The sequence below is a fragment of the Brevibacillus sp. NRRL NRS-603 genome, assembly GCF_003013445.1.
In the GTDB taxonomy this organism is placed as follows: Bacteria; Bacillota; Bacilli; order Brevibacillales; family Brevibacillaceae; genus Brevibacillus; species Brevibacillus formosus.
Genome location: NZ_PXZN01000006.1, coordinates 1 through 115,343 on the forward strand (window position 1 = coordinate 1; position 115,343 = coordinate 115,343).

Annotated in this window: 90 protein-coding genes and 1 pseudogene (1 of these 91 running past the window's edge); 67 read left to right on the forward strand and 24 right to left on the reverse strand. The window is 46.0% G+C overall.

The window, feature by feature from the left end; genetic code table 11:
• Positions 1–280, reverse strand: a 280-nt coding sequence (locus C7R94_RS02085) for an RNA polymerase sigma factor (protein ID WP_146142755.1), incomplete at its 3' end; no start/stop codon positions are given.
• A 499-nt stretch (positions 281–779) separates the two neighbouring features.
• Here C7R94_RS02085 and C7R94_RS02090 point away from each other — a divergent pair.
• The 9 genes from C7R94_RS02090 to mglC all read left to right on the forward strand — a co-directional run bounded on the left by C7R94_RS02090 (position 780) and on the right by mglC (position 12,002).
• Positions 780–1,934: a HesA/MoeB/ThiF family protein gene (locus tag C7R94_RS02090; RefSeq protein WP_106778269.1), complete on the forward strand. Its 1,155-nt coding sequence runs from the start codon at positions 780–782 to the stop codon at positions 1,932–1,934.
• Positions 1,935–1,970: 36 nt separating this feature from the next.
• Positions 1,971–3,209: a hypothetical protein gene (locus C7R94_RS02095; protein ID WP_106778270.1), complete on the forward strand. Its 1,239-nt coding sequence runs from the start codon at positions 1,971–1,973 to the stop codon at positions 3,207–3,209.
• Between the two features lie 76 nt (positions 3,210–3,285).
• Positions 3,286–3,771 (forward strand): tetratricopeptide repeat protein, encoded by a 486-nt coding sequence (locus C7R94_RS02100; RefSeq protein ID WP_106778271.1) that lies wholly within the window; start codon positions 3,286–3,288, stop codon positions 3,769–3,771.
• A 69-nt stretch (positions 3,772–3,840) separates the two neighbouring features.
• A complete protein-coding gene (locus tag C7R94_RS02105; protein ID WP_106778272.1) occupies positions 3,841–5,445 on the forward strand; it encodes a response regulator in 1,605 nt (534 codons plus the stop codon).
• 3 nt (positions 5,446–5,448) lie between these two features.
• Entirely contained in the window at positions 5,449–7,212 is a 1,764-nt protein-coding gene (locus C7R94_RS02110; RefSeq protein WP_106778273.1) for a cache domain-containing sensor histidine kinase, read from the forward strand.
• On the forward strand, positions 7,209–8,192 hold the full coding sequence (locus C7R94_RS02115) for a substrate-binding domain-containing protein (protein WP_106778274.1): 984 nt from the start codon (positions 7,209–7,211) through the stop codon (positions 8,190–8,192). The genes C7R94_RS02110 and C7R94_RS02115 overlap by 4 nt, the downstream gene beginning before the upstream one ends.
• Before the next feature lie 125 nt (positions 8,193–8,317).
• Positions 8,318–9,364 (forward strand): galactose ABC transporter substrate-binding protein, encoded by a 1,047-nt coding sequence (locus tag C7R94_RS02120; protein ID WP_106778275.1) that lies wholly within the window; start codon positions 8,318–8,320, stop codon positions 9,362–9,364.
• An 82-nt stretch (positions 9,365–9,446) separates the two neighbouring features.
• A complete protein-coding gene (locus tag C7R94_RS02125) occupies positions 9,447–10,964 on the forward strand; it encodes a sugar ABC transporter ATP-binding protein (RefSeq protein ID WP_106778276.1) in 1,518 nt (505 codons plus the stop codon).
• 18 nt (positions 10,965–10,982) lie between these two features.
• On the forward strand, positions 10,983–12,002 hold the full coding sequence (gene mglC, locus C7R94_RS02130; RefSeq protein WP_106778277.1) for a galactose/methyl galactoside ABC transporter permease MglC: 1,020 nt from the start codon (positions 10,983–10,985) through the stop codon (positions 12,000–12,002).
• Positions 12,003–12,057: 55 nt separating this feature from the next.
• Here the strand turns inward: mglC and C7R94_RS02135 are convergent, their stop codons facing one another.
• Positions 12,058–13,107 (reverse strand): DUF418 domain-containing protein, encoded by a 1,050-nt coding sequence (locus C7R94_RS02135; protein ID WP_106778278.1) that lies wholly within the window; start codon positions 13,105–13,107, stop codon positions 12,058–12,060.
• A 195-nt stretch (positions 13,108–13,302) separates the two neighbouring features.
• Between C7R94_RS02135 and C7R94_RS02140 the strand changes: the two genes are divergently transcribed.
• The 7 genes from C7R94_RS02140 (at position 13,303) to C7R94_RS02170 (ending at position 23,553) form a co-directional block, all read left to right on the forward strand.
• Positions 13,303–14,103 carry a VanW family protein gene (locus C7R94_RS02140; RefSeq protein ID WP_106778279.1) on the forward strand — a complete coding sequence of 267 codons (801 nt, stop codon included), beginning with the start codon at positions 13,303–13,305 and terminating at the stop codon, positions 14,101–14,103.
• A gap of 101 nt (positions 14,104–14,204) precedes the next feature.
• A complete protein-coding gene (gene pcrA, locus C7R94_RS02145) occupies positions 14,205–16,550 on the forward strand; it encodes a DNA helicase PcrA (protein WP_106778280.1) in 2,346 nt (781 codons plus the stop codon).
• A gap of 48 nt (positions 16,551–16,598) precedes the next feature.
• Positions 16,599–18,614, forward strand: coding sequence for an NAD-dependent DNA ligase LigA (gene ligA / locus C7R94_RS02150; protein WP_106778281.1), 2,016 nt, complete (start codon positions 16,599–16,601; stop codon positions 18,612–18,614).
• A gap of 20 nt (positions 18,615–18,634) precedes the next feature.
• A complete protein-coding gene (locus C7R94_RS02155; RefSeq protein ID WP_106778282.1) occupies positions 18,635–19,561 on the forward strand; it encodes a WD40/YVTN/BNR-like repeat-containing protein in 927 nt (308 codons plus the stop codon).
• Positions 19,562–19,602: 41 nt separating this feature from the next.
• Positions 19,603–20,670: a CamS family sex pheromone protein gene (locus tag C7R94_RS02160; RefSeq protein WP_106778283.1), complete on the forward strand. Its 1,068-nt coding sequence runs from the start codon at positions 19,603–19,605 to the stop codon at positions 20,668–20,670.
• Between the two features lie 274 nt (positions 20,671–20,944).
• Positions 20,945–22,492 carry an L-glutamate gamma-semialdehyde dehydrogenase gene (gene pruA / locus C7R94_RS02165; RefSeq protein WP_047072228.1) on the forward strand — a complete coding sequence of 516 codons (1,548 nt, stop codon included), beginning with the start codon at positions 20,945–20,947 and terminating at the stop codon, positions 22,490–22,492.
• Positions 22,493–22,749: 257 nt separating this feature from the next.
• Positions 22,750–23,553 carry an MraY family glycosyltransferase gene (locus tag C7R94_RS02170; RefSeq protein WP_047072462.1) on the forward strand — a complete coding sequence of 268 codons (804 nt, stop codon included), beginning with the start codon at positions 22,750–22,752 and terminating at the stop codon, positions 23,551–23,553.
• On the opposite strand, the gene C7R94_RS02175 is transcribed toward C7R94_RS02170, so the two are convergent.
• On the reverse strand, positions 23,547–24,473 hold the full coding sequence (locus C7R94_RS02175) for a diguanylate cyclase domain-containing protein (protein ID WP_106778284.1): 927 nt from the start codon (positions 24,471–24,473) through the stop codon (positions 23,547–23,549). The genes C7R94_RS02170 and C7R94_RS02175 overlap by 7 nt on opposite strands.
• 156 nt (positions 24,474–24,629) lie before the next feature.
• Between C7R94_RS02175 and asd the strand changes: the two genes are divergently transcribed.
• The 6 genes from asd to C7R94_RS02215 all read left to right on the forward strand — a co-directional run bounded on the left by asd (position 24,630) and on the right by C7R94_RS02215 (position 33,334).
• Positions 24,630–25,475 carry an archaetidylserine decarboxylase gene (gene asd, locus C7R94_RS02180; RefSeq protein WP_047072226.1) on the forward strand — a complete coding sequence of 282 codons (846 nt, stop codon included), beginning with the start codon at positions 24,630–24,632 and terminating at the stop codon, positions 25,473–25,475.
• Positions 25,476–26,711: 1,236 nt separating this feature from the next.
• A complete protein-coding gene (gatC, locus tag C7R94_RS02195; protein WP_007717539.1) occupies positions 26,712–27,002 on the forward strand; it encodes an Asp-tRNA(Asn)/Glu-tRNA(Gln) amidotransferase subunit GatC in 291 nt (96 codons plus the stop codon).
• A 32-nt stretch (positions 27,003–27,034) separates the two neighbouring features.
• Positions 27,035–28,507 carry an Asp-tRNA(Asn)/Glu-tRNA(Gln) amidotransferase subunit GatA gene (gene gatA, locus C7R94_RS02200; protein WP_047072225.1) on the forward strand — a complete coding sequence of 491 codons (1,473 nt, stop codon included), beginning with the start codon at positions 27,035–27,037 and terminating at the stop codon, positions 28,505–28,507.
• A gap of 4 nt (positions 28,508–28,511) precedes the next feature.
• Positions 28,512–29,948: an Asp-tRNA(Asn)/Glu-tRNA(Gln) amidotransferase subunit GatB gene (gene gatB / locus C7R94_RS02205; protein WP_106778285.1), complete on the forward strand. Its 1,437-nt coding sequence runs from the start codon at positions 28,512–28,514 to the stop codon at positions 29,946–29,948.
• Between the two features lie 133 nt (positions 29,949–30,081).
• A complete protein-coding gene (locus C7R94_RS02210; protein ID WP_106778286.1) occupies positions 30,082–31,653 on the forward strand; it encodes a YcdB/YcdC domain-containing protein in 1,572 nt (523 codons plus the stop codon).
• Between the two features lie 19 nt (positions 31,654–31,672).
• Entirely contained in the window at positions 31,673–33,334 is a 1,662-nt protein-coding gene (locus tag C7R94_RS02215) for a YcdB/YcdC domain-containing protein (protein WP_106778287.1), read from the forward strand.
• 53 nt (positions 33,335–33,387) lie between these two features.
• Here C7R94_RS02215 and C7R94_RS02220 read toward each other — a convergent pair whose 3' ends face one another.
• Positions 33,388–35,148, reverse strand: coding sequence for an RNA polymerase sigma factor (locus C7R94_RS02220; protein ID WP_106778288.1), 1,761 nt, complete (start codon positions 35,146–35,148; stop codon positions 33,388–33,390).
• Between the two features lie 222 nt (positions 35,149–35,370).
• Here C7R94_RS02220 and C7R94_RS02225 point away from each other — a divergent pair, with 222 nt between their 5' ends.
• The 5 genes from C7R94_RS02225 (at position 35,371) to C7R94_RS02245 (ending at position 39,198) form a co-directional block, all read left to right on the forward strand.
• Complete coding sequence (locus tag C7R94_RS02225) at positions 35,371–35,709, forward strand: hypothetical protein (protein ID WP_016741198.1); 339 nt, start codon at positions 35,371–35,373, stop codon at positions 35,707–35,709.
• A gap of 112 nt (positions 35,710–35,821) precedes the next feature.
• Entirely contained in the window at positions 35,822–36,289 is a 468-nt protein-coding gene (locus C7R94_RS02230; RefSeq protein WP_106778289.1) for a hypothetical protein, read from the forward strand.
• A gap of 28 nt (positions 36,290–36,317) precedes the next feature.
• A complete protein-coding gene (locus C7R94_RS02235; protein ID WP_106778290.1) occupies positions 36,318–37,046 on the forward strand; it encodes an ABC transporter ATP-binding protein in 729 nt (242 codons plus the stop codon).
• The gene (locus tag C7R94_RS02240; RefSeq protein WP_106778291.1) at positions 37,046–38,227 is read left to right on the forward strand and encodes an ABC transporter permease; all 1,182 of its coding nucleotides are present in this window, start codon (positions 37,046–37,048) and stop codon (positions 38,225–38,227) included. Before C7R94_RS02235 ends, C7R94_RS02240 begins: the two co-directional genes overlap by 1 nt.
• A 68-nt stretch (positions 38,228–38,295) precedes the next feature.
• Positions 38,296–39,198, forward strand: coding sequence for a DMT family transporter (locus C7R94_RS02245; RefSeq protein WP_106778292.1), 903 nt, complete (start codon positions 38,296–38,298; stop codon positions 39,196–39,198).
• Positions 39,199–39,270: 72 nt separating this feature from the next.
• Here the strand turns inward: C7R94_RS02245 and C7R94_RS02250 are convergent, their stop codons facing one another.
• The gene (locus C7R94_RS02250; RefSeq protein ID WP_106778293.1) at positions 39,271–40,245 is read right to left on the reverse strand and encodes an ROK family glucokinase; all 975 of its coding nucleotides are present in this window, start codon (positions 40,243–40,245) and stop codon (positions 39,271–39,273) included.
• A 142-nt stretch (positions 40,246–40,387) separates the two neighbouring features.
• Here C7R94_RS02250 and C7R94_RS02255 point away from each other — a divergent pair, with 142 nt between their 5' ends.
• Together C7R94_RS02255 and rlmD are read left to right on the forward strand one after the other, a co-directional pair.
• Entirely contained in the window at positions 40,388–41,278 is an 891-nt protein-coding gene (locus C7R94_RS02255; RefSeq protein WP_106778380.1) for a diacylglycerol kinase, read from the forward strand.
• Positions 41,279–41,396: 118 nt separating this feature from the next.
• Positions 41,397–42,833: a 23S rRNA (uracil(1939)-C(5))-methyltransferase RlmD gene (rlmD, locus tag C7R94_RS02260; RefSeq protein ID WP_106778294.1), complete on the forward strand. Its 1,437-nt coding sequence runs from the start codon at positions 41,397–41,399 to the stop codon at positions 42,831–42,833.
• A gap of 312 nt (positions 42,834–43,145) precedes the next feature.
• Here rlmD and C7R94_RS02265 read toward each other — a convergent pair whose 3' ends face one another.
• Both C7R94_RS02265 and C7R94_RS02270 read right to left on the reverse strand, forming a co-directional pair.
• Positions 43,146–43,391: a hypothetical protein gene (locus C7R94_RS02265; protein ID WP_106778295.1), complete on the reverse strand. Its 246-nt coding sequence runs from the start codon at positions 43,389–43,391 to the stop codon at positions 43,146–43,148.
• A gap of 84 nt (positions 43,392–43,475) precedes the next feature.
• Positions 43,476–44,126: a hypothetical protein gene (locus C7R94_RS02270; RefSeq protein WP_106778296.1), complete on the reverse strand. Its 651-nt coding sequence runs from the start codon at positions 44,124–44,126 to the stop codon at positions 43,476–43,478.
• Positions 44,127–44,666: 540 nt separating this feature from the next.
• Here C7R94_RS02270 and C7R94_RS02275 point away from each other — a divergent pair.
• The 3 genes from C7R94_RS02275 (at position 44,667) to C7R94_RS02290 (ending at position 49,371) form a co-directional block, all read left to right on the forward strand.
• The gene (locus tag C7R94_RS02275) at positions 44,667–45,320 is read left to right on the forward strand and encodes a lysozyme inhibitor LprI family protein (protein ID WP_106778297.1); all 654 of its coding nucleotides are present in this window, start codon (positions 44,667–44,669) and stop codon (positions 45,318–45,320) included.
• A gap of 796 nt (positions 45,321–46,116) precedes the next feature.
• A complete protein-coding gene (locus C7R94_RS02285; protein ID WP_233220453.1) occupies positions 46,117–47,169 on the forward strand; it encodes a hypothetical protein in 1,053 nt (350 codons plus the stop codon).
• 6 nt (positions 47,170–47,175) lie between these two features.
• Positions 47,176–49,371, forward strand: a complete 2,196-nt coding sequence (locus C7R94_RS02290; protein ID WP_106778300.1) for a tetratricopeptide repeat protein — start codon at positions 47,176–47,178, stop codon at positions 49,369–49,371.
• Positions 49,372–49,613: 242 nt separating this feature from the next.
• Here C7R94_RS02290 and C7R94_RS02295 read toward each other — a convergent pair whose 3' ends face one another.
• The 3 genes from C7R94_RS02295 to C7R94_RS02305 all read right to left on the reverse strand — a co-directional run bounded on the left by C7R94_RS02295 (position 49,614) and on the right by C7R94_RS02305 (position 53,653).
• Positions 49,614–51,149, reverse strand: coding sequence for a thiol-activated cytolysin family protein (locus C7R94_RS02295; RefSeq protein ID WP_106778301.1), 1,536 nt, complete (start codon positions 51,147–51,149; stop codon positions 49,614–49,616).
• A gap of 914 nt (positions 51,150–52,063) precedes the next feature.
• Positions 52,064–52,513, reverse strand: coding sequence for a DUF1259 domain-containing protein (locus tag C7R94_RS02300; protein ID WP_233220454.1), 450 nt, complete (start codon positions 52,511–52,513; stop codon positions 52,064–52,066).
• Between the two features lie 603 nt (positions 52,514–53,116).
• Positions 53,117–53,653 carry an NAD(P)H-dependent oxidoreductase gene (locus C7R94_RS02305; protein ID WP_106778303.1) on the reverse strand — a complete coding sequence of 179 codons (537 nt, stop codon included), beginning with the start codon at positions 53,651–53,653 and terminating at the stop codon, positions 53,117–53,119.
• Between the two features lie 211 nt (positions 53,654–53,864).
• Here C7R94_RS02305 and C7R94_RS02310 point away from each other — a divergent pair, with 211 nt between their 5' ends.
• Complete coding sequence (locus C7R94_RS02310) at positions 53,865–54,251, forward strand: winged helix-turn-helix transcriptional regulator (RefSeq protein WP_106778304.1); 387 nt, start codon at positions 53,865–53,867, stop codon at positions 54,249–54,251.
• A gap of 89 nt (positions 54,252–54,340) precedes the next feature.
• Here the strand turns inward: C7R94_RS02310 and C7R94_RS02315 are convergent, their stop codons facing one another.
• Both C7R94_RS02315 and C7R94_RS02320 read right to left on the reverse strand, forming a co-directional pair.
• Complete coding sequence (locus C7R94_RS02315) at positions 54,341–54,784, reverse strand: cell wall hydrolase (RefSeq protein WP_047072179.1); 444 nt, start codon at positions 54,782–54,784, stop codon at positions 54,341–54,343.
• A 266-nt stretch (positions 54,785–55,050) separates the two neighbouring features.
• Positions 55,051–56,136, reverse strand: a complete 1,086-nt coding sequence (locus C7R94_RS02320; RefSeq protein WP_106778305.1) for a glycosyltransferase family 28 protein — start codon at positions 56,134–56,136, stop codon at positions 55,051–55,053.
• Between the two features lie 325 nt (positions 56,137–56,461).
• Between C7R94_RS02320 and C7R94_RS02325 the strand changes: the two genes are divergently transcribed.
• Positions 56,462–57,256 (forward strand): glycosyltransferase family 8 protein, encoded by a 795-nt coding sequence (locus C7R94_RS02325; RefSeq protein ID WP_106778306.1) that lies wholly within the window; start codon positions 56,462–56,464, stop codon positions 57,254–57,256.
• Positions 57,257–57,506: 250 nt separating this feature from the next.
• Positions 57,507–58,724: a macrolide family glycosyltransferase gene (locus tag C7R94_RS02330; protein WP_106778307.1), complete on the forward strand. Its 1,218-nt coding sequence runs from the start codon at positions 57,507–57,509 to the stop codon at positions 58,722–58,724.
• A 51-nt stretch (positions 58,725–58,775) separates the two neighbouring features.
• On the opposite strand, the gene C7R94_RS02335 is transcribed toward C7R94_RS02330, so the two are convergent.
• Positions 58,776–60,080 carry a hypothetical protein gene (locus tag C7R94_RS02335; RefSeq protein ID WP_233220455.1) on the reverse strand — a complete coding sequence of 435 codons (1,305 nt, stop codon included), beginning with the start codon at positions 60,078–60,080 and terminating at the stop codon, positions 58,776–58,778.
• A gap of 780 nt (positions 60,081–60,860) precedes the next feature.
• On the opposite strand from C7R94_RS02335, the gene C7R94_RS02340 reads away from it, so the two are divergent.
• The 5 genes from C7R94_RS02340 to C7R94_RS02360 all read left to right on the forward strand — a co-directional run bounded on the left by C7R94_RS02340 (position 60,861) and on the right by C7R94_RS02360 (position 72,482).
• A complete protein-coding gene (locus C7R94_RS02340) occupies positions 60,861–62,045 on the forward strand; it encodes an RCC1 domain-containing protein (protein WP_158264646.1) in 1,185 nt (394 codons plus the stop codon).
• Between the two features lie 117 nt (positions 62,046–62,162).
• Positions 62,163–66,242 (forward strand): hypothetical protein, encoded by a 4,080-nt coding sequence (locus C7R94_RS02345; RefSeq protein ID WP_106778309.1) that lies wholly within the window; start codon positions 62,163–62,165, stop codon positions 66,240–66,242.
• 38 nt (positions 66,243–66,280) lie between these two features.
• Positions 66,281–71,035: an Ig-like domain-containing protein gene (locus C7R94_RS02350; protein ID WP_106778310.1), complete on the forward strand. Its 4,755-nt coding sequence runs from the start codon at positions 66,281–66,283 to the stop codon at positions 71,033–71,035.
• A gap of 16 nt (positions 71,036–71,051) precedes the next feature.
• Positions 71,052–71,552 carry an SMI1/KNR4 family protein gene (locus tag C7R94_RS02355; protein WP_106778311.1) on the forward strand — a complete coding sequence of 167 codons (501 nt, stop codon included), beginning with the start codon at positions 71,052–71,054 and terminating at the stop codon, positions 71,550–71,552.
• A gap of 495 nt (positions 71,553–72,047) precedes the next feature.
• A complete protein-coding gene (locus tag C7R94_RS02360) occupies positions 72,048–72,482 on the forward strand; it encodes a HEAT repeat domain-containing protein (protein ID WP_106778312.1) in 435 nt (144 codons plus the stop codon).
• A gap of 60 nt (positions 72,483–72,542) precedes the next feature.
• On the opposite strand, the gene C7R94_RS02365 is transcribed toward C7R94_RS02360, so the two are convergent.
• Positions 72,543–73,865, reverse strand: a complete 1,323-nt coding sequence (locus tag C7R94_RS02365) for an esterase-like activity of phytase family protein (protein WP_106778313.1) — start codon at positions 73,863–73,865, stop codon at positions 72,543–72,545.
• A 217-nt stretch (positions 73,866–74,082) separates the two neighbouring features.
• Here C7R94_RS02365 and trpB point away from each other — a divergent pair.
• The 7 genes and pseudogenes from trpB to C7R94_RS02400 all read left to right on the forward strand — a co-directional run bounded on the left by trpB (position 74,083) and on the right by C7R94_RS02400 (position 80,977).
• Positions 74,083–75,248: pseudogene (gene trpB / locus C7R94_RS02370) on the forward strand (tryptophan synthase subunit beta).
• A gap of 171 nt (positions 75,249–75,419) precedes the next feature.
• Positions 75,420–76,358, forward strand: coding sequence for a nucleoside hydrolase (locus C7R94_RS02375; RefSeq protein ID WP_106778314.1), 939 nt, complete (start codon positions 75,420–75,422; stop codon positions 76,356–76,358).
• A gap of 57 nt (positions 76,359–76,415) precedes the next feature.
• Entirely contained in the window at positions 76,416–77,630 is a 1,215-nt protein-coding gene (locus tag C7R94_RS02380) for a NupC/NupG family nucleoside CNT transporter (RefSeq protein WP_106778315.1), read from the forward strand.
• Positions 77,631–77,774: 144 nt separating this feature from the next.
• The gene (locus C7R94_RS02385) at positions 77,775–78,437 is read left to right on the forward strand and encodes a CPBP family intramembrane glutamic endopeptidase (RefSeq protein WP_106778316.1); all 663 of its coding nucleotides are present in this window, start codon (positions 77,775–77,777) and stop codon (positions 78,435–78,437) included.
• Between the two features lie 118 nt (positions 78,438–78,555).
• A complete protein-coding gene (locus tag C7R94_RS02390; RefSeq protein WP_106778317.1) occupies positions 78,556–79,140 on the forward strand; it encodes a GNAT family N-acetyltransferase in 585 nt (194 codons plus the stop codon).
• Between the two features lie 27 nt (positions 79,141–79,167).
• Positions 79,168–79,992, forward strand: coding sequence for a hypothetical protein (locus tag C7R94_RS02395; protein ID WP_106778318.1), 825 nt, complete (start codon positions 79,168–79,170; stop codon positions 79,990–79,992).
• A gap of 109 nt (positions 79,993–80,101) precedes the next feature.
• Positions 80,102–80,977: a radical SAM/SPASM domain-containing protein gene (locus C7R94_RS02400; protein ID WP_047072164.1), complete on the forward strand. Its 876-nt coding sequence runs from the start codon at positions 80,102–80,104 to the stop codon at positions 80,975–80,977.
• Positions 80,978–81,066: 89 nt separating this feature from the next.
• Here C7R94_RS02400 and C7R94_RS02405 read toward each other — a convergent pair whose 3' ends face one another.
• The 4 genes from C7R94_RS02405 to C7R94_RS02420 form a co-directional block, all read right to left on the reverse strand.
• Positions 81,067–81,927, reverse strand: coding sequence for a copper amine oxidase N-terminal domain-containing protein (locus tag C7R94_RS02405; protein WP_106778319.1), 861 nt, complete (start codon positions 81,925–81,927; stop codon positions 81,067–81,069).
• A 94-nt stretch (positions 81,928–82,021) separates the two neighbouring features.
• Entirely contained in the window at positions 82,022–83,326 is a 1,305-nt protein-coding gene (locus C7R94_RS02410) for an MFS transporter (protein WP_106778320.1), read from the reverse strand.
• A 22-nt stretch (positions 83,327–83,348) separates the two neighbouring features.
• Positions 83,349–83,960 carry a TetR/AcrR family transcriptional regulator gene (locus C7R94_RS02415; protein ID WP_106778321.1) on the reverse strand — a complete coding sequence of 204 codons (612 nt, stop codon included), beginning with the start codon at positions 83,958–83,960 and terminating at the stop codon, positions 83,349–83,351.
• A 145-nt stretch (positions 83,961–84,105) separates the two neighbouring features.
• Positions 84,106–84,891: a class I SAM-dependent methyltransferase gene (locus C7R94_RS02420; RefSeq protein ID WP_106778322.1), complete on the reverse strand. Its 786-nt coding sequence runs from the start codon at positions 84,889–84,891 to the stop codon at positions 84,106–84,108.
• Between the two features lie 266 nt (positions 84,892–85,157).
• Here C7R94_RS02420 and C7R94_RS02425 point away from each other — a divergent pair, with 266 nt between their 5' ends.
• The 9 genes from C7R94_RS02425 (at position 85,158) to C7R94_RS02470 (ending at position 95,443) form a co-directional block, all read left to right on the forward strand.
• A complete protein-coding gene (locus C7R94_RS02425) occupies positions 85,158–85,859 on the forward strand; it encodes a response regulator transcription factor (RefSeq protein WP_106778382.1) in 702 nt (233 codons plus the stop codon).
• A gap of 16 nt (positions 85,860–85,875) precedes the next feature.
• Positions 85,876–86,991: a sensor histidine kinase gene (locus C7R94_RS02430; RefSeq protein WP_106778323.1), complete on the forward strand. Its 1,116-nt coding sequence runs from the start codon at positions 85,876–85,878 to the stop codon at positions 86,989–86,991.
• Positions 86,992–87,107: 116 nt separating this feature from the next.
• The gene (locus C7R94_RS02435; protein WP_106778324.1) at positions 87,108–88,046 is read left to right on the forward strand and encodes an ABC transporter ATP-binding protein; all 939 of its coding nucleotides are present in this window, start codon (positions 87,108–87,110) and stop codon (positions 88,044–88,046) included.
• A 15-nt stretch (positions 88,047–88,061) separates the two neighbouring features.
• Positions 88,062–89,192, forward strand: a complete 1,131-nt coding sequence (locus tag C7R94_RS02440) for an ABC transporter permease (RefSeq protein ID WP_106778325.1) — start codon at positions 88,062–88,064, stop codon at positions 89,190–89,192.
• A complete protein-coding gene (locus tag C7R94_RS02445; protein WP_106778326.1) occupies positions 89,189–90,337 on the forward strand; it encodes an ABC transporter permease in 1,149 nt (382 codons plus the stop codon). The genes C7R94_RS02440 and C7R94_RS02445 overlap by 4 nt, the downstream gene beginning before the upstream one ends.
• Positions 90,338–90,395: 58 nt before the next feature.
• Entirely contained in the window at positions 90,396–93,557 is a 3,162-nt protein-coding gene (locus C7R94_RS02450) for a hybrid sensor histidine kinase/response regulator (RefSeq protein WP_106778327.1), read from the forward strand.
• A gap of 34 nt (positions 93,558–93,591) precedes the next feature.
• Positions 93,592–94,098 (forward strand): DUF6933 domain-containing protein, encoded by a 507-nt coding sequence (locus tag C7R94_RS02455; protein ID WP_412679230.1) that lies wholly within the window; start codon positions 93,592–93,594, stop codon positions 94,096–94,098.
• 182 nt (positions 94,099–94,280) lie between these two features.
• A complete protein-coding gene (locus C7R94_RS02465; RefSeq protein WP_106778330.1) occupies positions 94,281–94,898 on the forward strand; it encodes a TetR/AcrR family transcriptional regulator in 618 nt (205 codons plus the stop codon).
• Between the two features lie 11 nt (positions 94,899–94,909).
• Entirely contained in the window at positions 94,910–95,443 is a 534-nt protein-coding gene (locus C7R94_RS02470) for a GNAT family N-acetyltransferase (protein WP_106778331.1), read from the forward strand.
• A gap of 55 nt (positions 95,444–95,498) precedes the next feature.
• Here C7R94_RS02470 and C7R94_RS02475 read toward each other — a convergent pair whose 3' ends face one another.
• Positions 95,499–97,244, reverse strand: a complete 1,746-nt coding sequence (locus C7R94_RS02475) for a DUF4179 domain-containing protein (RefSeq protein ID WP_106778332.1) — start codon at positions 97,242–97,244, stop codon at positions 95,499–95,501.
• Positions 97,241–97,798, reverse strand: a complete 558-nt coding sequence (locus C7R94_RS02480; protein ID WP_106778333.1) for an RNA polymerase sigma factor — start codon at positions 97,796–97,798, stop codon at positions 97,241–97,243. The genes C7R94_RS02475 and C7R94_RS02480 overlap by 4 nt, the downstream gene beginning before the upstream one ends.
• A gap of 339 nt (positions 97,799–98,137) precedes the next feature.
• Here C7R94_RS02480 and C7R94_RS02485 point away from each other — a divergent pair, with 339 nt between their 5' ends.
• Positions 98,138–98,893, forward strand: coding sequence for a metallophosphoesterase family protein (locus C7R94_RS02485; RefSeq protein WP_106778334.1), 756 nt, complete (start codon positions 98,138–98,140; stop codon positions 98,891–98,893).
• Positions 98,894–98,930: 37 nt separating this feature from the next.
• Here C7R94_RS02485 and C7R94_RS02490 read toward each other — a convergent pair whose 3' ends face one another.
• The gene (locus C7R94_RS02490) at positions 98,931–100,547 is read right to left on the reverse strand and encodes an MFS transporter (RefSeq protein WP_106778335.1); all 1,617 of its coding nucleotides are present in this window, start codon (positions 100,545–100,547) and stop codon (positions 98,931–98,933) included.
• Between the two features lie 2 nt (positions 100,548–100,549).
• A complete protein-coding gene (locus C7R94_RS02495; RefSeq protein WP_233220456.1) occupies positions 100,550–100,984 on the reverse strand; it encodes a MarR family winged helix-turn-helix transcriptional regulator in 435 nt (144 codons plus the stop codon).
• A 274-nt stretch (positions 100,985–101,258) separates the two neighbouring features.
• Here C7R94_RS02495 and C7R94_RS02500 point away from each other — a divergent pair, with 274 nt between their 5' ends.
• The 3 genes from C7R94_RS02500 to C7R94_RS02510 all read left to right on the forward strand — a co-directional run bounded on the left by C7R94_RS02500 (position 101,259) and on the right by C7R94_RS02510 (position 104,273).
• Positions 101,259–102,980, forward strand: a complete 1,722-nt coding sequence (locus tag C7R94_RS02500; protein ID WP_106778337.1) for an amidohydrolase — start codon at positions 101,259–101,261, stop codon at positions 102,978–102,980.
• 125 nt (positions 102,981–103,105) lie between these two features.
• Positions 103,106–103,816, forward strand: coding sequence for an MBL fold metallo-hydrolase (locus C7R94_RS02505; protein ID WP_233220461.1), 711 nt, complete (start codon positions 103,106–103,108; stop codon positions 103,814–103,816).
• The gene (locus C7R94_RS02510; RefSeq protein ID WP_106778338.1) at positions 103,797–104,273 is read left to right on the forward strand and encodes a GNAT family N-acetyltransferase; all 477 of its coding nucleotides are present in this window, start codon (positions 103,797–103,799) and stop codon (positions 104,271–104,273) included. Before C7R94_RS02505 ends, C7R94_RS02510 begins: the two co-directional genes overlap by 20 nt.
• Before the next feature lie 69 nt (positions 104,274–104,342).
• Here the strand turns inward: C7R94_RS02510 and C7R94_RS02515 are convergent, their stop codons facing one another.
• Together C7R94_RS02515 and C7R94_RS02520 are read right to left on the reverse strand one after the other, a co-directional pair.
• Positions 104,343–105,050 carry a response regulator transcription factor gene (locus C7R94_RS02515; RefSeq protein WP_106778339.1) on the reverse strand — a complete coding sequence of 236 codons (708 nt, stop codon included), beginning with the start codon at positions 105,048–105,050 and terminating at the stop codon, positions 104,343–104,345.
• Between the two features lie 35 nt (positions 105,051–105,085).
• Positions 105,086–106,249: a sensor histidine kinase gene (locus C7R94_RS02520; protein ID WP_106778340.1), complete on the reverse strand. Its 1,164-nt coding sequence runs from the start codon at positions 106,247–106,249 to the stop codon at positions 105,086–105,088.
• 228 nt (positions 106,250–106,477) lie between these two features.
• Between C7R94_RS02520 and C7R94_RS02525 the strand changes: the two genes are divergently transcribed.
• The 7 genes from C7R94_RS02525 to C7R94_RS02555 all read left to right on the forward strand — a co-directional run.
• The gene (locus tag C7R94_RS02525) at positions 106,478–106,861 is read left to right on the forward strand and encodes a MarR family transcriptional regulator (protein WP_106778341.1); all 384 of its coding nucleotides are present in this window, start codon (positions 106,478–106,480) and stop codon (positions 106,859–106,861) included.
• Between the two features lie 39 nt (positions 106,862–106,900).
• Positions 106,901–110,032 (forward strand): efflux RND transporter permease subunit, encoded by a 3,132-nt coding sequence (locus C7R94_RS02530; protein WP_106778342.1) that lies wholly within the window; start codon positions 106,901–106,903, stop codon positions 110,030–110,032.
• Positions 110,033–110,052: 20 nt separating this feature from the next.
• Complete coding sequence (locus C7R94_RS02535) at positions 110,053–111,282, forward strand: efflux RND transporter periplasmic adaptor subunit (RefSeq protein WP_106778343.1); 1,230 nt, start codon at positions 110,053–110,055, stop codon at positions 111,280–111,282.
• A 187-nt stretch (positions 111,283–111,469) separates the two neighbouring features.
• The gene (locus tag C7R94_RS02540) at positions 111,470–112,921 is read left to right on the forward strand and encodes a polysaccharide deacetylase family protein (protein WP_106778344.1); all 1,452 of its coding nucleotides are present in this window, start codon (positions 111,470–111,472) and stop codon (positions 112,919–112,921) included.
• 160 nt (positions 112,922–113,081) lie between these two features.
• Positions 113,082–114,089, forward strand: a complete 1,008-nt coding sequence (locus tag C7R94_RS02545; RefSeq protein WP_106778345.1) for an ABC transporter substrate-binding protein — start codon at positions 113,082–113,084, stop codon at positions 114,087–114,089.
• Between the two features lie 174 nt (positions 114,090–114,263).
• Entirely contained in the window at positions 114,264–115,031 is a 768-nt protein-coding gene (locus tag C7R94_RS02550; RefSeq protein WP_106778346.1) for an ABC transporter ATP-binding protein, read from the forward strand.
• Between the two features lie 13 nt (positions 115,032–115,044).
• On the forward strand, positions 115,045–115,343 hold the beginning of the coding sequence (locus tag C7R94_RS02555) for an FtsX-like permease family protein (RefSeq protein WP_106778347.1). Its footprint extends 1,579 nt past the window's final position; the window shows 299 of its 1,878 coding nt (coding positions 1–299); it begins with the start codon at positions 115,045–115,047; the stop codon falls past the right edge of the window.

Consider the following 115,343-nt stretch of genomic DNA (forward strand, 5'->3'; position numbering starts at 1 on the left):
TGAGAGCAAGCTTGCGTTTATGTTTACGCAGCTCGTCCAGACAGTGGTTGGCCGTTATCCGGTACAACCATGCAGAAAAATCGTAGTTTGTTTTATATTCTGGTAAATGGTAATACGTTTTGATGAAAATTTCCTGCACGATATCTTGTGCATCCGGTGTATGTCCCAGCATCTTGCGAAGAATGGAACTTACTTTTCCGTGGTATCTGGCAATGATCTCGGAGTAGGCGTCTTTGTTTCCTTGCAAGACCCGCCCGATGATCACTCGATCTTCCTCCATTTGTGCTCCCCCTAGGCAAAAAAGGCTCGCTGCGCAGCTTTTCCTTTTTTGATCAAACAAAAGTGATCTTGGTGAAATTTTCTTATTACATCCTAGTACTACGAATCCCGAAATAAAAGCGTCCCAAAATCAGGGGGATTTTCCAAAAAGGCTATTAAATATTTCCGGTAAGGAAGGATTTGTAATATTTTGGTTAGAAAATGGAAGAAAAATCCTATTGCTTACGAAATAAATAGTCGAATATTACCAAAATATATAATTTTTTGCTAATATTTGTAGATTTCTGTAAATTCATGAAATATAATGAACTTGTCTTAATTTTCGATCATAGAGAGGAGGAACTATCCATGAAAATCCAAGCGAAAAAAGTTGAAAGCGTTCGCACTACTGCAGTAGCAGCTTAATTCTCTTAAGAAGAGGGGGAATAGCACACGAGCTATTCCCTTTTTTCATCTAAAATGAGCCGGGTTAGCGAACCTACTATTGGGAGGTGTTTTGTATGGAACGTCGTCCTTTATTTAAACCAGTGCATCCCGTTTATGAAGTGACAGAGCAGATGATCCGCTTAGGAGAGGCTCCTGGCTATACCTTCGAATTGGAAGACGAGAATGGGTCCGTCCGCAAGATGATCAAACTGATGGATGGCACTCGTACTGTCGCTGAAATACATACATTATTGGCTGTGGAATACCCTGAAATTACGTATGAAGAAATAGTGGAAGCAGTGGAATCACTGAGTGGATTGGGCTTCCTGATGGATCAGGCAAAAGAAGAGGCTTCCGTTCTGACCTCCGAACAAAAGGAAAGATATAAAGCAAATATCCGCTACTTCTCCTTGTTTACCGATCTCAATCAAAGTCCAAGTGAGCTACAGGAACTGCTAAGCAGAAAAAAAGTGACGATCCTGGGAATGGGTGCCTTTGGCTCTACGCTACTGGTCAATCTGGTAGGAGCGGGAATCCAGCATATCAAGCTCGTGGATTTTGATAGAGTAGAGCTCAGCAATTTGAACAGGCAAATGGTCTTTAACGAAAAAGATATTGGTCGCTTGAAGGTAGAAGCGGCACGTGATTTCATCGGAAGGCTTCATTCTGAGGTATTGATTGAAACGGAGACGATGCAAATCACGTCCAGCGAAGACGTGGAGCGGGTTATTGCCGGAAGTGACCTCGTGATGCTCGCAGCCGATCAGCCCTTTTTCTTTTTGCAGAGATGGGTAAATCATGCCTGCACCAAGCTGCAAATCCCGTTTATTGCTGGGGGATTCAACCTTATCGAAGGACAATTCTTCATGGTAGAGCCGGGCAAGACAGGCTGTATTGACTGCATGCATTTGCATCGTTCTACACAGATCGAGGACTATCCGCAGTTGATTCAGAGGCTGCTCGATACCAACTTTATTTTGCCTACCGCCACCATTGCACCCAACACCATGATGATTACGGGAATGATGGCTTCCGATGCTATCAGGTATTTAACAGGAATCGCTCCGGTACAATCGGCGGGCAAATTTATCATTTTTGATTTCAACACGTTGGAAAAGAGCGTGTTTTTTGAGTGGGAGCGAAAAGAAGCCGAATGCCCGACTTGTGGAAAAGGCAGCGGAACGGAGCCGATTTTTCATATCAAGAGAAATGAAGTGCTCGCAAAGTAAGGAATCGTTCCTGTAAGAGAGGAAGGTGTCTGTCAATTGAATATCTCGGGAGATAGCATTCTCAAGATGCATCCGCTTGCGCGTCGGGCGGAAAACGAGGAAGAGATCCTCATTGGACGAACGGATATCAGCAATTTCATTGTGCTTCCGGCCATTGGTGTCGAGATCATCGATATGCTGGATGAAGGAAAGAGCATCAATGAAGTCGCGACGATCATGGAAGAGCGGTTGGGCGAACCGGTAGATGTGCTTGACTTTGCGCAAGATTTAATTGCTTCCTATCAATTTGTGTACATGGTGGATGGGGAAGTTGTCAACGAGCCAGTACCGGTTGTGGATCATTTCTCTTGGATCAAGCAGGGGACGGGGCAGTTCTTCTTTAACCGTGTTGCCTTTGGAGTATACGGTATCTTATTTTTTACGGGTCTTTTCATTTGTTTGTTTACGGGCAAGTATATCCCGGTCTATTCCGATATTTTTGTTTCTTCTTCCGTGACGGTTTCGGTTGTGGTTTCTTTCGTGGCCACTTGGGTTTTTCTATTTTTCCATGAGATGGCTCACTTAATGGCGGCCCGATCATTGGGAATCGGCAGTCGTATCGGTCTAGGGCATCGACTTGTTTTTGCCGTAGCAGAGACGAATATGTCCAATATTGTTCTCGTTGAGCCACAGCGCAGATACAGGGCGTTTTTGGCGGGAATGGCCTGGGATGCGATGTTTATGGGAATCGGTGTGATTTTGTTGTTTGCCAATGATCAAGGCTGGCTGACGCTTGTGCCCTTTATGGAAGCATTCATTCGTATGCTGAATGTAATTCTGCTCATGGCTTTAGCCTTTCAGTTCATGGTTTTCATGCAGACCGATTTGTATTACGTGTTGGCAACCAAGTTCCAATGCTCCAATTTGATGGTAAATACACGTATATTTTTGAAAGGGAAATTCCGTTCCTTGACGCAGGAAGAGCAGGAGGAATGGGAGTACGTAGCCGACCATGAGAAAAGGGTCATCCGCTGGTATAGCTGGGTGTACTTGATTGGATCGGTGTGGGGCATCTGGTTCTTTGTCCAGTATCAGCTGCGCATGGCGGTTGATTTCATTTGGATCATCGCCGACGACATGAAAAACGCTTCGATTCACTCGTGGGAGTTTTGGGACGGCATCCTGTTGATTCTGTTGGTTCTGGTTCCGTTTCTCATTTTGGGCTGGTCGTGGATGAGAGCCTATCGACAACGGAGAAGCGAAAGAGAGCGGACAAAATCTTTGCAGGGCACATAACGAATTTGTGTCTTCACCTTGCCAAGCTGCCCTGTTACGCTAGGGGGAAAGATACCCAGGCAAAGGAAGTGCTCACATGAACCCGATGATCCAAAATATCATTCATCTGCGAAAAGAAGGGCATCTGGACGAGGCGATCCAGCTTGCCCTTCAGCTCGTCAGCCAATCTCCGACTGATCCTGTCGCCTATTACCAATGTGCTTGGTGCCACGACGCAGCAGGGCTGGAGAAGGAAGCCGTTCCCTTTTACGAAAAAGCGATTGAGCTTAGACTGTCTGTCGAAGACGACCTGCAAGGGGCATTACTCGGTCTGGGTAGTACGTATCGCACGCTGGGACAATACGAGCAGGCAGCAGCTACGCTCGAAAAGGGGATGCAGCAGTTCCCCTGTGACCGTTCCTTTCCGATTTTCCTTTCCATGGCGTATTACAATCTCGGGAAGCATCACGAAGCCATGAATCTCCTCCTGAAAAACCTCGCAGAAACCTCAAGCGATCCTACGATTTTGGCCTATAAAAAAGCCATTCTGTTCTACGCAGAAGATCTGAATAAGACGTGGTAGCGCCATCCTATTCCATTGGCAGGAAAACAATCGCCTCCCGTTGTACAAGTACAACAGCGGGAGGTGTCTATGTATAAGCTAATATTGGTAGATGACGAAGAAGATGTAAGAGAAGGGGTTAGCCAAGAAATTGACTGGCATAGCCACGGATACGAGGTGGTTGCCAAAGCAGAAAACGGCAGGGAGGCATTGGAGCTGGTAGAGAGACTGCGACCGGACGTCGTCGTAACCGACATCAAGATGCCCTTTATGAACGGACTTCAGCTGGCGGAGTCCATCGGGCGCGATTACCCTGCCATTCGCATCATTATCTTGACTGGGTTTGATGAGTTCGAATACGCGCAAAAGGCGGTGAAGCTGCAAATTGACGAATATGTGCTCAAGCCGTTTTCTGCGAGCGAGCTGATGGAAGCGCTGGACAAGGTCAAGCGACGGATGGACGAAGAGGCGGCCCATCGGGAAAACGTTCAGCTGCTGCGCGATAGCTATCGAAAAAGCTTGCCGGTTTTACGGGAGGTTTTTTTATCATCTTTGCTGAGTCGTCAACTCGTACAGCATGATGTTTTTGCAAAAGCCTGCGAATACGGGATAGAGCTCAGGAGTCCCGAATACCTCGTGGCTGTCATCTGTATAGACCAGCCCAAACAGGAGGAGCAGCAGTTGTTTCTTTTCGCTGTGAAAAATATCGCAGAAGAGCAGTTGAACGCAGGCAGACAGGCTGGTATTGTTTTTCTCCATGAAGATCAGGTCGTGCTGCTCATGCAAACAAAAGCAGATGACACGCAGCGAATGGACGTGCGAACACAAAATATTGCAGAAGAAATCAGGCGAACGATTGAGAAATATATGAGCATTACGGTAACAATCGGAATCGGCAACGTCGTAACAGATATTGCAGCACTCCCTTATTCGTACGAGGACGCTATGCAGGCACTCGATTACAAAAGCATCCTCGGCTGCAACAGGATGATTGTGATCAATGACGTGGAAAAGCAAACGAGTGAGCAGATACGCCTCGATGAGAGAAGGGAGCATGAATTGGTTCGGTGCATCAAAATGGGGACAAGTGCGGAGCTTCGGAACGTGATTGATGAATTGTTTGATCAGGTGGCGGGTGTGCCCGTATCGATTGAGGATTACCGAATGTATTTGTTGGAGATTATGACGACCATTTTGAAGACTGCCCATCGTGCCGAAGTTGACATGGATCGGCTGTTTGGAGGGCAACGTTATCTGTTGCAGGTCATGACGACTTTTACCGGTATGGAGGATGCCCGAGAACAGATCACAGATATTTGTGAGCGACTCCTGGCGAGTATCGCAAGTGGAAGGCAAACGACGTACAGACGATTGATCACACAGGCATTGGACTACACCCACGCGCATTATCATTCTCCCGACATATCCATCCACAAGGTGTGCGAGCATCTGCACATCAGCCTCGGTTATTTTAGCGGTATCTTCAAGAAAGAGACGAAAACCACCTTTGTGTCCTATCTCCTGTCATTGCGCATGGAAAAGGCCAAGGAGCTTTTGCGGACGACCGATTTGAAGTCCTTTGAAATCGCGGAGAAAGTAGGATATACCGATCCTAATTATTTTAGCTTCAGCTTTCGCAAGTATACAGGGATGTCCGCTAAAGAGTACCGAAGTCAGAGCGAGCAGGAAGGTTAATCCATGAAAAGTTTGCTCGCGGTGATCAAGGTAAAAGGCATTCAATTTATCATTACCACTTCCTTTACACTCGTGACGGTACTCGTCATGCTGTTTGTCGGGGTGATGCTGTACGGAAAATTTGCGCAGACGGCAGAACAAAACGCCTATCTGCACACGCAGCAAATTCTGGAGCAGGTGAAATACAATCTGGACAGCTATTTGAACGGGATGACGCAAATTTTTGAGCTCGTCGATGACAAGATCAGAAGAAGCAAGGGGCTCACGTCAGACAAGCTGAGCGAACAGCTCGAGACAATCGTAGAAACGAGAAAGGACATCGTCTCCATCGCGGTTTTTACACGAGACGGAACGCTATTGGCCACAACTCCTTCCAAAGTGCTGAGGAAAAACACTCGTTTGACCGAACAGAGCTGGTTCCAAAAGGCGATCGAGGACCCGACGAACCTGTCCTTTTCGCTCCCGCATATCCAGAACTTGTTTAAAGGGGAGTACACCTGGGTCGTTTCGATGAGTCGGGAAATTCTTCTCCACGGACCTGACGAAGAAATTCCGGCTGTACTTTTAGTGGATGTGAATTTCAAGGAGATCGATGAGTTGTGCCAGAGAGTGGGCTTGGGAAAAAAGGGGTACGTCTACATCATCGATTTGGTCGGGAACATCGTCTACCATCCGCAGCAGCAGTTGATATACGCCGGATTGAAAAATGAAAACCGCTCCTTGCCGCTGAAGCATTCTTACGGCAGCTATGTAGAAGAGACACAGGACGAAGCGCGTTTGATCACCATCAAGACGATCGATCAGCTAGGCTGGAAAATCATTGGGGTTTCCTACATGGACGAGATCGTGACGACCAAAAAAGAAATCAGTCGCTTCATTTTTTGGCTGCTCATCTTTGTGATTGTCATCGTGTTGTTCGTGCTGCACTATCTCTCTGCGAAAATATCACGACCGATCAAGCTGCTGGAACGCTCGATGGAAAAGGTGGAGCAGGGAGACTTTTCAGAGAGTGAACCGATCCGGGGAAGCCATGAGGTCGAACAGCTTTCCTTGCGCTTTCATTTGATGGTCGCGAAGGTCAGGGAATTGATGCACCAAATCATTCGTGAACAGGAAGCCAAGCGAAAAAGCGAGCTGGAGGTGCTGCAGGCACAGATCAATCCGCATTTTCTGTACAACACGCTGAACTCTGTGGTCAGAATGGTTGGCAATGGAAAAAACGAGGATGTCATCACCACGATCACTTCGTTGTCAAAGCTGTTTCGGATCAGCCTAAGCAGAGGCAAGAACATTATCACGGTGCGCGAAGAGCTGGAGCATGTGCGACATTATCTCATTATTCAAAAAATGAGGTACAAGCAAAAATTTGAGTACGAGATCGTGGTCGAAAATGAGGATGAGGTGCTCAACTGTCTGACGCTGAAGTTACTGCTCCAGCCGATTGTGGAAAACGCCATCTATCACGGGATTGAGCATTTGGCTGATCCGGGACGGATTCGCATATTTGCAGCACTCATCGACGGTAAGGTGTTACTTCAGGTAAGCGACAATGGCTTGGGTATGTCCCCAGATGTTCTTGCACAAGTAAAGGCTGGCTTTTACAAAAGCAAAGAAGGCTCGGGCGTTGGAATTCAAAACGTGCAAGAGCGGATCCGCTTGACCTTCGGCGAACAGTACGGCTTGGAAATCGCGAGCGAGCAGGAAGAGGGCACCATTGTGCGTGTATGGATTCCGCGGCAGGTTGCAGAGGAGCGAGAGCGTTTATGACAACAGCGGGGAAACGTTTTAGTGTATATGGACTAGTCGCTTTGGTAGCGGTGACGCTTTTTTACTCGTGTAGTGCTTCACTAACGAATGGGGAAGTAGACAAGAAAAAGACAGTGGCGCTGATCGTTCGTATGAAGCACGGTGATTATTGGCGAACGGTCAAGCTTGGGGCGGAGATGGCTGCCAAGGAATATGAGCGAAACCTGAATTTTTACGCACCGGACTACGAGGAGGATGCCCAGAGGCAAATGGAGCTGGTGCAGCAAGCAATCGCAGATGGCTCCGAGACAATCGTGGTGGCACCTAGTGACGAACAAGTTTTGCGAGAAGCCATCAAGCTGACCAAGGAGCGGGCCATCTCGATCCTTGTACTCGACACAGTCGGAAAAGATTCAGCCGTCAAAAGCTACATTGGGACGGATAACTACGATATGGGCAGGAAGGCCTTCGAAAAAATGGTGTACCTGATCGGAAAAAAGGGACAAATCGCATTGCTCGGCACAGATCGGGTAAAGGCAAATGCCAAACGAAGAGAACAGGGCGTCCTCGATTTGCTCCCACGGGAAATGCAGGTTGAACTAGTTGCCAACGAAAATGTTCCCTCAGATAAAAAGCAGATCGGTGAGTGGACGCGCGAACTGATCCGCAAGCATCCCCAGTTGAAAGGCGTGATTGCACTCGATGCCACTACAGCGATCGGTGTGGCCGAGGAAGTGGAAAACGGTGGATTGCGGGACAACGTCAAAATCGTCGCAATCGACAGTCCGCCGGAAGTGCTGGAGTATTTGCAGGAAGGAATCATTTCCGCGACGATTATCCAGAAGCCGCTATCGATGGGATATCTCGGTGTCAAGTACGCAGTCGAAGCGAGCGATGGCAAAGCAGTGCCCAGTCTGGTCGATACCGGAACAAAAGTAATCGATCGGGAGAATATGTTCTGGTCGGAGAATCAAAAGCTCCTCTTCCCCTTCGTTAAATAGGCCAACGAAAAACAGATGAGAATTTTGATAGAAATGCGCAGGATTTTCGATGGAACACATTTAGGAAAACGCTTACATTTTGTATATATCAGATGTAAACATAGGGGATAAAGGGGGATTATCGAATGAGAAAGCTGATTGCCACTACACTGGTGGCCGCTGTTACGCTCTCGGTGGTTGGCTGCTCACAATCAGGCGGATCGCAGCCGGCAGCGTCGGGGGGAGGATCGGCTCCTGCGGGGAATCCCAAAATCGGAGTCGCCATCTACAAGTTCGATGATACGTTCATGACGGGAGTACGCAATGCGATTTCAAAAGCAGCGGAGGGCAAGGCGGAAGTGGACATTGTAGACAGCCAAAATGCCCAGCCTACGCAAAATGACAAAGTAGATTTGTTCATTAACAAAAAGGTAAATGCCCTCGCCATTAATCCGGTGGATCGCACAGCTGCTGGTGTTCTTATCGACAAGGCGAAGCAGGCCAATATTCCTGTCGTCTTCTTTAACCGTGAGCCGATGCCAGAGGATATGCAGAAGTGGGATAAGGTCTACTACGTAGGAGCAAAAGCGGAGGAATCCGGCACGATCTCTGGGCAACTGATCGTCGATTACTGGAAAGCAAATCCGGAAGCAGATAAAAACAAGGATGGTATCCTCCAATACGTCATGTTAAAAGGTGAGCCAGGGCATCAGGATGCTGAGCTGCGGACGAAGTTTTCGGTGAAGGCGATTGAAGATGCAGGGATTAAAGTAGAGAAGGTCGCGGAAGATACAGCCATGTGGGATCGCGTAAAAGGGCAGGAAAAGATGGCAGCCTTCCTCGCAGCTTCCGGTGACAAGATCGAAGCCGTTCTTGCCAACAACGACGATATGGCTCTAGGAGCAATCGAAGCGCTGAAGGCATCTGGCTATTTTGCAAACGGCAAGTACATGCCCGTTGTAGGCGTGGATGCCACAGCGCCTGCGCTAAAGGAGCTGGAGGCGGGAACCTTGCTCGGAACGGTCCTCAACGATGCGAATAACCAAGGAAAAGCGACTCTTAGCATCGCGGCGTCTTTGGCGAAAGGTGAAACCCCAACAAAAGATTCTACAGGCTTTGACATTACAGACGGCAAGTATGTGTGGGTGCCCTACAAAAAAATCACCAAGGAGAACATGAACGAGGCGAAATAAAAAGCAGGAGAGTCGGTGAAGAGACGAATCCGACTCTCCTGTTTCGGTGATGGCGATGATTTTGCTAAGAGGAGGGCATTCTATGGCCCAACAGGCGTTTTTGTTGGAAATGAACCACATTCATAAAGAATTTCCAGGGGTCAAGGCACTCGATGATGTCACGCTAAAAGTCCGTCCGGGAACAGTCCATGCACTGATGGGAGAGAATGGAGCGGGCAAATCGACCTTGATGAAGTGTCTCTTCGGAATTTATCGGCCGGATGCGGGAGAAATCGTCTTAAACAATGAGCAGGTGACAATGAGCAGTTCAAAGGACGCGTTGGCACACGGTATCTCCATGATTCATCAAGAGCTGCATCCGGTGCCCTTTCGCAATGTCATGGAAAACATTTGGCTAGGACGTTTTCCGGTCAAAAGAATCGGTCCTTTTCCGTTTGTGGATGAGAAGAAGATGCTTTCGGATACGGTAAAGCTGTTTAGTGATCTGGGAATGGACCTGAATCCGCACGCTGTTGTCCGTGATTTGTCTGTATCCAAGGTACAGTCGCTTGAAATTGCCAAAGCTGTCTCCTACCAATCCAAGGTGATCATTATGGATGAACCGACTTCCTCACTGACGGGAAACGAGGTGGAGCAGCTATTTGCGATCATCCGCGAACTAAAGAGCAGAGGTGTCGCCATCATCTATATTTCACACAAGATGGAAGAAATTTTGCGGATTGCAGATGACGTGACGATCATGCGCGATGGCAAGCTCATCGGAACATGGCGGGCAGCTGAGCTGACGACAGACCTGATCATCTCCAAAATGGTCGGACGGGACCTGACGCAGCGTTTCCCAAGTCGATCCAACGCACCAGGCGAACCAATTTTGAAGGTAGAGGGACTGACCTCCCCATTTTCTCAGTCATTTCAGCATGTGTCGTTTGAATTGCGCAAAGGTGAAATCTTAGGGGTAGGCGGCCTCGTGGGTGCACAACGAACAGAGCTGATCGAGGCATTGTTTGGACTGCGCGCAGTGTCAGCAGGAAAAGTGTCGATCAACGGTCAGGAGGTACGGATCAAATCACCGAAGGATGCGAAGAAATACAAAATGGCGCTCTTGACGGAGGAGCGGCGAGTCACCGGCATCATTCCTGTCTTATCGATTCTGGAAAATACGGTCATTGCGAATTTGGCGAGTTATCAAACGCCTTTTCTGCTTCTCAATGAACGCAAGCGAAGAGCCGATGTCAGCCGAAGCATCGAGATGCTCCGTGTCAAGACGCCCTCTATGAAAGCACTGATCAAAAACCTGTCAGGAGGCAATCAGCAAAAGGTTCTGTTGGCGCGGTGGCTATTGACTGATCCGGATATTTTATTGCTGGACGAACCTACGCGTGGAGTCGATGTCGGTGCCAAATACGAAATCTACACCATCATCGCGGAGCTGGCGAGCCAGGGAAAAGGCATCATCATGATTTCTTCGGAAATGCCGGAGTTGCTTGGCATGTCAGATCGAATCATGGTCATGTGTGAGGGAAAGCTCTCCGGCTTTTTGTCAGGTACAACCGCGACTGAAGAAGAGATCATGCGGCTGGCTACCAAGCATCTTGCATGAGAAAGGAGGGGAACTAGTATGTCACAGTTGTCTGCGAAACAGGTGCACGGCTTTGTTACGCAAAATGCCATCTATATCGTTTTGGTTTTGTTGATAGCGGGAATTGCGATTTACGATCCCAATTTTCTTTCCATTACAACGCTTCGGGATATTTTGATACAATCCTCAACACGTGCCATTATTGCCTTAGGAGCTGCCTTTGTTCTTATTACAGGCGGAACGGATCTTTCCGCGGGGCGAGTGGTCGGATTGACGGCTGTCATCTCCGCCTCGATGCTGCAAACTCAAGACTATCCACGGAGATTTTTCCCGGATTTACCCGATTTGCCGTTGCTTATCCCCATTCTCATCGCAATTGGTGCGGGCTTGCTGGTTGGCTTGATCAACGGCATCATTGTGTCACGCTTTAGTGTGCCCCCTTTTATCGCCACGTTGGGCATGATGGTCATTGTATACGGGTTCAACTCCATCTATTTTGATCTGGAGCCCAATCAATCGCAGCCAATAGCTGGACTGCGGAGTGACTTCAATCAGCTTGGGACAGGGTATATCGGCCCGAGTGGCCCGTATTCAATCCCGTATATCGTCATCATTGCGATCATGGTTGCGTTCATCGTCTGGGTGATTTTCAACAAAACACGGCTTGGTAAAAACATGTACGCCATCGGAGGCAACATGCAGGCCGCCACTGTTTCCGGGATCAACGTCGCTTTCAACCTCATGATTATCTATGCCATTGCTGGTGCGCTGTATGGACTCGGTGGTGTTCTGGAGGCTGCCCGAACAGGTGGCGCGACGAACAACTACGGCAACATGTACGAGCTGGATGCCATTGCAGCCTGTGTGGTAGGCGGAGTCTCGACGTCTGGCGGAATTGGCACCGTTCCAGGTGTGCTTGCCGGTGTTCTTATTTTTGGCGTCATCAACTACGGTCTTACGTTTATCGGAGTCAGCCCGTATTGGCAGCTCATCATCAAAGGACTCATCATTGTGGCAGCCGTTGCTTTTGACATTCGTAAATACTTGGCGAAAAAATAATATAGAGACCCCAGCAGCTGTCAACCAAGGCAGCTTTTCTGGGGTCTTTGATTGTTTATTTTCGCAACGGTGTGATTTTCATATACGTAAATAATCGCCATACCCACTCAAGTGGCCCCATGCGGAAGACAGACAGCCAGAGTACGCTTACTCCCATTTGCACCACGTAGATACCGAGGCAGATCAGTGTCGTTTGCAGGTAGCCGAGATTGCCAAACAAATCGAACACATAGCCTCCCGCAAGGATCAATACGGTTTGTCCGAAGTAGTTTGTCAATGCCATGCGCCCATAGCTGGTCAGTGGAGAGAGGATGGTCTGGACGGTTTTATTTTGCAGCAGCCGAATCAAGGTCGTCGTGTAAAAGGCAGCCATGACAAGACCTGTGCAGGTCAAGGCAATTGTGTAATTCATCAACTGCTGAAGGGCTTCTTCTGATATGGTATCGTCTACAACCAGATTCGCTCCACCCATTGCTGGATCAGCTGGAGTCAGTCGGTATTGGATAAACAAGCCGATTAACGAAAGGGCGAAGGTCACGCCCTGCACTTTTTTAATCACAGGCAAAAATCTCGGAATGTCTTGAAAGACCCCGTACTGCCCGACAGCGAGTCCCAAAATAAACAAGGGATGCACTAAAAGCGCTTTGAAGCCAATAGCACAGACAGCGATAGACAGAATAAGGCCGATGATCAGATTGGTTCGCGCCTTCAATCGATAAAAGGGCAGTAAGATGAAGCCGAAGATGGCGTAGATGAAAAGTGCTTCACCAGGGTGAAACATTTTATGCAAAAAGCCAAGAGCGAGTAGCGCAATCAGACGCCGAATGAACAAAACGGTGCTGTTGGCCCCTTTTTCTTTTGCTCGACTGATGAAAATATAGAAGCCTACGCCAAACAAGAAGGAAAAGATCACGAAGAAGCGAGATTCCACAAAGAAATTGAAAAACTGGAACAGCCAGTGATTCACACTTCCTATTTCAGGTGTTTGCGCATACAGCAATGCCACGATGTTGACGAGGAGAATGCCCATTAAGGCGAAGCCCCGTACGGTATCTAATGTATCAATTCGCTGGTTCATGGTAGGTGCGTTTTCTTTCAATCCCATCACTTCCTTCTCTCGTTGTTCGTCGTCCGATCGCGTACTTTTCCTAGCCTAGCTCATCCTGGGATGGAGGAGAAATGGCATTTGCTTACGTCTCGCTTACAAAAGTGTAAGAAGTGAGGGGATCTCCAGGATTTGACCGCAACTTCATCACGAATTCCTGCGTCTATTGTAATAATCAGGAAATCGGGGTGCACAATGAAACCGATCGCACGGGGAAAGTGGCGTCTGGCAGCAGGCATGGCCTATTTTCGTTGGAAAAGGTATGTACAATGGACATTTAGTCGAACGAGGTTCGCTCATGAGAAAAGAAGCGATTGGTTGGGTTATGTCCATTATTCTCATCAAACGATTTTGTTACGCCCGTTGCAGAACGTGGAGATGTGGATGCAGCACAACAAAGTGATTAATTTGCGGCTGGCAATTGCACGGCTGAACGGATTGATCATCCATCCCGGGGAAACCTTTTCATACTGGAAGCAGATTGGCAAGCCGACCCGCAGCAAAGGCTATGTAGAGGGGATGCTGCTTTCGCAGGGACGAGTCACGGCCGGAGTTGGCGGAGGTCTTTGTCAGCTCTCGAATCTGCTGTACTGGATGACCTTGCATACGCCCTTGACAGTCACGGAACGGCATCGTCATAGCTACGATGTTTTTCCCGATTCGAATCGGACACAGCCTTTTGGAAGTGGAGCGACTTGCTTCTATAACTATCTGGATTTGCAAATCGCCAACCGGACGCAACAGCCCTTTCAACTGCATGTCTACCTGACCGATACACATTTGGTAGGGGAATGGCGTTCAGACATGCCACCGACACGGACGTATGTCATTATCGAGAAAGAACATGAGATCCTTCCTTCGATTTGGGGAGGGTATGAACGGAAAAATGAATTGTATCGGGATGTTTACACGCTGGAAGGAGAATGGGTGGAGCAAGAATGGCTGACGCAGAATCGGGCTTATTTGATGTACGAGCCATTGCTGCCGAAAGGATGATGTTTCCTGTTCGGGATACGAACTGGAACTCCATTGCGATCTGTGCGAAAATAGGAACATATGCTTTCGTCTAGGGAACGTGGAAAGGTGGATTTATACATATGTCTTTTGCAGATCGTATTACAGCAGGCCTGAACCCTGAGCAGCGGGAAGCAGTCCTTACAACAGAAGGCCCCGTCTTGATTTTGGCCGGTGCGGGTAGCGGCAAGACCAAAGTACTGACACAGCGCATCGCATACCTGATCAGTGCTAAACAGGTAGCGCCTTGGAGCATTTTGGCGATCACCTTCACCAACAAAGCAGCGCGGGAGATGCAAAACCGTGTGGCTGCCATTATTGGCGGAGCGGCAGCGCAGGATGCATGGCTGTCGACATTTCACTCCTTGTGTGTGCGGATTTTGCGCAGGGATATCGACCGACTCGGCATCAATCGCAGCTTTTCCATTTTGGATGCTGGCGACCAGCTGTCTGTCGTCAAGCAATGTTTAAAAGAATTGAACATCGATCCGAAGCAGTATGAGCCGCGTTCGATTTTGGCCGCGATCAGTGGAGCGAAAAACGAGCTGACCGATCCAGAAACTTATACGCGTCTTGCGGGCGATCCATTTGCACAAGTAGCAGCAAAGGTTTATACGGCTTATCAGAAAAAGCTGAGAAACAACCAGTCGCTGGACTTCGACGATCTGATCATGACGACAGTTCGTCTGTTTAAAGAAGTGCCGGAAGTATTGGAGTTTTATCAAAAGAAATTCCGTTACATACACGTTGACGAGTACCAGGATACAAACCGCGCGCAATATCTTTTGATTTCCATGCTGGCAGACAAGTATCGAAATGTATGCTGCGTAGGGGATGCTGACCAAAGTATTTATAAATGGCGTGGTGCAGATATCTCGATCATTTTAAACTTTGAAAAAGACTATCCAGAAGCCAAGCTCATCAAGCTCGAGCAAAACTATCGCTCCACCAAAACGATTTTGCAGGCCGCGAACCAGGTCATTGCCAACAACAAGCTGCGCAAGGAAAAGAAGCTCTGGACAGAGAATCCGGGTGGCGACAAGATCATGTGCTTCCAGGGTGAGTCCGAGCACGACGAGGCGTATTTTATCGTCGATACGATTCGCAAGCAGATGGCACAGTACAAGCGCTACGACAAGTTCGCGATCTTGTATCGCACGAATGCACAGTCTCGTGTGGTCGAGGAAGTTTTCATCAAGTCGAACATGCCGTACACCATCGTCGGCGGAACCAAGTTCTACGATCGCAAAGAGATCAAGGACATCTTGGCTTATTTGCGTCTCATCTCCAATCCGGATGACGATATCAGCTTGCAGCGCATTATCAACGTACCGAAGCGTAATATCGGGGATACGACGGTAGACAAGCTACAAGCGTATGCGAACGCAAATGGCCAGTCCCTTTTCCAAGCGATTCAGGAGACGGCTTACATGGGGCTGCCTTCACGCACCACGAATGCCATCCTGTCCTTTAATGATCTCATCTCGAGTTTGATGCAAATGACCGATTACTTGAGTGTGACTGAGCTGGTGGAAGAAGTGCTGAAGCGCTCTGGATACCGCGATTCTTTAAAAGAAGAAAAAACGCTCGAAGCACAGGCTCGTCTGGAGAATATCGAGGAGTTCCTGTCTGTAACCCAGGAGTTCGAACGCAAAAATGAAGACAAGAGCTTGCTTGCATTCCTAACCGACCTCGCGCTGGTAGCAGACATCGATTCCTTGGGAGAGGACGGTGCCCAGGAGGAAGTATCGGCAGAGGGACAGGTTGTATTAATGACCTTGCACAGCGCCAAAGGGCTGGAGTTCCCTGTGGTGTTCCTGGTAGGTTGCGAGGAAGGTGTCTTCCCGCATAGCCGCTCTTTGTTTGACGATGCTGAGATGGAGGAAGAGCGTCGTCTGGCTTACGTGGGAATTACACGAGCGGAAGAACGTTTGTACATGACATGTGCCCGTATGCGGACGTTGTTTGGACGGACGAACGTGAATGCGCCGTCTCGTTTCCTGCAAGAAATTCCGGCGGAGCTGCTGGAAGGAAATCCAGCGACAGCGGACCGAAGCTTCGGCGGTGGACGCAGCAGTGCATTTGGACAGCGTGATGGCAGTGCATTTGGACGTGACACGGGAGCGAAACCGTTTGGAGCGTCCTCCCCACAAGCAGGCTCTGCTCCGAAATTTGGCATGGGTCAGCGAACCGCAAGCAGCACACCTGCTACATTTACTCGTCCGGCGGGTGAAAAACTGCCTGGACACGGTCAAGGAGCAGGCGTTGATTGGAAGGTTGGCGACAGAGTGGCACATGGCAAATGGGGCAACGGTACGGTCGTCAAAGTAAAAGGAACGGGCGACGACATGGAGCTCGACATTGCTTTCCCAAGCCCGACTGGCATTAAAAAGCTGTTAGCGAAGTTCGCCCCTATTCAAAAAGGATAATGTGCAAATGCAAATACAGGCCAATCGCAAAAGTAAAGGATGAACGAAATGGATCGATTGACGGCGGAAACAAAAATTAAAGAATTAGCGAAACGAATTGAGCGGCATAATCGTCTTTACCATGAAGAGGATCGACCTGAGATTTCTGACCAGGAATACGATCAATTGATGCGGGAGCTAAAGGAGCTTGAAACCAGCTTCCCTGATTTGCAGTCACCTGATTCTCCTTCCTTGCGTGTAGGGGGAGAACCGCTGCCCTTCTTTGAAAAGGTCGTTCATAAGACACCGATGCTCAGTCTCGGCAACGCCTTTAATGAGGAGGACATCAGGGATTTTGACCGCCGGGTTCGTCAGGCTGTTGGCAGTCAGGCTGTCCGATATGTAGCTGAACTGAAAATTGATGGTCTGGCCGTGTCGCTTCATTATGAAAATGGGCTGTTCGTCCGCGGGGCTACACGTGGAGACGGAACAACAGGCGAAGACATCACACAAAACCTGAAAACGATTCGTTCCATTCCTTTGCGGCTGACGAAGCCGTTAACCCTTGAGGTTCGCGGTGAGGCTTACATGTCCAAGGGAGCATTTGAAAAGCTGAATAAAGAGCGCGAGGAGCGCGGAGAAGCATTATTCGCCAACCCGCGCAATTCCGCAGCCGGCTCACTCCGACAGCTCGATCCGAAAATTGCCGCATCCCGTCAACTGGATACGTTTATTTACGGCATTGGCGATTTGCAAGGGGAGACAGTGGAGTCGCACAGTGAAGGGCTTGATTTGCTGGAGACGCTCGGCTTCATGGTAAATCAGGAGCGGCGTGTATTTGACGACGTCGATGAACTGCTCGCTTTTATTGCGGGTTGGACAGAGAAGCGTCCTCATTTGCCTTATGAAATCGACGGCATGGTGATCAAGGTCGACAGCTACGCTCAGCAGGAGGAGCTTGGTTTTACTGCGAAAAGTCCGCGTTGGGCCATCGCGTACAAGTTCCCTGCGGAAGAAGCGATTACGATTCTCGAAGGTATTGAAGTATCTGTGGGGCGCACAGGGAATGTCACCCCGACTGCTTTATTGAAGCCAGTCAGTTTGGCAGGGACGACCGTGAAGCGTGCTTCCTTGCACAACGAAGACATTATTCGGGAAAAAGGCCTCCTTATCGGCGATCATGTTGTCGTCAAAAAAGCGGGGGACATTATCCCGGAGATTATTGCAGTCTTGCCAGAGCGTCGTACTGGAAATGAAGTGCCGTTTGCCATGCCAACGCATTGCCCTGAATGCGGGAGTGAGCTGGTACGCTTGGAGGAAGAAGTGGCTCTGCGCTGCATCAATCCCATGTGTCCGGCCCTAATCCGTGAAGGCATGATTCATTTCGTGTCCCGTACGGCTATGAACATTGACGGCTTGGGAGAAAAGGTTGTGGCTCAGCTGTATCGCGACGGTATCATCCACAGTGTTGCTGACCTGTATTATTTGCACCAGCAGCGCGATGTTCTACTGGGCATGGAGCGCATGGGTGAAAAGTCCGTAGACAATTTGCTTGCCGCTATTGAAGCGAGCAAGGAGAACTCGCTGGAGCGCGTATTGTTCGGTCTTGGCATTCGCTTGGTCGGAGCCAAGGCGGCACGTGTTCTCGCGGAGCATTTTGGAAATATCGATGCCATTATGCAGGCATCCGAAGAAGAGATTACGCAAATCGATGAGATCGGGCCGAAAATGGCTGCGAGTCTCGTGAACTACTTCGCACAGCCGCAGGCTCAGGCAGTTATTGAGAGACTGCGAGCGGCCGGAGTAAACATGGAGTACAAAGGAGTCCGCGTTGAGAGTGGCGCAGATCTCCCATTCTCAGGCAAAACAATCGTTTTGACCGGCACCTTGACGCAAATGTCGCGGCAGGAGGCAGAGGAAGCGATTGCTCGCCTGGGCGGCAAGGTAACAGGTAGCGTCAGCAAAAAGACAGACCTGGTGATTGCAGGCGAAAAAGCCGGCTCCAAGCTGGAGAAGGCAGAAAAACTAGGCGTGGCTGTTATGGACGAAGCAGGCTTCCTGCAAGTATTGGAGAGCAACGCCTAAGAAAACGGTGGCGACAACGGATGAGCAAGGGAAGGGACGTGAAGAGCATGAATAGCTTCCTGAAATGGGGAATCGGTGTAATAGCCATGCTGCAATTGGTTGGCTGTGGAAGTAACAGCAGTACTGGCAGTGAACAAGTCAATGCGAATCCTCCAACAGTCACAGCTGCTGCTCTACAAGGGAACTTGACCTATCAGGACGTATTGGAACTGGGAGCAACCATTCACAATCTGATGATGACCGATGATGCTCGTCAAATATGGGTTGGTACGAATGCAGGATTGTATAGCTCGGCTGGCGGTGGAATGTGGGGATCTCTCTCGACGGATTTAGAGCAGTATGCGATTGAAGGTTGGTTTGTGGACCCGGATGATCCGAAGCAAATATTTGTCGGCGGGATTGATGGGGTTCTTCATTCAGCAGATGGCGGTAAAAAGTGGACTTCTGTCAACAAGGGGTTGCCAGAGCCAGCGAATATCAGCAGCTTTGTGGGGAATCGCCAAGGAGACGAAGTACGTCTGTTTGCCTTTGTCTCGGGTGAAGGCATTTATCAATCGAAGGACGGGGCCCAAACTTGGAGTCTGTGGCAGCCGATGGATCAGGAAGTATTTGCCATGGACTTTGATCCCGAACAAGACCGTCTCTATGTAGCGGCCCAATTCAGCTTGCTCTATAATGAAGAGGGGCAGTGGAAGACAGAGGAGATTCCCGGAGCACAGCAGATTTATTCGCTCTCCATTAACAGACGAACTGGAACTCTCGCTGTCGCAACCGAAAAAGGTATCTATGAGAAAATCAAGGGCGAATGGCGTTTGCTTGATGCTCGCTCACCAGAAAAGCTGATTGTCATTGCTTCTGGTGGCGAGGATACAAAATGGGTGGGGATTGGCGAATCGGCATTGATCTACAAGCTCGAAGACAATCAATGGATCAAGTGGAACGAATGATTTGTACACCGCCCACCTTTGGATACGAAAAGGAGTAATCTATGAAAGTGAAGTTTTTGACAGGATGCAGGTTCTTGACAGCTGTACTTCTTGTGATTGCATTGACTGGCTGCTCGTTGATACCTGGGGGGAAGGACAAAGCTCCTGAGCCTACTACACCGTCCTTGTCGGAGGTAGTGGAAGTATCCGAGGATTACTACGGAAGCATTACCCCGTACCAGCCAAACCAAACTCGAGGAATGCTTGCTGATACGAAATATCGCATCGATTTCAGTCACCTTGAATTAGGCCTGATGGAGTTTGCTCGGGAGACATACCCGACGTCCGATTACTATTTCCAAGAAGGTCAAGTGGTTAAAAAAGAGCAAGTCACCCAGTGGATCGCCCAGGAAAAGACGGCTGGGCCAAATGGGAAAAAGAAAAACGGAATTCTCGTGCACGTATTGGAGCACGATTACCTGAACAAGAAGGATAAGAGCCTGGCTGGCATGGTGTTGGGCTTGTCTCTTTCACCGAACTATCAGGATGCAACTGGTCAGGACAAGGTGTACACGACACAAGAACTGCAAGCGAAAGGTCAGCAGGTTGCAGCTCGTATCGTGCAGTCTGTACGTACAACCAGTCCGGAAGTTCCGATCCTGGTTTTGATGTATCAAGTACCGGAGGCGAATTCTACTCTGGTTCCGGGGCACTTCATCATGTCAGGAACAGTAGGGGCGAATGAAGCAACGGTATCCAAGTGGCTGCCGATCGAAGAGGAATATTTCCTGTTCCCAAGTCCAGAGGTTGAGCAGAAATACCCAGAGCAGTCGTTACAGTACGACAAGCTGATGCGCCAGTCCAAGGGCTATTTCCCTGAATATATCGGGATGACTGGTCTGGGACGTTTCATGGATGGCAAGCTCACGGAAATTACGATTACCGTCACGGCAGAGTATGACTCCAGAACAGAGGCTTTACAGTTTACGCAATTTGCAGCAGGAAGCATTAATCAGCTCTTCGACAAAAGCGTTCACGTGAACCTGTATGTTCAGTCGATGAACAAACCATTGTCGCTCTACATTCGACCGACAAGTGGAGAGCCGTATATGCATATTTACAGACAATAAGCAAAAGCATAAAACACCCGAATGATCGCCTGAGAAGGTGAGGAGATCGGGTGTTTTTTTGTACACAAAAGACAGTTGAATGAACAAATGTGTAAAAGGTTGAACGGTGTATGTACAAAAGTGTTCGGAATACTTCTTAAATCTTATCGGTGATTTTTCGGCAAAAATGCAAACACTAATAGAGTCGAGCATTTAATTGTTTTGTTGGTATGATCCTTGCATATGTATTATGAGTGATCCGAACATGGAAGATATCGATAAGGAGGCGTCACAGATGCAAGTGGAATTCAAAAACGAGGCGTTTACCAATTTTAGTCTGCCAGAAAATAAAAAGGCATTTGAAGAAGCGCTCGCTAAGGTAGAAAGTGAGCTTGGCCGTGAGTATCCGCTTATCATCGGCGGAGAACGCATCACAACTGAGAAGAAATCCAACTCCTTCAACCCTTCTAATAAAGAACAAGTAGTGGGCGTTGTTTCCCAGGCTGACCAAGCACTGGCTGAAAAAGCGATCCAAACAGCTGCTAGCACTTTCGAGACATGGAAAAAGGTGCCTGCACAAGCACGTTCCCGCTATCTGTATAAAGCAGCTGCAATCCTGCGTCGCCGTAAGCATGAATTCTCTGCTTGGCTCGTTAAAGAAGCAGGAAAAAGCTGGGCAGAGGCTGACGCTGACACAGCAGAAGCAATCGACTTCATGGAATACTATGGCCGTCAAATGGATAAGCTTTCCCAACGCCATGATCTGCCTCGTATCCCTGATGAGGACAACGAATTGTACTATGTTCCACTCGGTGTAGGTATCGTTATCCCGCCTTGGAACTTCCCTCTTGCGATCATGGTTGGTATGACGACAGCAGCTCTCGTAGCGGGTAACACCGTTGTGTTGAAGCCTGCTTCTACCACTCCAGTCATCGCTGCGAAATTCATGGAGATTCTCGAAGACGCTGGCGTACCAGCTGGTGTTGTAAACTTCGTACCAGGCTCCGGTAGCCAAATCGGGGATTACCTCGTAGAGCACAACCTGACTCGTTTCATCAGCTTCACAGGTTCCCGTGACGTAGGTCTGCGTATCAACGAACTGGCTGCGAAACATCGTCCAGGTCAAAAATGGATGAAGCGTCTGGTTGCTGAAATGGGCGGTAAAGACTCCATCGTTGTTGACAACGACTGCGATATCGAGTTGGCTGCACAGTCCATCGTGGCTTCCGCATTCGGCTTCTCCGGTCAAAAATGTTCCGCTTGCTCCCGTGCTATCGTTCACCAAGACGTGTACGACCAAGTACTGGGCCGCGTAGTAGAGCTGACCAAGCAACTGACTGTGGGCGACATCAGAACCAACGATTTCTACACAGGCCCTGTGGTTGACGAGAAAGCATACAACAAAATCCTCGAGTACATCGAGATTGGTAAAACAGAAGGCAAACTGGTTGCAGGTGGCGAAAAAGGTCCAGAATCCGGCTACTTCATCATGCCAACTGTATTTGCAGATGTAGATCCACAAGCTCGCATCATGCAAGAAGAGATCTTTGGCCCAGTGGTAGCGTTCTGCAAAGCCAACGATTTCGATCATGCAATGGAAATCGCGAACAACACCGAGTACGGCTTGACTGGCGCTGTCATCAGCCGCAACCGTGAGAACCTGGAGCGCGCTCGCGAAGAGTTCCACGTAGGTAACCTGTACTTCAACCGCAAGTGCACAGGCGCTTTGGTGGGCGTACATCCATTCGGAGGCTTCAACATGTCCGGTACAGACTCCAAAGCGGGTGGACCAGATTACCTCCTGCTCTTCACACAAGCAAAAATGGTTTCCGAAAAACTGTAAGCCACGCAATAAAAAAGGCTGCCTCTTTTACAGGGGCGGCTTTTTTGTTCCCATTTTGTCCACACTAAGGACAAAATGAAGGGCAAAGCAGGTGAGGGTAGCTGTTTACTTATATCGTGTCAGGACTCTCCTCATTTTTTGTTGTGTATTTGTTGATGCCAGTAGCAAATTGGCTGGCTTGGAAAACAAAGCTGCTGGATATGCCAAAGGGGAGAAAGGGACATAGCAGGCCGATTCCATTATCTGGTGGTTTAGCGATGTTCGTCGGTCTCTTGTTGGTGTCAACTTTTTTTGCAGGGGCGCAAAAAACCGTTGCAGTTTTGGCAGTTGGAGGGGCCATGCTAGTGGCCATTGGATGGGTAGACGATACGTACAAGTCGCGGAAAAAAGAATTTCCGGCACTGCCGAAGCTGATGGTGCAATTACTGGTTTCGACGCTGACATTTCTTATGGATATTCGCTTTCGGGGAATTAATTTGATGTGGCTGGGGGCAGAGGAAGGGACGTATATCTCTTTTCCAATCCTTGTTTCCCTGCTGATGACCGTGCTGTGGATCGTGGGCTTGATCAATATGGTGAATTTTTTGGATGGAGTCGACGGGCTCGCTGCCGGTGCTACCGTGATCTCAGCGGTGACCTTGTTCTTTTTGTCGATGCTCAAAGGTCAAGAATTAACGGCATTATTGGCAGTTGCACTGGCAGGTGCTGCACTCGCTTTTCTACGCTTTAATTTCTATCCGGCGAAAATTTTTATGGGTGACGCGGGTTCGATGTTTTTGGGATTCGCTCTCGGCGTGATCTCGTTGGAAGGAACGATGAAAGGGGCTACAATCATTTCACTAGTCGTGACTGTACTGGCAGTAGGCTTGCCCGTCATAGACACTGTACAGGTCATTATCAGTCGGCTTTTGGCAGGCTCCCCCATGTACCAAGCGGATCGACGACATGTTCATCATCGGCTCATGTCCCGGGGGTTGTCTACGAAGCAGACGGTCATCATTCTGTATGTGGTGAGCTTGCTGTTCTCCGTATTGGCTGTGTTTTTGTTTTATAGTCAATAATCAATGGGATCAAAGAAAAAGAAACGATTGCGCCCTGTCTTTTTGGCCCGATAAAGTGCTTTGTCTGCATTGCTCAACAGTTGTTCGGCTTCGCTTGCAGACGCTGGATAGAGGGCAATGCCTATGCTTGTCGAAAACGGTATGACCCGGTTCTCAATCATCCATGGCTCTTGCGTTGCAAGCAGGATGCGGTTCGCAATTTTTTCAACCTGACGTTCGGAGTGAATGCCAGTCAGGAGGATGACAAACTCGTCTCCACCCAGACGTGCGACGATATCTCCATCTCGAACGGATGACTTGAGACGTGTAGCCAGCATTTGCAAAAACAGATCTCCTGTATCGTGCCCCCATGTATCGTTGATTTCTTTAAAGCGGTCACAGTCCAAATAGAGGGCAGCGACCATCTCCTCTTTTGATTGAGCAGTGCGTAGAGCTTGCTGGAGCTTTTCGGAGAGAAGACGCCTGTTCGGCAATCCCGTGAGCACATCATGATACGCCATATAGGCCAGCTGTGATTCCAGTTTTGTGCGCTCGGTAACATCGCGGGTAATGGAAAAGACATGCGTACATTCGCCATTACTAGCGTAGACAGGAGAAAGAATGGATTCGCCAATAATGTCACCATTCGCAGTAAAATGGATCGGACTCCCGCTTTTTACTGCTTGTGTGTACATGTGCTGTAGTAAGCTGGCTTTTTCATGAGGATACACGTCCTCAAACGTTTTTCCGTATGCTTCCTCGCTCAATTGGGCGACGTGCATAGCGGATGGATTCATCAGGACATAGCGAAACTGATACTCCCCGTCCGCATCTTGTTCGACAGCCATAAGAAAGAACATGTCCGACATATGATCGAATAGACTGGTTAGGATATCACCATGCTGACTGATAAGTGTAGTAATATCGAATTTCTTCACCATAACCGATATCTCCTGATAAGTGGCTTCTTAGAATGATTATAGTATAGCAAGACTGTTGAAGAAAATGATGAACCTCTGGTAATAGTGCGGGGTTTACTGGCTGTTAGCAGAAGTGGTAAAGTAAGGGTATTGTTGTTTTACGAAGGAGCATTTCTTATGGGCAAAAAGCTGCTCCCAGGTCTTATTCATCGCTTGCCACAAAACGCGATGTCACGGACTATGGGCAAAATTACGGCTACTCCCTTTAGTCGATTAGCCATTCAACGATACATCAAACACTATCAAATTGATACGTCGATCATAGAAAAGCCGGCGTCAGAATACCGAACGCTGAAGGAGTTCTTTTCCCGACGCCTGAAGCCCGCAGCGAGACCGATTGCACCTGGCCCAGATACCATCGTAAGCCCGGTAGATGGAACTGTGTCGCAGTTGGGTGATATTTGCGAAGGCACCTTGATTCAAGCAAAGGGAAAAGATTTCAGTGTAAGTGAGCTGTTGGGCGGTTCGGAGGAAGAGGCCAAGCGTTACTACGGTGGTAAATTTATCACCATTTACTTGAGTCCAAGGGACTACCATCGGATTCACATGCCAGTAACGGGCGATTTGAGCAGTTACTGCTATTTACCAGGTAGACTCTATCCGGTCAACCAGCTCGGGATTGAGAACGTAGACCGTTTGTTTGCTCGGAATGAACGCTTGGTTACTCACATTAAAACAGATAACCTGGGCGAAATGGCTTTGGTTAAAGTAGGAGCCTTGTTTGTAGGCAGCGTGAAGGTCTGCTACAACACAGCTACGACGAACATCAAGCACGGTCGCCAAACCCACGAGAAGATTGCTGGGACACCTCGTTATGAAAAAGGGTCGGAGCTGGGCTGGTTCGAGTTTGGCTCGACCGTCATCTTGCTCTTGGAATCCAATCAGCTCGAATGGGCAGCAGGTGTTGAAAAAGGGAAGTCTCTCTTGATGGGGCAGGCGCTCGCGACAAAGAAGGCGGAATAGCAAGAGATAGAAGACGCACAGTCCAGGGCAAATGCCTTGGGCTTGTTTTTCTTAGTCGTTGAATGTGGCTGTAGTGGGGAGAAGAATATTTCCAGTCTAGGCTCAGTGCTCCGTCCCACGGGGAAGCATGGACTGCACGCTCCGAAGGGATTCGCGGGGAAACGCAAAAGTGGTAGCCGCTTCGTCGCTAGGGCACGTTGCGTTTCTTTTGCCCGCAAATCCCTTCTCCGCTCGGTGGGACTCCACAAGTCGCTACGTCTGGAAATATTCTTCTCTGTCGTAACTGATTACGTTCTTCCATTTATTAAGGCATTAAAAAATCGAATCAAACTGACAGCTCGTAGAGGAAACAGGAGAAATAAGCGAAGATCTTAGGGACACTGACCGAGGCTCCATGAAAAAAAGAGAAACAAGCCCTTAGCGTCCACCTCTGAGATACCCCCTGAATGGACGACTTTGGACGCGGGTTTCGCTTTTTTTCATGGAGCCGAACAGTCAATCCCCCAGTGGGTGGACCTAGAAGCTGAGCGTTTTCTCCTGTTTCCTCCTCACCACTACAGCAACAACTTAATGTCTCTAAAATATGCAGCTATGGTGGGGAGAAGAATATTTCCAGTCTAGGCTCCAGGCTCCGTCCTGCTGAGAGCTGAGACTGTCCGCTCCGAAGGGCTTAGCGGGGAAACGCAAAAGTGGTAGCCGCTTCGTAGCTCGGGCACGTTGCGTTTCTACTTCCCGCTAATCCCTTCTCCGCTTGGTAGGACTCCACAAGTCGCTACGTCTGGAAATATTCTTCTCTGTCGTAACGTACTACATTCTTCAATCTTTTAAGGCATGTAAGACCCGGTTAACACGAAAAGCTCGTAGAGGAAACAGGAGAAATAAGCGAAGATCTTAGGGACACCGCTCGAGGCGCAATGAAAAAAAGAGAAACAAGCCCTTAGCGTCCACCTCTGAGATACCTCCAAGAATGGAAGACTTTGGACGCGGGTTTCGCTTTTTTTCATGGAGCCGGACAGTCAATCCCACAGTGGGTGGACCTAGAAGCTGAGCGTTTTCTCCTGTTTCCTCCCCCGCCACAACAGCCGGACAAAGTGTTTTTACTGGTTAATAATCGGTAAACTTTTTTTTGTCGAAAACATTATTTGTTTTCCCTGTCGAAATCCCCGCGAAAATTGACTGAACCTGCACTTTTCAAGTAAGATCAAAGTTATGTGATACGATTCGGAGGTGGAAAGAATGAGTGCCATTACTCGTAAAGAAGTAGAACACGTAGCTAATTTGGCCCGTTTGCAGCTCACTGAGGAAGAAGCGGAACGGTACACAAAAGACCTGAATGCGATTCTTGATTTTGCAGCCAAGCTGAATGAGCTCGATACATCCAATATTGAGCCAACCAGCCATGCTACAGACGTAAAAAACGTTATGCGTGAAGACGTGAACAGACCGTCCCTGCCGCGTGAGGACGTGCTGAAAAACGCACCAGATCACGAAGACGGGCAGTTTAAAGTACCGGCTGTATTCGAATAACCTACTGGATAACGAGAAGGGAGGAACCCACTGTGTCGCTGTTTGACAAGCGATTGTCTGAGATACATAGCGCGCTGCGCGCAAAAGAGATTTCGGTAACGGATCTGGTGCAGGCTTCCATTGCTAGCATCAAGGAGCATGACGGAGAAATCAAATCCGTCCTGCATGTAGATGAAGAGGGAGCCCTGGCTCATGCCCGTCAATTGGACGAGCGTCTGGTCAAGGGAAATGAGGAGCTGGGTCTTCTCTACGGCTTGCCTGCCGGACTGAAGGACAATCTGGTTACAAAAGACGTTCGCACGACTTGCGCGAGCAAATTTTTGGCGAACTACGATCCTGTTCATGACGGGACTGTTTCCAAAAAGGTGAAGGATGCTGATGCAGTCATCGTTGCGAAGCTGAACATGGACGAGTTTGCGATGGGCGGCTCCAACGAAAATTCCGGCTTTTTCCCAGCGAAAAACCCGTGGAACACCGACTACGTTCCGGGAGGCTCTTCCGGTGGCTCAGCGGCGGCAATGGCTGCGCGTCATTTTTACTTCACCCTTGGCTCTGATACAGGCGGTTCCATCCGTCAGCCTGCTGCTTTTTGTGGCGTTGTCGGCTTGAAGCCTACGTATGGACGCGTATCCCGTTTTGGGCTGGTTGCGTTCGCGTCCTCGTTGGATCAAATCGGGCCTGTGACGAAAAACGTTGAGGATTCCGCCTATGTGCTGCAAGCGATTGCGGGACATGATGAATACGACTCTACCTCTGCCAATGTGGACGTACCGGATTACTTGTCGGCATTGACTGGAGATGTAAAAGGACTGCGTATTGGGGTACCAAAAGAGTTGATCGGAGAAGGGATTGACCCTGAGGTTCGCGATGCTGTTCTGGCAGCTTTGAAGCAGCTGGAGAGCATGGGTGCTACATGGAGCGAGGTTTCCATGCCGCACACGGAATATGCAGTGCCAGCTTACTATCTCTTGTCTTCGTCTGAAGCTTCGTCCAACCTGGCTCGTTTTGACGGCGTTCGTTATGGTGTGCGTGCAGACAATGCGGCAAACCTGATCGAGCTGTACAAGGAATCCCGCAGCCAAGGCTTTGGCCCAGAAGTGAAGCGCCGCATCATGCTCGGAACCTACGCGCTCTCGTCTGGTTATTACGATGCTTACTACAAAAAGGCGCAGCAGGTGCGTACCCTGATCATCCAGGACTTCAACAGCATTTTTGCTGACTACGATGTCATCCTGCATCCAACGACGCCTTCTACGGCTTTCAAAGTAGGAGAAAACGTAGATGATCCGGTGAAAATGTATCTCGAGGATATTTGTACCGTTCCTGTAAACCTGGCTGGTCTGCCAGCAATCAGCGTACCGTGCGGATTCTCCAAAAACGGTCTGCCGATCGGTTTGCAGATCGTAGGTCGTGCATTTGACGAATCCACCGTATTGCGCGTAGCCCATGCGTATGAACAAACCGCAGGCTTCTACGGTCGCAAACCGGAATGGGTGAGGGGGTAAGAGCATGAGCAAGTACGAAACCGTCATCGGCTTGGAGGTTCACGCTGAGCTATCGACCAACAGTAAAATCTTTTGCGGCTGCCCGACTGAATTTGGTGCACCGCCGAATACACATACATGCCCGATCTGCTTGGGACATCCAGGTGTACTGCCTGTAACGAACAAGCAAGCGGTAGAGTTCGCGATGAAAGCAGCACTCGCCCTCAACTGCGAGATTTCCCGCGAAACCAAGTTCGACCGCAAGAACTACTTTTATCCAGACTCGCCAAAAGCGTACCAAATCTCGCAGTTTGACCAGCCGATCGGCTACAATGGCTGGATCGACATCGAAGTAAACGGGGAGACGAAGCGCATTGGGATCACTCGTCTGCATTTGGAAGAGGATGCGGGCAAGCTGACACACAGCGATTTTGGCGGTGAGTCTCTGGTAGACTTCAACCGCGTTGGGGTACCGCTCGTCGAGATCGTTTCCGAGCCGGACATCCGCACACCGGAAGAAGCACGTGCGTATCTGGAAAAGCTGAAAGCGATCATCCAGTACACCGAAGTATCTGACGTTCGCATGGAACAAGGCTCCCTGCGTTGTGACGCTAACGTTTCCATCCGCCCGTATGGTCAAGAAGAATTCGGTACCAAGGCCGAGCTGAAAAACATGAACTCCTTCCGCAACGTGCAAATGGGCTTGGAGTACGAGGTACAGCGTCAGACGGAGGTAGTTTCTTCCGGTGGCAAGGTCGTTCAGGAGACGCGCCGTTGGGATGAAGCGAACAAGAAGACGTTGACGATGCGTTCCAAAGAGGAAGCGCACGACTATCGTTACTTCCCAGACCCGGATCTGGTTCGCATGCAGATTTCCGAGGAGTGGATTGAAGCGGTTCGCGCAACCATTCCAGAGCTGCCAGATGCTCGTCAGGCTCGCTATGTGAACGAGTTTGGCTTGTCTAAGGATGATGCCGGAGTCATTACGATCTCCAAAGAGACGGCTGATTTCTTTGATGAGACTGTGAAAACAGGAGCAGAGCCGAAGTCAGTAGCAAACTGGCTGATGGTTGATCTGTTGGCACACCTCAACGCCAACAACCTGGTGTTTGCTGATGTGAAAATGACACCAAAAGGCTTGGGTGAGATGATCAAGCTGATTGAGGACGGAACCATTTCCTCCAAAATCGCCAAAACCGTCTTCAAAGAGATGGTGGAGACCGGCAAAGAGCCAAAGCAGATCGTCGAAGAAAAAGGACTCGTCCAAATCAGCGATGAAGGCGCCCTGCGTCAAATCGTCGTCGATGCGGTCAATTCCAATCCGCAAGCTGTGGCAGACTTCAAGGCCGGAAACGAAAAGGCAGCTGCTTTCTTCGTTGGACAGGTCATGAAGCAAACCAAAGGGAAGGCTAACCCGGGAATGGTAAACAAGCTGATTCAGGAAGTATTGAACAGCCTGTAGGACAAAATATACGACAGCACTTTCTCTGTAAGGGGAGAGTGCTGTTTTTTTGCGCTGAGAGCTATGCTAAATAGTGGAAAAAAAGTAAGATAGAATGCGTAGCTATCATCATAATTGATTAGGAGAAATGTTCATGACACAAAATTGGAAAAGTGCAACGGCTGCTTTTGCAGTGACAACCATGCTGCTGGGAACGGGTGCCCAGGCATTTGCTGCAAGCCCAGAAATGATCTTGAAAAATGCTGAAAATCCATCCGAAGACCAAGTCAAGCTACCTGCTCGTGCGGTAGAGATTGTCGCTGCGCTGGAGAAGCTGGAGCCTGCTTTAAAAGCTCTGACGTTCCGAGAGGTCGTTATTTCTGATTACGATGAAAATCAAGTGGATTTGTATATGAGCCATCCTGACGATTCTGAAATGAGTGCATATCTGCTTTTTGATCGCCATAGCGGCGAATTACTTGGTTACGAGGCTTCCCCATTCATTTGGGAAGAGAATGAAAAAGTAACAGACGAAGCCATCGTGCAAAAGGCTGAGAAAGCTGTGCTAGAGTTGTTCGGAGAAAAGAAGCGAAAAATGACAGATGCGCCTCAATTGTCGAAAACGGTATACGGTGAAGAAGTGTCGTTTATATACCCGAATGTGTACTTTCCGATTCTGCTAAATGGTCTGGAAATTGACGAAACGCGCTTTGGTATCGATGTGGACATGGATTCAGGCGGGCATTTGTTGGACCTATCTTTTCAACCGCTCGATTTGACGGGGATACAGGTTGCTGATCCGAAAAAAGCTGTGGCAAAAGAAGAGATTCAGAAGCAAATATTTACGCCTGAACGCCTTCGTTATGGCTATGTATGGGAAGGAACAGATGGAAAACCCGGTATCGAATATACCATGAGAACGGCGCCTGTATTTGATGCATTGACGGGAAAGCAGATCGAAATAGAATGGAGAGCAGGAGAAGGGGATGGAAAACTCCATACATCTGATATCAAGGACATTTCTTTGAAACCCCAAGGGAAACCATTCATTGCAAAAGACGCAACCGATCAGCAGATTTTAGAGAATTTGTTTGAGGTTGATGCCAAGAAGTTGTATACAACCTATCGAAAAGATGAACAGCAGGGCGAAATCACTTATGATTGGTCGAACCCTATCGATTTTAATCGGGCCTCTATTATGGTGAACAAAGTGACTGGCGATATCGGTGGATACGTAAATTTGGCACATATCGAAAATCTCTCAGTGCCTCTAACAAAAGAGCAATCCTTGCAAAAGGCGATTACGTTTCTTGAGCCTCATGCTAAAAAAGCCGAGTGGCAAGTCGAAATGTATGAGGGAACCAAGAAAGAGGACAAGAAATCCATCGAGCAGTATAGTTTTTTATTTCTCGAAAAGCAAAATGGGATACCGCTCATGGAGTATTCCTACGGAGTAGCAATTGATCCCAATAAGGGACAGGTCGCTGAATTCGTGGCATCCGTTCCAGCAGAGGATCGCAAATATCCTGTGCTCAAGCCATCTGTAACAGCCCAACAGGCAGCAGATATTGTTTCCAAACAGGTACCGGTCAGGTTGACCTATATCTGGCCGAGGTCAGGAGAGAAGAATGCACCCATTCTCGTTTACAAACTCGATACCAGCAAAGGCTGGCCAACCGTCGATGCCGTAAATGGGTCCTTTAAATGGGGAGAGTACGAGGATTAAGAAAGAATGAGGAGAATTAATGAAACGAAATGGAAAACGCACAGCAATCGCTTTGACAATAGCAATGATGTTGGCAGGAACAAGTGGAACAGCCTTGGCTGCAAGTCCTGAAATCCATCCTAGCCACATTGCAACTGTTACAAAAAGCGAGGAAAAGCTCCCAGAGCGGGCCACTCAGATCGTAGCTGCTTTAGAAAAGCTGGAGCCTGGATTGAAAGCATTGACGAAACGAACGATTGTAAAAAGTGAGATCGATGAAAAACTGATAATGCTCTATCTGAGAAGTCCCGAATCCAATGACATGGGTGCCACTGTTGTCTTTGACAGCAAAACTGGAGAGCTGTTCATGTACAGCGCTAGTTTTCCTATTTGGAAGCAAGGGGAAATTGCGACAGACGAGGTTATTTTGCAACGGGCAGAAAAAGCAGTGCTTGAGTTATTGGGAGCAGACAAAAGAAAACAATTAGGCTCCCCTCAATTATCGGACGCTGTTGAAGAGGTAGACCCTGAAGTTTTGGCTGATCCGTTAGCAATATACCGTATTGTTTATTATCCAACGTTACTAAATGGGCTGGAGGTATTGGGAAATGGAACGGGCATATACGTGGCGACGGATTATGCTGGTCATATTTTGGAGGCATCAAGTACCAGTACCCCATTTAATTTGAGAGGGGTCAAGGTCCCAGATCCGAAAACGGCACTAACACCAGAAGCTCTCAAAAAGCAGTATTTCACTCCTGAGCGTCTTGATTTGGGCTATGTGCTGGAAGGGAAAGATGCCAAGCCGGGCATGCAATATGTATGGATAAATCCCCCTTACATCGATGCCGTGACAGGAAAGCAGATTGACTTCATTCAGGGAGCAGAGATTGCAGGGGATGGAAAAAGAAATCCTGACAACCTGAAGAAGCTTACGCTATCGCCAAAGGGAGAGCCGCTTATCGTCAAAAGCAGGGCAGATGGAGAAAAAATCGTTGCGAGCCTGTTTGGCGTAGATACGAAGGAGATGTATACGCAATACAACACAGGTGAAGTTGATGATGAGTTCATACATTCCTGGAGCGATGATGATGGAGATGAAGTTTCCATTTCGCTGGATGCGTCTACAGGAGAGGTTATCGGTGCGAATAATTGGATGGAAACAAAGAGCTTGCCCGTTCCCTTATCGAAAGAAGAAGCCTTGAAAAAAGCAATTGCTATCATCGAGCCATATGTCGCAAAATCCTCTACTGAATGGCAGGTTGAGATATTTGATCCATATAAACAGCCGAAAATGGCTGATTGGATGATCGAGTTGAATGAAGGAGAGGGTGAAGAGGGGGAGGATACAGGAATAGGGACGTATACTTTCATTTTTCATGAACTGCACGATGGTTTGCCTGTGTTCGACCGTTACTATTGGATGAAGGTCGATATAGAGAGTGGACAAGTATTGAAATTCATTGTGAATTTGCCGGAAAAAGAGGGTACTCTTCCCATCCTGAAGCAATCCGTAACGGAGCAACAAGCTGCTGAAATCGTAGCCAAAAATCTCCCTGTAAAGCTGTCCTACTTCTGGCCAACCTACAAAGGCAAGGAAGCTCCTTTTCTCACCCTTGTCTATACGATTGACAAGAGCAAGGGCTGGCCTTACGTAGATGCCGTAAACGGCACACTTGAATGGGGCGAATACGAGGAATAATTCGAACGAAAAAGAACGCAGCTTTTCTGACTGCGTTCTTTTTTCTGTCCCTTTTATGTGCGCGCCTGATTTGTAGTGAGTCCCGTCTGTATTTGCTCCAGTACCGATATGGCAGCACGCTCATTTCGCTCAATCGCCTGCAACAACGCAATAGCCTGCTTGCCATGCTCTGCATCGTTCGGATCTCCCCCAGCCGGGAACGGGAAGAGCTTGCTTAACGTGTCAAAGTCGTCGGCAATCGCCCCATACAAGCTAGCCGCTTCTTTCATCAGCGGACGAACCTCATCAAACACAGAATCTGTCCACGTATCGGCGATTTCGCTCCAGAAAAGAGAGGCGTAGCGACGTGCATCCCCGTTCACCACGGTCGTATACGAGTTGCCATTCGGCTCAACCGTTCCCTTTTCATAGGCTTCCTGCCAAGCAGCATAGGCCGCTAGACCATTTACGCAGCTCGGGTCCTGCGGTTCTTCTCCACGATAATGAACGAGTGCAGAGTGGAGAGCATTTGCGAGCATCGTGCGTTGGTCGATCGGAAACGCACGGTCGATAGCAAGGACAAATAACTCCTCAAGGATACCCCGCCCCAAGTTTTCATAGGGAATGGGACTGTCGTTGCGGCAGTTGTCTCCTGCGTAAAACACTCTTTTTTCATCATCATAGCCGTAGATTAAACCGAACTCTGGCATGAACAGGTCCCAAGCAAGCACAGAATGCCCTTTGTCAATGGAGCGGTGAACCAGCTCCAATGCTTCTGGCAAGAGGACAGACAGCTGGCGCTTTTCGCGTGCCTCCGGGCTCAATAGCGAGGGAGCAACTTGATTGGCATTCATGCTTGGTTCGCAGGAAAGATGATAGGAGGTAACGGCACGAGATTCAAAGCCCATGTTTTTCAAACCCTGCTGCAAGACTCGTTGAAAGTGAAACATCGTCGGGCCTGCAATATGGATATTTCCAGGAACGATCGTCAAGCGAAAGGCATGGCCGCTCAGGCCAAGTATCATCGGCAAAGACATTTTTCGCTCGGTCGATTCTACCAATCCGTACAGTGCCGCTGCGCAAGTAACCCAAGTAGGCATCGTGAATGCTTCTGGTTTATTCAATACTGCTTGTTTCATACTCCCCGCAACCCTTCTCGTCTTCATGTATTGATCAACAACGACACGAGTTTTTTCCTGAATCAGTTTTTTGCGAGAACGCGATAGCACTTGGTAGACATTCGCCTGGGACATCTGGAACATGTGGGCGATCTCATGAGGAGCCAAATGATCAAAAAAGTGAGATTCCACTATGCGTCTCTCCCGAGGGTTGAGGCAGTACAGCAGGCTCCTGATCGTCTCAAACAGTTCACGCCGCACCATGGCCTCTTCGGGATTGCTGTTCTGCGCAGCGTGTGACCAAGACCGTCCTAACCTGTGCAGGATACTATCGAGGTCTTCCCAGTCAGTCGGTTCCTGCTCATGCGTTTGTTTGCCCAGACTCGAGAAGACAGTTTCCCTTTTTTGCGCCCCCTTCGAAAGCCGTGTGTACGCCTGATTGCGCACAATCCGATGCAGCCAAGGAAGGAAACGTCGGCTGTCCACCAGCGTTCCCAGGTGCAAAAAGGCGCGAATGAGAGCATCCTGAACGATGTCTTCGGCAAGAAAAGCTTCTTGTGTGTACGACCGTGCATAGCCGTATACTTTGGAGCGATGACGCCTGACCAGCTCGCTAAACGCCTCCTGATCTCCGGCCTTCGCCTGCTCTACCAAAGTCTCGTCTGCTATCTGGGTGTGTTCCTCATGAGTCTTGGGCCTGATTATCAAGTGATCCATCGCAAAAACTCCTCGTGATTTGTTGATGTACTGTGTAGACTTCGGGTTCAAGGATTTTCTGACACGGGATGAGAAAAAAATCGGAGTTTTTTAACCGTTCTGTTTAGTGTATCAGACAAGTAAACGCAGTGGATTCTCAATGGCAGATGACAAAGCAATTTGTAACAATTTCCACTCTCCCCTATAATGAACGTACAGGAAGAAAAAGGAGGATGGAAGTACATGAAGCTCATTTCTGTTGCAGGAGAAAGTGTGGCACCTGGAAAAGGTGGATCACCGTCTGATACATTTGATCGTTCCATTTCTACGTGGCAAGAAAACGGTCAAGAAAAAACCATAACCGTCACCTATGTGCGTTATTTTGGCAAAGTGCTCGCAGAACGGGGCATTTACGATCAAGAGGCAGAAGGTGTTCCTGTCAGCCATTTGGTAGCGACTCTGTTTCTAGAAAAGCATCCAGAGGCAAAAGAAACCCGTCATTATATTAACGATACAGAGGCTTTTGTCGCGCTGTTTGAGGGCTTTTCCCTGACCAAGTGGAAAGAGCGCTATCCGCTGTAGGATCAGGAGAGTTACCGTTTTTAAAGTCAAAAGATTCTGATTCGCCAAAGCCACATACGGGTAACTTTTATGAGGGCATGCTAAGGGCAACCAATTATTGGAGGGAATTAGCATGTTCTCTATTTTGCCATTGGTGATGATGTCTTCTGCTCTTGTGTTTGGTGCCATACCTTCGCATGTCCCGGCGACTACGACTTCCTCGACGGCGTGGATGGTTGCTGTACAGGAGTTCGATGCGTTTTTGCAGGACTGGAAAAAAGGACAGACGCTTGCGAATCTGCGTCACCCGCTTTTTGACCTTACGGGAGTGTCGGCGGTGTTAGGAATGATAGAGATCATCCAGTTTTCGGGAGAAGCCCACGGGCAAGCGGGGGAAATCACCCTTTCGTTTTATACACTGGAAGGCGACAAGGTCTTTTCGCCTCCAGGCTCCGTGTCTGTCGCGCGAGTTGATGAGAAGCGAAGGGAATTTCATGTCACGGGCGTTATACCGCGAGTTTTGCGCGGGCGGGCGGGTGTTGTACAGGTGACGTTTACGGGAGAAAAGCGAGCATCGTACTTGCTGAAGGTACAATTTTAGTGAAAATACGGGAGAGGAGGGGCTGCTGTTGATTGAGGTCAAGGATGTCAGCAAGCGATTCAAGGAGATCGCAGCGGTCCAACATGTATCGTTTCGGGTCGAGGCAGGCGAGGTATACGGACTTCTCGGCGAAAACGGTGCGGGTAAGACAACGACGATGCGCATGATGGCGACGGTTTTGACCCCGACCGAGGGAGACATCGAGATTAGCGGGTTTTCCGTTCGGCAGCAACCGCTTGAAGTGCGCCGTAGAATCGGGATTTTGTTCGGGGGAGACGTGGGTCTTTACAGCCGTTTGACAGCGCGGGAAAATATCGCGTACTTCGGTCGCCTATATGGTTTGGAGCAAGCGAGGCTTGAAGAGCGGATTGGCAGACTGAGCCGGATGCTTGAGATGGATAATTTTATCGACAGGCGAGTGGGGGCCTTTTCCCGGGGAATGAAGCAAAAGGTAGCGATTGCCCGGACGCTCGTACACGATCCCGATGTCATTTTGCTGGATGAACCGACGACAGGATTGGATGTAACGGCTGCCACAATCTTTCGAAGAATGGTCAGAAAGCTGCAAGAAGAGGGGAAGACGATTCTGTTTTCCAGTCACAACATGGGCGAGATTAACAAGCTGTGCAAAAGGGTTGCGCTCATGCACAAGGGGAAGCTGCGTTTCGCCGGGGGATTGGATGCGTTGCGCGAGCAGTTTGGGACAGAGGATCTGGACGACATTTTCATGGCTGTCGTGGAAGGGAGCGAGGGCTGATGGGCTCGCATGTCGTTTGGACTGTATTCAAAAAAGAGCTGATGGACTTGTTTCGCGATCGCAAGGCGTGGATGGGGACGCTCCTGGTGCCATTGCTCATCATTCCGTTCGTCTTCTTTTTGCTGGGAACGTCCTACAGCAATGTGGAAAAAGAAGCGAGGGAGTACATCCCGTTAGCCGTTCAAGGATCATCCTCATTGATTGCTGTTTTGAAAAAAAATCCCGCTGTTCAAATCTTGGAGCCGTCCGATCCGAAACAAGCACTGCAAGCGGGGCAGCTACGCGCTATTTTGACAATTCCTGCTGGCTTCGATGAAGAGATCGCGGCGGGAAAAACAGCGCAGTTATCGGTTGACTATGACTCGACCAATCAAAAGTCTGTCTATGCCCGCACGTTGATCGAGCAGACAGTAGAAGCTTATAGCAAAGACGTCGTAGCGAAAAGGTTGAACCAAGCGGGCTTGTCCGAGCAGACGATTCAACCGATTGTCTCTACCTTTCAAAATGCAGCCTCTGAGGAAAGGAAGTCGGGAGGGATGCTGGCTGGCATCATTCCGTTAATGCTGGTAGTCTCGCTCGCATCCGCGGGAATGGCCGCAGCGAATGATCTCGTCGCCGGTGAGAAAGAGCGGGGAACGCTCGAATCACTGTTGACGGCTCCGATTGCAGCCCAGCACATCCTTACGGCAAAGCTGTTGGCTGTCATGACCATGAGTATCATGGGGGCAGTAGCGTCACTGATTTCTGTCACACTGGCCATGCGTTTGGGACCAATGGGGACGGAAGTAGATCATTTTACACTCGCCTTCTTCTCGCCTGTCACTTTGTTGGTGCTTATCGTGACAATTTTGTTGTTGGCGGCGCTCTTTGCAGGGCTGGAGCTAGTTTTGAGTACGATTGCCAAGTCTTTTAAAGAGGGACAGACGTACATGAGTGCTGTCATATTTTTGGCGATGGTTCCCTCGTACATGCTGATGCCAGTCAGTCCGGTCGACATCCCCGCGCATTATTACGTGATGCCCGTGTTCAACGGTGTCGCATTATCCAAGGAAGTGTTTTATGGCAAGGTCGACCCGATGCATGCGCTTCTGGGGATTGGCTCCTTGCTTGTCTATGTGGTTTTCACTATTTTTCTCGCGTCGCGCATATTCCGTAGAGAAGGGTCGGGGTTAAAGCACTGATCGTAAAATTTTTTTCAGACCTGTCGCGTCACTTGTCGCTGTCATTTCGAGAAAGCTGGTGAAATGTTGTGAATCCGCTGTATGTCGGAGTGTTATATATTTTCGGATCGGCGGCTGGCTTCGGCGTCATGTCTATTTTCGCTGTGTACGCCTACGAAGCGGGTGTCTCTGTTTCGACGCTCCTGTTTTTGCGATTTTTATTGGCGACTGCTCTGTTTTTTGGTTTGTTGCTCTGGCGCAAGGAGTCGCTTCGCTTGGATAAAAGACAGGTGCTCGCGATGTTTTGTCTCGGCGGGATTTTGTACACGCTGCAATCTCTTAGCTTTTTCTCGGCGGTGCAGTACATCCCGACCTCAATGGCTGCCTTGCTGCTGTACACATTTCCGGTGTTTGTTGCCATACTGAGCTACTTCGTCGAGAAGGAGCGGCTGACGAAAAAGACTGTCATCGCCATGCTGATTACACTCGTCGGTCTTGGGCTAGTGCTCGGCTTGTCATTTGGCGGGATTCAGCCAATTGGCATATTGTTGGCTCTTGCGGCGGCGCTGTTTTATTCCGTTTACATTGTGGTGGGGAATCGAGTGGTAAAAGGAGTCTCATCCTATGTAACATCTGCGTACATCGCCCTGTTTGCTTCCATTTCTACCTTTTTCATTGCGCTAAAAGACGGTGGTGTCAATCTGTCCTTTCCGGTACAAGGGTGTTGGGCGTTGTTGGGGATCGTCGTTTTTTCTACGGTGGTCGCCATCAGTTTTTTCTTCCGCGGCTTGCAACTGATCGGGTCAACCAAAGCGTCGGTACTAAGCACGCTGGAGCCTGTCGTCACGTTTGGGTTTTCAGCGTTGTTGTTTGGTGAGGCATTCAGCTTGCTTCAGCTGTTGGGAGGATGTGCAGTGCTCGTCGGTGCTGCGCTGATTGTTTCGGGGAAAGGTGGGGAGCCAGAGCTGGCAACCAGGCAGGCTTCTTCATAAGGTTATACCAAAGAGACGCTCTTGCTGTGAGGCTTCACGTGCAGGAGCGTCGATTCTTTTTATGTGGCCCAATCAGGATTCGTGCATCTGTGAGCGGATTAACCAGCCTGCACCATACACACCCGCATCATTGCCGAGTTCGGCCGGAACGATCTCTGTGGACTCGACGACGTAGGTGAATGGAACGAAGCGTTTGAATGATTCACGGATTCGGGAAAAGAGGAAGTCACCTGCTGCGGCCACGCCTCCACCGATCATAAACTTCGCAGGATTGAGCACATTCGCCAAGTGGGAGAGAGCGAGACCGAGATAGAGCGCCACTTGATCGATAATCGCGAGAGCCGCTGCGTCTCCTGCTACGGCTGCTTCGAGGACATCCTTTGCGGCAATGGTTCCTTTGGCGGCTAGTACAGCGGCAAGCGCCGGGCTTGATCCGTTTGTAGCTGCAAATCGCCCTTCACGAATGATGGCAGTCGCAGACGTATATGTTTCGAGACAGCCTGTTTTGCCGCAATTGCAAGGGGCACCGCTATCCGGGGTCATGGTGATGTGGCCGATTTCGCCGCCCACACCGTTGATGCCATGAATGACCTTTCCATTCAAAATGACGCCTCCACCTACACCTGTGCCGAGTGTAATGAGAACGAGGTCTTGTGCACCTTGGCCTGCACCTTGCCACATTTCCCCGAGGGCTGCGACATTGGCGTCGTTGTCGACCGCGACTGGCAGACCTGTAAGGGCTTCCAATTTTTCTTTTAATAAAACGGGCTGGCGCCAGTGAAGATTCACCGCTTGGAAGACGATTCCCTTCCCGCCATCGACGGGGCCGGGTACGCCTACACCGATTCCGCAGACTTGTGAAAGAGAATAGTCATGCTGCGCAAGAAGATCATGAGACATGTCTACGATTTTTTGCAAAATGCCATCCTCGCCGTCCGAAACAGGCGTCGGCTCTTGCGTTTTTGTAACCAGCTCGCCGTCTGGCGTAATCAAAGCCATCTTGATTGCAGTGCCACCCACATCTACTCCCACGATGATCTTCTTCACAAGCGTCTCCCCTATCTCCTTGTTTTCCAGCTTTTTCTATCTTATCACGCTATATGGAGCATAGCGATTCCCAAAAATGGCTATACAGGATATGATGGAAGAGAGTACCCCCGTGAGCGAGGGAAGGAAGAAGGGATCTGCCTTGAAACGAGCCAGATTAATCTACAATCCAAGCTCCGGCCGGGAGATCGTGCGTCGGCGATTGCCGGAAATCCTCGATTTAATGGAGTCGGCCGGATATGAAACCTCATGCTATGCGACCAAAGGGGAAGATGATGCGACAGAAGAAGCTGCTCGTGCAGTAGCTCGCGGTTTTGACGTCATCCTGGCCGCTGGCGGAGATGGAACCATATATGAAGTAGTCAATGGGATGGCAGAGCATAAAGCGCGTCCATCTCTTGGAATAATCCCCTGCGGAACGAGCAATGATTTTGCCCGGGCGGTCGGTATACCGAAATCGATCACACGTGCAACGGAGATTGTCGCCAAGGGCAAGAAGAAACGCATTGACCTAGGCCGCATCAACAACCGCTATTTTATGAATATCGCGGGTGGCGGCTCGCTGACGAATTTGACCTACGAGGTCCCGAGCAAGCTGAAAACGCTGATCGGACAAATGGCGTATTACGTCAAAGGCTTGGAGAAGCTGCCGTCGCTGCACCCAATCCGTGTGCGTCTGGAGAGCCGCAAAGAGGTGCTGTTGGATGAAGAAATCATGGTGTTCCTCATCGCCAATAGCCGATCTGTAGGCGGCTTCGACAGGCTCGCCCCAGATGCGGACTTGTCAGATGGTAAGCTGGATGTCATCGTCGTGAAAAAGATGAATATTGCGGAGTTTATTCGCTTGGCGACACAGGCAGTTCGCGGCGAGCACTTAAAGGACCCGAACATCCTGTATTTCCAGGCAGATTACATCAAAGCCACTTCGCCGGGCGGAGAGAAGGTTCAGCTCAATCTGGACGGTGAGCTGGGCGGACAGCTGCCTTGCGTGGTGGAAGCATTGCCGGGGCATATCGAGTTGTTCGTCCCGTAAGAAGATAGTAAAATGAATAGCAATAGCCGTGGGGATGCCGCTTTTCGCTGTGCATCCCTGCATGTTTCCTGGAGCGAAAACGAAAACCTATTGAGCAAGATAAAAGGAGCAATAGATAGTGGCGAAGACAACAAAGAAGCGGCGCGGTCCGCACCCGACAGCCAAAGTGGAGCTGGACGTCCCTGTACGTGTCGGACAAACCGTGGAAGTGGAGATAACCGGACTGAACCACGAAGGAGCAGGAGTCGGCCGGATTGAAGGATATACGCTGTTCGTGGATGGCGCACTTGCAGGAGAGCGAGTTCATGCGCGCGTCGATCATGTGAAGAAAAACTTCGGCTTTGCCAAGCTGACAGAAGTAGTAGAAGCAAGTACCCATCGCTTCCAGCCGCCCTGTCCGCTGTACGACCGTTGCGGAGGCTGTTCGTTGCAGCATCTCGCTTACGAGGAGCAGCTGCGACACAAGCAGCAAATCGTGCGGGACAACCTGCGGCGCATTGGCGGTTTCCAAGTCGAAGGGGAAGGCGCGATTACCGTTCATCCAACACTCGGCATGAGCGATCCATGGCGCTACCGCAACAAAGCACAGGTACCGATCGGCGAAGAAAACGGAGCGTTGGTCGGCGGCTTTTACGCGGAGAAATCCCACTCGATCATCGACATGAACGAATGCCTCATCCAGCATCAGGCGAATGATGAAGCAGTGGCAGCTGTGAAGCAGGCGGCGACCAAGCTGAATATCACGGCATATGACGAGGTGCGCCATTCGGGCTTGCTGCGTCATGTGGTCGTGAAGGTGGGCGTCAAGACGGGGGAAGTCATGGTCGTGCTCGTGACGACAGAGGAGCAGATTCCGCATCGCGATCAGCTGGTGGAAGCGATTCGTACACAGGTCGCTGGTGTGACGAGTATCGTGCAGAACATCAACCCGGACAAGACCAATGTTATTTTTGGCAAAAAGACTGTGACGCTCTGGGGTAGCGATGTGATTTACGATTATATCGGTCCGATCAAGTTTGCCATTTCGGCGCGGTCGTTTTATCAGGTTAATCCTGCGCAGACAGAGGTGCTGTACAACAAGACGTTGGAGTATGCGGGTGCGACTGGTACGGAAACGGTCATTGATGCGTATTGCGGTATCGGGACGATTTCGCTGTTTTTGGCGCAGAAGTCCAAGCATGTGTATGGGGTAGAGATTGTGCCGGAAGCGATTGCGGATGCGAATCGGAATGCACAGTTGAATGGCGTGGAGAATGCGACGTTTGAGGCAGGGCCGGCGGAGGTTGTCATTCCTGCTTGGAAGGAGAAGGGCATACGGGCGGATGTGATTGTGGTTGACCCGCCGCGTAAAGGCTGTGATGAGGCGTTGTTGACGACGATTTTGGAGATGCAGCCGGAGAGAGTGGTTTATGTATCTTGTAATCCTTCTACGTTGGCGAGGGATTTGAAGGTGCTGGCGGAGAGGTATGAGGTGAAGGAAGTGCAGCCGGTGGATATGTTTCCGCATACGGGGCACGTTGAAAGCGTTGCGTTGTTGGTATATAAGGGTTTTTAACAAATGTGTGTGATCGGGGACTGAGCTTGGACGGTGGCCTTGGTTGGCAACTGTATGGGCCACCAGATGGCTTGGAAAAAACATTACAATACAATGCGGGACTGTCGAAACTGGCACGGTTGTGCTCCACTAAAAAGAGACGGCTGTAAAAGTCGTGTATTTGTCAAAAGCAAAGAGTTTAGGGAGACAAATATATGTCTCCCTAAACGTGAAACGAGCCTTAGAAGCGATTATAGGCTCGTTTTTCACTGACTGTTGAGGTGTTCTGAAAAAAGTGGACTTTTGCAGGGTATTTTAGCATCCCATTGATAGTTAAAAAAGGAAGTATTGAAAAATAACAAACGCATTCACGCCTGTATGCGTAAACAAAGCTGTTTGGAATTTTCCTGTCATACCTTTTTCTTGTCTATAGTCTAAAAATAGAGAGATAGCGGAAAAAGATAGTAGAAGCGCTATCAATGCTACCTCTATTGTATTCACAAATGTGTTATTCCTTATGGCAACCATCAACGCAACTCCTAAGATGCCATGAATAATGAAACGGACAAGTAAGAACATTGTTTTCCTCCCCTTCACCAAATCAATAAATAATCGGATGGCAATATCTTACACTCCCATCCGATTATTTTCGATTTTAAAAAATTATGCTGGATATATTTTTATAGTATGAAAATTTGATGGGTTAGTTCCATGAAATGCATCAAGGTATATTCCATTACCTTCATTAGTTCTGTTAATCTTCGCCAATGTAAGAACCCCAAAACCGACAATAATACCAGCAGCCCATCCAGGTACACCAAGATATGTTAAAACACCAGCAGTTATCGTTCCACTAGCCCCAACTTCCATCGCACGACGTCTAATATCTTCACATAGTTCGTCAGAGAAGTAGATCCGGTAACCCCACCAAAACAATTCATAATCCCAATATTCACTAGTGTCAATTGCAGCTAAAGATTGTTTTTTTACATCTTCACTTAAAACTAAGGTATTACCTTTTATTTTTAATTCTTTTCCGTGTTGATCAACTGAAAAATTTGCTTGTTTGATAAGAGCTTCTGCCTTTCCTAATTCCTCTCTATTCAAATTTTCCTTTGCTTTAGCTGATAGTGAAAATTTCTTCGTTTTGGAGTCGATTTTTACATATTTATCGACCTTTTTGATAAAGGCTTCTTCAACTTCTTGGAAAGACACATTTGCATTTTGCTCAGCTGCAAAACCCGCCACTGGCACTGAAGTCATGATTAATAGTGCACTCATTGAAACAAAAATCGATTTAGTTACTTTTTTCATTATACGTCACTCCTTGAGAATTTTGGAATTTTTTCCTGAGATTAAGTTACCGCTAATCCCATTATTTAACAAATAAATTTGCGCGAATGGTAATAAATAGAACTCGAATTGAGAATAAGCTGAATGAATTGAATTCACTTTACCGTGAACTTAATCGGAGGAAGCAGGAAGCAACAAAATCGACTGAGACAATCTAAGAGCCTTTGAGGGGCTGTATAAAGGACTAATAGAAGCAGAGCCACCCAAAATGGGCGGCTCTTTTATTGTCCTCTACAGGGCATGTATAGGCTTCTAATTAGACCCCACCCAGTGCCGAATGATTTACATTTTAATGTTGCGGAAGAGTTTACCCTCGTTTGCTCCGTACCAAATTATTTAAGAATTTGTTGTACGCACAAGGTCCTTTCTTAAAGTTACGGGCAGGATAGTTCAAAAGTTTTCGAGAATACCCTATATATGGGATTATTTACGAAGTTCGTGAATAAGACGTTATGCGCCATTACCGATAAATAGTAAAGATAATAGTTAAGGAGATAATTTATGAAGGGTAAGATACTCTTATTATTTTTTATTACGATAATGTTTTCATCTTGTCAAAATATTAGTCAATCGACTGCTTTGAACAGCGAAACTAAATCAAAAATGAATTCTGAACTGCCTCCTGATGTAGTGAGTACAGGTAAAGGAACAGAATCGAAAGAAATAACTGAAGGTCGATCAGATCCTTCTAACAATGAAGTGTTACCCATGAACATTGGGAACTATGATTTGACTGGAGAATTTTATGATGAAATGCTTCGAAATCCTATAGATCATGATTATGAAGTGGAATTTAATGAATTTCAAAATTCCAAAGAGATTATTACAACATTGGGATGGGGGGCTTTGGAAAGCAAATATACAGAGATTTGGGATAAAGAGTTGAATCAAATATATAAAAAGCTTCTTTCTAAGTTGGATAGAGAACCAAGAGAAGCACTAATTGAATCGCAGAAAGAATGGTTACAGTATCACTTAAGGGAAACAAAATTTGTAGAGAAAACATTTATTGATAATCGTTACCTTGGATCACAAGGATCGGTAAGCCTAGGCACGGTTATACGGGAGAGAATTAGGGAAAGAACAATGCAATTATTTGAATATCGATATTTGCTAGATGGTGAAGTTGAGTTTTTATACCAAAGTAAAAAATAGAGTTGGAATCTTGATCAAAGGTTTTTAGGTGATGCTTCGAAGACAGTAACGGCGCATAACACTGTATTCACGCTGCGGGGCTACCACCCCTACTGTCTACTCGTCACATGTGGAGTGCTGTACACTGTTAGTACGGAAAAATTAAAGCAAGAAGCATTTGTCTAGACCCTTCCTAAATGTGGAAGGGTTATTTCGTAATAAATTTGATTCATAATGGAAGCGATAAGACTCTTAAGATATAAAGGGTGGAGTAATGTGGGAGATTGGAAAAGCATTAAAATAAATGGAATCGCAAAAATAGAAAAATTGGTGGCAGATGAAAGCTACCTTCGTTTTCTTGTGTTTTTCCAAATATATTTTATTTTCAAAAAAATCAAAAGATTATTGACAGTCAGAAAATTACAAGCTATCATTACCAGTATATACCATACATTCGCGAATATGGTATAAATAACAATTCATTGGGGGCATTATTATGAAAAAAATTACTGTGCAAAAAACCGAGCCTGTAAAATTGACTTCAGTAGCTAACACAATGTACGACTGCACTTGCATGCAGGCATAAAGATTTGTCAGTAACATTGAAAAAGTGGGGCATTTGCCCCTCTTTTTCAATTATGAAGATAGCATGACAACATCCGGGAGGAAAGTCATGAACGAAAATCGCAGGATCCAATTACACCCGTTAACATTTCTGGAGGATAAGCAAGGAGTCCTGATTGGGCGGTTTGGAACGGATACGTTTGCTGTTTTTCCTGAGGATGGAGCAGCACTTGTACGAAAACTGCAAGAGGGCATGGGGGTTGCCGAAGCGCATTCCTGGTATCAAGAAACCTATCACGATGAAGTGGACATGGATGATTTTTTGCAGACATTACGTGACCTGACATTTATTTGTGATGTTGAGGAAAAGGAAACGAAAGCGCAGAAAGTATCGGGGCAATGGTTGGGTAAGCTAGCTTTTTCTCCACTTGGTTGGCTGGTTTATGGTGCCATCATAGCCTGTGCCTTGTGGTTGTTATACCAATACCCACAGATTCGTCCGGGTCGAGAAAGCATCTTATTTTCCGAATACGCCATGGTGGTTTTTCTTGGCATGACGATCGGTCAGATTCCAGGGATCTTTTTTCATGAATGGATGCACATGCTTGCCGGACGAAGATTGGGTATCCCGTCAGAACTAGGTATAGGCAGAAGAATGTACTTTTTGGTCTTCACTTCTTCCATGCCAGGTATTTGGGGATTTCCAAAACGAAAGCGTGTTCTTCCATTTTTAGTTGGAATGTTCGGTGATATTTTGTGGTATTCCTTATTGGTGATCGTTGCTGGTGCAATTTGGATAAATACAGGCGAGAAGACAATCATAGCTGCATATTGTATGGGACTAGCATTTACAACACTGTTGCGTTTCTTCTGGCAATTTTATTTTCATCTTCAAACAGATATCTATTATTTAATGATTACGATGTTGGGGTGTGTAAATCTTCAGGAGGCTACACGTTCCTATTTGAAAAATATATGGTATGGACTAATTGGAAAAAAGAACAAGATGGTCGATATGTCCAAGTATACGGAACGGGATCATCAGGTAGCGAGATGGTACAGCTTTTTTTACGCAACTGGCTGGCTGATGATGACAGGAATGATACTCTATTTGATTCCGGTCGTTATTCAACTTTTAACGAATATTTTTCTCTCCATATTTACAGGAGAAGAAATGAAATTCTGGGATTCCGTTGTTTTCTTGTTTATAACGGGAATCCAGTATGGAATTGTATTTTATCTATACCTAAAAGAGCGTAGAAACAAAAGGGAAATTCGGAATTTATCAATGGAACAGAGGGGATGAGTCGAAATGAAACAATCGATTACACACCAATGGCTGATTGGATCTCGACGCAGCGACCGAGAAAAGAAGTACTTCGAAGAGCAATACTCCACATGTTATGTCAGCAATTGTCACTGCAATCTTAGAGGACCCTATACAGGTACTGGTGACCTTCTGCGCCAGATTATTCCAGAAGCTTATTCGAAATGGCCAGACCTGATTTTATCACACTGCATCGAGATCTTGTCCATAGCACCAGAACTGAAAGCAGTCATTCCTGTTAGTGTAGAAACACTTACCTCTCTTGCTATTCCGAAAGAGAGAACACGTTATTATTCGAAATTGCGTACACTTCGCATGTCGAATGGTTTGATCGATCTTTTATTGGCATTAGCGAATCGGGAACGAATGGGAAAATTGACCCTGGTTTTTGAAAATGTGCAGGCCTGTGATCAACTTGATGCAGAATTTATAAGTACACTTCTGCGTCGTGCGAAGTCTGACCTGATTCAGGTGATCGTAAGTTCAAGTGAAAAACCGGAAAATGAAGCTCTGAAAAAGGCGTTACAAACGTATACGGAGCCTACTACTATTCTTTCTGACATCGAACAAGATATGGGGATAGTCAATCTATCTGACGAACAGCGACTTGAGCTAACGAAACGATACATATTTTCTGACTGCACATCAGATTGTAAGCAGGAATTGCTCGCCTATGAAGCAACTCCTATTGAAATTCGTCAGAGCCTTCACGAAGAGCGGGCAGAATCTCTTATAAAAGAAGAGCAGTGGTCACTGCACTTAGGCGCCATTCCGTTTCATCTGGAGCGCGGTACTTCTGAGAAATCAGCAAGCGAAGCGTTGTTTAAAGCAGTTAGTTATAGCATTAACATGGGTTTTTACGATGCGACTATCGATATGAGCCTACGTGGCCGGAAACTGACGAATTGGAGCAGCGAATTTGATAATAGCCGGTATTTTACAATGAAAATGGCTACGTCTCTGGCTGCATTGGGTCAAACTGATGATATACCGACGCTTTTAGGAGAAGTGTACGCAAACACTGATGATTTTAGAGTTCATATGCAAATTTCATATGGATTTTCGATGTACTATACGAGGCACCACCGAGAACGAGAACACGAGAAGGCGAAAGAATGGATACAAAAAGCCATTGATTTGGCAGAATTGCTTGAAGATGAAAAAGAACGTGCATTTCAACAAGTATTTAACCAAAATGGACTGGCTTTAGTAGAGTTACATATGGATAATCCTGAAGAAGCGCTTCGATTGGTTACGGAAGGATGGCAGAGGTTAAATCAGGTTCTTGCTCCTGATGAACATATGTTGCATCGCTCGGTGTTGCTTCATAATAAAGGGCTGATTTACGTAGCTTTAAAAAGGTTTGAAGAAGCAGTTGAAACATTTAGCCAAGTGATACAGATTGATTCCAATTATCCAGAATATTACTTTGATCGTGGAAACCTTTATAGCCGAATGGGGCGACTGGATGAAGCCATTGAAGATTATAACCAAGCGATAAAGCTTAGTCCTCCGTTTCCAGAGGTTTATTTCAATCGAGCTACTGCCTTCAATCGTCTTGGAGATGTGGAGAAAGCAATGGCGGACTATGACTACTTGCTTGATATAGACCCCGAAAATCTTGATGGATTACTTAACAGAGCTACATTATTGTATCAAATGGAGAAATTCGAAATGGCCCGAAAAGATGCTGAATTCGGTTTGGAAATAGATCCTGATCATGCGCGGCTCCTGTGTACACTAGGTTTAATTGAAATGTCGGATGGCAATAATGATCAAGCACTAAAAACCTTTACCGCTGCCCTAAACAAGGATAGGGAAATGATGGCCGCTTGGACAAATAGGGCTGTCCTGTACTATGAGATGGGGGAGTATGACAGGGCCATAGCTGATCTAACTGAAGCTATTGCACTAGAGAAAAATGCAACCGTCCTTTACAACCGTGCATGGGTCTATGAAGCACAGGAGGAGTGGCAATTATCCATTTCCGATTATACAGAGGCCTTAGCGTTTTCTGATGCAGACGAACAAGATATTTACTATCGGAGAGGCTTGTGTTTTATCAAAATGGGTGATAGGGAGCTTGGCACGGAAGATTGGAACAAGCATCTCATGTTTGGAGAATCACCGCATGTGAATGAAATGATGCAACTGTTACCCTCCCTGTTCGTTTCGAAATAATGAATATTTTGTGCCTGCCGTCCTATTCGCTTGGTTGGTGGCTGACTTATTAGGTTGATTAAGTGTTGTCCTAGAGGTACGTTGTTGCATTCTATCAACTCCTTTCTGACTGCAAATGCAGGCAGGAATAAAGAACTATGACTGATTTTCACAAAGTTATACAATTCCCCTGCATAGGAATAAGAAAAAGAAAAACGGCTGTAGTCCTCGAAAAAAAGGATTTCAGCCGTTTCTCTTCACAACTACTTAAATGTAATACCACCCGTTGGGTTTAATGTCGTTCCGCCAATTTCAACCTTAATCTCACTAGATAATGGAATGTTGTACTCATCAATAACGGTTCTCCACCATTCCCAAGCAAGGCCGGTACATTCTTTCGCATAAATCCTTATGTTTTTTGCATTAGGTGGCAGAGGAATGACTGTAGTGAAAGGAGCTGTTCTGTCTTGGTTGCTTCCTTCCCACGTTTTATGTGTGAGTACTTCTTCACCATCTTCATCATAGGAAACTTCATCCCAGGATACATCAAATTGAGCGACATACCAGCCATAATGGCCAAGCGATATTTTACCTTTCGAATATTCTGTAGCGGTAGTCTCAATATAATCTGTATTGTTATGAACGGCAGCAATGGCATTATCTTTTAAGAAAACACTGGTATAGGAAATTGGATATGCTGGGTTCTTTAGGCTAAATTCGGCATTATCTTTGATGATATTCCGGATTTCACTAAAGTCTTTTGTAACGACCTTGTTATGCTCTTGTGAATCTCCGCCTAATACTACAGCTGTAAAGGAACTGTCTTCAAAAATATCTTTGTACTCGGTATTCGTTTCTACATTGGCAGTATTCTGAAGCAAGGCTTTAAATGCTGCTTTTACGTCTTTGCTCTTAGAGGTTGTTTCTAATTTTACATAAATGGTTCTACCATAAGCTACATTGGATACCATAACAGGCGGGGATTGATCACTGACCCCTTTACGTTTTAAATCCTTAAAAGTAACACGATCATCAAAAAGATCGGATGGATCGTTAGGCAGTTCCGCACTTACCGTATAAAATATTTGTTTATATGCTGCCACCATCACTTTTTTCTCTCCGTTAGCAATCGCATTAAAGTCAATTCCTAATGTAGAATCAAGATATTTCGCGTTAACATTCAGAGCACTTCCAATTTGAGATTTGCTATAAACCATTGATTCTGCATACTGCAATCGCGCAGGTAAAGTATGCGTTCCTGAATACTCATCGCTCCATTTAGATACAAGCTCATCTACTGCTCCAGACACATTCCCGTATGTTGGATTATCAACAGTAATTGAATTTTCCTTTTTCAAACCTGGTAAATCAATACTAATCGTCAATGGTTTTCTTGGTACCAGTAATAAACTGGGTTTATTTTCTGCAAAAGCTTGATTGGCAAGTTGTAATGCTCCTGGGTAAGTGCGATTAGCCATAGAATCAATAATGGAAATATCTACTGGAGAAGTGGATAGTGACTTTTTTTTACGTTCTACGACGATAAACTTACCATGTGGATTGAGTGCTTCTTTTGGAACAAAACTGTCTATCTCATCACCACTTACTGCTAAAATCTCGTCATTATCATAGTCTAAGTTTGCTATACCAGTGTTAATGTCATCGGCGTTGCTTGTTTCACTGACTTCACTAGAATCAACTGTTTCGGCAAAGGAGGCAACTGGATAATTTACAGTAGCGAATATAACAGATAAACTGGCAATTACTTTTACAATCCTAGTATGATTTCGAATCCTCATAAGATATTCCCCTTTGAGATGTGAGCATAACGTCAAACATTATACTCCCATTAAATATATTTTTTGGAATACTAACTATATCGGTAGTTTCCTAATTAATCTTTAGATGGAGCCCGAAAAGTATATGGTGGGGCACATCTCACAGCTTGTTCACACTGTTTACTCCACAGGTGTAGAGTGTACAGTGTTACTTAAATGGGTGGGGGGAATGATAGTCTGCCCTCTTGTTCATCGTGACGGCTGCCTTTATTAGCCAATTCGGATAGGAATTTAACTATGTAAAAACTCAAATAGCCGTTCATTACAGAAACGGCTAATAAGTGGATATTAGTTTAATCACAACACAGTTATTTGTCGGGTTTAGGGTTAGTGGGAGAGGTGTTGTCTGTATCCGGTAAATTAGGATCGTGCACATTGGGACCTTGACTGTTAGTGTTTGGGTTGTGTCATGGATTAGAATCTGGATTGTTGTTATTGTTATTACTGTTACTGTTGTCGTTAGCCATAAGGGTCATCTCCAAATAGGTAAGTTGATTTTAATATTCAGTACCGAATTCATAAATTTATTAACAAACTAGTTACTTTGATAATCCAAAAGAATAATGCCCTACCGGATAAATGATAGGGCAGAACGCTCATTTATATTGGTCAAATTGGATTCTCTGGGCAACACCAACCACACCAATTACGCCCGCAACAGCGAAAACAACCGGTGATTTGACAAGGATAGTGATTTGGAGCTTGATAAGAATATTGTACCAGCTTACCGTTTACTTTCTTGAATTTCTTTAGATGGGATTTCCTCTTTTTCATTGGAAATTCCCTTCATTATAACGCTCTAAGATCATGGATGATCAACGATTCCCTTTTGATTGGTAAGGTCGTCGCATTTTCGGTAAACCACCGTCGTTTTCTTATCTTTTTTTTCTAGAAACAACCGGGCGTACAATCTTTTTCGTTAACACACTCTGAGCATCGCGTACGGCTCTGGCGAAAACCAATGGTCTCTCAATCTTTTCATAGTGGATATACCATAGATTTGGATTGGTAAACAGCCAGTGGTTATGCAAGGCAGTAACCTTAATACCATGTTTTCGGAGACGCGAGATAAATGGGTTAATCTCACGTGTAAGGATAACTGTTTCTCCTAGACAAAGTGCAGTGCCATTCTCCCTAATGCTCTCAAAAGAGTGGAATTGGGGGATGGTCAACGCAGAGTTCGACCGTCTTCCTAGAATGGTAGCTCTTATATTTGTCCGTAGAGTCTGGGCAGTACAAACACCATTAACGACTGTCGCCTGTGCATTAAGAATTTCGGCAAATCTACGGCATAGCGGGCTAATTGCCAAGTTGCATACCTCCATATTCTTAGGATCATTTTTAATATATGAGGCATGAAACTGAATGGTACAGGCATTCAGCGTGCGTAAAATACCTATTTTTAGAAGAATGGGTATGTAATGTAGTATTTCGAGAGTGAAGGTAAGTAAAATGGCTCGTACGGTGTGGTTGGTTCACGAAAGAAATGATGAAAAGAGGCTGATGTAGCATCAGCCTCTAATCAGAGATTTAGCAGACTTTAATTCTTCCCACCTATTAACTGATTTGTGGACAATTAGGGACACCGATCAGTTTAAGCAGGTTATAAACTTCGCTCGAAATAGGGACAGTAACTTCTATCCCATTGAGCTTAACAACAGAAAAGAAACTTCCGTCAGATTCAAATACACAAACAACTAATGTTACCATTTATCCTCTTCCTTTCTCCATAAAGCAGGGAGATATTAGTTTTGTCCTCCCTGATAGTAAGTTATGGAGTTGGGAAGTTAAGTGACAGTGCTTGTATCACGTCATGGTAATTTTTGGGTATTTAACAGAAAAATCTGAGGAAGCGTTTCAATAAATATGAAACGATAAGGGGCTATCCTACCCCCAAAAATATGATGGGACAGCTAACATGGAAGCTATCAGTTACTGCGATACTTAAAGATATAATCGATATATTCTTTTGCACTATGATTGATTTCCTCATCGCTAGCTTGAAATGAAGCTCCGAAGACAGAAAAATAGGGTAGTGCCACAGCACCCACATGTACAGTACTGGCTTTAAAAGGCGTAATCACTTCATCCACGGTAAAAGAAACAGAGCCCTTTGGCGAATAATTTTCTTTTTTATCGCCGATGGACATGGTGAGTCCTAATTTCTTCCCTTTAAGCTTGTCACCTTTCGAGCCATAAGCCCATCCGTAAGTAAAAACATCGTCAAACCACTTTTTCAATAAAGGCGGATAACTGTACCAATACAACGGGAATTGAAAGATGACATGGTCATATGCCTCTAATAGCTGTTGCTCTCTAGGAACCTCAATGTTCCAGTCAGGATACTCTTTGTAAATCTCATGAATGGTAATATCGTTTGGGTATTTCAGCAGCTCTTCTTTCCAGCGCTGGTTTACCCTAGATGTCTCAATGTTCGGGTGTGCTAAAATCACCAGTGTTTTCATTATAAAAATCCCCTTATCAGGCCAAAATCCCCATAGTGCCTTGCCTCTTTTTTGAATAACATCATTATCTTGCAGGCATAAAAAAAAGAAAATACACACAATAAAGTAAGATGGTTACCTCAAGGTATGTACTGGACTCCAAAAGACAAATATGGAAGAATAAAATTTTCAGACTGATTTTACAAGAGCAGCATGTACGAGGTGTTAATCTATGAAACAATATAATCTGGGCATAGAGGCAACACTTGAAATTATCGGTGGAAAGTGGAAAGCTCTGATCATATGCTTATTAATGTCCGGTGTAAAGAGAACGAGCGAATTACAGCGCAATATTCACGGCATTTCGCAAAAGGTTCTGATCCAGCAGCTGCGCGAACTTGAGAAGGATGGACTTGTAACAAGATATGTGTACCAACAAATGCCGCCAAAAGTCGAATATAGCCTCACAGAATATGGAGTTACAGCGAATAAGATCGTTGATGTTATGTGTTCGTGGGGGAAAGAAAATATTAAAAGAAGACAACAGCAAGGAGAAGCTATCATCTTGCTAGAGGATAAATTACCGGAGGACTTTGCAGATTTCGGAAAGAGAGATTAGTTGAATGAAGTTGGAATAGAATACAAGGGGCTAACGTTTAAGCCCCTTGTCGTAAACTCACCCATGCCTGGGCTGTTTTGTCTACAAAATTAGAAAGTATTATATACATTTTCACATTCTTTCGCGGTCGGCTCATAAAAACAATGAAGCTTGTAACGCCCCACGTGCGGCTGATTATACCAGGTCGGCGGACAAGGCAGGGGATTTTGCGCCGTTCCCGGACGAAAATACCAGAGGGAGAATTTAGCTGGCCAATACCGCTCCCCTTTTACAACCCGTCGCGCCAGACGGCGTTCTTTCTCTCTAGCCCTTTGGTAGTACATACCATGAAGCAGAGCTTCAAACGCATGCGGCTGGTTGATCATTTGGGGAATTGTCCGTATTCCTTTAAAATCGGAGCAGTTCGCTCTTATTCGGTTAATTCCAACGTTTCCCACAAGGAGCATACCCATTTCGCCTTCGCCTACAGCTTCGGCTCGAAGCAACCTTGCCAACATGTCAATATCACTCTTCCTGGCTTTTACGACTGCCATCGACTCACCTCTTTAGATTGTTCTAGGCACATCATATTGTAGATGAAGCAGATATGTTACGCTTCAAATCGCTCTAAAGAGCAAACACTAATCCGTGGACAGTTTTTTTGAGTGTTTTCAAAGTCTATTCAACACATGTGGAAAGCGTTGCATTTGACATTCTGTCGATAGAAGATAGTACTGATACCGTAAAGCAAAAGTAAGAGGACTGTCTTAAGTAGAAATTAATCTTCTACCTAAGACAGTCCTCCTTGTTTGCTTCAAAGTCATCGGTCCTTATTTCTAAATGAGCTATACGGTGTCAAACGCAAGAGATCTTCCTGTTTTTTTGCCAATTTGGATAGCGGGATCCGGTATGCCATTTCAATAATTTTGCTTGCGACCTCAGCGCCGTTGGTAGGGATAAGGCTAAATCTTTTTTGAATGACCTCTTTATTTGCTAACGCATGCTCGATCTTTGGTACAAGCTCTTCCGGTTCCTGGATCGATACCTTATCACTATTCGCTATTTCTCTTAGCATATTTAATTTTTGCTCGCGTTCCGCATCATCCGGAGGAAGGAAAAGCAAAGGAGTTCCTGTAGAGATGCAATCTCCTAAAATGCCCATGCCCGGTTTGCTAATGACCAGACTGGCCGCCTGTACAAGATTTTTGCCATTCGGGATAAGAGGGGCTTTGATGATCCTTTCATCGAATGGGTAATCTTCATCTGCCAATTGCCCAGCTACAACAAATCGATAACGGCCGGCAAGTGAGTTTATTTGATCATACCACTTTACGATCTGTTCATAACGGTTAGCGAGTCCGCCGCCCATGTGAACCAGAATAAACGACTCGTTCTGCTCAAGGCCTAACATACGTCGCACTTCTATCGGGGACTGGCTGATTTCCCTGGTGATTAAAGGAATAGGGATGTAGATGCAGTTCATTTGCGGATGGGTCTGCTTAGGCGGCATAAGATTCATGTGCAGAAAGATATCGGATTGATTGGCGATTTCTACGATGCGATTTTTGTATTCCTGCATCGGAGCTGAATCATTATCACCGATGATAAAGTCACTGTGATAGAGGGTCACCAGCTTTGTGTTTCCACCGACTTTCCCCTCGCTGCGAAAACGAGGCACATCGGAGCGCCAATCATTTATTAATAGTGTGGTTTGTTTACCATCCTCGAATTTTTTGGATTTAAAGGCTTTTAATTGGACGTCATTGTGCAGGTTTTTCGATAAATAGCCATGTGTTTCCCGAAAGGCAAACACGTGAATGGGAAGATGATGTTGCTGCAATTTTTCCGTTATGCTAATGCATCTACCGAGATGGCCCATACCTCTGCCAACCACAAAGGAGATCATATTTCATCACCCTTTTAAATAGGTACTTTCTTGTTCCCAGTCTGGAGCTTGGACAAATTACCCCCGTATCGCTACTTATGGGATAAGGTCATTGCCGAATTCGGGTCGTTTTCACAGCTTATATATTTTATGGGGATGGATGGAACATGCTCTAGTCGTATAACGGTTTTCTTAACGATCACAGAAAAAAGCGGCATCAGCGGAAGTCTGCAGCAGTGAATTGTGCTCCCATCTAGAAATAATTGGGTATTTTCATCACACAAACCAACGCTGTCCATGAATAGTGTGTATATATAGCTCAATAAGGATATGGGGTGGGAGAATAGTGGGCACGATTCATATTGTAACAGCCGTTAATGATGGTTTTGCTATACATCTCGCAGTCATGTTATATTCCCTTTTTGAAAATAAGGCTTCGAAAAACCCAGTCATCGTTCACGTTATTGACAGTCAAGTCTCTGGGAAAAATAAATCCATCTTAACGAAAACTGTGAAACGATTCCATGCTCAAATCAAATATGTAACTATTGATCCGACCCTATATGATGGATTCCTTGTCCGTGATCATCTTACTCAGGAGACCTATCACCGAATTTCTATTCCAGACCTGCTGGACAAAGAAGTTGAAAAAGTGATTTATTTGGACAGTGATATCGTTATAAAAAAGGACATCACCCCATTATGGAACACAAAAGTTGATCAATATTTCCTTGCAGCGGTGATGGATTCTTGGCAAGGTTTAAACAAGTTAAGACATGCCGATCTAGCCATTCCGGATGACTGTGATTACTTTAATGCGGGAGTATTAGTCATGAATTTGAAAAAATGGAGAGAGCATAACATCACAAAAAAGATTTTGGATTACATGAAAAAGAACCAAAGTATTATTCGTTATCCCAGTCAAGATCCGATGAATGCGATTCTTCATGATAAGTGGCTTCAACTTGACCCGAAGTGGAATTATCAGTCCAAGCATCTTTATAAAAGCAACCTGCGAATAGACCCGGCCATTATTCACTACACAGGAGAAGATAGCAAACCGTGGTTGAGTAAAAAGCACCCGCTTCGAGAGGAGTATTTTAAATATCTGAAAAAAGTAAAGAAGTTAAACTCCTTGTAGGCATCGGGTTTTGGGGCTTTCCTAATTAAATAATATGGTTGGAAATCCCTTCACATGGAGAAATGAGAGCTGGAGGGATTTTTGTGTTGGATTTTTTAGATAGATGGGTTTATGCACGATACTAAACATCTTCATATAAAATATTGAACAAATTATGAAATATTTGGATTTTGACCATTTTTACCAGACATCTGGCCTATAATGAAATGGAAACATTTTCTAATTATATATTCTTTTGGAGGTGGAGTGAGTGGCACGCGTATTGTATGTTACGATTCCAGCAGATGGTCACGTGAATCCTACATTGGGATTAGTGAAGCAGCTAGTCGACAACGGAGAAGAAGTCGTCTATATGTGTTCAGAAGAATATCGGGATAGGCTTGCCCAGACTGGAGCGCAATTCCGCGCTTATCAATTGGATGAACAAGTACCTCGTGATTTAGGCTTTAACCCAACAGAATTCAAACACCCTCTTCATTTCACCGATTTTATGCTGCGAGGCATTATTGAACCCCGCATTCCCGAGATTCTTACGCGGATAGAAAACGAATCATTTGATTACCTGATTTTTGACTCCTTGTTTGGGTGGGGAGGAGCGATTTTAGGCGAGAAATTAGGAATCCCGACGATCTGCTCCGTAACCAACCTGGCATTTGCCGAACCGCTCAGCAAGATTGTCGAAGTGTTTGATGCAAGCGATGATGTAGATGTGGATGCACTTTATGAACGAGTGACGCAGACTGCACAGAGCATTGCTCGTGTATGTAACGTAGCCGTCCCTGCCATTGAAGATATTACCCGCCAGTATGGGGACATGAAGATTGTCTTTACCAGTCGTGAATTCCAGCCAGATGCTGACAAACTGGATGAAAGCTACATTTTTACAGGACCGTCGATTACTTCGCGCCCGGATTCTCCTTCGTTTCCGTTTGAAAAGCTACGCGCTCCATATGATAAGGTCGTATACATTTCCATGGGCAGTATTTTGACCAAAGATGTGGAATTGTACAAAATGTGCTTTGCAGCCTTTCAAGATATTCCGGCTCAATTCGTACTCTCTTGCGGAAGAGAAACGGAACGAGAGTCGCTGGGTGATGATATTCCACCAAATTTCATCGTTGAGCCGTATGTTCCTCAACTGGAAGTGCTCCAGCAAGCCGATGCTTTTATTACCCATGCTGGCATGAACAGTGCGAGTGAGGCTCTCTATTTTCATGTGCCCCTCGTCATGATTCCATTAAGCTCCGATCAACCAATTGTGGCGAAGCGGGTGGAGGAGCTGGGAGCGGGTATTATATTAGATAGAGGGAAGCTCACACCGACAGCTTTGAAGGATGCTTTGCTGCAAGTGTTGAACGAGCCCACCTATAAAGAGCATGCGATACAGGTAGGGGACTCCTTGCGTAAGGCTGGCGGATACCAAGAAGCTGCAAGACGTATCATGTCTTTGTATTCCGTGCCGAATTAAAAATGAAAAGCTTCTTGCCTCCTCATCATGAGCGGCAAGAAGCTTTTTTGACTATAATTTCTTCCAAATGTTGAAGTTAAGCCATTCCTCTTGAAACACATCTTGGCCTTTCAGGTTGAGCAATGGACCAAACCACAGCTTGAAATCCTTGTTCTTGTCAAAATGCTCCGCTGGAACCAGAATGACCAGCATGCTCTCCACACTTTCACCTGCTTTTAACTCGTCCTTGACTGCGGGGGTCAATCCGTTCGCGGCTTTTACACTGGCTTTGGACTCGGGTAAATCCAGCGTCACCTGCAAGCTGCTGACTTTAACCGTTTGCGCTGAGGTATTATCAATTCGATACTTGGCTGTCAGGGCGACAATCCCTTTCTCGCCGAACCCTTGAAAAGATTTGACGTAAGCAGGCTCAATCGTCAGCTTTGCCCATTGATAACCTTGCAGTGTAATTTTGATGTTGTCATACTGATCGCTCTTGGTTGGCTTGAAGGTAAAGAGTACTTGTTTTTTGGCAATATTTTTGGTGGTGAGAAAATCAGTATAAGGTGGTTCAGGAGGCTGGGGTTTAGCGGCTTTACCATCCGCGAGCAAAAAGTCGCGACCGCCAATGCGCAGCATATTGGGACTTGGCTGTTCAGGCAGGAAAAATAGAAGCTTTTTGGTTTTGCCATCCTTATAGGTTAGAGAGAGAGTATAGTTTACGATCTGATAGGTTCCGGATGCTTTGGACTCTGATCCGACGCTAGTAGAAGTACCCGAATTGTCTCCTGTACTGGAACCATCTGTGATGACGCCCACGAAGCTGCTGTCCACAAAGGTGCCGTCTTTATTGAATAAATAGGTGATCGAGCTCGCATACCCGGTGCCAAGAGCATTGGAGGAATAGCTGAAAGACTCGTACTTGCCCTGAAGCTTCAGCCCGGTGGAGGGGGCGTATTTGATGAACTTTCCGCCGTTGATCTCCAGTTCATTTGCTGATTTGACTTTGAACGTATACGATTTTCCGTTACTGAGCGTGAGTTTGTTTCCTTTGATTTGATAGGTCAAACAAGTATCTGTACTGCAATTGAACGCATCTATACCGCCATCTGGGAATGTTGTTGCCACCTGCTTATCGTTGATGAAGTAAAAATAATCCCAGCACAACGAGGAGCATCCTCTTGCTCCGCCCACATCCACTTCCCATTTTGCATAAAAACCTTTGGGTGCGACTTTGGCTGCGGCTATTACGTTTGTGTTTGTTGATGCTTCAGATTCCTTGCCCTGTGCCCCTTCTACGGATGGCACAAAGAGCAACAGTATGGCAGAGAGCATCATCCTCATCCAGGGTATATTCTTAATCCTGATCGTTAACAATTGGTCTCCCTCCACTTCACCGAGTTAATTAGACAGTGCGTAAACAAATGATAGTTTATTCATGCTTCGAGAATTGTAAACCCAAAACCGAGTATCCCCAAAAATTTGGAGTGTAAAGAAAGTGAAGGATTGCCGATATATGTAAAGTATGGCCTTTATAATAGAAAGATGGAAAAATCAATGTTTCGATGAAATATTAGGGTAAAAAGTAATTTGCAATATATTTTCGGATGAAAAAGGGGATTTCTGGACGATTTTCCCACCGGAATAGAGGGATTCATTGCATTGATGTAGTAGCAGTATCGGCTGGATATAATTCTTCACTTGGCCTAAAGAGTGATGGAACCGCGTAGGACTGGGGCAGAAACTATGAAGAGCCTATTTTTGGGGATAACGAGGAAATAACTGAGGAAGTAAATTACTAGGAAATGAAGATATCGAACATATTTTGGTCCGGTGGAAGTGTTGTATGAATAAATAATATGTCCTCCTGACTGAACTGCACGCCAATCGTTAGACATATTTAACTGTTGGCAGTGCAGTTTTTTATCGGAAATTTGGACCATTCGTGTATGTTCAGTGAAAATAGATAATTATATTACTAAAAATAAACAACAAAAGAAATAATAGTAAATTAATATATTATATGGTATATTTTACGAGGAAATTTTATCCTTCTATATGTTGGGGGTATGCTTATCAGCTAATCTTGAAATGAGTTGTGCTACTTTTGCTTCATTATGCAATATTCTATTAACTACGAATGAATGGGAGCTCTTTATGAAAAAACTAACTTCAAAACTTTTGACAGGACTTTTAACAGCTGGGCTTACATTAAATATATTGGGTTCAGGCGTGGCTCATGCTGAATTCAGCGAAGAAATTGCCATGAATATGGGAAAAGCCTCTGCAGGAGCTTCTCATAGCTTGATTATTGATGCGGATGGAAATGTTTGGGCATGGGGAAGTACTTCTAATGGAGCATTAGGGGTTGGTGACACAGGTAGAGAAAAGTACAAACTCCCAACCAAAATTGAGGATTTTTCTGATGTTCGAGCAGTGTCTGCTGCTAACGTTTCTTCTATAGCCCTAAAAAATGATGGAACCGTATGGGCGTGGGGAGTAAACATTGGAGACGGCAAACGTTATTCTGAGAGTGATGTCCCTGTACAAGTGAAGGGTCTTGAAAATGTGGTTGCGGTTTCAGCAGGTAACTCACACAACATGGTTTTAAAAGATGATGGTACTGTATGGGCATGGGGTTCAAACAGAGTAGGTAACGTTGGGAACGGCACGAAAAAAGACGTTTACGCGCCAGTGCAAGTTAGTAAATTAAGCGATGTAAAAGCGATTGCTACTGGGTTTCAACATTCTTTGGCTTTGAAAAATGATGGCACCGTTTGGGCATGGGGTGGAAATAGAAACGGCCAGTTAGGAAATGGGTTCAATGAAGACAAGACGACACCAGTTCGTGTGGTTGGGCTAGAAGATGTCGTGTCGATTGCAGCTGGTGATTACCACTCTGTAGCATTGAAAAGTGATGGAACAGTTTGGACATGGGGTTCTAATGGTTATGGAGAACTGGGTAATGGCAGACCTGGCCTTGGAGAGAGCGAGTCTGGAGATTTAAACAAGCCTACTCAAGTTCCTAATCTCGATCACGTAGACGCAATTGCAGAGACGAACGGGTTCTGGACTACTGTTTTAAAAGATGATGGAACCGTTTGGGGTTGGGGAAGAAACTATGAGGATCTGATTTTTGGTGATACACGTGGAAAAATTACTACTCCTCATCAAATCCCAGAAGTTAATGATGCAGTTGCAGTAAGTAGCGGTACCCAACATTCCTTGGTAATGAAGAATGATGGAACTGTATGGGCATGGGGAAATAACTACGGTAACAAATTGCTTGGAAATGAAGATATCGAACATAAGTCCGGTCCAGTAGAAGTATTTTTCGAATAAGTGAAAGATGGCCCTGCCTGAAATAGGGGGGGCTTTTTTCTTGAACGAAATGTACAAAAAAGGGATAAAAAGAAAAGTTTCACTGGAAAGAGCGATTTTTAAGGAGGGATACAGTAAGTGAGTAAAAAAATATTTCAATTTTTTATTATGATGGCTCTCATATTACAAATGTTTAGTATCGAACAAATTGCTTCTGCAAATACTTCAGATAAAGCTTCAGTCACCTTGAGCGAGGGAGAAAGCTATATCTTCTACAATGAGGGAACGGCACTCAGGCAGATTAGCACGGATGCCTCCACTACCAAAAATCAATTGTTTGACTATGCTACTTATAAAGAGGATGGCAATGGATATGGGCAGGCAATGAATTCGGCGGGAGACCCCTATATTCCAGGTGGTGGAATTATGGTGGTTACAGTCGTTTCTAGTAATCCTGTCACATTTACTTATTCCGTAGAAGACATCAGTGGTGATGTAACTTCGGAGCCTGCATTGTATAAGCATACTTTGTATAAAGGTGAGAGCTATACTTTTTCACACAATAACGTAGTAAATACCTCTATTCAAAATGATGCGTCCTCTTCTAAAAAATTTGACTACGCTTCTTATAAAGAGGATGGATCATTAGCTGGTAAGGGTATTGCTGTATCCTCTGAACCAAGTATTCCAGCAGGTGGACAAATGACGGTAACCGTAGTTACAGACAGTCCTGTCACTTTTGGGGGATACAATCAACTGTTTTATGGATATGTATCAAATGATCCGGCCTTAATGCGAATTACACTAAAAAAGGGCGAAAGCTATACTTTTACGAACATTGGTAAGGGTTTCCGTTCCTTAATGAATGATGCATCGTACAAGAATCAAAAGTTATATGACTATGCGATTTACGACAAAAAAGGTTATGGGTACAGTCACAAAATGAATTCACAATGGGACCCAAATGTTCCGCCAGGCGGGCGTCTGGTAGCGACAGTTACTTCTGACACACCCGTTACGTTTATTTATCATATGGAATTTAACGTAGAGCCAAGTGAAGACCCCGCATTACTTAGACAAGTTGTTGCAAAAGGAGAAACATACTCCTTTACAAATTACGGGCCGAGAAGTTTCACGATCAGACATGATATTAAGTCTGGAATGAAGTATGACTATGCTATTTATAATGCTGACGGTTCTCTTCGTACGAAAAGAGCAAATTCCTCCGCACAACCATTCATACCTGCAGGGGGCAGAATTGTTGTTACAACCATCTCAGATGAGCCTATTACTTTTGGAGGTTACTACGAATTCTTCTATGCGGATGCCTCAGATAATCCAGCATTAGAACGGAAAACCTTGCAAAAGGGCGAGAGTTTTGTCCTGATCAATAAATCTTCAATGAATAAACAAGTAATGACGGATGCTTCGAAACGGGATAGCAAGATTTTTGATTATGCGACTTACAACAAAGAGGGGAATGGACATTATCAATTCATGAACTCTGTTGCTGATCCGTATGTTCCGCCAGGCGGTCGGATCGTAGTGACAGTTATTTCAGATAATCCAATCACGTTAATCTACAATGCAAATGAGTTTGAAACACATATGTCTGAATATCCTGCTTTGTTGAAAAAGACTGTATCAAAAGGAGAAAGCTACACGTTCACAAGCAAAGGGCGCGTGAAAGAAGTATTAAAAAATAATGCTTCTGCAACTAGGAAATTTGATTACAACATTTTCAACGCAAACGGAACGTTAGAGAGTCAAGGAATCAACCATATGGCAGAGAATGGAGTTCCGGCAGGCGGACGAATTCATGTTTCCAATCCATATGAGGAGCCAATTACTTTCTTTGGCTACTATGATTTGTTTGTTGGAGATGGCAATTCTGATGGTGTTTCAAATGAAAAACTAATTGCTAAAGGTGAGAGCTATCTCTTCTTTAATACAGGTACGAAAACCAAGCAGCTTGTAAGTGATGCTTCGTTGGACGACAAGAATAAATTCTTCGATTATGCGGTTTATAAAAGAGATAATTCAGGATTTTCACAAGCGCAAAATGTATCTTCATCCATACAGATTCCTCCAGGTGGAAAAGCTGTAGTATCTGTCACATCGGATCAATCGGTTACCTTCCGATACGATAATGAAATTAAGGCAGAACTGAGTTCAAAGCCTGCGCTATTTAAAAAGACACTGGAAAAAGGCAGTTCCTACATGATTTTTAATAAGGGAACGATTAGCGGTGAATATCTGGAAAGCAGTGGTTCTCTAGGACGGAAATACGAGTATGTGACTTACAAGCAGGATGGAAGTATTGAGAGTCAAGATACTGTAGTAGCAACTAAATTGCTTGTACCGGCAAATGGAAAAGCACACGTTACTGCCTTATCAGAACAACCTATTACATTCTGGGGCTACTATGATCTCTTCGTAGGTGAAGATGGAACGGGATCAAAACCAAAAGAAGTCATCGTCTACAGTGGAGAAAGTTATGTGTTTAAGAATCGAGCAAGTGTAACGAAAGAGCTAAAGCATGACGGTTCTCAAGCAAATGCGGGTAAATATTTCGATTTTGCCGCTTATAACAGAGATGGTTCCGGTTTTTATCAACTGATGAATACCTATGGTGTCCCAACTATACCTGGAGGCGGACGAGTAGTTGTAACGGTAATGTCTTCGAACCCGGTAACTTTCTACTATGACAATGATATCGATGTGGAACCGAGTCGAAACCCTGCCTTACTCAAACAAACGGTCACTACAAATACGAGCTACGCCTTCAAGAATATCGGTGCTACAAGTGAAGCTATGGAAAATACCATTTCACATCCTGAAAAATATGACTACATCGTTTATCAGGAAAATGGAACGGTCGTACAGCAAGAGACTGGTTCAACTGCAAAACCGAAAATCCCACCTAAAGGAAAAATGGTGGTTACGAACACATCTGGCAGCCCACAAATATTCTGGGGGTACTATGAGTTTTTCATCGGAAACGATGTGAATCCACAACCAAGTAATGGTAAGCAAATCGTTAGACAGGGCGAAAATTACGTATTTATCAACAAAGGGACGACCTCGAAAGTAATCTTTAACAATGGCTCTAGCAATTCGAAGGATAAGCTGTTTGATTACGCTGTCTATAAGCAAAGCGGAGCTGGAGAGAGCTCAAATATCAGCTCTGTCGATACTCCGACCATTCCTGTTGGGGGACGTATGGTTGTAACAGTTGTCTCTGAGAGTCCAGTCACTTTTACCTTCGATAAAGAAATTGAGGTAAAACCTTGGAATGCACCTGCTTTAGTCAAGAAGACACTGCGTAAGGATAAGAGTTATTTGTTTACGAATAAAGGAAACTCTGAAGAAAGATTGCAAACGGACGCGTGGATAGGAAGAAACTACGATTTTGTTTTGTATAACGCAGATGGAACTGTAGCCAAAAAACAATCGAATACCGTTGAAAAGCCTTTGGTTCAGGCTGGCCAGCGAGTTGCCGTAATAGGAACGTCAGACAGTATCATTAATTTCTGGGGACATTATGAGCTGTTCACGGTAAAAGATAATGATTTAACAGGGAAAAAGACCATTTATCCATGGGAAAACTATTTATTTATCAATAATGGTACCGCGCCAAAACAGCTTCCTAATAATGCTTCTATAGCAGATGATCGTTATTTTAGCGTTGCTGTCTATAACAAGAGTGGCACAGGTTATACCCAAAAAATGAGAGCGGCTGAAGCGCCATATATTCCGGCAGGTGGGCAGGCAGTCGTTTCCGTCCATTCAAATAATCCGGTGACGTTTACCTACGATAATGACTTTATTGTAGAAGAAACGAATGAGCGGTCTCTAACGCGCGCAACGCTTACTAAAGGGAATAGCTACGAGTTTAAAAATATCGGAACGACAGGTGCCAAAATTATGACCGATATAGCGGAAGGGAAGCATTTTGACTATACGGTTTTCAAAGCGGATGGAACTGTACAGAAAAAAGGAACAGCCACAACCGAAGAGCCGCTAGTTCCAGCAGGCGGAAAGGTCATCGTTACGAACATTTCTGATGTTGAAATCACATTTGGAGGTTACTTCAGACTGTTTACTGGAACGATTCCAGATATCCCAGTAGGAGATGCGACGATCTATCCAGCTATCAATAAGATATTTGGGCCTGATTTTGAGCAGAAAGTAAAAGCGGTTCAATCGGGCAAATAGTACGTATCAGGATGAATGACAGATAGGAGACGAGTCTATTGAAGAAAAAGGCTTATCAAAAGTGGCTCATCATAGTTTCCAATATCAGTTTGGTAGCGGGTTTAGTACTCCCGTTTGTCTCTACTGCAGAAGCTAGAAAGCTGAGTGATAGAGTAATCGCTGCCGCTACAGAAGGCGCAGAGAATAACCTGTTGAAAAATGGAAGCTTCGAGGATTATTCAGGAGATAAAGGCATTGCAGACAAATGGGATGTCGAAAGTGACACAGACGTAACAGGAGATTTTCAAGTCGTAGAATCTCCTGTTGATTCCGGAAAATATGCCCAAAAAGTAAAAGCAACGGGTATAGCAAAAGATAAAGGGATGAAAATCGTTCAAAAAGTTAAGGTAGATAGCGATAAAAAGTATCGGCTGAGTGGAGATGTAAACATTGCATCGCTTAGTCAATCTACCTTACAGGTCGGTATCGAATTTTTTGACGCCGAAGGAAACAGCCTGGATAGTAAGAGCGTTGATCTCACAGATGAAAAATTAGACGAATACGTGTCTGTGAAGGAAGTAGTAACTACTCCTCCCGATGTGAGCTACGCTCAGATTTATGCACAGCTGAAATCCACTGAAGATGGTGGAGAAGGCTCGTTATTTTTAGATGACTTCCGCTTGGAAAACCATGAGGAAGAACCAGTAGCTGAGCTTCCGAGTACGCCTGCCAATCTAAAGGCAGATCCGAAAGCAACGCGGATTGTACTGGAGTGGAACGAAGTTAAAAATGCTGCCTCTTATGAATTAAAACGAGATGATGCAGTTGTTTTTACTGGTAACGAAACAAGATTTGCCGATAAAGATCTACAGCCAGAAACCGAGTATGTGTACACGCTCCTCGCAAAAAACGAGCAAGGGGCTAGTGAACCAGCAACCATTCGAGTAAAAACATTAAAACAAGAGGATCAACTGCCAACAGCTATTAGTGCTGATCCAGTTGCTGTCTCAGTCCTGACTGGGGCAACACAACAGTTGCGAATCCAAGCACATTATCCAGATTCCACAGTTGTAGAGGTTACAGACAAAGCTACTTATCAAATCAGCGATGAAACAATAGCAACAATCAGTGAATTAGGAATCATCACTGGTCTGAAAGAAGGAACTGCGAAAATTGCCATTAGCTATCAAGAGCAAAAGTTGGAGATAGACCTTCTCGTCTATAATACCGCTGTTCCATTAACCGGAATTTCGCTTGAGAAGAGTAATCTTTTGATGTCGCCCGGAGTTGAGGAGCAGGTAAAAGTTGCTTTTCAGCCAGAGAATGCAACGAATAAACAAGTAAAGTGGACCTCCAGTGATGAAGCGATTGTGATCGTTGATTCAACTGGCAAGATAACTGCCAAGGCCGTAGGAAATGCAACTGTAACAGTCACATCCGAAGATGGTGGCTTTACCTCAACAGTAAATGTGGTTGTGCAAGAAGCTTCAGAATGGGCGGAAGTATTGAAGAGAGTAGGAGAAGAGTACAACTGGTATGACTTGAACCCGTATCGGATTTTAGACAATCTCAGTGAACTTCAAGAAGAATTGCCGGATGAAGAGGTTACGTTTACTGACCATGAGGGTAAGGTAGTTACTGATAGTTCTAGTAAGAGACTTGCTAGATATATTAAATCATACGAGAAGGCAATCTCAGAAAATATGATTTCCGACAATCGGTACAGTGGAACGGAAGTCTCTCACTCTCAACTGAATTTGTTTAACTTGCTTGCTGCATATAAAAATGCGTACGATCAAGACTTATCAAATGAAGAACAGGATATGTTACTGGACAACATTACTAATTTACTCATGCTTGAATTGCAACAGTTGGAAGCAATCAAAGAGGATGCTGCTCAATATGCGGACAATCTCTCTAAAGCTGGTGAATCCGTTGATCCAGGCTATTTAAAGGATCTCGAAGAGTTTCAGGCGTCTTGGGAAGCGTTACTTGAGGAATTTAAGAATGGAACTATCGTCCAACCATTTAAAAAAATACAGAATCTGATGGACACTGGATCAAATTTGTTAGCTTTCTATGGACTCAATTATAAGATTGAGAACTTGAAAACTGATACCGATAACGATGGTATCCCTGATTTGATAGAGCTTACTTTCAAAACGGACATTTACTCAGCGGATACTGATCAGGATGGACTTAGTGATAAGGAAGAGATTAAGTATAATCTGGATCCAACACAAGCAGATTCCGATGGTGATGGGATACCAGATTCTGAGGCAGATCAAGATCAGGATGGTTTGTCTAACACTGAGGAAGCTAGACTAGGCACCAATTTTGAAAACGCGGATACAGATAATGATTTAATCCCCGATGGTGATGAAGTAAACAAGTACCATACGTCTCCTACTCATTGGGATACGGATAGGGATGGAATATCAGACAAACGAGAAATCGATCTGGGTTTAAATCCGTTACGTGAGGATAGTGATGGTGACGGTCAGCCTGATTCCAAAATCAGGATGACCGAGAAAATTGAGATAAATGAAGATGAACAACGAAGCTTTGAAGCAGCTGGGGTGATTCCGAAGGTTACGATGGATGGGTTTCCACAATCAAGTGAAAACACCATGGTATCAGATGCATTTGAGAATCCATTTGTGAGAAATACGCCTCATATGATTGGACACCCGGTTAACCTAGATGTAAGTGAAGATTTTGAACAAGTAACCCTCGATTTCACCTTAAATGAGAAGTGGAACCATCTCGATTTGCAAAAACTGGCTGTTATGTACTATGACAAAGAAAAGCAGCTTTTGAGAAAACTTCCTAATACTCAAATTAATGAAGCAGATCGTACCATTACAGCGACTGGTGATAAATATGGCTACTATGTATTAGTCGATGGAGAAGAGTGGAACAAACTCCTGGAAACACCATATGATCCAGGGAAGCCTGCTGTCATTCGTGGGAAAATCGAGAACTTTGTGCTTGCCACTACCTATGCAGTAGGAAACCAGAGTATTTTCAATTACGGAACTATTGAGCGGAATAAGGTAGAAGAAGCAATCCGCTCAACAAATATTCCGGCTGATTTGGTCCAAGGACAAGTATTTTCAAACCAACTAGTAAGTCCATCTTACATCTCCAGCGCTATCGACCAATTAGCAGCAAATGCTGCATTGAAAAACAAATGGAAAGTGTTGCTGGTTGCTTCGAAAGAGCAGCATCTCGCTGATCCAAATCTAGCTAATGCAATTGCCAAGGCGAATGAAAATCAAATCATGATTTATACGTATTGGACATCGAATGAGATGGGTAGCGGAGAATGGACTCTGCAACAATTGGCTGAACAGACAGGAGGACAATACGCAGAAAGTGATCTGCAAGATGTCACACAGTCAGTTCCAATCCTGACATCCATCTGGAATGGGGTAATGGCTCAGGAGGATATCGATCAAGATGGTATTCCCGATCGTGTAGAGAAAGAAGGAATTCGACTAGGGACGATGGAACGTGTCGTTCTGTCTACATCTCTTGAAGATTCAGATGGTGATGGTGTCATCGATGGAAAAGATTCGGATGGCAATGGATTGCTCGATGGGTATGAGATGGGTTATACGGATGTGGAAGGAAATCCCTTAAAAGAGACTGCCGTTACGGAACATGAGGTACCTAAAGATGAAGTGGTGGCATTTACTCTTAGTAAAGGATCGAAGCCAAAAACGACTAATGAGGTCAATGAGAGTAACAAGCATTTCTATTATGATCCGAAAACTTGTTGTGACAATGACCCAATCAAAAACGCTGGGATGTATGTTCAGATTGAAGACAGTTGGGTTTTTATTACTTTAAAACCAAAATATAATGTAGATTGGTCATGGTATGAACTTAATCTGGATCAGCTTCCGTGGAGAAGCTTAGTAATTAAAAAGAGAATTGATTTGTTAAATGAAGCTGACATTCCAGGGCCGATAAAATACAATTCTCATTATGTTGATCTAAAAAGAGAGTTACAATGGTGGCTCATCCACATTGATCCAGATGTAGTAGCAGCTAATGGAAGAGGCGCTGGGTTCTTTAAGAAGCTAATAAAAAACGGAGCAAATGAGACTGAGCTTATTCAAGGGGAATGCATCGCCGCATTATTTATAAAAGAGTTTGGACCTAATAATCCAGCAAAGCCATCTCAGAGAAAAATAACCAGAGACGGTATCATAAAAAAGGTGGAGTTTAAAAATGCGAAGGGTAAAGCTTCTGTTGTTATAAAAGAAGTGGTTCCCAAAAACTTTGAGACAGTGGAAGACTATTTAGTAAGTACAGGAGGAGTAGTAGAAGGGTATAGCAGCGCAGTAGAATTTAGAAGAACTGTTGATATAGTAAATATTTATCTAAACAAACCATGGGGTTCACCGAGAATTATCAACAAGGATTTAGCCGGACTTCCTATGAATGGTCCTGGAATAGCTAGGTTCGATGTTATTGGGTTCCCAATATTTAAGGATTATGTAAGATTTACTGCACAAATCGACAAAAAACTATACTTAGCTAAGGATGACGTCCAATTCATAGAAGCTTCAAAACAGTTGAAGGCAGCAATCGAGTCAGGTAGTTCAAAGGTAAAAGGGACATTTACTGCTGAAGAAAAGAAGTTAATAGATCAAGCAGCGGCAGGCAAAAATCAGGGGAGAATCGCTAATTACACATGGCATCACCATCAAGTTGAAGGGAAGATAGAATTAATCCCATTGTTTGTGCATCGATCAGTGACCCATACTGGGGGAAATGCGATTTGGGGAGGATCAAAGAGGTAAAAACGGAGGAATGAGTATGGAAAATGCTAATCATGTTACATTTGAATGTTGCACAGAAAAGATAGACATTCAAGATATCGAAGAAGTTGAATTTGCAATAGGGGTACGCTTTCCGAAAGATTTCGTAGCGTGTATGCTTGAGAATAATGCAGGAGCACCAGTTCCATGCCGATTTGATTACGGACGAGTAGAAGGAAAAGTGTTTAATTCATTCTTTAGCCTTAGTAAAAAGGTAGGTAGCTACCATATATTGCTAGCATATGAGCAAACAAAGGACTCTCTACCTGATGGAGTGATTCCTATCGGATACGATGCAGGAGGTGGTTCTATCTGCTTTGATTATGTCAATGGAAAGCAAGCTGAACCAATTGTTGTTTTTGCTGACCACGAATATATGGTTTCGGAAAGAGATCTGGACGAGCAAGAACTAGAAGAAAAATCCCTAGAAGAATGGCAAAGAGAAGCCATCACCCCAATTGCTTCAACATTTACTGAATTTTTATCGAAGCTGTATTAATTGAAAATAAGAATGCCTAGTGAAAAGCCTCGTGGACTAAATCAACCGCGAGGCTTTTCCTCATACTATTTACACGGACGGGTTGGTTCAAAATAAAAGTGGTTTAACCATACTTCGTACATGCAAGCTGACATTTCTTTATACAACAATAGAAATGTGCATGAATGGGATTGAAGATCATATTGTAACTAGTATCGGTAGAACGCCAGAGTCAAGACGCTCGCCAAGAGCTTATAATGTAAGTCAATTCCCCAATCATCCTGGCGACCCAGAGGGGGGGTATTTTTTGGGTTCTGGCCGCTAACAATGTAGTAACCGCCTTTTCTCCAGTTGAGTATGTGATTGGCTGGGGAAATACCATTCATTTTATTTATGGTTGGAAGGCAACAGACCTATAAAATGTTAGGCTTTCGAAGATTTCACATGTGAGTCAATGGTGTTTGCCGTGAAAATGTAGTCTAATAGAATGATCAAAGCCCAAAGGAGATAGATTACGTGAATAAAACTGTCATCAAAAATGAGTTTCCACCGAATTTTGAGGAATTAAAAAAAGCTGCCAATCGAACGTCTAATTGGAGAGAGCGCTTAGAGGCTGTTGAAGAATTAGGACAGTGGAAGCATGAAGAAACAATAAAATTACTGACGAGAATCATGGAAAACGATACGGTGTACAAAGTGCAAGAGAGTGCTTTTCAAAAACTGAAAGCATTTGGGGAAGGTGTTCGATTACCTGCTCAGAAAAAAGGCGACTTGATCAAAGGAGCAACGAAAGCCTTGGTAAGAATTAAGAAAAGCTTACCAAAAGGTCATACGCTCGAGGAATTCAAAGAGAAACTGCAAAAAATGAGAAGCGATATCTATGATACGTACGAGGGAGAAAAAGGTGCTGATTTTGATCAGTGGCTTGAAAACACCTGGGCGTCGTTATAGTTATTTGGATCGAAGAAGCCCTGCCACTTTCTGAAAGTGCAGGACTTCTTCTTTTGCTTCTTATTTCAAATCTTTACCCACTTTAATCACATACATCTGCGTTGGATTGCTGTTGATTTTAATCTTACCCTTCTCGTCATAGCCCTCAACACCGAAATCATTGTCATTCACAACGGCAATCGTATTTTTATCGACAATCGCCAATCCTTCCAGCTTTTCATGCGGATAATTCAGCTTGGCTACATCCACCAGCAATTCCTTGGAAACAGGGACAATCCCTTTCTCTTTCACTTGGGCAAGACTGAGTTTTTCGAAGTCATGCTCACTTGTAGGAGTACCGAGTAAATTGGTTGCTTTCGAAAAATCTGCCTTATAAATACGTTTAAGCTGTACGTCTGCCCCGGCATTTTTGTCTCGCTCGTCAATCAGTAACACATCCTGGCTGAGTGCGGCCAAATCGCTGATAACGACGTCTTTTTGTTTCACTTTCACGAAATCCTTCGCGTTCTCTGAAATGTACATGTACTCGCCTACAACTTTTTTGGTGGCGAGATCCATTTTTAAAATGCGCAAATTACGGGAGGCTTCGCCTGATTTTTTATTAGGGAGTGCCATCGGACTTTGGATCGAAGTATACAAGAACTTGCCGTCTGGCGAGATGGTGATACCTTCGAATCCACGATTTGCAATGCGCTTGGAATAGACGGCTGGCAGCGTATCAAAAATTTCCATCTTTGCGCCTGCGGTAACCAAGGCTTCTTTGGTGCCCTTAGGTACATAGCGGCCCAGGATTGTGCCGTCACGCCTTACTTGAATGATGGATGGGCGGTATTCATCGGATAACCAAAAAGTATCGTCGACCGGGTTGTAAGCGATGCCTTCCAAATCCAAACCGTCTGGATCGTAACTAATCTTTTTTGTTCCCGTTACATCGTAGGGAACTTCATCAGGGCCAGCGAGGTTTGGCAATCCGCTGATATAGGTAGTTTTCGTAAAAGCGTTGATCTTGCCCTGTGGCAAACGCAGCTTGATGGTTTCTAAAACGTGAATGCTTCCATTCTCCACTTTAATTTTGTACAAGCGTGGTGTGTAGTTTTGGTCAGGGAACGTACGGAGCTCGTCCTTGCCGTATTGCCCATTGGGTCCACGGTCAGCCAATGTATAAAAGATAGAAGGAGGATCGTTAGGGAGATGCACGAGACCGGAGAAGCCGCCTTCTTTAATACCTTCAGCGAGTGCAGGAGGATTTTTCCATTCGTGAATTTCGGCTACAACGGGTGCTCCCGTTACATTTTGAGTTGCACCTGCTCCTTGTGTTCCGATCAAGGACAGAGCCGTGATTGTTGCGATCAGCAAGCTTTTCTTTTGAAAGTGAATCTTCATCTTATCCCTCCGAATGAAAAAACGACGTAATAAACCACTTGTGTTAGACTACCCGATCTATATTGGGAAAATATGAAGCTAAAATGATGGTTTTGTAAAAATTAACAACAAAATAATGAATTCTGAATAATCATAAAACGAAATTGACACACTCTCTTTTGATCTTATAAAATGCAAGGAAGGATTGAGGACTAGTTATAGCTGAGGAGAGATGAGCATGTCATTGACAGAACAGACAAAAAAGGGATATTTCGGTGAGTTCGGAGGAAGCTTTGTCCCTCCGCAATTACAGGAAGTATTGGACTATTTAGCTGAGCAATTTGAAAAGTATAAAGACGATGAGGAATTCATCGAAGAGTACAGGTACTATCTGAAAGAATATATAGGTCGTGAGAATCCGTTGACGCTTGCTCGTCATTTAACTGCAAAACTCGGCGGTGCCAAAATTTATTTGAAGCGAGAAGATTTAAACCATACCGGTGCCCACAAAATCAATAATGTCATCGGTCAAATCCTTCTGGCAAAGCGAATGGGTGCACAGCGTATTATCGCCGAGACGGGTGCAGGACAGCATGGAGTTGCTACAGCGACTGTTTGCGCGATGTTTGGCATGGAATGCGTGATCTATATGGGCGCGGAGGATACGAAAAGACAAGCCCTGAATGTATTTCGAATGGAGCTTTTAGGGGCAAAAGTGGTAGCAGTGTCCAAAGGGCAAGGAAGATTGAAGGATGCAGTTGATGAAGCGCTGAATGATTTGGTGCAAAACTATCAGAACACGTTCTATCTATTGGGATCGGCAGTTGGTCCGCATCCGTTCCCTACGATGGTAAAGTACTTCCAATCAATCATCAGTGAAGAATCAAAACGACAAATCTTAGAAAAAGAAGGTCGTTTGCCGGATGCGGTTATCGCCGCTGTTGGCGGCGGCAGTAACGCGATTGGAGCTTTGCCCATTATATAGAGGAACCGTCTGTTCGTCTGATTGGTGTTGAGCCTGATCAGGCACCTACCTTGACCAAAGGGGTTCCAGCCGTCCTTCATGGTTTTAAATGTTTGGTGCTACTAGATGAAAATGGGGAACCTCAAAAAACGTATTCAATTGCTGCCGGGTTGGACTATCCAGGTATTGGCCCAGAGCACAGCCAGCTAAAAGTCAGTGGACGAGCGGAATACTACACGGTGACGAATGAAGAGGTGTTGGCGGCTTTTCAAGAACTATCGAGAACAGAAGGGATTATTCCCGCATTGGAAAGCGCACATGCCATTGCGTATGCTTTGCAGCTGGCTCCCACTCTGTCCCCGGAGCAGATCCTGATTGTTAATCTGTCCGGAAGAGGGGACAAAGACGTCGAACAAGTTTTCCGTTTGTTAAACAAATAAAAGATACAGAGGCCGTCCTTAAGGGATAGCCTCTTTTTTGTCTATTGACCGCTTTTTTCAATGTGATTGTATATTTTTTAGTAAAACTTTAGTATTATTTTTTGAAGGGTTCCAAATAATAGTGGTTTAATGATACTTCATACGAGTCCATGTATGAGATTGGAGATAATGATGAAGAAAAACATTTACTTTAACCATGATGGCGGCGTTGATGATTTGATTTCTTTATTCTTGCTGCTCCAAATGGATAATGTGAATCTGACGGGGGTATCCGTCATTCCAGCGGATTGCTATTTGGAACCAGCGATGTTTGCCAGTCGGAAAATTATTGATCGGTTCGGTAATGGCGGTTTGGATGTAGCAGAGTCCAATTCTCGCGGGAAAAATCCTTTTCCAAAGGACTGGCGCATGCATGCATTTTATGTAGACGCACTGCCCTTGCTCAATGAATCAGGAGAAGTGATCACGCCAGTAGCGGACAAGCCTGCCCATCTTCACATGATTGAAACGCTGCGTGCAACGGAAGGAAAAACGGCCTTGCTGTTTACGGGTCCTTTGACTGATCTTGCGCGTGCATTGGATGTCGATCCGACCATCGAAGAAAAAGTAGAGCGCCTGGTGTGGATGGGCGGAACATTCCGCGAAGAAGGAAACGTGCATGAGCCTGAGCACGATGGAACCGCAGAGTGGAACGTATTCTGGGACCCGGATGCAGCTGCTCGCGTATGGGAAAGCGGAATCGAGATTGATTTGGTCGCACTGGAGAGCACGAACCAAGTCCCACTGACACTGGATGTTCGTGAGCGCTGGGCAAAAGAGCGCAAGCATATCGGTGTCGATTTCTTGGGTCAATGCTACGCAATGGTGCCGCCGCTTGTACACTTCTCGACCAACTCGACTTACTACCTGTGGGATGTATTAACCACAGCATTTGTTGGCAATAGTGATCTTGTAAAGGTGCAAACGGTTAACAGCATCGTGATTACAGAAGGTGCTAGCCAAGGCCGAACCGTTGAGACGGCTGACGGACGCCCAGTACATGTGGTTTACGACGTAGATCGTGATGCATTTTTTGATTACATAACAGAATTAGCGAAAAAAGTGATCTAGAACAAAGCAAGTCATCTTAGATATCGACACAGCTGGCGATACAGAAAGGATACGTTCATGCAATACATTTGGGGAGTTCTCGGCATCCTGGGAATTTTTTTAATAGCCATTGCGTTTTCGAAAAATCGCAGAGCGATTCAACCGAGGACGGTCATTGGTGCGTTTGCGATTCAGTTTATTTTTGCTTTGGTTGTACTGAAATGGGATTTTGGGAAAAAGCTTCTGGAGTACTTGGCGTCGATTGTACAAAGTATCATTGATTCGACGAATGCCGGGATTCAGTTCTTGTTTGGCGGGATACTCGGTGCACAGAACGCAGGCTTTACATTTGCCCTGCAAGTATTGCCGATCATTATCTTCTTCTCTTCCTTGATTTCGGTCCTGTATTATCTCGGAATCATGCAGTGGGCGACGAAAATCATCGGCGGATTTTTGTCTCGAGTGCTCAAAACGAGCGAAACCGAATCCATGTCAGCCTCTGCAAATATTTTCTTGGGTCCGATTGAGGCGCCACTTGTCGTAAAGCCTTATATTGAGAAAATGACCAAGTCCGAGCTGTTTGCTGTAATGACAGGCGGACTGGCGTGTGTTTCGGGTTCGGTGATCGGTGGGTATGCGATGCTTGGTGTTCCGATTGAATATTTGCTGGCCGCAGCATTCATGGGAGCGCCTGGTGGTTTGTTGCTCGCGAAAATTATCATGCCGGAAACAGAACAGCCACACAGAGTGGAACGTGTGGAAGTCATGAAAGATACGGAGTCCAGAAACGTCATTGACGCAGCTGCACGCGGGGCTTCGGACGGGCTTAAAGTAGCTGCTGGTGTCGGGGCGCTGTTGCTCGCGTTTATCTCGTTGATTTTCTTGCTGAACTCGATTATTTGCTGGCTTGGCGGGCTAGTGGGAGTACAAGCGTTGACGCTCGAGCACATTTTAGGCTACCTGTTCGCGCCGATTGCCTTTATGATCGGGGTTCCATGGGAGGAAGCGCTAAAAGCCGGTTCTTTCATCGGGCAAAAGATTGTCCTCAACGAATTTGTCGCGTACACGGCTTTTGCCCCTGAGATTGCGAATTTGTCGCAAAAAAGTGTTGTGATCATCAGCTTCGCCCTTTGCGGTTTTGCCAATTTGGCTGCGCTGGCTATGGTCATTGGCGGCTTGGGCGGATTTGCTCCGTCAAGAAGATCAGACCTTGCAGAGATGGGCTTGCGTGCAGTAGTTGCAGCAACCTTGGCGAATCTGTTGAGCGCAGCGATTGCGGGGATGCTCATTTAGATGAATAGGTAGAAATAAGTACGAGGGCTGGAGTCATCCATGTCCTCGTTTTTTTGGTACTACGTAAAGTTGGTACTACTCGCTTTTGGTGTTCCCCGCTACAATCTTGTTAGTAAAAACAAGCCATGATTTGGTGGGGATACGATGAAGCATGTTCTGTTATTTCTAGGGCCAACGATCATGATCTTTTTGGGTTTACAGGTCATGAGTAGCGTCCCAGTCACGTTTTTGCTGTTTTACGGGTGGCTGTTTGCGGTTCCGTTTGTAGACATGATCGTCTTGAAAAGAAATACATGGCGGGACACATTCAGGCAAATCGGATTGGGAACCAACCGCTCCAATATGTATCACGGCATTTTGACTGGACTTCTTTCCTTTTTCACCATTATTGTTGCGGGATATTTCTTTCACAGCTTTTTGTTTGATAAGGATGAACTGCAAAATTTATTGGTACAATGGGATTTCTCTGGCAACCTTGTCGTTTGGCTCATCCTTGTTTTGCTAGTGATCAATCCGTTTCTTGAGGAAATCTACTGGAGAGGATATTTATTTAAAAAGCTGGACGGAAAACAGACAAAGCGAACCATGGTTTTGCTGACGTCATTGTTTTACAGCCTGTATCATTTTCTCTCCATCATTCCTTTGTTTAGCTGGCCGTATAATATCGCGATGATTTTGCCAGTGTTTTTGGCGGGAATGATTTGGGGATATATGCGACACAAGAGCAACTCACTAATGGGTTCGATCGTCAGTCATATCCTTGCCGATTCAGGGATTATGGCTGTCTACCTACTATTCTTGAAATGAACGATGCTGGTATGGAGGCAAGCTTCCATACTTTTTTCTATTGGGTGGATAAGGAGGAAAAAGAGCTATGTTGGAAAAAATAAGAAGTTAGGTAAACTCAAAAGATGGAGCTGAAATCATGAACGTAGACGTACTGTTTAACCAGTTTCCCATTCTAAAATCAAATCGTGTCACCTTGAAGAAAATCGAAGAGCAGCATTTGGACGAGGTATTTGAAATCTATAGCAATGACAACGTTTTTGCCTACTGCGGCATTATCCCCAAGCATAACAAAGCGACAGTAAAAAACATGATCGGGCATTTTGAGAGAGACTATTTGAAAAAGTCGAGGATCAAATGGGGGATCTTCGCCAATGATAACCCCGATCACTTGCTTGGCATTATCGAGGCTTTTGATTTTCAGCAAAAGGTAAACATGGTGACGATTGGCTACTTTTTGTCCGAAGCGTATTGGGGAAAAGGGATTGCGACGGAAGCGGTAAACATACTGCTTTCCTTTTTGTTCATGGATGTCAATGTTAACAGAATACAGGCGGAAGTGATGCCTCCGAATGAGACCTCCAAAAAAGTATTGTTGAAGAATGGCTTCATCAAGGAAGGAACACTCAGACAAGCAACGCTTTGGTCAGACAAAGGAATCGTGGATCTAGAGATATACGGAATGCTAAAAGAGGACTACGAAAATGGGGCAAAGAAAGAATGAGACAGAAGCAAGTGGGTGAAAATGCGGATGAAAACCATAAACGACCTGCAAATAAACAACTGGCTATCCATGGGGTTGGGGAAGAAAAAAGAATGGCTCAAGTCCTTTGAAGGTTATAAAGGTCATGCCCTTACATTCAAAAGCGTAGAGAGCTTTACCTCAGGCAAACTGGCCTTGGAGACGGGCATCTATGAGCTGGACGGCTGCGAGTATGTATTCGTACCGGGCAGTAGAGTCAGATTGGGATGGAATCAGCCAGTGAAACAAGATGAATTTATTCTGTCTGCGATGCAGAGCGAGCTTGAGATCGCTGGTTTTGAACAGGATGCCCTCGATTATCTTTCAAACGTATTTTCGCCGGTAAGAGAAGCAGAGATTCCCCCGATGCTTGTGGAAAGAAATGTACAGCAAGTAGTCAATGCGGATGGACGTTTGGTTAACTTCATGGAGGTTATCAAGGAGTTAGACCAGCAAGGCTTCTCGTTACTGACGGAGGATGAATGGGAGTACATATGCGGGGGAGGAACTAAGCGGATTTTCAGTGATCATCTTGATCAGGGTCTTTTAGAGGATATCGGTATGGAAAAACGGTATTACTATGACGCAGACTTGGAGAAACCGAGTGGCTTTGGTGTGTATATTGCATACGATCCATATCTGTATGAGCTTGTAAATGCCCCTTGCTATGCGAAAGGCGGAGATGGGGGAGCAGCTGCACATGGCGGATATTATATGTTGGGCGTGGTTCCGCTGTCTCCCCATTATAGAGATGAAGGAATTAAGGAGCTTATTTGCAGCGATGGGAATTTTGATTGTGATGTCTATGCAAGGCGCGTGGTAAGGATCAAGTAGACGCGAGTTTTCGAGCAAACCACCAGAATACACCGTTACTTGTAAAAGCCCTCCTATGTTACTATGATGGGTATGATCAATCATAGGCATCGGGAATGGGGAAAACATCTTGAAAACATTTAAGAAAGTCTATATAGAAATCACCAGCGTGTGCAATCTCGCCTGTACCTTTTGTCCGCCAACGGAGCGCAGCAAAAGCTTTATTAAAGTAGAAGACTTTGCGAAAAGGCTGGATGAGATCAAACCGCACACGGATTACATTTACCTGCACGTCAAAGGAGAACCGCTTCTCCATCCAAAAATTGATGAGCTGCTCGATATCAGTCATGAGAAAGGCTTCAAGGTCAACATCACCACAAATGGGACGCTGATCGCGAAAAATCGGCATAAATTGCTGGGCAAGCCCGCGCTCCGACAAATGAACTTCTCGCTTCACAGCTTTGACGGACATATCGGTTCAACCAACCGCGAAGGTTATTTGCGCGAGATTCTTTCATTTGTTCGGGAAGCGCAGGAGCATCAAGTGATTTTTTCTTTCCGTCTGTGGAATTTGACACAGGATAACGCCACGAACATTCAAAAGAGTAGAAACCGCCAGACGCTCGAAGTGATTGAGAAAGAATTTGGGCTGGACTATCGAATTGAAGAAAAAGTAGTGCCAGGCAGTGGGGTAAAAATCGATGACCGCGTTTATTTGAACCAAGATTACGAATTCCAGTGGCCGAGTCTGACGGCGCCTGAAGATGATGGAAAAGGCTTTTGTCATGGACTGCGCACGCAAGCGGCGATTCTCGAAAATGGAACCGTTGTGCCGTGTTGTCTAGATGGGGAAGGGGTTATTAATCTGGGGAATATCAATCAGACCTCTTTCACTGATATTGTGGATGGCGAGCGGGCCAATAATCTGATAGAAGGATTTTCTCGCAGGGAAGCTGTCGAGGAATTATGCAGAAGATGCGGGTACCGTCAGCGGTTTGGAGCGTAACATAGATAAAACGTCCGAGTCATATGATTTTTTCGGACAGAACTATATGGTAAAAAAGCCCTCAGCTATGTGAGGGCTTTTATCCTGTATTATTTTGCAGATGTATCGTCAGAGTCTGTATCCTGTTCGGATTCTTGAGAGGCTTGAATGTCGTCAATAATGACGATTTTGCCTTCTTCTTGCCATTCTACTTTCGCGTTCAGCTGTTCACTGATGAAGCGCAGAGGCAGGAATACACGTCCGTTTTTCAGTACAGGTGCAGTGTCCAGAGAAATGGTTTTCCCGTCTACAGATGCTTCTTTTTTATCGAGGAACAGCGTGATGGATTTTTCGCCACGCGTAATTTCTACGCTACGAGTCTCTGGCTTCCAGTTTACTTCCGCTTTCAATGCGGAGCTGATAGCACGTACAGGCACCAACGCTCTTCCACCTTGTACAAACGGTGCCACGTCAGCTTTTACCTGTTTTCCATCTACGAATGCACTCACTTCTGTCGAGCCAGTATTCTCAAGGAGTTCTCCAAGCTTTTTGAATGGTGTGTGATCTCCTTTTTGGTACGTGCGCTGAAGAAGCTCAAGCTGAACCTCCAAAGCTCCATGTTTGTCAGTCGTTTTTTCCAGTTCAGCTACCAACTGCTCGTATTTCGCTTTTTGATCTTCCGTGATTTCGGCTGCATGCTTGAGCTCTTGGCGAAGCTCGATCAGCTCTTTTTTCAATTTTACGTCTTTGATTTTGGATTCTGTGCTAGCTTCGGTTGAGTTCTCATCGTCGCTATCAGTATCGGTATCAGATTCTTTGACAGAAGTTTCTTTCGTTTTTTCTTTTGCTTCTGCCTTTACTTCGGGCTTGCCGTTCCCTTTTCCTTTGCTTTCCAGGTCAGCCGCCAGAGCAGCAGGTACACTTGTTGCGAGTAGAATAGCAACCAACGAAGTAGATATAGCTTTTTTCATTTGAATCTTCCTCCTTCTAGGTGTAAGTTTCATGAACTCGCATTCAAGACGGAAGAATATATGAATAAGTTGCATAGGTTTTGAGAAAATATTTTTATTTGTGCGAATGGTTACCTTTCAGTGTCATTCCTTCCAAATCCCGTATCTTTCTTACCCTTCCGATTACGATTCCTAGTATCGCCACAAGTACGCCAGAGAGAATAAACAAAAAGCCAATTCCTCTGCCCGACCCCGTTCCAATGATCTGTCCGACCGTTTGACCCAGCAATCGATCTGGATCAAACAACGGATTGAATACATGATCCGCCAAAAATCCTGCCGATCCAAATGCCAGTACGAACCCGATTTGTGAAATAGCCGTGATCATCGACCACACTCTGCCTTGTCGTTCATTCTCGACGTTCGTTCGAATGAGAACCTCGAGGCTCGTGTTCACAAAGGGAAGCGTGGTGAAAAAGAGGAAGCCAAAAATCATAATCAGCCAAACGGAAGTAAACACACCCATGAGGGCATAGAACAAGCCAGCAAGTACGAGAGAGAAGGACAGCATGAACACCTTGCTCTTTCCCATACCGAAAAGTCCGATCAAAAGGCTGCTGACGAGCATGCCCGATGCAGATACAGAGAGGGCGAGACCGAGTGTCTTGGAATCAGTGAATGCCAGCATCATTGGCCCAAAAAGCGATTGCAGAAGCCCGATGTAAAAGCACACGACAGACATTAACAGAACGAACGAGAAAACCCCTTTCTTTGAAAGGAGATAGCGGAAGGCTTCAGACATTTCGCGAAAAAAGCTTTGTCTTTCGTATTTCCGGGGAGTGGCTTCGTGTTTCATAATCATCAGCACGGCGCCGACAGCTAGAAGGAAGGTTATCATATCGATGAATAAGACGAGCTGGATATCAAAAGCACTGAGAAGAAACCCTGCAACCAGTGGGGAAATAAGATATTGAGCCGAACTTGCCAGTTGGATGAGCCCGCTTGCCTGTGAGTACATCTCTTCCGAAACCAGATCGGAGACGGCTGCTTTAAAGGCTGGGTTTAGAATAGCGGCAGAGATCGAGCTGATGCCGACCCCCAAATAGATGTGCCATAATTCCATACGACCGGACAGCATGACAAGCAAGATGAACAAGATACCAGCTATGGAACCGAGATCGCCAATGATCATCATTTTCTTGCGGTCAAATCTGTCTGCCAGCACCCCGCTAAAGGGTAGTAAAAGGAAGGAGGGGAGAAAAGAGAAGAGAATGATGAACGAATAGCTCATGGTAGAGTGGGTCTGTTGAAAAACAAAGACACCCAAGGCAAAAGCGGTTAGTCCGCTTCCGATAGCTGAAAACAGCTGCCCTGACCAAATGATCAGGAATCTGCGAAAAGCTTTATCATGAGCGTTCATTGTCTTTCCTCCTTTTCATCCATTACAGAAAAGAGAAGGAGCCCGGCTCAGCTCCTAGTGATCTTTCAATAATCACCTGCATGGCCTGTAGACGTTTTGTCTGTTCGTCTTGCTCCCAAGGAAAAATGCCTGATTCCAACAAAAATTGCGAGCCAGCGAGGAGAAACTGAACGGTCTCCAAGGCATTCTCGACATGAAAGACAGCTTCTTTATTTCCTTGTTCAATGACTTGTGCCAGAACAGGAGCAATTTTTAAGATAATGGCGATGTTAAGACGCTCGTGAAGCTCTCTGTTTTCGGGGCGATGCAAGCTTTCCATCCATTCGGCTTGGTTGTCGATGGGGTGGCTTTGGCTGCGCAGCATCTGGCGAACCTTCTCCATGACAGGTAAGGTAGAGTCATCTGCGATTTTTTTATATTCTTCGCAAAGTGTATCGACCATGGATTGGACAAATGCTTCAAGGATCTCTTCCTTCGATTTGAAGTAGTAATAAAAGGTTCCTTTTGCTACGCCCACCTTTTGAATGATCGCATCCACAGTTGTATGGACATAACCCTGATTTCGAAATAGCTCCCCGGCGGCTTCCAATAATTCTGCTCGCCGTGTTGTGGGGTCTTTCACGATTCTTTTCATCGGCGCCTCCTCCGATTGTCACTAAGTGGTTGGATACAGATTACCATATGACTGACCGTCAGTCTATAAGTGCGTAAAAGAAAAGAGGAGGGAAAGCCTCCTCTTTTCGGTAGTAGGAATTTAATAAGATGATGGCAAACGTTCGTTATAATTTCTCGGCGATAATCGTGAAGGTTTTCGGGATTCCTTTATCAAAAACTTCCGATGAAAGATTCGGGAGTTCTTCCAGCATTTTTAGGTATAACCCTTTGCTTGCAATGGCCGTAACGATTTCGCCTAACGTCCAATTGCGTAACAATACTTTTGATTCAGCGACATTTGTACCGTCCGAGAGAAATTTGGAGAAAGCAATTTCCTTTTCCTCAAGCGAGGTGTCGAAATAATCGCCTGTTACTTTATGTTTGCGGATAGTAGCAGTCGTTCCGCGTGAGGAAATGAGTTTTGTGGATACCGGATGGAAATCTTGGAGCACGAGCACGCCGCCTTTTCGCAGGAGCGAGTTGACCACCTGGAATAACTCGGTTAAGTCCAAAAAGTAATGAAGAATACCGAATTCCATAAAAACGAGATCATACTCACCAGACAATACATCTGGAGGTAGCTGTAATACATCCGATACGATGTAAGTCAGGTCAACATCGGCAGCTGCAGCCAGTTCTTTGGCGTACTGCTCATTCTCATAAGAAAAATCGGCGATGGTTACGTCGGCACCTAGCAAGGCGAGCGCAACGGCTTTGTTTCCATTTGAACCGAGTAAATTGATAATTTTTTTGCCGCGAATATCCCCCATGTGCTCATATACCTTGCCGATTCGCTTTTGGGGGTCTTCTTTAATTTTGACCGCTGCCTCAGCAGGTGTACCAAAGCGTTTCAGCCACGCTTGATAAGCCCCAGTGTTCCAAGATGTTTTATTCAGTTGTGCTGTTTCCACAAATTCCCCTCCATAGAGTATTCCATTCAAAAAATTGGCCCCGATAAGGTTGGTAAGAGGGCTTAGGTAATTTATCATACTGACACATATGATTCGTGTCTATATATTTTCGAAGTGTTAATTTTTCCATGTGTGACCGGAAAGTAAGAACCATTGGGACGAGATTCTACAATTGTGAAGCAAAGCAGGACAGTGGTAATATTGGGAAAAAATATACGTCCGCTCTTTATGCGGTCGAGGGTTTGTTCGACGGGAGGCAAGCTGCTTTGAAAATCAAAGTGTTGATCGCAGACGACAATTCGTTTATACGGGAAGGCATGAAAATCATCCTGACGAGCTTTGCGGAGTTTGAAGTAGTCGGGATTGTGGAGGATGGGGTCGAGGCGGTGACGTTTTGCAAACAGAACGAAGTAGACGTAGCACTCTTGGACGTTCGGATGCCGAACATGAATGGAGTGGAAGCGACTCGTGTGCTGACTACAGAAACTACAGTCAGACCACTCATTTTGACCACGTTTGACGATGATGAATTTGTTCTCGAAGCCATTCAAGCGGGGGCACGGGGGTATTTATTGAAAAACAATGATCCCAACCGCATCCGAGATGCCATCAAGAGTGTCTATAACAACCATCACGTACTGCAGGATGTCGTCCTGGATAAGATCAAAATGAACCTGAATACAGGGAAGAACGCGACGGATACCGTGTCCACTACCGCTGCTCCCAAAGCGACAGCAGCCATCCCTACCGAAAGCAAAATCGACCAAAGCTTATTTACGGAACGGGAGCTCGATGTCATGAAGCAGATCGCCAAAGGGCTATCGAACAAAGAAATCGCCAAGAAGCTGTTTATTTCCGAGGGAACAGTGGCGAATTACATTACTTCTATCTTGAATAAAACAGGGCTTGAACACCGTACGCAGATCGCCATCTATTATTTGACGGGCGAAACGAACATGTTGGATTGAAAGGAGGTCACTACTGATGGAGTTATGGACTATGGCTAATAAGGCAGCGGTGCTTGGGTTTATCATCGTGACTTATTTTCTGGCCCATCCCACTTCTGAAATGGACCCGTGGCAAATTCTTGTGTACTTGTTGTATTTGGCTATTAATCTCACCATTCTCATTGTGAAAAAGAGGAATCATAAGCAATTATTCATGGGGCTATCCATCGTGTTCGTGGTAGCAAGTACGCTCGTATTGGACTCGTTATTTGTGTTGCTCTTGCCAGTCCACATTTTGGAGCTCGTATATTTGGCCAGTAAGCAGAGGGTGGTCGTATTTGGATGTATGCTGTTGCCTTTGTTCATTGTTTTGCCTGAATGGATGCCCATGTATTTATTAACGGCTTTTCTTAGCTTTTTGCTGTATAGGTGTGGCAGCATGCTAACTGACAAGCTCCGCAGATTAGAGGCAGAACGGGAGAAAATGAGAGAGGATTTGCATAGCTTGACCCGCTCCTTGAACGAGAGCAGCGAATACTTCCGCCAGTCGACCTATACGATTCAACTGGAGGAGCGCAATCGCCTTTCTCAACAAATCCACGACGATGTGGGGCATGCGGTGGCAGGTGCGCTCATTCAGATGGAAGCGTCGCGACTGCTGATGGCGACTGATCAGGACAAGGCATCCGAGCTGCTCCGCAATGCGATCGCAATATCGAAGGAAGGGCTGGAGCGAATCAGAGTGACACTCAAGGATGTGAAGCCACGGCCGGAGGAGCTGGGAATCAATCGACTCCGGTTGTTTGTCGATGAGCTGTCTGCGAGAGAGACAGTGACAGCCACGCTTACTTTTGACGGGGACATCGACGTCATTACACCGATTCAGTGGAGAATCATCCAGCAAAATGCAACGGAAGCGGTCACGAATGCACTCAAATATGCTAAGGCAACAGTGATTTCCCTAGAGGTACGGGTGCTGAATACATTCATTAAAGCAGTGGTCACAGACAATGGGGCCGGTGCAGAAAAGGTTGTAAAAGGGCTTGGTATTCTCGGGATGGAGGAGAGAGCCGCTTCCGCTGGTGGAACAGTGATTGTGGACGGTACGCGAGGCTTTAGCGTGACCACTCTGCTGCCTTATCGCAACGAATGAAAAAGATCATGAGAAACAACATGAGAATTCTCATACCGGGGGATGAACTTATGCACTGACATAAGGGCATCCTTTTTTATTACAATGCAGACATAGCTACGAAGGGAGTGAGTTACGTGAGTCATGTATTGGAAATTCGTCAGTTAACGAAAAAATTCGGTGATTTCGTCGCCGTCGACAATATGTCTCTACATGTGCGTGAAGGAGAAATCTTTGGTTTCCTGGGGGCCAACGGAGCGGGAAAGAGCACGACCATCAACATGATCGCCTCCCTGTTGCGCGTGACAAAGGGCGAGATTACCCTGCTGGGAAAAAACATTGAGAAGCACAGCAAATTCGCCAAAATGAACATCGGTATCGTCCCACAAGATATTGCGATCTACGAGGATATGACTGCCTATGAAAACGTGAGGTTTTTTGCTGGCTTGTATGGACTGCGTGGATCACTGCTTCGCGAACGGACGGAAGAGGCGCTTGAATTCGTAGGTCTCGGTGACAAAGCTACTAGCTTTCCTAAAAACTTCTCTGGCGGGATGAAGCGTCGGTTAAACATCGCTTGCGCCATTGCCCATCGGCCGAAGCTGATCATCATGGACGAACCTACTGTCGGAATTGACCCTCATTCGCGCAATTATATTTTGAATTCGGTGCGAAAGCTCAACGACATGGGCTGCACGATCATTTATACGAGCCATTACATGGAGGAAGTCGAAGAAATCTGCACCCGCATCGCCATCGTCGATCATGGAAAAGTCATCGCAGAAGGAACGAAGGAGCAATTAAAAGCGATTATAACCGACGCGAAGGAAATTTGGATTGGCGTCAGAGCAGATGAACCGTTAAATCTCGATGCTCTAAAGGCGATTGCTGGCGTGAATGCGGTGCTTCAAGAAGAGAATACGATCAAAATCGTGTCTAAAGCGGAGATCAACAACCTGAACCAGATCATTCAACAATTAATCAAGGATCAGGTAGAAATCCGCTCCGTTGAAGAGCAAGCGCCGAATCTGGAGACGGTGTTCTTGACCTTAACCGGTCGAAACTTGCGAGACTAGAGGAGGGGCTTTGCCATGAACATATGGAATATCGCTGTAAAAGAAATCAAGTCCAGTCTTCGCGAAAAGAGAACGTTTATGTTTATGTTGGCACTTCCCATCATCCTGATGCTGATATTGGGTACTGCTCTATCCAATGTATTCGATGAAACGAGGACTGTGGATGACATGCGCCTGTTGTATAAAAGCAACTGGACGAACGCGCAAGTATCGACGGGGTGGAACGCTTTTATAGAAGCTATCGGAAAAAATGGAGTCGAGGTCGTTGAAGCGGAATCAGGCACAGACGGGCATGAGGAAGTAAGAGCGAATCGCTATACGGGGTACGCAGTTGTCAGTGATGAAGGGATTGAGTTTTATGGAAGCAGTGAGAATGCGATCGGAAGCAATATCCTTGCCGGGATGCTAACCGTTTTTGCCGATCGCTACTCGCTCGCATCCGCAGCTTTTCAGGTAGACCCAGAGACTGCTGCGGCTACTCTTTCAGCTACCGGACAAAACAATGAATTTATTCGTGAAACGACCTTGAATTCGAATAAAAAACCAGGCTCTATCGACTATTACGCGATGGCAATGACCACGATGATCGGGCTCTACGCGATGTTCAATGCCAGTTATTTATTCAGCAGAGAGCGAACGAACAAAACGGCCATTCGTTTAATGGCAGCACCTGTAAGCAAAGGTGCCATTTTTACCGGAAAAGTGATCGGTTGTACGGTGATCAATTTGTTTTTCGTACTAGCCGTGTTCTTATTCAGCAAGTTCGTGTTCAAAGCGGATTGGGGCAGCCATTACGGGATGGTTATCCTGGTGCTTTTGACAGAGGTACTGCTTGCGGTCAGTTTGGGCCTCGGTATTAGCTTTCTTTTCAAAGGCGAAGGGGTAAGGGCAATCAACAATATTTTTACGCAAGTCGCCTCCTTTGCAGGAGGTGCCTATTTTCCGATTGATCAATCGGATGGCTTCTTCAGCCTCCTGTCCAATCTTTCTCCCCTTCACTGGGTAAATACAGGTCTGCTGCAAATGATCTACACAGACAATCCGACAGGCGCATGGTTTGCGATTGCGATGAATGTGAGCATTGCCATGGCGTTTATCATCTTTTCTGTTATCACGATGCGTAGAAGGGAGGGTGCTTTTGTATGAGTGAAATGCTATGGCTAATTCGGAAAACGCTGATGGAGACGTTTCGCAGCAAAAAAAGCTGGTTTACCTATTTGGGTTTGCCGATCGCAGGGGTTCTGCTGTCTCTTACCATGTACAGCAATGCAGGCAGCGGCACGATCCATGTAGGAATCATCAATCAGGATGGGGACCAGGTGATCACGCAGGATTCGATCCGGTTTATCGAGAGATTGAATCATGTTGAGGTCAAAGTTATCGACGAACAGACGATGCGTGAACAGATCGTTTCTGGTGAACTGGATAGCGGAATTGTTTTCGAGCCAGGGTATGCTGCTAGTGTTAGGGAAGGGGCGCCAGCGCACTTGAATATTGTCTCCGTAAAGGGTGAGCAGGTTACTGCCTATGTGAAGGCCATGCTGCACAGTTATATCGGCAATCTTGCCGCGATTGGAAAAGCGGCACAGGCGGATGAGGCAAAGTTCACGAAGCTGTATGCGGCATACCACGAGCAAAGCTACAAGCTCAGTACGGTAACGCTTCAAAACAACTCAAACGTGACGCGCATGACGAATCAATCGATTGGATTCCTTATTATGTTCATGATGTTTTCAGCGGTGGACATGTCAGAGATCATTTTAAAAGAAAAAGGGAATCGCACCTTTTTACGACTCCTTTCCTCACCGATGTCGGCCAGATCCTATGTATTCTCGAATATTATCGTCAGCATGTTTATTTTACTGCTGCAAATCATCGTGACCTTGCTCGTCATGAAAAACGTCTTCGGTATAGATACAGGCGTCCCGTATAGTCAAATGATTCTGCCGTTGTTCGTGTTTGCGCTGGGGGCAATCGCACTCTCTCTGATGACCGTTGCCTTTGCGAAGAGTAGAGCAGGTGTCGGAGCGATATCCAATCTGATTATTGTACCGACGTGCCTCCTGGCTGGCTGCTTCTTCCCCATGGAAATCATGCCGGTCACCGTGCGCAATATTTCTGCGTTCTTGCCCCAGCATTGGTTGCTCGATACCGTGAATAAGCTGCAACAAGGGTACAGTCTGGGGAGCTTGTATTTGAACTTGGCTATTTTGCTCGCATTCGCTACAGTTTTTGCTTTGATCGCTATTTATCGGTTTGGGCGAAATAACGATAGTAGACAGTTTGTGTGAGAAAAATAGGACTGTGGAACTGCAATTTGACAAGGGATAATCCGAAGCGTGTCGAAAGATGCATACTATGATAAAGCGAAGCAACCATAATCGGAGTCATTCAAAAGCACTCATAAGTAAGTATCTTTTGATTCTTCTCTTGTTTTTAGCATTTCTACTAGGGCTTCGGGTGTTCTGGTTTTCGTTTCATACGTTTCCAGAGCATCCACCTGTGGTTCAAGGGGTTCTTGATATGCGCGGGTGGGACTTTGAAAATTCCCCGTCCATTTCACTGGATGGGGAATGGGAGTTTTTTCCTGGTTCTTTCATCACGCATGAAGATTTCAAGCAATCATCGCATGACGAACGAAAATACCTTCAAGTGCCTGGCAATTGGAGCAGCGCTTTTTCCAGGGACTCTCCGTCACCGTATGGCTATGGAACATACCGTTTACGGATCTTGGTCGATCAACCGCTAAATCAGCCATACACCTTATGGGTCCCGCAAGTGGAGGCATCTTCTACCGTAGAGGTTAACGGAGAGATATTAGCCAGAATAGGAGTGCCTGCGACAACAGCGGAAGCGTACATGCCGCAGAAGGCATCCTTCACGGTTACGTACAATGCAGGGGATGCAAAGGTCATTGAAGTGCTTGTCCGAACGGCCAACTACCATAATCCAATCGAAGGGGGCATCATCAGATCGATTTACTTCGGGTCGCAAGCCGCTATTGACACCGAACGCTGGTATTCCATTGGCTTCCAGATGGCAACCTTCCTCATCTTGTTGCTTCATGGCTTGTATGCCGGGATCCTATATGTATTGAATGTTCGTCACAAAGAGTTTCTCGTATTCCTGCTATTGCTTTCCTGTGTAGGGATAAAGACGGTGTCTGATTTTGACAACCTGCTGTTGCTTTGGCTCCCGCTTGATTATACATGGTCGACCAAGGTGGAAGTGCTCGCCTACATATGGCAGCCTTTACTGATGATCGTATTGGTGAGAAGCCTGACGGAACAGGGGGAGAAAGAATATACAAAACCGTTCAACGCGTATCTTTCCATGCTCAGTCTTTATTCGGCAGTCATCGTACTGGGAACGGCACAATGGGTGTATATATTAGCGGGAACGCCATTTTTAGTCATTATTTATTTCGGCCCGTTGCTATTGTTTATTTTCAGAATTAGCCGCTTGCTCATGCAAAACAAGCATGACGCTGTATTTTTGCTCATTGCTGCAACGAGTATTTTTTCCAATGTCCTATGGTCCGCAATCATGGAATATCAAATCTTCGATATCAAGTATGTGTATTATCCGCTCGACCTGATTGCTGCTCTTGTCAGCTTTTCTGCCTATTGGTTCAAGCTATTCTTTCGCAATGCAGAGGAAAAGGTCAAGCTAACGGAGCAATTGAAAGAAGCGGACAAGCTCAAAGACCAATTTCTCGCCCATACCTCACACGAACTGAGAACGCCCTTGCACGGCATCATGAATATTGCCCAGACTGTCGTCAACAATGAAAAGCATGTCATGGGTGGTCGCAGCACGCAGGATATGGAGCTCTTAATCACGATCAGCCGAAGAATGTCGCATCTACTGGATGATTTGCTAGATGTCGTACGTTTGCAGGACAAGCATATCGTGTTGCAGAAGAAGCCATTGCATATTCAATCAGTTGTTTCCGGAATCATCGGCATGCTCACTTACATGGTAGAAGGAAAGCCTGTTCAACTGAAAATGGACATACCAGAGTCCATCCCGCCAATATTGGCAGATGAGAAGCGGCTAGTCCAGATTTTATTCAATCTTGTTCACAACGCACTGAAGTTCACGGAAGAAGGATCTGTCGTCGTTTCTGCTGAGATCGTAGACGACAAGTTGGCGATCTATGTATCCGATACAGGAATCGGGATGGATGAGCATACCAAGTCACGTATATTTTTGCCATATGAGCAGGGAGCTCAAGCAACGAACGGTGGTGGAGGAATCGGCCTCGGTCTTGCTATTTGTACACAGCTGGTCGAGCTACATGATAGCGAGCTGAGAGTCGACTCTGAATCGGGCAAAGGTTCGGTATTTAGCTTCTCGCTGCCCGTGGTTAGTACAGATGAGATGGAAGCAGCAGAGAGCCAATATGCGGAGCAGATAGATAATGGCAATCAAGTGACGGCTATCAACCAGATGAGGCATAGTGAAACGCCAGATATCTTGGCTTTTCAGCAAACGGCTGCACATGCGTTTGTAGAAAGAAAGGCGAAAATATTAGCGATCGATGACGACCCGGTTAACTTAAGGGTGTTGGATCGAATGCTCTCATCCTCGCATTATCAAATCACTACGTGCACATCGCCAAGAGACGCGCTCGATCTGCTTTTTACAGAGCAGTGGGATTTGCTTATCATTGATGTCATGATGCCCCATATGTCGGGCTATGAGCTGACGCGAAGGGTTAGGGAGCATTTCTCTGTTTCAGAGCTTCCGATTTTGCTCTTAACTGCGCGCAGCCAGTCTGAGGATGTATACACCGGGTATTTGTCTGGTGCGAATGACTATGTATGCAAACCAGTCGATGGCATGGAGCTGAAATATCGCGTCTGGTCGCTGACGACACTCAAGCAAACCGTCGATGAACGACTTCGTATGGAGGCTGCCTACTTGCAGGCCCAGATTCACCCGCACTTCTTGTTCAACACTCTTAGCTCGATCATGGCATTGAGTGACATTGATACGGAGAAGATGCGTAAACTCGGGGATGCGTTTACTGCCTTCTTGCATATCAGCTTTGACTTTTTGAATACAGGAAAACAAGTTGCACTCTCCCATGAGCTGGAGCTCGTCCAAGCTTATCTTTACATTGAAAAGGAACGATTTGGCGAGCGGTTACAGATCGTGTGGGAGGTTGAGCCTGGTATCGATCTTCTCATCCCGCCACTGACCATTCAGCCGTTGGTGGAGAATGCTATCCATCATGGTCTTCTTACCCGAATAGAAGGGGGAACTCTCCATATCCGCATCGTCCGGCAAAAGAATGCCACCCTTTTTGAGGTGAAGGATGATGGTGTCGGAATGGAGGAGGAGACTGTACGGCAAATTCTTGATTTGTCTAAGAAGGAGAGAGGCGGAATCGGAGTGTCCAACACGAATCGAAGACTGACGCAAATGTATGGAAGGGGCTTGGCCATCACGAGTAAGCCGGGGGAGGGAACGACGGTGTCGTTTGTTATACCGGATCGGATGTAAATGAGAGATTGCTTGAATGGGGTGAATCGTCTTCATTACTTTTCAATGCACCAAAAAGCTTATAGCAGAACTAAAAGTTACTGTGTCTGATAAAGAAAAAATAGTTTCGGAGCCTTTATACAGATGGCACGCTCACCTGTTTGTATATCAACGGCGGAAGTGTGTGCTGGTGATGAATAACGTAACAAGATACAATTTCGTTATGCATGGATTAAAGAGGGAAGATTTTAATCGTTTTGATCAACTGGTAAAAGAAAAAATCGCAGAGAACCTTCTCGCAGAAGGAGTCACGCAAACATTAATTGAGAAGTATTTACAAAATGTCGGTGAGGCCACTTATACAGAAACAAGTGATAGAAGCATTCTTAGTCAAATGAATGACATGATATGGATTGCACAGGACGATATGGATAGGAATATGAGGGAGAGCAATGAATTGGGTATTGATCAGGTGAATCGGTTTTTGAATGATTACATCATGACTAAATTGCCGCAACTATTTCCCAGGCAAGCGATGCTGGAAGCCTTAGAAAATTTATAGTACCAAAAGCATCCTCACTTTCACGAGTGATTCAGGATGCTTTTTTTGATGCTCAGATTTAAAAAGCCGATCCACGAAAGATTGAAAAGATTGAAAAACGACATTAATGTCGTTTATGATAATCTCACCAACAAAAACGACAACTGTGTATATTTTGTTCAAAGGAGGCAGGCCCAAGCCCCATGGCCCCAAAAGTAAGCGACGAATACAAAACCAAAAAGAAAATCGAACTGCTGCAAGCGGCAAAACGTGTGTTCATCACAAAAGGCTATACCCGGGCCACCATGCAAGACGTCATGGACGAGGCTGGTGTATCGCGGGGGGCCTTGTACGCCTACTTTGATAACCTGGAGCACCTTTATTTGGAGCTGCTGCAATTCCAGGATCAACAGGATGCACAGTTTTTCACACCAATTGCTGGCGAAACATCTTGGCAGCAAATCACCAAATGGCTCTATAAACAGCAGAGCGAGATCGAGAAAATCGAACAGACACTGTCCCAAGCCAACTCAGAATTTTTCCTGTCGCTGAAGGATCAACAAAAGCAACAGAGCTATCCATACATTACGACTCGCTATGAAAAAATGGTGGATGTGTTGACAGCTTTCTTCGCGAATGGGACAGCGATAGGTGAGTTCAAGCCACAGCTACCACTCGAGGCGATCGCTCGCTATTTCATCTCGGTTATCGATGGACTGATGCTGGATACAGCACATTTGGGCCCAGAGAAAACGAAGGTGTCCGAGCAGATGGAAGCACTGTTGTTTTCATTGAGAGCGATGCTGGGACCGACTCAATAAGGAGGGAACGAATGTTGTTTCAATCAGAGAGAATCTATCTGAGAAAAATGACGGGGGAGGACGTGGATGTCTACCACACGTGGAGAAATGACGTAGAAGTTATGCGGACAACGAATCCGTTTATGGATGTCTATACGTGGGACGATACGAACGGGTTTGTGAATCAGGTCATTCTGCAAGGAAGCTCATCGAAGAGCTACATGATCGTAGACTGCCAAACCAATCGGCCGATCGGGATTACCTCCCTCATCCAAATTGACCTGAAAAACCGCAATGCGGAGTGCATCATCGATATTGGGGAGAAGGAGTATTGGGGAAAGGGGTATGGAGGAGAAGCGCTGAAGCTGCTGCTGGATTATGCATTTTTGGAAATGAATCTGCATCGTGTATCGCTTCGGGTCTTTTCCTTTAACGAAAAGGCGATCAAGCTGTATGAGAGGCTCGGATTTAAGCAGGAGGGGATCTCGCGGCAGTTTTTGTTTCGAGAGGGAAAATGGCATGATATCGTCCACATGGGGATTTTACAGCAGGAATATATCCCTTGAAAAAGAGGCTGGCGGTACGATGGGTACCACCAGCCTTTTTGCGTATGAAGAGCTCTTATTTTCCGGCGGAAATCGGCACTTCCCACTCTACATTTTTGTGTTCAACCATTCGTTTGTCGGAAGTAATGATCAACTGCTTTGGCAGGGTTGTGAGGTTTTCCAAGAAAACCATACCTCCAAAAATCGCCCGTTCATTTTCATACTCAGTCTTATCGATTAAGTACTCGATGTCTTCGTACTTTTTCCCGGTCTCGTCTGTAATAGTCCAGTATTGATAGGGACCCATAGCAGCAGCATCTGGAGAGAGAGTTGCCTCAAATGCCAGGTGGTAGCCTTCCAATTTTGTGGCAGTTCCATCGTCGTTCATGCGGTAATGGCCGTCATAGCCTTCAACATCAACGACCGCGTTTGGATCCTTTTGATATTTTTTGAAAGTAAACTGATCTCCCTGTTCTTCCGCTGTGATGACTTCTTTCTTTTCGAGGCGATTGGTGTCCAATTTCGCGTTAAGCTTAGCGGATTCCTCTGTATATACAGACCCAAGCTTGAAGGTGAGATTTTGGCTTTCGTCGATTGGATAGAAGTAGTGGAAGTCTCTTGCTCCACTTTCGGTGGATTGGGTATGATCCCATTTCACATCATTGATCAAATTGTTTCGTTTGCTGGCTTCATGAATAATCGAAGTTGAATCCCAAGCAGCTACCACTTTGCCCTTTTCGTCTACCAGCTCATAGCTGTATGCGTTTTTCTCGCTAGGAGCAAGAGTTCGATCAATGACCATCTCCACTCCGCTTGGCGCAAACGTAATCTGTTTGACGTTCAGCTTGAGTCCTTGCGGGGTCGTGTAGGCTTTGTTAATTTCATGCGTCTTCATCGCAGCTTTTGCTTTTTTCATATCTACAGGTACGGACAGCTTCCAATTCCCCTTGATGTCGTCTAATTGCTTGATGTTAAACTCTACGATCAGCTCGTCTGGAACTTTGCTTATATCATCAAAACAGCTTCGCAGCTCGCGATCCAAGTTCATAACACCTTGTTCGGCATACATGGAAACGTGCCAAGGCTTGTTGGGGTATTGAGCATTTTTTTCCTCAGACGGTGTAAGGATGTTCCCTTGTTTATCTTTAATGGTGATAAGTGGCTCTCTGTTAGATCTCCTCACCATTTCCGACATAAAGCTGTCTAAGGGCTTGCCGTTCTTGTCATTTAAAGAAGCTGCTATGCTAATACGCAACGGGTCAGCGACCACTTCATGCACGGTAAAAGTGAGGCCTTGATCGGTCGCACTTACATTAACGGACTGAGCAAACCCATTCTTGGCTGCTTGAGCAATTCCTTTGTCCGCTATTTGTTGCAAAAAGCTATTGCTCACAGGTGCTACAGGATCAGCTTTGCCAATCGGGCTGTTCGTAAAAGCAGCATGGACATAACTAGCAAAGGTCGGGGAGACGAGCATTCCTCCCGATACAACGACGGTTAATGCAGCGGCGGCAATCGTCATTCTTTTCATGATCGTGATACTCCTTTGTTTCCACGCAGGTGGTTGGTGTGAAGGGATAGCAGGGTTCAATACTCTCACGGGATGCGGGGAGAGCATTTGAATAATCTTTTGATCCATATTTGCTGAGAGGGAGTCTTCCCACATCGTTTCTTCTGTTTGGTGCAGCTCATCGATCCATTGCTCCAGCTGGTACTGACAGTGTGTGCAATGATCGAGATGACTTTCGACATTTCGTTTGTTCATTGGTGTTAAACGATCTTCCATGTAGGCGATCAGCTGTCTTTGCGTAAGGCAATTCAAAGCGGGGTACCCCCTTTTTTCTTCGGCTTGCTTAGCTGGTCTCGGAGCTTTTTCCTGGCATAGGAAAGCCGCATTCTCACGGTATCCACGGACAAAGATAGTTTGTTGCCGATCTCTCGGTAGCTTAGGTGCTGGAGATAATGCAGATCGAGGATCGTCCTGTAGTCCTTGCCAAGTGCCATCAGCTGTTGTCGAAGCGTTTGTTGCTGTTCTTTTTCCAGATAATCTTCCTCCGGGATCGGACACTCGTCTTTGACCTCGACATCCATCTCCATTACGGAAGGCATCCGCTTTCGCTTTCGCAGCTCGTCAATTCCGCGATTGATCGCGATACGATACAGCCAGGCAGAGAAGGAGTGGTTGGGTTTATAATCTGGCAGACTGTAGTACGCCTTGATAAAAACCTCCTGCACCATGTCTTCGGCATCATGAGCATGGTGGAGCGTGCGCTGGAGAATCGAAGCGATTTTTCCCTTGTATTTATTGACGATCAGAGCATAAGCCTCTTTATTTCCTTGAAGAACCTCCGCAATGACCTCTCGATCGTCCTGCATGTTTGTTACCTCCTTGCAAAAAGGTGCTGCGCAGCTTTCCTTTTTGTGAAAAACGTCTCGACGTTTTTCATGAAATGTAATCTGACCGCTTGGGGTCAAACAAAACGGACGAAACCGTTTTGGTGTTCATTACTATAGACGATGAGGAGGGGGGACCCCTCTCAAACTTTTTTATAAAAAAAGAAAAGGGCATAGGAAGAGGATGCCGTTCTTCACTCGCTAGAAGGGCATCCTCTTGATCTGTCACGTACGCCGCCATCACTTAAATGGAGCAGGAAATCTACTTAATTTTGCAGTAATACTATAAGCATAGATGCTTCGAACTTCGTAAAGGAGTATATGACCTTGAGCCAAAACAATCATTCCATCGCGGTGATCTCCGACATACACAGCAACGCCTATGCATTGGAAGCCGTGCTGCACGACATTGATTCCCGCGGTATTCAAACCATCGTGAACCTGGGCGATACCTTATTTGGTCCGCTTGATCCAATCAAAACGGCAGAGCTCTTAATGGAGCGATCTCATATCACCCACATCATGGGTAATTGTGACAGATATTTATTGCAAGAGCAAATGGAGTCCATCACCTTCGAATACGTGAAGCCACTGCTGACACAAGAAATTCTCAGCTGGATCGGATCATTCCAAAAGCAGTGGACGTACGGTGATCTCTTATTTTGCCATGGAACTCCTTTTGCCGATGATGTGTATTTATTGGAGAGTGTGGCTCCATACGGGATTGACGAGAAAAGTGCAAACGCCTTGATGATCGAGCTGACAGGCATCCAGCAAAAAGTCATTTTTTGCGGACACTCCCATGTGCCCAAATCGGTATGGCTCCCAGATGGCAAGCTCGTGGTAAACCCGGGAAGTGTTGGGCTGCCAGCGTATTTTGAGGAAGCGCCGTACCCGCATTCGATGGAGTCGAAAACCCCGCATGCCAAGTACGTTACGGTAAAACAACAAAGCGGCTCGTGGCTTGTCGAGCACGTATTGATCCCATATGACTTCGAGAAGGCAGCGAGAAGAGCGGAAGAAAACGGGCGCAGAGACTATGCGTATGCGATCCGAACGGGAAGAGCAGAGCTGTAAAAAAAGGAAGAGGGCAACCGCCTCTTCCTTTCCCTTTTTACGCCTTTCCTGCTTCGCCCTCCGGCTTCTGTCCCACCTTCCCACTACGCAGTGGAATTTCCTTCAGGAACAGCGCGATGATGACAGCAATACCTGCTACAATCGCCCCAGTCAAAAACGTAGTCGTGATCCCATAGCTCATCGCTTCCCGGATCATATCCAGCATGTGAGTAAACAGTGGTTGTAAATCCGGTGGCAAACTAGCCAGCGTGGCTTCAATTTTCGGCTGATCCAACAAATTTTGCGGATTCGTAAAGAGCGACAGCTTCTCTGCCAGAGCAGGATCGGCTGCTGCCGGATTGTTCCCTTGACCCATGGCTCCCGACAGTTGCGTCATTTTCGCAGACATGCTGGCACTCATGACGGTTCCCATGACAGCAATTCCAATGGTCCCACCGAGGTTGCGGAAAAGCTGCGACGTTGCTGTAGCGACACCCAATTGCTGCGGTGAGACTGCATTTTGTACTGTCAAAGAGAAGACTGGCATCGCAATCCCAATCCCCAAACCGAGAATGATCATGTAAATCACGAGCAAGTAAATCGGTGTGGCTGGCGACATGAAATACATCAGTACCATACCCAAGGTCATGATGAGAAGTCCACCCAGCGCCATCTTTTTATATTTTCCCGTCTTAGTCATGATTTGTCCGGCGAGTGCGGAGGTCGCGAGCATGGCGATCGACATCGGCATCGCGACATAACCGGCCATCGTCGGAGAGATGCCTTTGACCCCTTGGACAAAGAACGGCACATAAATGATCGCGCCCATCATCCCCGCATTGAGGAAGAATCCGACCAGATTGGAGACAGTAAAAATACTGTTTTTGAACAAGCCCAGCGGAAGCACGGGAGTCTTTACTTTCCTCTCAATCATAATAAACACGATCAACGAAATGATTGTGGCTGCAAACAACCCAATAATTTGCCACGAGCCCCAAGCGTGTTTGCCCGGACCATTACCTGCCCATGAGAAGGCGAGCAGCATCGGTACGATGGTGAGGGTCAGGAACAGCGAGCCGAAGTAGTCGACAGACTCTCCTTCTTGCTTCGGTACTTTTGGGAAATGAATCATGATCAACAGAAAAGCAATCACGCCAATCGGCAAGAAGATCCAGAACACCCAGTGCCAGTCGAGATGGTCGACGATATAGCCGCCCATCAGAGGACCAAGCACACTGGATACGCCGAAGACGGCACTCATGATTCCGCCCCATTTTGCGCGCTCGCGAGGTTCGTACAGATCACCCATGGCAGTAAAAGCAGTGGACATAATGATCCCGGCACCCGCCCCTTGTATGCCACGATACGTAATCAGTTGAAAAATATCGGTAGAAAACCCGGATAACAAGGCTCCGATACTAAACAACGCGATACCCGTCAAAATAAACGGTTTTCTTCCATATATATCGGAGAGCTTCCCAACCAGCACGGAAGCGACAGTTGAGGTCAGCAAATAAATCGTAATCGCCCACGAATAGTAATCCATGCCACCGAGCTTCGAGATAATGCGCGGCATGGCAACACCAATAATGGTCTGGTTGATCGCGGCAAAAAACATGGCTGTAATAATCGCGATCATAATCGTCACTTTCTTTTTCTCTGTCAGCTGTTGCAATCTTAATGCTCCTCTCTTTGTTGATCTATATTCTTCAGAACCTGGTTATAGATGCGGACTAAGTGTTGCTTGTCTTCATCAGATACGCCTGCAAAAAACTGTTCAATGGTGCTCCTCACCACGGCTTTGTATTGCCGAAGGATATCTTTTCCTTGATCGGTTATGTCCAGTTGCACGACGCGGCGATCCTTACTGTCACGATTTCTCGTGGCATAGCCGCAAGCAATCAATTTATCAGCGAGACTCGTAACGGCTCCTGGGGTAATATTCATACGTTCTGCAATAGAAGATGCCTTCTGCGGGCCGCTCATATCTAGGATTCGCAAAAGCATCGCTTGTGATCCTGATACGAGTGGGTCCAAGCGCTTGTGGGACTCAGTCGAAACTTTTCGTTGGAGCTGTATATAAAGTTCTTCAAAATTGACTTGGCTTTGCATCGTACCCTCTCCTATTTTCATTACTTAATTATATATGGAGTTAAATGTTTACCCACTAAAACATTTATGAGTATACATCGATTTATGAAAGAGAGTCAAATTAACCTTTTTCCAATTTGACCAATTTAGGTGGTCATTATGTGATCGATTTCGTCATCAATCGGCAAAAAATGCTATTTTCCGACCTTATTTCATGGAATTTTCAGAGTTGCGATGCTACAATCAGTTTTGGCATTCTTTTCATCTTAGATAAATAGATAGGTGGGGTCTTAACGTGTTTAGGAAAAAATTAACCAGCGCATTGCTCGCCACAGCGCTGATGAGCCCGATGTCGGCTTTTGCCGCCCAAGAGACAAAACAGCCAGCAGATGTCGTGTTAACTAACGGCGCGGTCTACACAGTGGACAATAAGAACAGCTGGGCAGAGGCCATGGCTATTCGCGGTGATGAAATCGTCTTTGTCGGCGCAGATGAATATGCGAAAGCGCACATCGGCAAGGATACGAAAGTAATCGATCTGAAAGGCCAAATGGTGTTGCCAGGCTTTATCGATAGCCATACGCATGCGAGCAAAACGACGGGACTCATTTTCTCCATTGATTTGTTTGATGGAGGCTCAGTCGAGAAATACGTTGCGACCATCGAGAAATTCGTAAAAGAGCATCCAAACGAACCAGCATTGCAAGGACGCGGCTGGAGCAATCCGGTAGTGCCTGGTATCGGTCCGCGCAAGGAAGTATTGGATAAAATCGTACCAATGACTCCAATCGCGCTGACCTCCGATGACGGACATTCTTTGTGGGTGAACTCGGCAGCATTGAAGCTGGCCGGAATCACGAAGGACACGCCAAACCCTGCGGGCGGCATTATCGAGCGCGATCCGAAAACAAACGAACCATCTGGAACGTTGCGTGAAAGCGCAATGAATCTGGTGCTGTCAAAAATCGGCGGGTACACCGTCCAGCAATACAAGTCCGGAATTGCAGCCTACCAAGAAAAAGCGGTTGAACGCGGTGTAACTACGGTGCGAGACCCGGATATGCTGCGCTATCCGAACGTATTGGAAGCATACGAGGAGCTCGCGAAAGAGGACAAGCTGACCATCCGCTTCCGAAATGCGTTGACAGCGAATCCGGAAAAAGGACCTGAGCAGATCGCAGAATTCGTAAAAATCCGTGAGCGCAATCAACATCCGCTATTCCAAGTCAACGCCGTCAAAATCTTTTTGGATGGAGTCGTAGAAGGCGCCACAGCTTACTTGGAAAAGCCGTATGTACATAAGGAGACAAACGGAGAATTAATCTGGAAGCAAGAGGTTTACAACCAAACAGCTGCCGCAGTAGATAAAGCAGGCTTCCAATTGCACGTCCATTCCATCGGGGACGCTTCTACCCGTATAGCACTGGACGGTATGGAGTTCGCTGAAAAACAAAATGGCAAGCATGATGCTCGCCACTCGCTCGTTCACCTGCAACTGGTCAATGAAACAGACATCGAGCGCTTCAAGAAGCTTGGTGCAGTCGGAATCGTGCAGCCGTTCTGGTTTATGCAGGAAGAGGGCTACTACGATGAGATCGAAGTACCGTACTTAGGCCGCGAACGCGCAGAAAAAGAATACCCGATGAAGAGCTTCCTAAAAAAAGGGGTGCATGTAGCTTCTTCGTCTGACTACATCGTAACGCCAGAATTCAATCCATTGCACGGCATTCAACAAGGCATTACTCGAATCGAGGAGGGGGTAACCGATCCGAGCAAAATTGCCAACCCAGACGAGCGCGCGACGCTTGCGGAAATGATCGCCAGCTTCACGATTGATGGTGCTTACGCCAACCACGTAGATGACATCACAGGCTCGATCGAAGTCGGCAAGAAGGCAGATCTCATCGTGCTCGATAAAAACTTGTTTAAAATTCCGGCCACTCAAATCAAGGATGCGAAAGTCGTGTTGACCTTGGTTGAAGGGAAGGAAGTCTATCGTCAGAAGGAAGCAAAGTAAGAGAGGAAAAATGGTCGTCCATTGCGATGACCATTTTTTTGTGTGCAAACGGGTAGATTGGGAAAGGATTCTTGTCTGCCTTTGAGGAATCATTCATACAATTCAGATTCAAGCAAATGCTGGAGGTGTCCGATTTGACCCAAACAGAAGGAATCAAAACAATCAAGCTGGAGATGAACGCAGGAGGCAATCCATTCGTCGTCCACACCGCAGTGCTATGGGATGAGAATGAAGCCATTCTTGTGGATACAGGCATCCCCGGACAATTGGAGCTGATTCAAAACGTACTGGCGCAAGAAGCGATTCCTTTTGAAAAATTGACGAAAATCATCATTACCCATCAAGACCGGGATCATATCGGCAGCTTGCCAGAAATCGTAGCAGCGGCGGAAGGAAGCGTACAGGTGATTGCTCACGAGGTAGCGATTCCGTATCTGGCTGGAGAAACACCCCTGATCAAAAGCGGGGTACTGGCTCCTCCGGTAAAAGTCGATCATGCCGTACAGGATGGCGATGTTCTCCCATACTGTGGCGGTATCCAGGTGATTTATACGCCCGGTCATTCCCCTGATCACATCTCTTTGTATCATATTCCGAGCAAGACACTGATTTCTGGAGACGCCCTCACAGCACTAGCTGGAGTACTGATGCCTTTCAACCCCGAATTCACGCCAGATCAAACGACAGCTCTGCAATCGATCTGCAAACTGCTCGAGTTCGACATAGAGACTGTGATTGCCTATCATGGTGGTGTTTGTACAGGGGGTATCAAGCAACGTCTGGCGGATATCGTAGCAAAGGAGGGCATGGATTCAGATGAACATCCGCAGAGGTAAAGGACAAGAAGCAAGCGAACTGAGCGAGCTAGCCTATCGCTCCAAAGCTTATTGGGGATATAGTGACGAATTCATGGATGCCTGTCGCGACGACCTGACGCTATCACCTGCCTATATCGAGACGCATGAAGTATATGTGTTAGAGGATGAGGGCAGCATCAAAGGCTTCGTGAGTTTGGAAAAGGATGCAGAGCATGAGCAGTGGTTTTTAGGCTTTTTGTTCATGGAACCGGAGGCAGTTGGAAAAGGTTACGGAAAGGCTCTGTGGCAGCATATGGTGGAGGTGGCACAAAAGCTGGATATCCCAGTCATCACCATTCACAGCGACCCGTACGCAGAACCGTTTTACTTATCGAGAGGGGCAAAGCGAGTAGGAGAAATCGCCTCTACCGTGTTCCCAGGAAGAAAGTTGCCGTTGTTGGAAGTGGAGATCGAAAAGGCTCGTAGTATGGAATAGCTAGTCTCTTCCAATCAGCATCAACGCTCAAGCATGGTTTAGATGCTTGGGCTTTTTTCGTTTCCTTCCTTATTTTACGATTTTATACCGGATCGCCTTGGCAACTGCCTGTGTCCGATCCTCTACGCCCATTTTCTGCAAAATCCGATGGATATGCGTCTTGACGGTTCCCCCTGAGATAAGCAAGTGCTGCGCAATTTGATCGTTCCGTTTGCCGTAGGATAGCTGCTCAAGTACGTCCCGCTCTCGATCAGTCAACTGGTCAAACATGACAAGGGGTGGAAGCGCAGAGTCAAAGTCAGCATCAGAGTCAGACTCGTCACTCTTTTGTTGAGACTGTAGAACCTCCGCTAGAGCCTTGGCAGCTGTAGCCGTGTAGAACAGTGCCTCTCCCTGATGGGCTCTGCGAATCAGCTCCAACATATCCTGTGAATCGGAATCCTTTAGCATATAGCCGACAGCACCTGCGCGAATACCGTCTACGATGTAATCGTACGTGTCAAATGTTGTGAGGATTAGTACTTTTATCGAAGGATGGAGTCGAGTGATTTCTCGTGTTGCATCGATTCCTGACATATTCGGCATTTGTACATCCATTAAGACGACATCAGGAATGATTTCTCCTACGATCTGCACGGCTTCTTCACCATTAGAAGCCTCCCCGCTTACTTCCATATCCTTCTGCATTTTGATGACATATCCCAACCCTTGACGGATCATCGTTTGGTCATCGACCAGGACCACACGAATGGTCTCTTTTTTGTTGTGATTTTCCATGCTGGCATTCCTCCGTATAAATGGGTATTTGCTTATCAAAGCGGAAAGCTGATGTCAATCTGAAAGCCGTGGGGCTCTCGAATGGAATAGGACAGGTCTCCGTTTAATTGCTTGGTTTGTTCTGCGATACCTGTTAAACCAGAGCCCAGCTTGATTTGATGATGATTTGTCATATTCCCATTGTCCCAAATTGTCAGGAATAGGTAGTTTTGCTTTTTTTCAATTGTGATGAAAATCTCTGTTGCATCAGAATGTCGTATGGAATTGGTAATAGCCTCTTGAAGAATCCGGTAAAGCGTAATGGTCATCTGCTGAGAGAGAGGAATGTCCGGATTGGGACTGATCAGGTGCATTTTGATGTCGGTATGCTGTTGAGCTCGTGATAAGAGTATACGCAGCGGTGTGATCCCCAGAGAGGATTTGTCTGCAGCCAATGTATGTACAGACGAGCGGATATCATCGAGGCTTTGCTTGGATACGGTAAGCATGTCTCGGACAACCTCCTGTGCGTCACTCGGTCCGCCTTGCAGCATGTATTTCAAAGCATTCAATTGAACGATTAGCGATGTAAGACTGTGTCCCAAGGCGTCGTGAACATCGCGGGCGATTCTGGTCCTCTCCTCGAGGACAGCGGCACGAAGTGTATTCACAGAGGCTTCTTGAAGCTCAGAATGAGCTTCCTGGAGTTCAACATGCGCCTCTTGCAATTGTTTCAGATGCTGCTGACTCGATTCCTTTGCTTGATTCTGAAGAGATAATCCTCGTGCGCCGATATACCATCCGATATAGGCGACGACATAGCCTATTACCTCCTCAAACATAAAGTCTTTATAAAAGTACATGTAAGAAAAGGAGCATGTGCCAAAAAAAATCGCATAGTACAATCCTCGGCGTTCAAGAATGTGAAATCCGATAAAAGCTACCAATGGCAAGGATAGGCCGATCTCTTCCCCTACATAAAGAACCTTTATAAATGACACGGTACCAATAATGATAACGGCGATGTCTTTTTGATAAGGCTTCCAGTTTTTTTTGGGTCTGAGAAACATCAGCAGGAAGCAGAGGATGATGAGCAGAGAGATGATAAATGGAATGGTTGATTCATGCAAGTAAGCAGTTGGAATGAGAAAAAATGAGATCAATACAAAAAAACAAATGAGCAGGAAACGGGGGCGTAATGATGCCGTTGAAGCGTTCAAGAAGACAACCTCCTTTCTTGGAATACGTACCCATTATAGTTTCATTTTAGCATGCGCTGTCGTCTATCTCCGGGTGTACGGTCTTCTATCTCTGGATAGATAAAATCGAATTCCACAATTTGACTATCCGATAGACTTCGGGGACGAAGCGTATAAGTACAATGTGATCTGTGGAGGGGAACGCCCCGAACGATAGTCCGAAAAATAGAGAATGGGTAGGAGGCTTTTATGAACGAACTGTTTCAGTTAGCGAAGATTCTACGTGAAACGAGCACCGTATTTTCCACACTTTCCTTGCAAGCATTGGATTCAAGTGATATCACCTGGCAACAAGTCCTCATTCTGGAACAAATCGCGATCAGCCCGAAAACAATGGGAGAAATCAGCAAGGCGATTGATCTTTCCTATAGTACGACCTCAGGCTTAATCAGTAGGCTGGAACAGATGAACTTGGTGCGCAGATTTCGTGATAATTCGGATCGGAGAATTGTATGGGCAGCATTGACGGAACGTGTACCTGCGAATATGAATCTGCAAGAGGGGATTGGTTGTACGCCAGCAACCCTCCATTCTTTACGCGAGCTTATTTTAGAAAAGGAAATACTGAGTTGATCCAATGGAACTTTCTATCCGCAAAGAGGTGAGAAAATTTTGAATATATCCGAACTGTCTATTAAACGTCCGGTCACCATGATTATGATATCCGTGGCCATCTTCATTTTTGGTTTGGTTACCTTTCCGCGCTTGGCTATTGAATTGATGCCTTCGTTGACTTCTCCGGTCGCCGTAGTTGTTACCTCTGTTGAGGGGGCGGCTCCAGCTGAGGTAGAAAAGCTCGTTACCAAACCGATCGAAAATGCACTAGGCACGGTTCCGAATTTAGACAAGATCACATCAACCTCTGTTAACGGCTCCTCCTCGGTCATCCTCCATTTCAAGTGGGGAACAGACATGGATCAAGCCACGCTGAATATGCGAGATAAAGTAGATTTTGTCCGAGGGAGCTTGCCTGAATCAGTTGGTTCACCAAGGGTGTTGAAATTTGATCCGACAAGCCAGCCAATAATTGATCTGGCTGTAACTGGCGATCAAGATGTCAACAAACTGAAAAAAATCGCGGATGATGTAATTAAGGCCCGCTTGGAACGAATTAACGGTGTTGCTTCTGTCACTGTCACTGGCGGGCAAGAGCGAATTGTCGATATCATCGTGGACCCAGCCAAACTGGCCGCCTATGGATTGACATTGGATCAAATAAAGGCAGCACTAGAAAACAGCAATGTATCCGGATCAGCTGGTGCGATACGGGAAGGGGACGCAAAGACCAGTATTCGCGTGCAAGGAGAATTCACCAATGTGGATACCATAGCACTCACTCCAATCTCTGTCGGTGGGAGCTTCATCCGATTGAGTGATATTGCCAACGTAACAGACACGGTCAAAGAAGTGACCGAGCTGAGCTACATTGATGGAAAGCCGAGCTTGGGAATTGCTGTGATGAAAGGCACCGGCGGCAATACAATCAAAATCGCAAAAGACGTAAGGGCTGAGCTGGAGAAGATTAATAGCACGCTCCCAGCAAATGTAGAAACAAGTATCGTTTTCGATACCTCTACATATATCCAGAGTTCCGTTGACAACACGGTAGTACATGCTCTTGCAGGTGGTGCTATTGGCGTACTCATGCTGTTCTTCTTCTTGGGCAGTCTGTCGTCTATGCTTATTGCGGTTATTGTCCTGCCTGTATCGATCATATCGACCTTCCTCTTGATGTATATGACAGGTCAAACAATCAACCTGATTTCCCTGGCTGGTCTCACGCTCGGATTGGGATCATTAGTGGACTTCGCGGTTGTTATGCTGGAAAACATTTTCCGTCAGCGGGAACAAGGCAAGGGGATGATGGAAGCCGCATTGGTCGGTTCCAAAGAAGTAGGAACCGCGGTGATGGCATCCGCATTGGCACAAATTTGCGTATTCTTACCGATTGCGCTGACAGAGGGTATTGTTGCTGAGCTTTTCGCACCATTAGCATTGACGGTCGTTTTCTCACACATCGCTGCACTCGTTTTCACTTTCTTGCTGGTTCCGATGATGAGTGCTCGCATGTTAAAAACTGTACCGGAGCATACAAATCACGAAAACTATCGCGGCTTCAATCCCCTAATCTGGTTTAATATCGGATTCCATAAAGTGGAGAAGGGTTATCAAAGAGTACTCAAATGGGCATTGGGTCATCGAAAAACGGTGATTGGCTCTGCTTTTGCCATGTTGATTGGCTCATTGATGCTAGTTCCCACCCTCGGAGCAGGGTTTTTCCCAGATATGGACCAAGGATTAATCCAGGTAGAGATCAAGCTGCCGAAGGGTACTGTCTTGACGGAAACAGAAAAAGTAATGAAGCAAGTAGAAGAAGTGGTCAATCAAGTGCCAGAAAAGAAATTGGTCAAGTCCTCGGTCGGGGGTGGCGACGGTATTTCAGAGAGCGGTGCATCTACTTCTCATAACGCAACAATCGAACTGCATGTAGGGGAGATTTCTACGAGACAGCGATCGACAGAGGAAATTGCTGTGAGCCTGCAAGAGCAAGTCAAGCATATAGCAGGAGCAGATATCAAGGTGAAATCCCTTTCCGGTGGTATGGGGGGCGGAGCAGCCATCTCGATTGAAATTCGCGGAGATGATCTGGACGTCTTAACGGAACTGAGTGAGATTGTGAAGGGAGAAATAGCCAAGGTACCGGGAACAATGAACGTATCCACCAGTGTTCAGGAAATGAGTCAGGAGTTCGATGTGAAGGTCCATACAGAGAAGGCGAGCTTGTACGGATTGACAACAAATGAAATCCTTTCTGCTGTGCGAACTTCTTTCCAAGGTCAAACGGTTACCCAGTATCGTACGGGCGAAGATGAAATTGATATCAATCTTAAGCTGCCAAAAGACTATAAGGAAGATATTAATTACTTGAAGAACCTGCGCATTTCCACGCCAACGGGTGCTCAAATCAGCCTCACCTCCGTGGCGACCATTAGCAAAGTCGACGTACCACCATCGATTGAGCGCAAAAACATGACGCGCGAAGTGACGGTCACAAGCGATTTGATTGGGGATAACCTGCAAGCGGCCGCGGCGGAGGTTACGAATATCATCAATAAGCTGAATGTTCCGGACGGATACACCATCGAAATGGGCGGGCAGAGCGAGGATATGGGAAATTCCTTTGTGAATCTGGGTCTCGCGATTATCTTGTCCGTCGTGCTTGTGTACATGGTTATGGCTGCTCAGTTTGAATCACTTTTCAGTCCATTTATTATCATGTTCTCGGTTCCTCCGAGCCTTACTGGGGTCATATTGGGGCTTTTATTTACAGGAACACCTATTACCGTATCTGTTTTGATCGGGTACATTTTGCTGATCGGTCTGGTCGTGAACAATGCGATTGTGTTAATCGATTTGATCAATCAGTTGCGTGCAAAGGGTTGGGAATTACATGAAGCGATTTTACATGCGGGGCCTGCTCGTCTGCGCCCGATTTTGATGACAACCCTCACGACGATCATGGCCATTGCTCCACTCTCCGTTGCTGCTGGGTCTGGTTTAGAACTGCAAGCGCCAATGGCTACGACCGTCATGTATGGTCTGATCTTCTCCACCATGATCACGCTGATACTCGTACCTGTGGTTACCGTATGGTTTGACGAGATGGGACAAAAGAGACGCAACAAGCGTAAGCAAAAGCAGGAAAAGAAAGTCCTTATCACTTTGGAATCGACAAATGCATGAGAAAAGAGGAGGAACCATTCATGATCATAAATAAAAGAATCGCGATTGTGGCGCTGCTTTCCCTCACCTTGATCACTGGTTGCGCAAGCCAGGAGGATACAGCGACGACTGCTGCCCCACCAGCAGAAACGGTTACCCCTGTACAGGTTGCAACAGTGGCACAAGGTGTGGTCACATCCGAGTCTGGACTGACAGCAAAATTGGCACCGAGTGAGGAAGTCCAAATGTCGCCAAAAACTAGCGGGAAAATTGCATCTCTCCCAGTCAAGCTGGGTCAGGCCGTAACAAAAGGACAATTATTGTTTACACTCGATACGAATGAGTTGTCTAACAGTGTAAGAGAGCAAGAAGCAGCTCTCCGTGTAGCAAAAGCGAACTTGACCCAAGCAGGCAGCACCTCTAACCAAAGTTTGGTGGAAGCCCAAAATGATCTGACGGAAGCAGAACGAGCGCTTGCTGACGCAAAACTGAACCAACAACGTAATCAGCAGCTGTTTTCTCAGGGGGCGATTGCTGCTGAGAAAATGGAAGAGGCAAATACAACGCTCACAAAAGCCCAGATTTCCTATGACAATGCAAAGCAGAAGCTGCAAAGCGCGAAACAAAAAACGGGTGTGCAAGTATCGGCGGCGAGCGTAACGGAGTCCGAGGTCAGACTGCAAAATGCTCGTGAGCAATTGGCAAATGCAAGGGTTGTCTCCCCAATCGACGGATTTGTCGCGAGCGTGACCGGAGCAGTAGGGCAGATGGCAGGCCAGCAATCCATTGTGACCGTCGTCAAAACGAATCCACTTGTGGTCAAAGCGAATTTGTCTGAAGCAGATGTGACAAAAGTAAAAGTAGGAACGGTCGTCAAAGTAAACGTGCAGTCTACAGGCAAAACGATTGATGCAAATGTAACGGCGATTAGTCCTGTCATGGATTCACAGCTCAAAGCCTATCCGGTAGAAATCACAATCCCGAATGCTTCTAATGAATTGAAGTCCGATATGGTCGTAAATGTTACCTTCCCGCAAGGTTCAGCAGGAGCGAATTCACTGGTCATTCCTCGCAAGGCCGTATTTGATCGTGAAGGCAGACAATACGTGTTCAAGCTGGAAGGGGAAACAGCCAAGCAAGTGGAAGTATCGACGGGCAACTCGACAAGCGAGTTGATTGAAGTGGTGTCTGGCCTAGCGAATGGAGATATCGTCGTTGTAAAAGGACAGACGCTGCTTGCGGATGGCGGCAAGGTGAGTATTCAGAAGTAATCAGATAGGGAAGAAAAAGAGGCGGAGCAGCTCCGCCTCTTTTTGTTATTAAATGGTAGGAATATCTGCTCTACCAAAATTGCTAAACAGAGTATAATTTTAGCTATGGCAGTTGAGAGTTAAAAATCAATGCCTCGAACTTTGCATAATCCCGACATCAAAGCAATGATAGGATAAGGAGCCATAAATGATTATATTGACCAAACTGTTCAAAGGAATCGCACTGCTCATGACAGTCGTGCTCGTTTCCGGATGCTCGATGTTTGCGAGCAAAGAAGAATTCACTGAGAGCCCAAAGATAGAGAAGAAACAGAAAATCACCCGATACACAGGTGAAAAAAGCAAGGCGCTATCTTATGTATACACGGGGCGAAAGGAACTAGCTCTGACGTTTAACGGCATGGGCGACGATAAAATGATGAAAAGTCTTTTGGAGCAGCTAGATGCTCATAAGATCAAAGCAACCTTTTTTCTCCCTGGCATGCGTGTTGCTGAGGAGCCAAACATCGCCAAGGACATTTTGGCCCGCGGTCATGAAATCCAGAACAACACATTGAATCAACTGGATATGAGCAAGCTCAGCTACGAGCAAATTTATCGGGAGATTCAGTTGAGTAATGAGGTCATCAAGCGCGAGACGGGTATTTCACCTCGCTATGTGAGAACCAAATCTGGCGATGTGACAGATGACGTTCGTTTGGCAGCTGCCCATCTCGGGATGGAAGCGGTCGTCAGCTACAACATCAACCCGAAGGATCGTGATTTGCAAAAAGACGCCAAAACCATTGGAGATTACATCACTCGCTACATATCCAGAGGCAGCATTATCTCACTCAATACAGACATCAATCATGAGGTGATCCCAGCTATTCCGTTGATCGCCAAGGCAGCAGCGGATATCGGCTATCAATTTGTCCCGCTCAGTGAGATGGTGAAAAACGGCGGTGAACGCAAGCCGCTGGAACAAATACCAGGCTTTGACGCAGCAAAACTGAATCCGCAATTCGAAAATGCCGAGTACGAGATCATCTCTCAGGTCGATACAAATAAAAAGCAGATCGCGCTAACCTTTGACGACTGGGGAAGCGACAAAACCGTAACGAAAATATTAGAGATTCTGGCAGAGTATGATGTAAAAGCGACGTTCTTCTTGCGGGGAAAAGGGGTGGAGAACAATCCGAATTTGGCGAGAGCGATGGTGGAGAGTGGTCATGATGTAGCAAACCATTCTTATAGCCATCCGGTCATTACGACGCTGACAATGGAAGAATTGCAGAAGGACGTGGTCAAAGCACACCAGGTCATTACCGAAGCGATCCAACAGCAGCCTGTCATGCTGTTCCGTCCGCCGACTGGTGTAGTAGACGAGCACACAGCCAAAGTAATTGCAGCTACGGGATACAAAGTCATTGCGTTGTATGATGTCACCACATTGGATTGGGACAAGAAAAACAGTGCCCAGGATATTGTAAATGGCGTCATGAGCAAGACGAAAAATGGCAGTGTCATTTTGCTGCATATGCTCGATGACATCCACACGATTGAGGCACTCCCGATTGTACTGGAAAGACTGAAAAGCCAAGGCTACACCTTTGTAAAGCTGGACGACATGATCAAACAAAACAGCTCCGGCAACTAATCCCTTTCTCAGAAAGGGATTTTTTTTTGCTTTTTTTCGCAAAGCTCGGGCGATTGACAGTAAAAATACTCTTTGTTATAGTTTTGTCGATAATGATAATCAATATCGATTAATGTCTTACTTACATCTATCTTACAAACGTACATAAGGGAGGCTCATCATGCTAACGAACAAAACAGTAAATGCTGTCCTTGCTGTTATTTTTGTATTCTCGCTTTTTTTGACGGCATGCGGTGGAACAAATACAGCAACGCAAGCACCCACAACGGATTCTGCTTCCAAGCCAGCTGACAAGTCAACAGAAGCCCCTACCGGGAACAAAATGCGCAGCATCGAAACACCCAAAGGGACCATTCAAATTCCTGACAAGCCACAACGAATTGTGACGGATTATTACGCAGGCGAGTTGATTGCAGTAGGCGGAAATGTAATCGGGGCAGAGACAGAAGCTTTCAAAAGCCCGTTTACCGTTGAGCAATTAAAAAATGCGCAGGACGTAGGAAGCCCGCGGATCAATGTGGAGAAAACGTTAGAGCTGGCTCCTGACCTCATCGTCGTCATGTATGATGACAACTATGAAGCCTTGTCCAAAATCGCTCCAACCGTATATCTCCCGTACGGTACGGCGACAAACATTTACGAGACGGTCAAACTGTTCGGAGAAGTGGTTGGCGATAAAGAAAAGGCAGACAAGTTCATTGCAGACTTTGATAAGAAGGCTGCCTGGGGTCGCGAAAAGCTGAAAGGCATTGTGGATGAGAATGCGACTGTCGGTCTCTACGAGCTGACGAACAAAGGAGATTTGTGGATCTTCGGCGATAACGCAGGGCGCGGTGGTCAAACCGTGTACAATGCATTGAAGCTGAAAATGCCGCATGCAGACAAATCCAAAGAGCAAACCGTACAGCTGTCCATGGAAACCTTGCCAGAATACGCTGCGGATTATATGTTCGTGACCTTCTACAACCCGGAAAAAAATAGCGAAGCCTTGAAAACCTTACAGGAGTCCGCAGTCTGGAATGCTACACCTGCTGCGAAAAACAATCAGATTTTCTATAATGACTACGATACATTCTATCGCTATGACCCAATCGCGATCACAGCACAAATTGATATGTTCGTAGACATGCTGATCAAAAGACACGAAGAGAACAAGAGCAAAAAATAGATCACAAGAAAAGTCATCCCTCGCCGGATGGCTTTTTTCGTCTCACGTAATAAACCTTACAAAATGTAAAGAAAACTGTAAGGAACATCAATAGCTCCTGTTCTGGAATTTGGTTACAGTTAATAGCGACGAAAACAACGAGCGCTAACCAATAGATAGAATGGAGGAACGTAAATGAGTACTGCTGTACTGGAAGTGAAAGACGTTCAAAAAATATATGGGACAAAAGGTGAAAGCCAGTCGCATGCCTTAAAAGGCGTATCGCTGACCATAGACAAAGGTGAGTTCGTGGGAATCATGGGGCCATCCGGTTCGGGGAAGACGACTTTGCTCAACGTGATTTCTACATTAGATCGTCCAACGGAAGGCTTTATTGAAATTGCGGGAACAAACATTACACAGATGAAGAATAACCAGCTCGCAGATTTTCGCTCGCAAAAGCTCGGATTCATTTTTCAAGATTTCAACCTGCTAGAGAATTTGTCCGTGTATGAAAACATTGCTTTGCCGCTGTCTCTGCAAGGTGTCCCTTCCAAAGAGATCAGCACCAAAGTAAGTAGGGTAGCACAAACACTCGGGATCGAAGAGATTTTGCAAAAATATCCGGTTCAAATTTCCGGGGGACAAAAACAACGGGCCGCAGCAGCACGCGCACTTGTGCATGATCCTGCGATTTTGCTGGCGGACGAACCGACGGGCGCCCTCGACTCGAAGAATGCGAAAAGCTTGCTGGAAACGATGACAGATTTGAACGAGAACCACCAAGTATCAATCATGATGGTTACGCATGATGCTTTTTCTGCGAGTTATTGCAAACGTATCTTGTTCATTCAAGACGGCAAGCTGTATACCGAGATTCATCGCACGGGGGATCGTCAGCAATTTTTCAAACAAATTCTGGATGTACTGGCCGAGCTAGGTGCATCACATGATGTACGCTAGGAGGTAACGTTTCATGCTTTTAAAGCTATCCTTGTCCAGTATGCGGAAGATGATGAAGGACTATCTAGTTCTGCTCGTGGGTCTGGTCATCTCGATTTCGATTTTTTACATGTTCCAGACGCTTGCTCTCAATTCTGATTACACGAAAAGCAACGCAATGATTTCTTCGATTCAGATCGTCTTCAATGTAGGGGCATTCCTGCTGGCGTTTATCACGATCTTCTATATTTTCTATGCCAACTCATTCCTACTCTCGCTGCGGCGCAAAGAGCTTGGAATGTACATGGTCTTAGGGGCGAAGAAGGGGAAAAT

Excerpts from the sequence above, each read along its gene's own strand:
- C7R94_RS02090 (WP_106778269.1), top strand. The coding sequence starts at position 780 with ATGGAACGTCGTCCTTTATTTAAACCAGTGCATCCCGTTTATGAAGTG.
- C7R94_RS02100 (WP_106778271.1), top strand. The coding sequence starts at position 3,286 with ATGAACCCGATGATCCAAAATATCATTCATCTGCGAAAAGAAGGGCAT.
- C7R94_RS02105 (WP_106778272.1), top strand. The coding sequence starts at position 3,841 with ATGTATAAGCTAATATTGGTAGATGACGAAGAAGATGTAAGAGAAGGG.
- C7R94_RS02110 (WP_106778273.1), top strand. The coding sequence starts at position 5,449 with ATGAAAAGTTTGCTCGCGGTGATCAAGGTAAAAGGCATTCAATTTATC.
- C7R94_RS02115 (WP_106778274.1), top strand. The coding sequence starts at position 7,209 with ATGACAACAGCGGGGAAACGTTTTAGTGTATATGGACTAGTCGCTTTG.
- C7R94_RS02120 (WP_106778275.1), top strand. The coding sequence starts at position 8,318 with ATGAGAAAGCTGATTGCCACTACACTGGTGGCCGCTGTTACGCTCTCG.
- C7R94_RS02125 (WP_106778276.1), top strand. The coding sequence starts at position 9,447 with ATGGCCCAACAGGCGTTTTTGTTGGAAATGAACCACATTCATAAAGAA.
- mglC (WP_106778277.1), top strand. The coding sequence starts at position 10,983 with ATGTCACAGTTGTCTGCGAAACAGGTGCACGGCTTTGTTACGCAAAAT.
- C7R94_RS02135 (WP_106778278.1), bottom strand. The coding sequence starts at position 13,107 with ATGGGATTGAAAGAAAACGCACCTACCATGAACCAGCGAATTGATACA.
- C7R94_RS02140 (WP_106778279.1), top strand. The coding sequence starts at position 13,303 with ATGAAACCGATCGCACGGGGAAAGTGGCGTCTGGCAGCAGGCATGGCC.
- pcrA (WP_106778280.1), top strand. The coding sequence starts at position 14,205 with ATGTCTTTTGCAGATCGTATTACAGCAGGCCTGAACCCTGAGCAGCGG.
- ligA (WP_106778281.1), top strand. The coding sequence starts at position 16,599 with ATGGATCGATTGACGGCGGAAACAAAAATTAAAGAATTAGCGAAACGA.
- C7R94_RS02155 (WP_106778282.1), top strand. The coding sequence starts at position 18,635 with ATGAGCAAGGGAAGGGACGTGAAGAGCATGAATAGCTTCCTGAAATGG.
- C7R94_RS02160 (WP_106778283.1), top strand. The coding sequence starts at position 19,603 with ATGAAAGTGAAGTTTTTGACAGGATGCAGGTTCTTGACAGCTGTACTT.
- pruA (WP_047072228.1), top strand. The coding sequence starts at position 20,945 with ATGCAAGTGGAATTCAAAAACGAGGCGTTTACCAATTTTAGTCTGCCA.
- C7R94_RS02170 (WP_047072462.1), top strand. The coding sequence starts at position 22,750 with ATGTTCGTCGGTCTCTTGTTGGTGTCAACTTTTTTTGCAGGGGCGCAA.
- C7R94_RS02175 (WP_106778284.1), bottom strand. The coding sequence starts at position 24,473 with ATGGTGAAGAAATTCGATATTACTACACTTATCAGTCAGCATGGTGAT.
- asd (WP_047072226.1), top strand. The coding sequence starts at position 24,630 with ATGGGCAAAAAGCTGCTCCCAGGTCTTATTCATCGCTTGCCACAAAAC.
- gatC (WP_007717539.1), top strand. The coding sequence starts at position 26,712 with ATGAGTGCCATTACTCGTAAAGAAGTAGAACACGTAGCTAATTTGGCC.
- gatB (WP_106778285.1), top strand. The coding sequence starts at position 28,512 with ATGAGCAAGTACGAAACCGTCATCGGCTTGGAGGTTCACGCTGAGCTA.
- C7R94_RS02210 (WP_106778286.1), top strand. The coding sequence starts at position 30,082 with ATGACACAAAATTGGAAAAGTGCAACGGCTGCTTTTGCAGTGACAACC.
- C7R94_RS02215 (WP_106778287.1), top strand. The coding sequence starts at position 31,673 with ATGAAACGAAATGGAAAACGCACAGCAATCGCTTTGACAATAGCAATG.
- C7R94_RS02220 (WP_106778288.1), bottom strand. The coding sequence starts at position 35,148 with ATGGATCACTTGATAATCAGGCCCAAGACTCATGAGGAACACACCCAG.
- C7R94_RS02225 (WP_016741198.1), top strand. The coding sequence starts at position 35,371 with ATGAAGCTCATTTCTGTTGCAGGAGAAAGTGTGGCACCTGGAAAAGGT.
- C7R94_RS02230 (WP_106778289.1), top strand. The coding sequence starts at position 35,822 with ATGTTCTCTATTTTGCCATTGGTGATGATGTCTTCTGCTCTTGTGTTT.
- C7R94_RS02240 (WP_106778291.1), top strand. The coding sequence starts at position 37,046 with ATGGGCTCGCATGTCGTTTGGACTGTATTCAAAAAAGAGCTGATGGAC.
- C7R94_RS02265 (WP_106778295.1), bottom strand. The coding sequence starts at position 43,391 with ATGTTCTTACTTGTCCGTTTCATTATTCATGGCATCTTAGGAGTTGCG.
- C7R94_RS02270 (WP_106778296.1), bottom strand. The coding sequence starts at position 44,126 with ATGAAAAAAGTAACTAAATCGATTTTTGTTTCAATGAGTGCACTATTA.
- C7R94_RS02275 (WP_106778297.1), top strand. The coding sequence starts at position 44,667 with ATGAAGGGTAAGATACTCTTATTATTTTTTATTACGATAATGTTTTCA.
- C7R94_RS02285 (WP_233220453.1), top strand. The coding sequence starts at position 46,117 with ATGGGGGTTGCCGAAGCGCATTCCTGGTATCAAGAAACCTATCACGAT.
- C7R94_RS02290 (WP_106778300.1), top strand. The coding sequence starts at position 47,176 with ATGAAACAATCGATTACACACCAATGGCTGATTGGATCTCGACGCAGC.
- C7R94_RS02295 (WP_106778301.1), bottom strand. The coding sequence starts at position 51,149 with ATGAGGATTCGAAATCATACTAGGATTGTAAAAGTAATTGCCAGTTTA.
- C7R94_RS02300 (WP_233220454.1), bottom strand. The coding sequence starts at position 52,513 with ATGGAGGTATGCAACTTGGCAATTAGCCCGCTATGCCGTAGATTTGCC.
- C7R94_RS02305 (WP_106778303.1), bottom strand. The coding sequence starts at position 53,653 with ATGAAAACACTGGTGATTTTAGCACACCCGAACATTGAGACATCTAGG.
- C7R94_RS02310 (WP_106778304.1), top strand. The coding sequence starts at position 53,865 with ATGAAACAATATAATCTGGGCATAGAGGCAACACTTGAAATTATCGGT.
- C7R94_RS02315 (WP_047072179.1), bottom strand. The coding sequence starts at position 54,784 with ATGGCAGTCGTAAAAGCCAGGAAGAGTGATATTGACATGTTGGCAAGG.
- C7R94_RS02320 (WP_106778305.1), bottom strand. The coding sequence starts at position 56,136 with ATGATCTCCTTTGTGGTTGGCAGAGGTATGGGCCATCTCGGTAGATGC.
- C7R94_RS02340 (WP_158264646.1), top strand. The coding sequence starts at position 60,861 with ATGAAAAAACTAACTTCAAAACTTTTGACAGGACTTTTAACAGCTGGG.
- C7R94_RS02355 (WP_106778311.1), top strand. The coding sequence starts at position 71,052 with ATGGAAAATGCTAATCATGTTACATTTGAATGTTGCACAGAAAAGATA.
- C7R94_RS02365 (WP_106778313.1), bottom strand. The coding sequence starts at position 73,865 with ATGAAGATTCACTTTCAAAAGAAAAGCTTGCTGATCGCAACAATCACG.
- C7R94_RS02375 (WP_106778314.1), top strand. The coding sequence starts at position 75,420 with ATGAAGAAAAACATTTACTTTAACCATGATGGCGGCGTTGATGATTTG.
- C7R94_RS02380 (WP_106778315.1), top strand. The coding sequence starts at position 76,416 with ATGCAATACATTTGGGGAGTTCTCGGCATCCTGGGAATTTTTTTAATA.
- C7R94_RS02385 (WP_106778316.1), top strand. The coding sequence starts at position 77,775 with ATGAAGCATGTTCTGTTATTTCTAGGGCCAACGATCATGATCTTTTTG.
- C7R94_RS02390 (WP_106778317.1), top strand. The coding sequence starts at position 78,556 with ATGAACGTAGACGTACTGTTTAACCAGTTTCCCATTCTAAAATCAAAT.
- C7R94_RS02395 (WP_106778318.1), top strand. The coding sequence starts at position 79,168 with ATGAAAACCATAAACGACCTGCAAATAAACAACTGGCTATCCATGGGG.
- C7R94_RS02405 (WP_106778319.1), bottom strand. The coding sequence starts at position 81,927 with ATGAAAAAAGCTATATCTACTTCGTTGGTTGCTATTCTACTCGCAACA.
- C7R94_RS02410 (WP_106778320.1), bottom strand. The coding sequence starts at position 83,326 with ATGAACGCTCATGATAAAGCTTTTCGCAGATTCCTGATCATTTGGTCA.
- C7R94_RS02415 (WP_106778321.1), bottom strand. The coding sequence starts at position 83,960 with ATGAAAAGAATCGTGAAAGACCCCACAACACGGCGAGCAGAATTATTG.
- C7R94_RS02430 (WP_106778323.1), top strand. The coding sequence starts at position 85,876 with ATGGAGTTATGGACTATGGCTAATAAGGCAGCGGTGCTTGGGTTTATC.
- C7R94_RS02440 (WP_106778325.1), top strand. The coding sequence starts at position 88,062 with ATGAACATATGGAATATCGCTGTAAAAGAAATCAAGTCCAGTCTTCGC.
- C7R94_RS02445 (WP_106778326.1), top strand. The coding sequence starts at position 89,189 with ATGAGTGAAATGCTATGGCTAATTCGGAAAACGCTGATGGAGACGTTT.
- C7R94_RS02450 (WP_106778327.1), top strand. The coding sequence starts at position 90,396 with ATGCATACTATGATAAAGCGAAGCAACCATAATCGGAGTCATTCAAAA.
- C7R94_RS02465 (WP_106778330.1), top strand. The coding sequence starts at position 94,281 with ATGGCCCCAAAAGTAAGCGACGAATACAAAACCAAAAAGAAAATCGAA.
- C7R94_RS02470 (WP_106778331.1), top strand. The coding sequence starts at position 94,910 with ATGTTGTTTCAATCAGAGAGAATCTATCTGAGAAAAATGACGGGGGAG.
- C7R94_RS02480 (WP_106778333.1), bottom strand. The coding sequence starts at position 97,798 with ATGCAGGACGATCGAGAGGTCATTGCGGAGGTTCTTCAAGGAAATAAA.
- C7R94_RS02485 (WP_106778334.1), top strand. The coding sequence starts at position 98,138 with ATGACCTTGAGCCAAAACAATCATTCCATCGCGGTGATCTCCGACATA.
- C7R94_RS02495 (WP_233220456.1), bottom strand. The coding sequence starts at position 100,984 with ATGCAAAGCCAAGTCAATTTTGAAGAACTTTATATACAGCTCCAACGA.
- C7R94_RS02510 (WP_106778338.1), top strand. The coding sequence starts at position 103,797 with ATGAACATCCGCAGAGGTAAAGGACAAGAAGCAAGCGAACTGAGCGAG.
- C7R94_RS02515 (WP_106778339.1), bottom strand. The coding sequence starts at position 105,050 with ATGGAAAATCACAACAAAAAAGAGACCATTCGTGTGGTCCTGGTCGAT.
- C7R94_RS02525 (WP_106778341.1), top strand. The coding sequence starts at position 106,478 with ATGAACGAACTGTTTCAGTTAGCGAAGATTCTACGTGAAACGAGCACC.
- C7R94_RS02535 (WP_106778343.1), top strand. The coding sequence starts at position 110,053 with ATGATCATAAATAAAAGAATCGCGATTGTGGCGCTGCTTTCCCTCACC.
- C7R94_RS02540 (WP_106778344.1), top strand. The coding sequence starts at position 111,470 with ATGATTATATTGACCAAACTGTTCAAAGGAATCGCACTGCTCATGACA.
- C7R94_RS02545 (WP_106778345.1), top strand. The coding sequence starts at position 113,082 with ATGCTAACGAACAAAACAGTAAATGCTGTCCTTGCTGTTATTTTTGTA.
- C7R94_RS02550 (WP_106778346.1), top strand. The coding sequence starts at position 114,264 with ATGAGTACTGCTGTACTGGAAGTGAAAGACGTTCAAAAAATATATGGG.